Genomic DNA, 107,446 nt, shown 5'->3' on the forward strand with positions numbered 1-107,446 from the left:
CGACGACGCGTACGAACTCGTCCAAGAGGAGTACGACGTCGACGCGCCGGACATTTCGGTTCCGGAGAGCGAACACGACGAGGAGCAGGTGCTCCTCTCGGGGTCGGACGCCATCGCCTACGGCGCACTCGACGAAGGGTGCCGCTTCATCGCGGGCTACCCGATGACGCCGTGGACGGAAGTGTTCACCATCATGTCGCAGAACCTTCCGGACGTCGGCGGCATCTCCGAGCAGGTCGAAGACGAGATCGCCGCGGCGGCCCTCGCCATCGGCGCGTCCCACGCGGGCGTGAAGGCCATGTCCGGATCGTCCGGCGGCGGGTTCGCGCTGATGTCCGAACCGCTCGGCCTCGCCGAGATGACCGAGACGCCAGTCGTCCTCGTCGAGGCGATGCGCGCCGGTCCCTCGACCGGGATGCCGACGAAGCCCGAGCAGGGCGACCTCGAACACGTCCTGTACACGTCGCAGGGCGACTCCCACCGCGTGGTGTTCGCGCCCGCGGACGCCGAGGAGGCGTACAGGCAGACGCGACGCGCGTTCCAGATCGCGTACGAGTACCAGATTCCGTCCATCGTCCTGTACGACCAGAAGAACGGCGGCGAACTGCGGAACGTTCCCGCCAGCGTCTTCGACGAGGAGCCGAATCCGGACCTCGGTTCGATCCTGACGGAAGCGGAACTGGAGGACGCGCCCCACGACGCCTCGGGCAAGTTCAACCGCTTCCAGTACGACGGCGAGAACGCGGTCAGTCCGCGTTCCATCCCCGGCCAGAAGGAGGGCCGCTACCTCGCGACGGGTAACGAGCACATGCCCGCCGGACACATCTCGGAGGACCCGGACAACCGCGTCCACCAGATGGGTCGCCGGATGCGGAAGCTCGACAACATCCGCGCCGAACTCGACAGCGAGGAGGAGAGCGCGAACACCCACTACGGCCCCGAGGAGGCCGAGTACGGCATCATGACGTTCGGCTCCCAGCAGGGGACCGTCGAGGAGGCCGTCGACCGACTCAACGAACAGGGTCACTCGGTCAAGGCGCTCGGCGTCTCCGAGTTGGCTCCGTACCCGGTCGACCAGGTCAGCGAGTTCTTAGAGAGCGTCGACGAGTGTCTCGTCGTCGAGATGAACGCCTCGGCGCAGTTCCGCGGCCTCACGCAGAAGGAGACCGGTCGCTTCGGCGAGAAGCTGTCGAGCCTCCTGAAGTTCAACGGCAACCCCTTCGAACCCGACGAGATCGTCAGCGGGTTCATCACGAGCATCGTCGAGGACGGAGAGATCTCCGGCCACGAGACCAAATACGTCCCTGCAGCGGGTGACTAACCAATGAGTGCATTCAGCGCAATCGGTGAGGAACAAGAGAGAGACCGAAACGAGTACACGCCCGGCGTCGAACCCCAGCCGACGTGGTGTCCGGGGTGCGGCGACTTCGGGGTCCTGAAGGCCCTGAAGGGTGCCGCGGCGGAACTCGGCCTCTCGCCCGAGGAGATGCTCGTCTGCACGGGCATCGGGTGCTCGGGCAAGTTGAACAGCTACTTCGAGAGCTACGGATTCCACACCATCCACGGACGCGAACTGCCAATCGCCCGCGCCGCGAAGATGGCGAACGACGGCCTGACCGTCATTGCCGCGGGCGGCGACGGCGACAACTACGGTATCGGTGGGAATCACTTCATGCACACGGCGCGTGAGAACCACGACCTCACGCACATCGTGTTCAACAACGAGATATTCGGCCTCACGAAGGGACAGACGTCCCCCACGTCGCCGAAGGGCCACAAGTCCAAGACCCAGCCTCACGGCTCGGCGAAGGACCCCATCCGCCCGCTCTCGATGTCCCTGAACGCGGGCTCCTCGTACATCGCCCGCACCGCGGCCGTCAACCCGAACCAGGCGAAGGAGATAATCGTCGAAGCCATCGAGCACGACGGCTTCAGCCACGTGGACTTCCTCACGCAGTGTCCGACGTGGAACAAGGACGCGAAGCAGTACGTCCCGTACATCGACATCAACGAGTCCGAGGACTACGACATCGACGTCCACGACCGGCGGTCCGCCTCCGAGATGATGTACGAGACGGAGAACGCGCTTCACGAGGGAACCGTCCTCACCGGCCGGTACTACATCGACGACGAGCGACTCTCCTACCAGCAGGAGAAGAAACGCATCGGCGAGATGCCCGAAGAACCGCTGGCGGAGCGGTACTTCGACGAGGACCACGAGTGGGAGCGCTCCCACGACATGTGGCTCGACAAGCACAAGTAACGGTCGGCTCGCGGCCCAGACGCCCTTCGCGCGGCGTTTTCCGTCGGATGGAGAACCGTTTTCGCATTCGCAACATATTTTTTCCGTGGAGCAAAAGCTACCTCCATGGAAGCCACGTCTACGCAGGGGCGCATCCTCGCCGTCTTGGAGGACGACGCACAGGCGTCGTACGCCGAGATAGCGGACAGGGCGGGCGTCTCGAAACCCACGGTTCGGAAGTACATCCAGCAGCTCGAAGAGGAGGGCGTCATCGTCGGCTACTCCGCCGACGTGGACCCGAAGAAGCTCTCCGGGCAGTCCATCGCTCTCGTCGGCATCGACGTCTCCTCGGACAGCTACGTCGAGGCGACGCGGGAACTGAAGGAGTTAGAGTCGGTGGACGCCCTCTACACCTCCTCCGGGGACCACATGCTCATGGCGGAGGTCCGGGCCGCCGACGGCGACGCCCTCGGCGACGTCATCTCCGAGTCGATACTCGACATCGACGGCGTCACCGCCGCCCACCCGTCGTTCCTGCAGGAGCGACTGAAGTGAGGATTCGACGCCCGCGTCCTCCGGTCTGATTCTCTCGCGGGTGCGCCCACTCGTCTCTCGCCGACCGCCGACCCGATAGCGGACGCTCCCCGACGGCGACCGGTCGGCGCGAACCACTTTCACTCCGCTTTGGGAACGCTCAGTACCCTCCGGTACCCACGTGGTGGTGATGGCGGGGGAGACGCTTCCGGGTGTGGACGACGGCGACGAGTCGGGAGCGCCGCGTATCGTCCTCCACGTCGATATGGACTGCTTCTACGCCTCCTGCGAACGCCTCCGCGAACCCGAACTCCGCGGCGAACCCGTCGTCGTCGGGATGGGCTACGAGTCCGGCGAGACGTTCGGCGCGGTGGCGACGGCGAGCTACGAGGCGCGGGAGTACGGCGTCGAGAGCGCGCAACCCATCTCGCAGGCCCTCGACCGCCTGCCGCGCGTCGAGACGGCCGAGGACCCCTCGGAGGCGGGGTACTACCGACCCGTGGACATCGAGTACTACAAGTCCGTCGCGGCGGAGGTCAAGGAGATTCTCCACGACTGCGCCGACGTGGTTCGGGAGGTGAGCATCGACGAGGCGTACCTCGACGTGACCGACAGAACGTCGTGGGAGACGACGCCCGACGGCGACCGAACGCTCGCGGAGGGGTTCGCCCGCCACGTGAAACAGCGAATCGACAGGGAGGTGGGCGTCACCGCCAGCGTCGGCGTCGCGCCCAACATGTCCGCCGCGAAGGTGGCCAGCGACTACAACAAGCCGAACGGACTCGTGGTCGTCCGCCCCGGCGAGGTACGCTCCTTCCTCGCGCCCCTCTCCGTCGAGGAGGTGCACGGCGTCGGGCCGGTCACCGCCCGCGAACTCGGCGAGATGGGCATCGAGACGGCGGGCGAGTTGGCCGCGGCGGACCCCAACGAGGTGGCGTCGAAGTTCGGGTCGCGGGGACGTGAACTCCGCAGTCGCGCCCGCGGCGACGACGACAGGGAGGTGACGCCCGCGGGCCGACCGAAGAGCCTCTCGCGGGAGTCGGCGTTCGCCGAGGCGACGACGGACGCCGAGAAGAAACGCGAGGTGGTGTCCGCACTCGCGGCGGACGTGGCCGAACGCGCCCGGAGTCGCGGCGCGATGTACCGCACCATCGGCATCAAGGTGGTCCTCCCGCCGTACGACGTGAACACGCGCGAACGGTCGCTGTCGGGGCCGGTGGACGAACCGCCCCTCGTCGAGGACGTCGCCCTCGACCTCCTCTCGGAGTTCGACGACGAGGCGGCGCGGAAGGTGGGCGTCCGCGTCTCGAACCTCTCGTTCGCCGACGCCGACCAGTCGAGCCTCGACGGGTGGGAAGCGGCGGGGTCGGAGTCGGCGTCGGCGGAAGCCGAGACGGACGCGGGAACGACCCCCGCGGCGGCGAAGTCCGACGGCGGGACGGCGACGCGCGACTCCGAGGGGTCGCCGACGCTGACCGACTTCGAGGCGGAGGCGGGGTCTCGTTCCGAAGCGGAGTCGGCTGCCGAATCGGAGTCGAAGGCCGCCGGAGACGCCGACGGGCAGGCGTCGTTGGGCCAGTTCGAGTAGCGCTCGCCGGCGTCTGACGGGCGGCGGACGGGAAGGGAGGAACTATGAGGCGCGACGATGACGCGTCGGGTAGATGACGGAGGATACCGAGACGATCACCGTCGCGGACATAAGCGAGGGCGTCGGCGGCAAGGGGGACGCCGAACCCGGGACCGAGGTGGACCTCCCCGTCGTGGACATCCTCACGGGCCGCGGGTTCGTGACCGGGAAGTCCGGGTCCGGGAAGTCGAACACCGCGTCGGTGATAATCGAGAAACTGCTGTCGAACAACTTCCCGGTCCTCATCGTGGACACCGACGGGGAGTACTACGGCCTCAAAGAGCAGTTCGAGTTGCTCCACGCCGGCGCGGACGACGAGTGCGACATCCAGGTCAGTTCGGAGCACGCAGAGAAGATAGCGGGGTTGGCACTCGAACAGAACGTGCCCATCATCCTCGACGTGTCGGGCTACCTCGACGAGGGCGACGCGCAGGAACTTGTCACCGAGGTGGCGAAGAACCTCTTCGCGAAGGAGAAGAAACTGAAGAAGCCGTTCCTGATGCTCGTCGAGGAGTGCCACGAGTACATCCCCGAGGGCGGCGGCATGGACGAGGCCGGGAAGATGCTCATCAAGATAGGCAAGCGGGGCCGAAAACACGGCCTCGGCATCGTCGGCATCAGCCAACGCCCCGCCGACGTGAAGAAGGACTTCATCACCCAGTGCGACTGGCTCGTCTGGCACCGACTCACGTGGCAGAACGACACGAAGGTCGTCGGGCGAATCTTGGGCTCTGAGTACTCCGACGCCATCGAGGAGATGGGCAACGGCGAGGGCTTCCTCGTCACGGACTGGTCGGAGTCGATCCGCCGCGTCCAGTTCAGGAAGAAACAGACGTTCGACGCGGGGGCGACGCCCGGACTCGACGACTTCGAACGCCCCGACCTGAAGTCCGTGGACGGCAACCTCGTCTCCGAACTGCAGAACATCTCCGACGAGAAGGCGCGCCGGGAGAGCCGGATCGCCGAACTCAGACAGGAGTTGGACAAGAAGGAGGCGAGAATCCGCGAACTGGAGCGAGAGTTAGAGGAGGCTCGGGACCTCTCGAACATGGCCGACCAGTTCGCGCAGGCGATGTTCCGGAAGGCGGAGGCCCCGTACCGCGGCGGAGAGGGACGCAACCTGAAGCGACCGACGGAGAAACAGGCCGCACTCGGCGAGTACGACGAGGCGGACGACGCGGCGACGGACGCCTCCGCGACGGGCGACGCGCCCACGCCCGCGGACGGTGACGAGGCGGCCCCCGCGGACGACGCGGTGGACGGCGAGGCGGTGGACGCCGCGGTCACCTCGGCGGCCGCCGGCGCGTACCCCGGGCTCGACGTCGCGGCGACGGACGCCGCCGGCGAGGAGTTCGACGTCGAACCCGAACGCGCCCACGAGAACCTCGCGGGCCTGACCGGGCGGGAGGACGTGATAGAGCGACTGCGAAACGTCGTCCGGTCGATGCACCCCGTCTCCCGTCGGATGCTCGCGTTCTACCGCGAGGTGGACGCCTGCGACCCGGTGGACGCCCACGTCGCGGCCGGGCAGGTGGGCGACAAACACCTCGCATACGGGCGGAACGCCCCCCTCCGACGCGCCGGGTTCGTCGAACACGTCGGCCGCGGGCGGTACGCCTACGCGCTACCGGATCTCGTCCGCGAGGAGTTCGCCGACCGCTTGGACGAGGGCGAACTCCGGGAGGTGGTCTCCGCCGTCGAACGGTCGTTCGTCCCGACGATGGTGGACGAGGAGGAGAGCGACCCGGCCGACGGCGAGGACGCCGACGCGGAAGTCGAAGCTGACGACTGAGCCGCGGTCGAATCGAGGGCGACCGACGACCGAATCGTCGCTGCCGGCGTCGAAGCCGACCGCGGGCGGAGAAGGGTTCAAACGCCGGTCGAGACATCCACGGTCCTGTCCGCTCGGACGGTCACGTCGCACCCGGCGTACCGGAAGGTAATCTCCCCGTTCGCGTCCGGTGCGGAAAAGAGCGCGTTCAAGGCGTCGGGGTCCACCGCCCAGTACAACGGCGGCAGCTCGACCGCCGGCACGTCCGTGGCGGCACTGACCGCTTCGACGACGGCGCGCATCGTCGCCCCCGCGTTCGTCCCTGACTTGTTCAAATTCTCTGATTCCGATACGTCATCTCGCTGCATCTACCATGACATAAGCGTTCGTCAGACGTTGAATTCTGCCCGAAGGCGAGGGGATTATACGTCCGGTGTCCGCTCGGGACGCCCGCGAGTCGCCCGAAAGCGCCTCGACCGAGGGCGGTTCGCGTCCGATTACAGCGGTTCGACGAGGTCTTCGAGGGCCGCGCGCGGGTCGTCGGCCTTGGCGACGCCGGAGGCGAGCAAGATGCCCGTCGCGCCGAGATCGCCGGCGGCCTCGACGTCGTCGCCCGAGGAGATGCCCGCGCCGCAGAACACCTCGACGTTCTCGTCGACGCTCTCGGCCGCCTCGACGGCGTCCTCGACGATATCGGGGTCGGCGGTGGCGACGGAGACGTCGCCGCCGATGAGTTCCGGCGGTTCGACCGCGACGGAGTCGGGACCGAGGGCCGCGGCGGCACCGATCTGAGCCGGGTTGTTCGCACAGACGCAGGTTTCGAGTCCGGCGCGTTCGGCGGCGCGGACGGACCCGTCGATGTCGGCGAGTTTGAGTCGCTTCTCGGAGTGGTTGATGAGGGTTCCTTCGGCACCGGCCTCGGCCACCGCCTCGGCGAGGGTGCTTCCGGTGTGGCTTCCGTGGCCGTTGGGGTCCACGTGCTGTGCCCACGTTTCGACGCCCGTCTCGGCGACGCGGGCGATGTCGGCGGCCTGCGGGGAGACGGCGATGCGGACGCCGGACTCCTCGGACACCTCGCGGGCCGCGGTCGCTACTTCGATGGGGTCGCACGGGTACGCCTTGAGATTGACGAGGATGAACACGCGTTCGTGTCGGGTCTCCGCCGAGAAATAGGTTAATCTTCGGCGTCGGTTCCGCGGAACTTCTCTCGAACGGGAAGTCGATCGGAGAGACGAGGAAAGCGGGTTACTGGACCAACTTGAACTCGACACGATGTCGGTCGCCGCACTCCTCCCGGTGCGTCTCCCGAACGTCGAGAACGTCGTCCAACTCGCCCACCTCTCGCCGGAGACCGCACTCGATGCACGTCACTGTGTACGTCATCTTACTCGTCTCGGTCGGTGCCCCCTCGGGTCACTTAGGATGCCGCGTTCACTCGGAAGATCAACAGCCGTCGGTTACCCGAAACGACTCGGCCGGAGGCGTCGCACGGGTAGCGCCACCGCTGGAGGGAGTCGGTGTCCAAAGAACGCGTCGAATCGGGGCGTCGCGGTCCGCTCAGTCCTTGCGCTTGACCACGTCGCCGAGCGTCGTCGTCGTGGAGGAACCGCCCGACCACTCCTCCTCGTCGTCGTCCGCGCCTTCGACGAGGGAGATGTCGAGTTTCTTCTCCAGTTTCTTCCGGACGGAGTCCGGGGGGAGGATGTCGCCGCGTTCGAGTTTGCGGATGAGGCTCGCCTTCTCGTTGAGCGACTGCGCGAGGTCCTCCTGACTGAGGCCGCGTCCCTCGCGGGCCTCGCGGATCCGGTCGTCGTAGTCCGCCGCGATTTCGTCCATGTCGTCGAACATGTCCCGGCGTCGGCGCTTCGACCCGCCGGAACTGCCTCCGGTTCCGCCGGAGGAACTCGACGAGGACGAGGACGAAGAACTCGACGTGGAGTACTTCGTCGAGGCCGACGAGGAACTCGACTCAGTGCGGACCTCGGTACCGAACTCGGCGCAGTCGTCACAGAGTTCGAGTTCGGCCCCTTCAACCTTGACCGTCTTCAGCGACGGTCGCTCCTTGCCGCACATCTCGCATTGGGGCATACCATCTCATAGCCGAGGGCGCGATATAAAAGGCACGACGCGAAGTAGTCGGATTCGTCAGGTGAGGTCGCTCATCGCGCCCCAGAACCGCTGGAGCGCGGTGAAGTGGCCGATGACCGCGAAGAAACCCAGCAGTAGTTCGACGGGGTGGAAGCCGAGGAGGCTCTGGACCGCCGCGGCGACGAACGCGACGATACCGATGAGCGCCAACCGGTCGGCGCGGCCGACGAGGCCGCCGTACTCTCTGCCCAGCCCGACGGCCTGAATCTGCGTCCCGAGGTAGGAGGTCATCAGGACGCCCGTGACTGCGGCGAGGCCGAGGGCCCACGACCCGACGCCCGCCGCGAGGCCGACGAGCATGGCGATGTCGGCGTACCGGTCGAGGACGTGGTCCAACAGGTCGCCGCCCTCGCTGGCGACGCCCTGCGCCCGCGCGAGTGCGCCGTCGACGAGGTCCAACCAGCCGTTGAGGAAGACGAACACGCCGCCGAGGGCGTACCAGACGGGGTCGGCGGCCGCGAACGCGCCGCCGGCGGCGACGGCGAACCCGAACGCGACGACGCTCACGCCGTCCGGCGAGAGGCCGAGGCGGTCGGCGACGCTGACGAAGGGGTCGAGCAGTCGGTCCGCGACGGAGCGGTACTGGTCGAGCGTCATAGGTAGTCGATGAAGTCGACGGTGCCGACGCGCGGGTCCGTCTCACCTTCGACGGCGGCGACGACGTCCTCGGCGACGGCTTCGGGGTCCCGGTCGGTCGTGTCTATCTCGTAGACGGCGTCCTCGCCGAACCGCTCGACGGTCTCCGCGAGAACCACGTCGAGCGCTTCGCTCTCCGCATTTTCGCGCGCCTTCGCCTCGGTCTCGCCCCGGTCGAGCAGTCGGCGTTCCAGTTCCTCGGGGTGACAGCGCAGGACGACGGCCGCCTCGGCGTCGAAGTGGTGCGCGAGGTGGGATTCGAGGACGCCGTCCCACTCGCCCAACCACTCGGCGACGGCGTCCAAGTCGGTCACGAGCGAATCCCGTTCGGCGTCGCGTTCGGTGAACAGTTTCTCCTCGCGGATGGCGTCGTTGAGGTGGATCACGTCCAGCCCGGTTCTGTCGGCGACTGCCTCGCTGACCGTCGTCTTCCCGGTTCCGGGCGTGCCGGTGAGTGCGACGCGCGTCACGCCCGCGTCCCCTCCGCGGCGACGTCGGCGACGACGTCGTTCAGCACTTCCACGGCCCGTCTCGTCTCCTCGCGCGTCCCACAGGAGACGCGGACGCACTCCGGCAGGCCGAAACTGGAGGTGTCGCGGACGATGACGCCGCGGCGTTGCGCCGCCTCCGCGACGGCCGTCCCGTCGCCGACTTCCACGAGGACGAAGTTGCCGCCGGAGGGCCACGTCCGCGCGTCGAGTTCGTCGCGGTAGTACTCTCGCGCCCACGCCGCCGTCTCGACCGACTCCTCGACGTGTTTCTCGTCGTCGAGGGCGGCGAGGGCGGCTCGGCAGGCGATTTCGTTCGCGGCGAAGGGCGTGTTCACCCGCGCGTAGGCGTCGCCCCACGCCTCGGGGACGACGGCGTACCCGATGCGCAGGCCGGCGAGGCCGTACGCCTTCGAGAACGTGCGCGTCACCGCGAGGTTGTCGTACTCCGAGAGGAGTTCGACCGCCGACGGTTCCGCCGAGTACTCGCCGTACGCCTCGTCCGCGACGACGAGGGTGCGGTCTTCGACCGATTCGAGCAGTTCGACTATCTCGTCGCGGGCCATCACCGACCCCGTGGGGTTGTGCGGCGTCGTGACGTAGACGATTCGCTCGTCGTCGTACGCGTCGAGGACTCCGGCGGCCGTCTGCGCGAAGTCGTCGTCCTTTGAGACGGCGTACTCGGCGGCGTCGCCGTGGTGGTACCGCGCCGACATCGAGTAGTAGGCGAACCCCGGCGTCGGCACCAACACGCGGTCGTCCGGTTCGAGAAACGCCCGCGAGAGGTAATCGAGCGCGCCGTCCGCGCCCGGTCCGACCCACACCTGTTCGGGCGAGACGTCCCACTTCGCCGCCAGTCGCTCCGTGAGGTCCGTGTGCGACGTCTTCGGGTAGACGTTCACGTCGGGGGCGGCGTCCTCCACCGCGGCCACCGCCGCCGGCGACGGCCCGTGGGGGTTCTCGTTCGACGACAGCTTCGTCAACTCGTCGGGGTCCAACCCGAGTTCGCGGGCCACCTCCTCGGTCCCGCGCCCGGGTACGTACGCCTCGTGCGCGGAGAGGTCCCTCGGCATCATATGGTCGAACGATACTCCCGGCGGTTCTTAAGGGTGCTTACACCGGACGGCGGCGGCCTACCCGCCGCGGTAGGACGCGGGGACGTACTGGTCGAACTGCGGGTCCGAAGACAGGGCGTCGGGGAGGAAAAGCGGGTCGCCGCCCGGCCGGAACTCCCGAATCAGTCGCTGTCCGGTCGGACCGGTGAGGAAGCCGACGTACAGCATGGCGAGTTCGTACCGGACGTCGCGCTTCGCGGGGTTGACCGGGATGACGCCGTACTCGTTCAGGAGGAGTTCCGACCCGCCGCCGAGGGGCCCCTCGACGAACGCGTCGAGTCCTATCTCCTCCCGGAAGACGCGGTACGTCCCCCGGTCGGTCAGGGTGTACGCGCCGCGCCGCCCCGCCTGCCGGAGGGTGTCGCCCATGCCGTCGCCCGTCGCCTGGTGCCACCGGCCGCCCGGCGCGGCGTCTGCGCGTCTCCAAATCGCTCGTTCGCGGCGGTGGGTCCCCGACTCGTCGCCGCGGGAGAGGAACAGCGACTCCGCGCGGGCGATTCGCTCGAACGCCGCGACGGGGTCGGAGACGGCCGAGACTCCGGCGGGGTCGTCGGGGGGCCCGACGACGAGGAAGTCGTTGTGCATCAGCGACCGGCGGTTGACCCCGAACCCCTCCTTCAGGAACTCGTCCTCCGCCCCGCGGGCGTGGACGAGAACGGCGTCGGCGTCGCCGTCGCGTCCCCTCCTGAGCGACGCGCCCGTCCCGAGGGAGAGCACCTTCACCCGCAGGCCGAACCGCTCTCGGAGGGCCGGGTGGAGGGCGTCCAACAGTCCGGTGTCGTACGCCGTCGTCGCGGTGGCGAGCGTCAGCGTCCGCGTCTCCGCGCCCGCCGCCTCCGCCGTCGAAGTCGACCCGACCGAGGCGGCGTTCGACCGACTTCCCTCCCTCTCCCCGCTTAGACACCCCGCCCCGGCGACGAGTCCGGTCGCCCCGAGTGCTTCCAGATAGCGGCGTCGGCGCATACGACGACGTGCGTCGGCGGAGACAAGTGCATTTGGTTTCGAACGGAGAGCATCGTAACCAGATTCGGTTTCGTCGGCGGACGACCCCCGTCGGGACGACGCTCAGTACAGTCGGTCTATCGCCAGACCGGCGACGAGGAGGACGAGGACGCCCGGGAGGACGGCGAGTCCCACGTCCACGGGGTAGCCGAGGTTCCACGCGAGGACGACCGCTTGGACGTACGTGAGGAACGCCGACAGGAGGAGTCCGAACGCCGGCGGGACGTCCTCGCTCCCGGCGACGGAGGAGATGCCGCGGACGAACAGCACCGACCCGAGTCCGACGACCGGTAAGAGGAGGACGCCGACGAGGGGCGAGGCGAAGTTGTCGGGGTCGCCGGCCGCGCCGAAGTGGATGGCGAACCGGTCGGGAAGCGACGGGAGGAGGGCGAGGCCGATGACGGCGCTACCGACGAGGAGGGCGACGCTGAGTGCGTCGTACTGGCGGGCGTTCATGTTCGCCGGTACGCCGCGTGAGATGTTTAGTTCTTTGTCACGACTGTCACTCGGAGCGGATCCTACGGGACGCGCACGTCGTGTTCGAGGACGCCGACGCCCTCGACTTCGACTTCGACGGTGTCGCCGTCCGAGAGGGGGCCCACGCCCTCGGGCGTCCCCGTCGAGATGACGTCGCCCGGTTCGAGCGTCACGTACGTTGTAATCTCCGCGATAAGTTCGGGAATCGAGAAGATGAACGCGTCGATGGAGGAGTCCTGTTTCGTCTCGCCGTTCACCCGGAGTTCGATGCTGGCGTCGTCGGGCACCTCGTCGGGCGTGGCGAGGACCGGGCCGAGGGGTGCGCTGTTGTCGAACGCCTTCCCGCGAATCCAGTTCTGCTCTTCACTCTGGTCGTCGCGGTTCGAGATGTCGTTCATGCAGGTGAAGCCCGCCACGTACTCCATCGCCTCCTCCTCGGAGACGTTGCGGCACTGTTCGCCGATTACGACGGCCAACTCCGCCTCCCACTCGACGCGTTCCTTCCCGGCGGGGAGGGTCACGGTGTCGCCGTGGGACGAAAGCGCGTTCGGCGGCTTGAGGAAGAGTAGCGGTCGGTCCGGAACGTCCTCGTTTCGCTCCTCGGCGTGTTTCGCGTAGTTCCGCCCGATGCAGACTATCTTCGTCGGGTCGCACGGCGGCAGGACGTCCACCTCGTCGAGGGCGTACGTCTCGCCGCCGAAGGAGACGCGGTCACCGGACTCCGTCTGATCGCCCGCCGAGGTTCCCTCGGCGATATCGCCGTGCCACTCGCCGCGTCGGACCGACCCCGCGGGGTCGCGGAAGCGTACCTGATGCATACCCGGTGCGTCTCCGCCCCTCCGCTTCGTTCTTTCCCTCCCGGAAATCTCCCTCACTGACCGGACGACGGCGGCGTTGGCAGTTTGGGTATCAACCACGAGAGGAACGCGTCCGCGCTTCGGGTCTGAAGCCACACCCTGCCGTCGCCGCGGAACTCGCAGACGAGTCCCTCTCCGCTCAGGACGGTGGACTTCAGGCCGCCGACGCGACGCACGGTGAAGTCCACGGACTCCTCGAAGGCGACGACGTGGCCCGTATCGACGACGAACGGATCCGCCGCGCCGACGTCTACCTCCTCTATGGCCCCGTAACTCGACAGGAACGCCGGCCCCGACCCTGTGACCTTCAGGAGGAACAGGCCCTCGCCGCCGAAGAACGACCGCGACCCGCCGAACTTCGTGTCCACGTCGAGGGCGGTGTCGCCCGCGAGGTACGACCCGGACTGGACGTACACCGTCTCGCCGTCCAGTTCGACGTGCGTCACGTCGCCGGGGAGGGGCGGCGCGAAGGACACCTCGCCCGCCTCCGCCGCGCGGAACGTGTTCTGGAAGAAGCTCTCGCCGCCGAACGACCGGCGAATCGACTTCAGAAAGCCCCCGGTCGCGTTCGTCTCCATCTCGACGCTCGCGTCGTGAGAGACCATCGCGCCGCCCTCCGCCCGTATCTCCTCGCCCGCCGAGAGCGAGACGGTCAGAAGCGAGTCGGACGGCTGGTGGGTGATATCGTACTCCATACTCGTCCGTCGCCGCGCCGTCGGAAGAACGTAATTCGGCGCGAGAGAGAACGTCTCGAACGGAAGAACGAACCGGTACGACCGGTCCGTTCGCCGCCGGTTCAGAAGTCGAAGCGGAGGTACGACGTTCCGTGCCGGTAGTTGTACGCCTCGACGACGAACCCCGCCGCGGCGAGGGCGGTGAAAACTAACAGAACGACGCCGGCGGCGTCGGAAATCAGGTACCACAGTCCGAACAGGAGGACGCCGTACGCCGCGGAGACGAGGTTGAAGGCGGGGTGCGAGCGAACGGCGTCGAACGCACTCGCGCCGAGGTACAGGACCGTAACGACGGCCAGTACGACTGCAAGCGGCGGAAGCGGCACGGACGCGACGAACAGGGACACTACGACGGCGAACGCGAGTGCGACGACTGCGCGGTAGCGACTGATTCCGCTCCCGAACGCGATGGAGGGCGACATACCCGACGGAACGTCCAGTTCGCGGATATGTCTACCGTCCTCGGCGGTGCGGCGTTCGGCATCTTTTATGGCACTGTCGTGAGTAGTTCTCGCCGACTCATGACGATGGAACTCACTTGGCACGGACACTCCACGTGGCACGTCGACGTAGACGGGACCACCTTCCTCATCGACCCGTTCTTCGACAACCCGTTCACGGACCTCGAACCCGAGGACGTGGAGACGCCGGACTACCTCCTCCTGACGCACGGCCACGCCGACCACATCGCCGACGCCGGCGCGTTCACCGACGCGACGCTGGTCGCCGTGCCGGAGATGACGGCGTTCATGCAGGACGAACACGGCTTCGAGGACGCTATCGGCATGAACCTCGGCGGCACCACCGAGTGCGGCGACGCGTTCGTGACGATGCACCGCGCGGACCACACGAACGGCCTCAACACGAGTTACGAGAACGACATCGGCGTGCCCGCCGGGTTCGTCATCAGCGACGAGAAGCCGTCGCAGGACGAGGACGACGGCGCGACGGCGTTCTACCACGCCGGCGACACGGCGCTCATGTCGGAGATGATAGACGTCATCGCGCCGTTCCTGCAACCCGACGCCGCCGCCCTGCCGTGCGGCGACCACTACACGATGGGTCCGTGGCAGGCCGCCGTCGCCGCCGACTGGTTGGGCGTGGACCACGTGTTCCCGATGCACTACGACACGTTCCCGCCCATCGAAATCGACGTCGACGACTTCGTCGACGAGGTGGAGAAGACGGGGACGGACGCCGACGTCCACATCCTCGACGGCGACGAGTCGTTCACGCTGGAGTGACGCGCCCGCGACGGGCCGAGACGGTCACCTCCCGCGTCCCGTGACCGTCGGTTCAGACGTAATTTCTTCGACACGCTCGGCTTCGAATCGAGCGACGGAGGCACCCTCCGAGAGCGAGTTTGAGCAACCTTTAGGGCGACGGCACCCGAGTGTACGAACGCAATGAGCGACATCCAAACTTCCACCGTCAGCGAGGAAGGCTTCGCGTCCACGAGTCAGGTCGGCGACTTCGAACTCACCATCGACGCCACGAACGAAGACGGCCCTGACCCGAATCAGGTCCTCGTCGCGGACTACGCGTCCTGTTTCCTGCCCGCGTTCCGCGTCGGCGGCCAGCAGACGGGCCACGACGACCTCGGTAAGGTTCAGATCGACGCCGACGCCGACCTGAACGACGACGACGACCTCGAACGCATCAGCTTCGCCATCCACGTCGAGGCGAACCTCGACGACGGCGAGTTCGACGAAATCGTCGACCGCGCCGAGGGCATCTGCCACGTCCACGCGGCCCTCCGCGAGGAGCTCCACGCGGACATCGAGGTCCACGGCGGCGCGTTCTGAGGACGACGAGTCGCACACCCCGACTTTTTTCAAACGAGGTTACCCGCGGTCGCTCTCACCCGGTAGCCGTCGGTGCCGTTATCGGTCGGCGCGCGCTCTGCGCCGCGCGGGTCGAACGGCAGAAGGAGGGCCGTTCAGCGGCGGTGGTACGCCCGGTAACTCATCGCCTCACCGTCTACGATGACGACCTCTCGCTCCTCGGGGTCGCTGAGGTCGGCTTCTTCGATCTCGTCGTTCGACAGGTACGGTCCGTGGGGTTCTTGCACGTCTTCGTCGAAGACGTACGGGCTGTTCGGCTGTCCTTTCATACTCGGTGGTAGCGCACTCGACGATATAAATCTTTGTCAGACATTCCCACGCACTTCGCGTTCGAAAGAACGGTCTCAGTTTCGGGTCAGTCGTCCGCGGCGGCGGGTTCGGCCTCGGATATCTCCGTGCCGAGGAGGTCCAAGAACGCCGCCAACCACTCGGGGTGGTCGGGCCACGCCTGCCCGGTGACGAGGTTCCCGTCCACCGTCACCTCGTCCACCCACGAACACCCCGCCGCCTCGATTTCCGCGCGCACGGCGGGGTAGGCGGTCATCTCGTACCCCTCCAAGACGCCCGCGGCGGCGAGAATCTGCGGGCCGTGACAGAGTGCGGCCACCGGCTTGTCCTCCTCGAAGAAGTGTCGGACGGCGTCGAGAACTTCCTCGTGCGTCCGGAGGTACTCGGGGGCGCGTCCGCCGGGGACGACGAGTGCGTCGTACTCGGCGGGGTCGACGTCGTCGAACGTCGCGTTCAACTCGAAGTCGTGGCCGCGCGACTCGACGTACGTCTGGTCGCCGCGGAAGTCGTGGATAGCCGTCTTCACGGTGTCGCCCGCCTCCTTGTCGGGGCAGACGGCGTCCACCTCGTGTCCGACCATCGTCAGCGCCTGGTACGGCACCATTATCTCGTAGTCCTCCCCGAAGTCGCCGACTATCATCAGGATGTTCTCGGCCATGGTATCACCCAGTTAACACTCTCCGCGAGAGATGATAACGATTGCGCGGGGTTCTCACGCGGTGCCGTCGAGGACGTCGCCGATGTCGCCCAACGAGTCGAGGACGTAGTCGGGTTCGACGGAGGAACGAGAGAGCGTCTCCTCGTCGGTGACGCCGGTTCGGACGAGGACGGTGGTCATGCCGAAGCGTTCGCCGAGGGCGATGTCGGTGTCGAGTCTGTCGCCGACGACCAGCGTCTCCCCGGGGTCGGTGCCCAGTCGTTCCAGCGCCATCGTCCGCGCCGTCTCGGAGGGCTTTCCCAACACCGCGTCGGGTTCCCTCTCGGTGACGCCCGCCACGGCGTTTATGACCGCGCCGGACCCCGGCACGTCGCGTTCCGCCGCCGGGATGACCATGTCCGGGTCGGTGCCGACGAAGGCGACGCCGTCGTCGGCGAGGACGTCGAGCGCCTCACAGAGGGTGTCGTAGTCGAACGACCGGTCGATGGAGGCGAGGTAGACGTCGGCGTCGGCGGCGTCCCCGACGACGGAGACGCCCGCGTCGTCGAGTATCTCGACGAGTCCGGGTTCGCCGACGACGTACACCGCCGCGTCGGGGCGTTCCTCGGCGAAGTACCGCGCCGTCACGGTGCCGGCGGTGACGACTTCCTCGGCGGACACCTCGAAACCCGCGCGCGCGAACCGTTCCTCGTACGCCGACGGTTGCTTCGCCGGGTTGTTCGAGACGAAGACGCGCCCGAGTCCCGCCGACTCGACGGCGGCCAGTCCGTCGCCCGCGCCGGGTATCGGTTCGTCGCCCCGCACCACCGTGCCGTCCACGTCCAAGATGGCCCCGCGGTAGTTCATCGTCCCCCCGTTCGAGCGGTTCGGTGTTGAATCCGACGCCGGTAGGAGGAGTTATGGTATATGCTAACGTACGTCTACGTATGTTGTTCGTCGCCCACCCCGGCGGTGCGGGACCGAGAGGGAGAGCGCCGGAGTCGAGGGCGGGAGGCGATGCCCTCGGGAGGGGTTACTACGTCTGCGGCGCGTTGAGTCTCGGCGCGGCCCTGTTGGCGATGTTCCTCGCGTACTCCGTGTTGGTTGCCGTCGCCAGTCTCGTCCCCCTCCTCTCTACGACGACCATCGCGTTCGCGGGCGTCCTGACGTGGTTGGTGCTGTGGTTGGCATTCGACGCGGTGCGCCTGTGGCTTCTCGGCCGAACGACCGCGTGACCGACGGGAGCGTCGGTCTCCGCGACGTGCAAGAACCAAAGAACGATATGCGAGTCTCCCTTCGGACGAAGTGTGACGAACACGCAGCTTTCGCTCATCCAGATAGACAACTACGGTCCGTGGACGGTCACCCCGGAACCGCGACGGGAGATGGACCTTCAGACGCTCCAGTCGCGGTTGTTCGCGGACCTCGCGCAGTTCGTCGGCAGTCGGGACGGGTACGTCTTCTTCACGCGGTTCGACAACATGGTAGCCGTCACGAACGGCCTCGACGGCGACGACCACGAACTCATGCAGGAGTCCATCGGTAACCGCTACCCGGTGAGTATCAGCGTCGGCGTCGGCGTCGATTCGACGCCGATAGACGCCCTGGAGACGGCCACCGCGGGTCTCCAACGCGCCGGAAGCGCGCAGGACGGCGACCGGCGGGAGGTGTTCGCGGGCACGACGCTCACCGAACGGGACCGGACGCCGACGGACGTGCAGATCGCCCACTTCGACGTGAACGACGCGACGAGCAAGTACACCGACCGACTCAACGAGTTCGACTCGTTCATCGAGATAGAGCAGGGGTACGCCTCGCTCATGCGCCACCTCCGGGAGGAACGCGGCGCGCTCTCCTTCTTCGTCGGCGGCGACAACATCATCTCGGTCTGCCCCGACATGGACGAGTCGGCGTACCGGTCGGCCATCGACCACGTCGAACGCGAAGTCGGCGTCGAACTCAAAGTCGGCGTCGGCGTCGCGGACAACGTCCAAGAGGCGGGGATAGCCGCCAAGCACGCCCTCGAAGAGTGCCGCCACCGCGGCACCGTCGTCGAGATGGACGTCCCCCGTCCCGACGTCGGACTCGCCGAGGACTGAGCCCCCGCCCGAATCAGCGTCGCCTCTCCTTCCACACGAGGCCGGCTATCTCTCCGGTCATCACGGTTTCTCCCCCCTCGTCCTCGGAGCGAACCTCGACGACGAGTTCGTACCGGTCGTCGCGTTCCGTCACGTCCGCGACGGTGCAGGTGCAGGTCACCGTCGTCCCCGCGTACACCGGTTCGACGAACTCGAAGGTCATCTCGCGGGCGAGGACGCCCAGTTCGCCGCCGATTTTCGTCGGCATCGTCGCCGTCAACAGACCGTGGACCAGCACCCGGCCGTCGTCGTCCGGTTCGGTGTGTCTCGGCTGGGTGTCGCCCGAGAGTTCCGCGAACCGCCGCACCTCCGCCGCGGTGAACGTTCGCTCGAACGCGTGCGCGTCGCCTTCGGTCGGCGGGTTGCAGGTCATTCTCCGGGCTTTCTGAGGACTATCGGTCCAATGGCGAGCGTTCGCTTCGCCGCCGTCGCGATGCGGAACACGTAGGAGGTGAACAACAGGAACGGCAGGGTGGTGACCGTGAACGCCGCGGAGGTGACCCACACGATGTCGTTGATACCGAACGTCGTCCCCGGGAACGTCCCCGCGCCGACGAACGTGAGCATGCACCCCGCGACGACGATGGCCGGCACCGCGATGTAGAGGATGTACTGCGAGAGGTCCACCAGCGCCCACTGGAAGTAGAGCGTCTTGATGTGCTCGCGGGCGGGGCCGAACATCGAGAGCGCCGTCTGCAGTCGGGCGAACGCCTCGTCTTCGTCGTCGCTCAGACTCTCCCCGAACTCGGCGGTCATGCGCTCTATCTGGTAGATCTTCCACGAGTAGTTGAAGTTCAACGCGGCGGTCATCACCTCGAACGTCCCGAACTCCGCGTCGTCGAGCTGGTCGTCCACTTTCTCGGCGTTACCCTGCAGGCTCTCGACGAACTCCGAAACCTGTCTGCGGAGCTCGTCGTCGTCGTCGTTCTCTGCGACGATTCGGCCGAGCGCGGCCGCCCGTTGCTCGCTCGTCCGGACGAGCTGTTGGAGGAGCTCCGACGGATGGGCGGGCGGGGCCTCCTCGAAAAGCTCTGCGGCGTACGTCCGGTAGTCCATCGCGTCGCTCATCCGCTTTCGCTGGTCGCCCAACGGCCCCGTCTCCTGCGAGAGGACGAGTTGGTTGATGGTGACGACGAGCGTCGTGCCGGTGATGACGACGCCTATCATCGAGGAGAAGATGGTCTCGATGGTGTCGGTGGTCTGTATCTCCTGCTGTAACGACGGCCGAAGCACTGTGCTGGCCACGATGAACGAGACGAAGACGAAGAGTGCGAGGAGGGCGGCGACGGCGAACCGGTCCGCGTCCAAGAGGAGCCACATCTTCGCCCGGCTCTCGCCGGCCCGTTCGCGCATCGTGTTCGCCGTGCCGATGGCCTTGTCGTCTGCGTCACTCATTCCCGTCCCTCTCCGCGCCGGCGGGTCGCTTCAGGACGAGGTACTTCGTCCCGCCGCCGGTGTAGTCGATGGTTTCGACGAGTTCCCACCCCTCGCGACCGAGTTCGTTCAGTTCGTCGGCCGGGTCCTGCGCCTCCTTCTGCGTGCTCTCGCGCGGCGGTTCCAACGTCCGGTACTCCCATCTCCGTGGCGACGACGCGTCCATTCGTCGTAGGATACGAGGGCATCCGGACTAAACGTGGTGCCCGACGCGGCGGGAGTTCCGTTCGGTCGCTCGGTCCGTGTCGGCTCCCGAACGTTCACGGAGACGTACACCCAGCGAAATAACACTCTCTCAGTAGTTGTCGTTAGTCTGACGAATGATTATGGTGTCTGGTTCTAGAGGACGGTACGTATGAGAGCAGACGAAAACGAGATCCATCGGAACCTAGACACCGATGCGAACCCCACGGCACAAGTCGTACAGGCCGTCGCCGACCAGAAGGGTATGGACCCGATGAGTCTGCAGAGTGCGTGGAACGCCATCGGCCAGGTGCTCGACCCCCTCTTCTCGACTCCGCCGTCGCCGGACGCCGACGTGGAGATAACGTTCAACTACGAGGGGTACCGCATCACCGTCGGGCAGGACGGGTGTGCGACGTTCGACGAACTCGAATAACTCGGGGCGAGTTACGTCGGGTGAGCGGGTTCGACGGCGAGTGGACGTGGAACTGCGAGCGACTCGCTCGGAGAACGGGGCCGGAGCGACACGCTCGATACGTTCCTCCCGTCTCTCGTCGATCGATCCTCGATACGGCCACGTCGCTCCCCGTCTCTGTCCTCGTCGTCCTGTCCGTCGCCAATCGGCTACACCGGGTCGCGTAGGGGGTGCCGTGCGGTTCTCCGGCCCCGTCAGATTTCACCACCCCGCCACGATATCGGGGAGATGGTGATTCTCGCACCGTCTATCCCCGGGACTCCGTCGCTCGGACGAAGGCTCGAATCTCCGCAGCGACGCGGTCGGGGGCCGAGTCGGTGGCGGCGTGTCCAACGCCGTCGAGTGCTGCGATACGACTCTCCGGAAGGCGTTCGTCCAGTTCGAACACGGCGTCTCGCAGGTGATCAGGACCGTGTTCGCCCGTCAGCAGAAGCGTTGGAACGTCGACGTCCACGTCCTCGGAGAGGTCGTACCCCTCTACGGCGTAGTTCTCCCGAATTACGGTATCGACGAGGTCGAAGTTCACCCCGTCGGGCCAGAACGGCAACCGCTCAGGGTCCGGGATACCGGCGCCGTTCCGGTAGAACAGCTTCATCGCGTTCTCCGGGTCGCCGGCGTCGAGCCTCTCTCGCATCCGGTCGGCTAGGTCGTCGTCGCGGTGCTCACCGACGAGGATCGCCGGTTCGTAGAGGACGAGTCGGTCGATATCCGCCTCGCTCGCAGCCGCAAGCGCGACGAGACCGCCGAAGGAATGTCCGAACACCGTCGGGTCGCCGTCGACGGCGTCAACGAGCGCACGCGCGTCGGCAGCCTCGCGGTCGAGGTGGTACTCGTCGGCGTCGCCGCTGTCGCCCCGCCCCCGCCGGTCGGGAACGACGAGCGTGAAGTCGTCGGCGAGGTGCGGTCGGAGAGCGTCCCACGTCTGACGGGTTCCTGAGCCTCCGTGGAGGAGGATCAGCGGTGGACCCGACCCCTCCCGTTCGTAGGCGATCGTCGTTCCGTCCGCCGAGGTGACCGTTTGCATGGAGTAAGGCGTGAACTGTGATCTCACTAAACTGTTTCTCGATCCATCATCTATCGCGGTCGTCGCTCGACGCCCCTCCGATGACCGAATACAGGGTTCATCCGACACCCCGTTCTGGAGGGACTCCGCTTCGTTCGATAGCACGCCTTTCCTTCTTTTAGCGCTCATCTGGACACTGTGACCGAGACAATCCAGGGCGACGTCCTGCACGTCATCCCTCCGGATGAACTGGACGACCACGACTTGGCGCCCGGTCTCCGAGAGTTAGCCGAGTCGCACTACGTGATCGTACTCCGGAAAGGAGGCCACCCTTCGATACTGGCTCTCGTCTGGGCGTTTATCCGTCGCAGCCCGATCAAGGCAGTAACTGTCGTTACCGACCGGCGTTTCGAGGAGGACGACGAAGTCACGCTGACTGTCGAGAAGACGGACATGGCCGGCGTCTACGTCACAGCGGTCTCTGGACGAGACTCGTAGAGGTAGCCGGCGTCGATTCTCCGCGAGCCCGTCACCGCTATCCGGCTGCGAGGACGGTGTCGAGGCGCTCTTCGAGTTCTTCGATGTCGTCTCGTAGATCCTCGGCCTCCTCCGTTTCGAGACCGGCGAGCCGGTCTTTGAGACCCTGTAACTGCGATTGCTTTTCCGCTTCTTCCACCGACGTTTTCTGGACGTACACCTGCTCTTCGACGTTGTAGACGTCCCGTTCGTCGATATCCGTGACTGCGAGCACCACGTCGAGCTTCTCGGGGTCGATTCCCCACACCCACTCGCGGGGAACGCCCTCTTCGTCGAGAACGTCCAAAACGGCCCCCTCGTCTTTGAGGTGGCGACGTTTGCGGGACGTCCGGTGGACGGTTCCGAATCGTCCGTGGAGGTCCGCATCGGGCCCGATGTACTCTAGTAGTGTGTCCCCGACCGTCTTTCTGAGCCGATCCGCCCCGCGTTGGACGTCAGAGAGGAGCACGTACAGGTCGACGAGTTCCTCGGACGACAGCGAGTCGGGGTCGTCGAGGTCGTGCCGTCGGAGCGTATCGGCGAGGAGCACCACGTTGTCGTAGATGCGCTGAGGGGGCGTCCGGACGGTCCACTCCGGACGGAGGAAGGGGCTTTCCGTTTGATCGGTAGACTCGCTTCGGTGGAGCGTATCATCGGATTCGTCAACGGTATACTGCTCCGAGAGAGTCAGTACCGACACGTACGGTTCGACCCCCGTTGGAAGTTCAGTAATCGACAACTCACTCGGGTCCGATTCGAGCCAGTCGTACAGGACTTCGAACTGGTTTCGCCAGAGCGGGCGCTCTCGATCGTCTCCGACGTACGTGACGATGATCCGATCGTCGCGTGACGACTCGATCGCGAACGCACGCTCCGACGACGGGGTGACGAGGACAGAGTCGGACCCGATCTCCGCGCAACGGTGGCGAAGGTCGGTCCACACAGAATCGAACGTCATGTTCGAAAATCGCCCGTCGAGCGCAAAAACGTGGGGCCTAGTTCTGTTGATTTCGACCTGGATGTGGATGTATTGAGGTGTTCTGAGAGCGCGTGGGGCCGGAGGGATTTGAACGACGGTCGCTCACTCCGTTCGCTCCCCGGTTCAAATCCTCCGACGTGCATTCGACACTTCGATACGGATAGACGAGCACACGCTACGCGGTGCTCGTCGGGCGTAGTCTCAGAGTAGAAGTGGGGCCGGAGGGATTTGAACCCCCGATCGACTGATATCTCCGGTACGCGCCTCGGTACTCCAGAGGGTCGTCAACACGACCGATGATCAGTCGGTCGCTCGGTATATCAGTCTGGAGTGTCGTCACCGGGCGCCAAGCCTCTGGAGTCAGTCGCCATGCCGGGCTTGGCCACGGCCCCTGTGTGTGCACTCGTGGGTTGGACGATACGACTTAAAGGAATTTCGATTGACGGCGGTCCGTCAGCGGTCCGTCTCCGACCAATCGCAGTCTTGGCACTTGTAGGCGGTCACGAACTCGGTGACGCTCGGCATGTAGCCGACCGAGAGGACGTTGCCGCCGCACTCGGGGCAGTCCCTGTCGGCGTCCTCGATGTCCTCGGCCTCCATCGGACGCTCTCCTTCGACGAGTTCCGCGAGTCGCTTGGGCGTCACCATCCGACCTTGCACGACGCGATTGCTCATGTCAGATTCGTGGATTCGGAGTGGGGTAAGTCCTCCGCGTCCGAGTCGGAGGTTAGTGGGTCACCACCGAGACGGTTCGCGTCCGCGGACCGTCGCACTCGACCAAGAGGAGCGACTGCCACGTCCCGAGGTCCAACTCGCCGTCCGCGAGGGGGACGGTCACGCTGTTCCCGAGAAGGAGGGCTCGGAGGTGCGAGTCGGCGTTTCCGTCGAGTTCGTCGTGGGCCCACCCCTCGTCCGGGACGGCCGAAGAGAGCAACTCCTCGACGTCGGACAGCAGTCGACGCTCGTTCTCGTTGCAGACGATTCCCGCCGTAGTGTGTCGGACGAACACCGTGCACGCGTCCGCGTCGGCGGCGTCGGCTAGTGTCTGTTCGACTCGGTCCGTCACGTCCGCGACGGCGAGGCGGGCGTCCGTCTCGACGTCGAATCGGGCCGTACCCATGTCGAGACGAACGGCGGGAGGATCCAAAAGAGTGCGTCGGCGGCGGTCGGTCGAAGCGGCGTCGGCCGGGGAGGACGAGTCGCCCCGCCTCAGAGCCACGGCGCGCGCGACTCGTCCTCGCCGGGGTAGCCGTACCCGGCGTCGGAGTCCGGGTCGGCGTCGTCGTCAGATTCCATCTGACTGGCCGCCGAGGGAACCTCGGCGACGTCGTCGGACTCGGCGGAGGCGGGCGAGGGGCTAGAGTCGCCGCCGTCCGCGAATGCGGCGCTGGATGCGCTCGGTTCGGCGGCGTCGGACTCGGCGTTCGGGTCGAAGGCAAACAGGGCCGTGACGGCCAACACGCCCAGCGCGATGGGTCGGTCCGTCGGGAGGAGACCCAACACGTCGATGGCGAGCATGCCGAGTGCGACCGAACTGCCGAAGCGGAAGCGGTCGATGTCCACGGCCCCGCGGAGGCGCGGCGCGAACAGGGCGACGAGGAGGGCGAAGCCGACGCCCGTCCCGGCCGCCGCGGCGGCGTGCAGTACCGTCGTCACGTTCGGGTCGACGATGAGGCGCGCGCCCGAGGGCTCGAAACTCGCCACGAGGCCGAGTCCGATGATGATGCTCGGCGAGGGCAGGTACTCGCCCACCTTCGAGGACGCCGTCTTCGCGGCGACGGCGAGGATGACCAGTCCCGCGAAGCGGTGGAACACCTCGAACGCCAACAGCGTCCGCAACGTCTCCGCGAACACCGCCTCCACGCCCGCGATGGGGATGATGAACGCCCCGATGAGGAGCACGGAGGTGATCTGTTCGCGGCGGGTGCCTTCCATCTCGGCGAGGATGACCGCCACCGTGGCGGACCCCCCGAAGATGAGCAGTCCCGTCTCCAGGATGCTCGCCGGACTACTCAGCGCACCCGCGATGATGAGCGCGGGGAAGATACCGTCTACGAGGGGCAGAGCCATGACCGTCGCCAGCAGACGCGTGGCTCCGCCCACATGCTGTTCTAAGCGGAGGGCGACCGGATGTCGTGAGACGCTCATGCCAATCTAGCGGCCGTCACCATCGGCCAAATGGCGATACGAACGCAAACCGGACGAGACGTCGTCGCGTCCGGCGAGTCCGCGCACTCCGAGGTGGTCGAGATTCGGGAGGAGTTTATTCCCGAATTTAAATGTTCGCCACATCGCTGTAATAAAGAGGCTGCCGGAGTCGACGATTTCCTGACCGGCGATGCGCGATGCGGCGGGACACTCGGAGTCCATACCTGAAATCAATCGCACGAAAGTATTAAACGTTGTGTGGGAAAGGGCAACACGGTACAGTATACCTTCACCGTCAGTACTTAAACGACGGCTACGTTCTTTCGGCGATTCAGAGCGAAGTTGACGAATCGTCAGAATCGAGTGCCGCATCGGGCGAATTTTGCACGAACGTTCACCCGGTACCGAGCGTCGGATCGCTCGCGCGGAGTCCCGTCCCTTCGAAGAGGTCGAATAGCACTATCGTGTATAGGGCGTCGGGTTTACTTGCCAACGTTCTGCACAGGCGTGCCATCTCGGAACTCTTTTGTCGCAGGACTATGGACGATTTACATGGCGAACGACGTTCCCGAGCGAGAGTCTTTCTCAGAGAAACTGCAGGTGCCGGAGGCGCTGACGTTCGACGACGTGCTACTCAGACCCGCCGAGAGCCGCGTCGAACCCGACGACGCGGACGTGTCCACGCGCGTCTCGAAAAACGTCGAACTCAACGTCCCCGTCCTCTCGGCGGCGATGGACACCGTCACGGAGAGCGGGATGGCCATCGGGATGGCCCGCGAGGGCGGTCTCGGCGTCCTCCACCGGAACATGGACGTAGAGCGCATGGTCGCGGAGATAGAGCGAGTCAAGCGCGCGGACGAACTCGTCATCCGGCGGGACAACGTCGTCACCGCCAACCCCGACCAGACCATAAGCGAGGTAGACGAGATGATGGAACACCGCGGCGTCTCGGGCGCGCCCGTCGTCGACGACGAGGACACCGTCCTCGGCATCATCTCCGGGACGGACATCCGTCCGTACCTCGAAGTCGGCGAGTCCGACGAGGTGCGCGAGGCGATGACCGACGAGGTCATCACCGCGCCGCGCGACGTCACCGCCCGCGAAGCGCTCGAACTCATGTACGACCACAAGATAGAGCGCGTCCCCATCGTCGACGACGACAAGCGCCTCGTCGGACTCGTGACGATGCAGAGCATCCTCCAGCGCCGCGAGCACGAGAACGCCGCGCGCGACGAGGGCGGCCGCCTCCGCGTCGGCGTCGCGGTCGGTCCGTTCGAGATGGACCGCGCCACCGCCGCGGACGAGGCCGGCGCGGACGTCCTCTTCATCGACTGCGCGCACGCGCACAACCTCAACGTCCTCGACAGCGCCCGCGACATCAAGGAGTCCGTCGAGGCCGACGTCGTCGTCGGCAACATCGGCACGCGCGAGGCGGCGGAGGCCTGCGTGGACTTCGCGGACGGCCTGAAGGTCGGCATCGGCCCCGGGTCCATCTGCACCACGCGCGTCGTCACCGGCGCGGGCATGCCCCAGATTACGGCGGTGGCGCAGGTGGCGGACGTCGCCGCCGAGCGGGACGTCCCCGTCATCGCGGACGGCGGCATCCGCTACTCCGGCGACGCCATCAAGGCCATCGCCGCGGGCGCGGACGCGGTGATGCTCGGGTCCTACTTCGCGGGCACCCACGAGGCGCCCGGCCGCGTCATCACGATGAACGGGAAGAAGTACAAGCAGTACCGCGGCATGGGCTCGGTCGGCGCGATGAAGTCCGGCGGCGGCGACCGGTACCTCAAGGACGTCGACGAGGACAAAGAAGAGGAGTTCGTCCCCGAGGGCGTTGAGGCGGCGACGCCGTACAAGGGGACGCTCGCGTCGGAGCTTCACCAACTCGTCGGCGGGATGCGCTCCGGGATGGGCTACGTCGGTTCGGAGACGATCCCGGAGTTCAAGCGCGAATCCCGGTTCGTCCGCGTCTCCAGTGCGGGCCAGACCGAGGGTCACCCCCACGACGTGATGATAACCGACGAAGCGCCGAACTACAGCCCGCAGGGCGAGTAACCGACTCGCTCTCGGCCTCGTCCGCGTTCGGTCGGACCCGCCGACTCGTCCGACCGGTCCGACGCCCGCGCCGCGAACCGGCCGCGATCCGTTCTCCGCTCTTTCGCCCGAACCGTCGAGGTACTACCCCGGATGTGGTTCGTTCCCAAAGGTTATTGATTAATCAGTCTGGATACACGCCAGTACGATGGACTCAACGGAGTTGCGGGACGCGCTCGAAGACGCTGGGCTCTCGCAGTATCAGGCGGAGGCGTACACGACGCTCCTCCAACTCGGCACCGCGAGCGCGACCGAGGTGGCGGACTCGTGTGCGGTTCCGACCGCGCGTATCTACGACGTACTCCGCGATTTAGAGACGAAAGGGTACATAGAGACGTACGAACAGGAGAGCCTGCAAGCGCGGGCGTGCGACCCCTCCGTCGTCCTCGACGACCTCAGGGGCCGGGCGTCGATGCTCGAGGAGGCGGCCGACGAGATAGAGGAGCGGTGGGACGAACCGGAGGTGGACCAGCACAAACTGAGCATCGTCAAGCGCTTCGAGACGGTGATACAGCGCGCGGCGTCGCTCATCCGGGACGCCGAGAACGAGGTGCAGTTCGCCGCGACGCCGGAGCAGTACGAGACGTTGAAACCGGCGCTGCGGGAAGCGCTCTCGAACGGCGTCATCGTGAAGGCGACGCTCTACGCCGACTCGGCCGAGACGCTCGACGGCGCGGAGTTCGACGGTACCGCCACCGAGGTGCGGCACCGAACCCTCCCGACGCCGTTCGTCGTCCTCATCGACCGCACCGGGACGTGCTTCGCTCCGCACTCGCACTCGCTCAACGAGTACGGCGTCCTCGTGGACGACTACACGCTCACGTACGTCTTCCACTGGTACTTCCAGACGTGCCTCTGGGAGGTGTGGGAGGAGGTGTACAGCGTCCGCCCGGCGGACCCGCCCTTGGTCTACTCGGACCTCCGGCGGTGCATCCGCGAGATCGAGCCGTTTCTGGCCGACGGGGCCGAGATCACTGCCCGCGTGAGCGGGTTCGAGACGGAGACCGGCGACGCCGTCGAAGTCGAGGGCCGAATCGTCGGCGTGAACTACGCCGGCGCGGGCGAGACGGAGGGGTCGCCGCCTCTCTCGCAACTCGCCGGTCGGGTGTGTTTCACCGTCGAGACGAGCGACGGCGGCGAACGGTACACCGTCGGCGGGTGGGGTGCCGTCCTCGAAGACGTGGAGGCGACGCGGATCACCGTCCTCGAACGCTCCGCGTGACGGTTCGTCCCCCGAGAGTCGTCGCCCGCCGTTCGTTCCATGCCGGAACCTATACCAACAGGTAGACTCCTTTGAGTGGTATTGGTGAGAAATCGATTGTCCTCCAACCCGCTCACCCGGCCCGGAATAAGGGGTATATTGATATGCCCCCGCGAAACATTCGGTGACGTGAGTGTTCTCGGAACACCACGAAGATACACATGAGTGCTGACCAGCCACTCGTGCTCATCGTCGAAGATGAGCCGGACCTTGCCGATCTGTACGCAACATGGCTCAAAGACGAGTATCGAGTCCGCGTCGCCTACGGTGGCCGCGAAGCGCTCGAAGCACTCGACGAAGCCGTAGACGTGGTGCTCTTAGACCGCCGAATGCCGGACCTCTCGGGCGACGAAGCGCTGGCGGAGATACGGAACCGCGGTTTCGAATGCCGCGTCGCCATGGTGACCGCCGTCGAACCCGACTTCGACATCGTCGCCATGGGATTCGACGACTACCTCGTAAAGCCCGTCTCGAAGGAAGCGCTCGAAGGGACCGTCTCGAACCTCCTCTTGCGCAACGCCTACGACGACGGCGTGAAGGAACTGTTCTCGCTCGCCTCGAAGAAGGCGCTCCTCGAATCCGAGAAGGACGCCACCTCCCTGGAGAGCAGCGACGAGTACAACGAACTCGACGGCCGCCTCCGGGAACTCAGGTCCGAACTCGACGAGGCGCTTCAGAATCTCGACGACGAACGCGACATCGCTGCCGTCTACCGCGACCTCGGCTCCGACGTCAAGTTCGAAGACCCCGACGAGTAACTTCTGCGCGTCTCGTGCATTCGCCGACCGCAGACCGCCGACCACCGACAGCCGAGGCCCGCCTCCGCGCGTCTCCCTCATCGCTCCTCGGTCGTTCGGAACGAGAGCTGGAGGTGACCGTTCGGACGCTTGGGCGTCGTCCCCGATCCGGCTCGACCGCCGAACTGGTCCATTGTCTACGCTGTCTTCGTTCTCGACTAAAAGCGTATGGGTGACAGTACCGCGAAGTGGCACTCAGTCGATCGATAGCCACTCCGAGGAGATGTCCGCGTCGCGGAAGTGCCACCGTTGGGCGAGTTCGTGGCCGTCGAGGCGGAGTTCGACCGTGGCGTCGAACAGCGGTTCGAAGAGGCGAACCGTCTCGGCGCGTCGGTCCTGCGGGAGCCGAAAGTGGGCCATCCCGCCGACCGACCGGACGTTGTTCCCGAGGACGTGGACGAACCGGAACACCGTCTCGCGGTCGTACTCGGAGAGAAGCGTCGGGAGGCAGTCGAACGCCACGCGAAGCTCCGCCGGGGCGAGTCCGGACGCGATGCCGTCGAACTGGTCTATCGTCCTCGCTATCTGCAGTCCGAGGTCGATTATCTCTCCGTCGACGACTTCCGCGAGGGGGTCTCGACCGTCGGCGGTCGCCCGACCGTCGCCGTGGACGTTCGCCGCGTCGAGTCCGACCGGACCGTCGGGGGCGGAGACGGCGGCGTCGCCTTCCGCGACCGCCGCGTGCCGCGCGTGCGACTCGTACCGGACGATGCGCGTCCACTCGGGCGTCCGCCGGGAGACGCCTTCGAGCCGCCGGTCCCTGTGCGAGACGCCCGCCATCGGCGCCACGAGGAGACGGCGACGGGGAGAGGCGTCGCCGTCGCCGAGCATCTTGGCGGACATCGTCGCGTACACTTCCTCGGGAACCGAACCGACGACGAGCAACGTGCTCCCGCGCGTCTTGAGTTCGTCGAGCGCACACGCGAAACTCGTCACGCCGTCGGAGGACTCGGCGTCGGTTCCGCCTCCCTGAACCATTCAGATTGAGACACGACACCGCGTTAAATAATACTTTGCGTGTTCGAGCAGTTAACGACGGGAGAGCGGTATCGAACCGGTATTGACTGCGACGAATACTTAATCTCGTGGCGTCTGAGAGACTGCGATGGATAAACAGGCGGCGAGTCACTCACACCGAGGGGGCCGCGACGGAGGCGTCGAGGACGCCGAACCCGTCCGAATGGAGAGCGGACTGGAGGCGCTTCGGTCGAGCCCGGAGTTTCGAGGACCCGTCGAACCGCTCGAAGACTTAGACGCGAACCAACACATCGCGCTGTTCTACGAGTCCCGGGAGGAGCAGTTCGCGGCCATGGTCCCGTTCGTCCGACAGGGGTTATCGCGGGGTGAGCGAGTCATGTACGTCATCTACGAACCGACCGAGGCCGACGTCCTCGAAGCGATGCGCGACGGCGGCATCGACGTGGACGCCGCCCTCTCCTCCGGTGCGCTGAGTTTCCACACCCTAGAGGAGACGTACCTCCGCACCGGCACGTTCGACCCCGACGACATGCTCTCCGTCTACCGCGACGCCCTGGAGAAGGCGAAGGCGGACTACTCCGGTTTCCGCGTGACCGCGGACACGAACTGGATACTCGACGAACGGACGGAGATTCCGGACTTCATGGAGTACGAGAGCCGGGTGAACCGCCTGTTCGAGGGCGAAGACTGCATCGCCATCTGTCAGTACGACTTAGGAACCATCCCCGCGGAGATTCTCAGAGACGTCGTTCGGACCCACCCGCACCTCATCTACGACGGGACGCTCTGTCACAACTTCTACTACACGCCGCCCGAGGAGTACTTCGAACCCGACGAACCGGCGCGGGAAGTCGAGCGAATGCTCGGAACGCTGGTGGACCGGACCAAAGCGAAGGTGACCCTCGCCGAGACTATCGAGGAGTTAGAGGAGTCGAACGAACGGCTCAAGCGGTTCGCCTACGTCGCCTCCCACGACCTACAGGAACCGTTGCGGATGATTTCGAGCTACCTCCGACTGCTGGAGAGGCGGCGCGCGGACGAACTCGACAGGGAGGCGCGAGAGTACATCGACTTCGCCGTCGACGGCGCCGACCGGATGCGCGAGATGGTCGAGGGGTTGCTCTCGTACTCCCGAATCGACATGCACGACCCCGCCTTCGAACCGGTCGACTGCAACGCCGTTCTCGAGGACGCGTTGAACGACCTGCGGATACGGGTCGAAGAGAGCGACGCGGTCGTCTCCGCGGGCGAACTGCCGACGGTCGTCGGCGACGCCAACCAACTGGAACAGGTGTTCTCGAACCTCATCTCGAACGCCATCAAGTACAGCGACGAACCCCCGCGCGTGGACGTCACGGCCGAGAGGCGGGGCGACCGGTGCGTGTTCTCCGTCGCGGACGAGGGGATTGGTATCGACTCGGAGTACCTCGACCAGATATTCGAGATTTTCAACCGACTGCACTCGAACGAGGAGTACCGCGGAACGGGTATCGGCCTCACTCTCTGTCGGAAGATAGTCAACCACCACGGCGGGGACATCTGGGTCGATTCCGAACCGGGCGAGGGGACGACGTTCTACTTCACCCTTCCGACGGAGAGAGCCTAACACGTTTAGAGGGGAGTTTATACGGTAAGGAACGCTACTGGCCCACAGCCCCGACCGAGTGGTGAACCCGTGAGTCGAAACCCCAATCCCGGAGACGAACCCCTGCGAGTGCTCGTCGTAGAGGACAATCCCGGGGACGTGTGGTTAATCGAGGAAGCGTTCGAGGGACTCGACGTCGAGAACTCGGTGACGTTCCTCACCGACGGAGAGGACGCACTGGACTTCCTCCTTCGACGCCTCGGGGGCGACGCGGGGGGCCTCGACCTCGCGATTTTGGACCTGAACGTGCCCAAAATCGACGGGAGAACCATCCTCGAGAGGATAGCGAGCGATTCGGACCTGCACTCGACGTCCGTCGTCGTCTTCTCGGGGTCGCGGTCGCCCGACGACATCCGCGAGACGTACGAGTTAGGGGCGGAAGGCTACTTCGTCAAACCGGCCGACCCCGACCGGTTCATCGAGACGGTTCGGACCATCGGGGAGTCGGCCGCCGACGCGGGGCGACTCCCCCCGGGTGAGTTTCGCAAACTCGTGTAGGCGTTTTCTCCGCATCAGAGACGTTCTACCCAGAAATCGGGTGCCGCGGGTCCGAACCGTCGAGTCGTGGGGCGGGCGGTCGCGGAGTCGAAGAGATAGCGGCGACCGGCCGAATCCGTATCGCGGGGGAGAGTTTATCGCTCCGCCTCGGCCTCGACGAACGCCTCGATTCGGTTCAACGCCTCCTTGAGTTCGGCCATCCCGGTGGCGTAGGAGACGCGGAGGTGTCCGCGTCCGCCCTCGCCGAAGGCGCTTCCGGGGACGAGAGCGACGTTCTGCGCCTGGAGGAGCTCCTCCGCGAACGCTTCGTCGTCCTCCCATCCGGGCGGACACTCGGGGAAGACGTAGAACGCGCCCTTCGCCTCGAAGCAGTCCATCCCGATGTCGTTGAACCGCGAGATGACGTACCGCCGCCGCCTGTCGTAGGCGCGCCGCATCTCCTCGACTTCGTCCTCGCAGGAGTCGAGGGCTTCGAGGGCGGCGTACTGCGCCGTCGTCGGCGCCGACAGCATCGTGTACTGGTGGATGCGGTTCATCGCGTCGATGACGTCGGCGGGGCCGAGTGCGTACCCGAGGCGCAGGCCGGTCATGGCGTACGCCTTCGAGAACCCGTTGAACACCACGGTTCGGTCCCGCATCTCCGGTAACGTGGCGATGGAGACGTGTTCGTCCTCGTAGCGGAGGGCGGCGTAAATCTCGTCCGAGAGGACGAACAGGTCGTGTTCGCGGGCGAACGCCGCCACGTCGGCGAGTTGCCGTTCGGTCATCACCGCGCCGGTGGGGTTGTTCGGGTAACAGAGCACCAGTACGTCGGCGTCCGCCGCGCCCGCGCGGTCTAGGTCCTCGTACGTGAGAGCGAAGTCGTTCTCGACGGACGTCGGCACTGGGAGGGCGTTCCCCCCGGCGAACGTCACCGTCGGCACGTACGAGATGTACGAGGGTTGGGGGACGGCGACGGTGTCGCCGGGGTCCACCAACGCCCGCATCGCCAGGTCGACGGCTTCGCTCGCGCCCGCGGTGACGAGTATCTCCTCGTCGGGGTCGTACTCTAACCCGTACGCCGTCGCGCGGTCAGCGATGGCCTCGCGGAGTTCGCGCATCCCCCGGTTCGCGGTGTAGGAGGTCCGACCGCGTTCCAGCGAATCGATGGCGGCGGTCCGGGCCGCCCACGGGGCGGAGAAGTCGGGTTCGCCGACGCCGAGGGAGATGACGTCGTCCATCTCCTCGGCCAACTCGAAGAACCGACGGATGCCCGACGGCGGCGTCTCGCGGGCACGCGCGGAGAGGCGATCGGTCATGGCGAGAACGACAACCGGTCGTCTTCGTCGCCGTCGCCGAGTTCGACGCCCCGTTCCTTGTACGTCTCCATGACGAAGTGGGTCACCGTCTGGGTGACCTCCGGAACGGGGGCTATCTGCTCGGAGACGAAGTTCGAGACGTCCTGCATCGAGTCGCCGACCACGTCCACGGCGAAGTCGTAGTCGCCGGAGACCAGACGGAGCGACGCGACTTCGGGGAACTTGCCGATTCGACGGGCAATCTCCTCGTACCCCGTCTCCCGGTCGAGTTCGACGTTCAGTTCGACCTCGGCCTGCACGTACTCCTCGTCGACGCGGTCCCAATCGACGATGGCCTGATAGCCGCGGATGACGCCCTCCTCCTCTAGCTCCTCGACGAGTGCTTCGACCTCCGCCGCTTCGAGTCCGGTCTGTCGCGCGAGGTCGTCGACGCTCTCGCGAGCGTTGCGAAGCAACAGGTCGAGTAGTTCCCGCTTCTCGTCCATACGGCAGTGGTTGCAGTCCCCGTTGATAGGGTTTACCCAACCGCGCGATCGACTCGCATCGGGTCCATGAATCGTATGCGGCGATACAGAAATTCCCGTTCGGCTATACGTAGCCCCGGAGGACGCGTTAATTTCGACACCGATCTCGACTTCGTCGGGGACGCGCTGACCGTTACCTGTTCCTCCGAAAACGGCTCCGACAGAATGCGGCATGCGTGAGCGAACCGCAGGTTCGACGGTCCAGACGGACCGTCGGTTGCCCGTCACCGAACGGGGGAGTTCGCATCAGCGTTCGTCATCGGGGAGGGAAGTCGACGACGCCCAGTTGCCGGAGCAGCGTCAGATTGTCCGAGAGGAACCATCGCTCGGCGATCAGTCCGTCTTCGATACGGAAGAACGCCATCTGTTGGACTTCCATCTCGTTTCCCGTGGGTTCGATGCCCCAGAGGACTCCCTCGTGCGTTCCCCGACTCGTGATGTGGAGAGCGACCAGGTCCCCGCGAACGACGCTGCGTTCGACTGTTTGGCTGACGTCGGGGAACGCCGAGAGAAACGACTCGTAGGACTCACGAATCGCCTCTACCCCCTTCTCGGATCCGAAGGGGTTGTGATCGACGGCGTTCGGCGCGTACAGGTCGTCGAGCGAGTCGAGGCCGCCGTCACCGAAGACCTCCTCCGGGATTCGACGGGCGGTGCGCTCGTTCTCCCGTTCCCGAGGAGTGAGCAAGTCGGTCATTTTCGGCCCTTCCCCCGGCGAGTCGGCGAATCGATCGTTGAGCGGTGTTTCATTTCGACCACGACGGAAGGAGGCCACCGAGCAGCGTATGCTTGGCCAGAAACACGTTGCGTCTTTTAAGTACCCCGGCGGGGTACCTCCCGTCGATGCCACACCTGAAACTCGAACTGAACGGAGAGGCGGTCGGAGGGTGGCTCGCGGAGCTCTCGACGGAGTTTCCCGACGACGAGTTTCGGCTCCTGGCGACGCAACTCCGCGACGAAGGCGCGCTTGTCACGCTCGAAGTTCGGACATCCGACGGTGGCGACGTCGTCCGCGAATTCGAAACGACACCCGAGGTGACAGAGATCGAACTCCTCCACACGGATCCGCAGGTCGTACTGCTCCAGTTTCTAACCGGAAGTTCGAAGGCGTACGATCCGCTCTACGAGTCCGGTTGTATCTCCATCTATCCGACGATCCTCCGAAACGGGTGGTTTTCCGTACACGTCGTCGCCGGTCACGAGAGCCTGTCCGCTTACCTTGCGGAGCTGGCGGCGGCGAAAATCCCGTATCGGGTGCGCTCTCTCACCAACTCTCACGAGACCGCCGCGGTACTGACGACCCGACAGCGGGAGTTCGTCGAGACTGCCGTCGAACGGGGGTTCTACGACGACCCCAGAACGTGTACGCTCACCGAACTCGCAGAGACGCTCGGCATCCACAAATCCGCAGCCAGTAGACTCGACACCGTGCGGAAAGTCGGCTGATCACCCACTCTCTCGCCGACGCTGTCCGCTAGGACCGCCAATGGGAGGCCACCTCGACGCATATTCCGGCTCGTCGAACGACTCCTCAGAGCGAGTAGACCGTTCGATACCGGGAATACGGGGCGTCGTTCCTCGAACCCGACGGACGGGTTCATCGCCGAACGGCATCTCGGCGATGGACGGGTGACGTTCGTTCTCCTGCGCCACACCTACCGAGCCCGGACAGCCGGCGGCGGCGAACGGAATACACTTTGCGCGGGCGGTCAACTTCTCTCTCACATGCCTCGGCTGTCTTTCGCTCCGCGTTGGGTTCTGCGGGCGATTCTCGCGCTCGTCGTCGTCGGTTCGCTGGTGGCCGGTGCCGCACTCACGGCCGCGTACGAACCGCCGGAGGTACAGACCGGAACGGTCGAAAGCGCCGCGAACGGGACGACGTACGTCGCCGTCCAAGGCTTCCACTTCCAAGGACAGGGAGGAGAGAAGAAGCCGGCGCGCCTCATCGCGTTGGACCCGAACGCCCAGCCCAAGTGGATATACAACGGGACGAAACGCGGCGCGAGTTGGTTCTACAACGTGGACCCCCTCCCGAACGGGAACCTCCTCGTCGTCAACACCGCCCCCGGGGAGACGATGGTGTACGAACTGAATCCGAAGACGAAGGAACGGGTCTGGCAACAGAACTTCAGCATCGAGGACACCCACGACGTGGACATGATAAACGGCGACCAACTGCTGGTCGCGAACATGCGCAACACCGCCGAGAACGGGACGAGTAACGACCGCCTGTTCATCTACGACCTCTCGGAGGACGAGATCGTCTGGGAGTGGTACTTCAAGAACCACTACCCGAAGAACACGGACGGCGGGATGAGCGAGGACTGGTCGCACGTCAACGACGTGGACAAGATAGGCGAGGGCGAGTACCTCGCCTCCCCGCGGAACTTCGACCAGGTCATCGTCGTCAACCGGTCGACGAAGAACATCACGACGCGACTCGGTTCGGACGACAACCACAGCGTCATCTACGAACAGCACGACCCGCAGTATCTGGAGACCGAGAACGGGACGCCGACGATACTCGTCGCCGACAGCGAGAACGACCGGGTCGTCGAGTACAGTTGCACGGAGCGAACCGACGGAGAGTGTAACTGGGAACGCGTCTGGTCCGTCGGGAAGGGACAACTCAACTGGCCGCGGGACGCCGACCGCCTGCCGAACGGCAACACCCTCATCGTCGATTCGCTGGGGCACCGCGTCATCGAGGTGACGCCGCAGGGCGAAATCGTCTGGGAGGCGTACACGCCGTGGGCGCCGTTCGACGTCGAACGCCCCGCCCACGGGAACGAGGCCGGCGGGCCGACGATGCTCGACCAGAACGTCTCGGGATCGTACAACCTCTCCGGAAGCGCGGGCGAGACGCCCGGCACGGGCGACGGCGCGTCGACGTTCCCCGACCGGTTGACGGCGACGTTCGGCGGGACGCCGGTGGAGGGCCCCGCGACCGACCTCGCACACACGTGGGAGGGCGTCTCCCAGTGGATAAAGCCGGTGTGGATGGCCCCGTGGACGCTGGTGTCGCTCTCCGTCGCCCTCGTCGTCGGCCTCCTCTGGGCCGTCGCCGAACTCCTCTATCAGCGTCGGCGCGTTGTCGTCGGCGTCCGCCGCGGCGTCCAACACCTCCGATAAACGGCTTCTCGGCGGCGACGCGCCGCCGCGCACCCATCAGTCGAACGCCCCGAGATTCGTCTGTCGCCCGCCCGCGGCCGTGCCCGCATCCGCGCCCTCGGCCGCGCCTTCGGCGACCAACAGTCGTCGCTTCAGGTCCGGGCCGCCGTCGGCGGAGAACCCGCCGAGGGAGTCGGCTCCGACGACGCGGTGACAGGGGACGACGAGAGGTATCGGGTTGCGACCACACGCCTGCCCGACGGCGACGGGACTCGTGTCGAGTTCCGCCGCGATATCGCCGTACGTTCGCGTCTCGCCGTAGGGGACGGCCGCCATCGCGCGCATCACCCGCCCGTCGAAGGAGTCGGGGTAGGCGACGCGCAGGTCGAACACCGTCCGGTCGCCGCGTTCGTACTCCGTCACCTGCGCCTCGACGGCGGCGGGCGACGCATCCACGTGCGATTCGTCGAGTTCCACCGGAAATCCGAATATCGAAACCTGCACGGTGTCTATCCGGTGGACGCCCGTCGGGATATCTCTACCCATCCGACGCGTCTCCGCCTTACTCCGGCGTCTCTGTCGCGAGTACCGTACGTCGTCCGCGAGGATAGTAGCCTCGTCGCGCGGCCGGCGGGCGGTAGGGGGTCGATCCGCCTACGCCGAACCGCGTCCGTCTCCGCTCGCGTTCCGTCGTCCGATGCAGTCGGACCCCCTCCGAGTGCGGTGACGACCGAGAATCACCGCTTGAGACCGTGGTATCCCCGAGAGAGGAGGTACTTGCTCGCCGTCGCGATGAAGCCGACGGGGTTCTCCACCAGGCGCGAGAGGTAGTCGTTCCCCTTCCGGTAGGTCCGTTGGATCCGGCCCGGTTGCATCATCTCGTTGCTCCCGTAGCAGAACACCGGCTTCTTCGTCCAGTCGCATATCTTCGCCGCCTGTCGTTCGGAGCTCTCGATGAACAGGGTCGCGCCGGTCGATTCGTACACCTCGGCTTTGTACTCTGCGTGGTTCCCTCGCTCCTGCCGCGTCTCTTTGTCCGGCAGGTCCATCATCACGAGTTCGTCGTACTCGACGCCGTGTTCGTCCAACCACGCCTCCGTCTCCTCGCGGTACTTCTCCAACCGGCAGGTGACGAGCCACCCGATTCGCTGGTTCGGAATCGTCTTCGATTCGACGGTCGAGAGGAACTCCCGGTATCGCTCGCCGTCGTCGTTCTCCTCGGTCGTCGGGTCCCGACAGAGCACGCCGTCGATGTCGACGCAGGCGTTCTTCAGCGTCGGGTGGTGCATCAGGTTCCACTCGAACACCCGCGGCATCGGGACCACCTCACTCCAGTAATCGACGTACTCGTGTCCGCTGGTGGAGATGTACACCGCGCCGTACCGGACGTCGAACGGCAGGTCGGCCCCGTCGAGGCGTCGCCGCGTCTCCCGCATCTGCGCCCCCGAGTTGACCGAGTCGTCCATGACCAGAACGGTATCGACGCCGTCGAGCGACGGCGAGTCGTCGTGTCGGTTCCCCGTCTCGAACACCGTTCCCTCGCAGAGGCCCGCGACGTCCGTCATCGGCACGTCGAGGTGGAGACAGAGGAGTTCGGCCGCCAACATCCCGCTTCTCGGAATCCCGGCAACGAGGTCGATATCCGACGGCAGATCCTGCGCTAACTGTCGTGCGTCGTCGTTGAGTTCCGAGACACTCCGATATCTCATTCTCTTTTTATTACCATATATGAAGATAAAGAAATGATGGCCGTAACGTCTTGTTAACGGATAGGTATCAGACCTCCGCGCGGTGAAACGGTCGGAGCGACGGGGACCGTCTCTCTCCGCCGAGAACCGCCCTCCGGCCCGATACCTTCGTTTACGTGCCGAATAACCGATCGGCAGCGACCGCCGGTTCGCGCTCCGCTCCGCTCGGCGGTCACCAACTGGTATACGTTCGGCCGAACGTCGTACCGGCGTGACGGTTCTCCGAGAGCGACTGTGGAAAAGATCCATTAGGGGGGACGACGCGTACACGGTCGATGGCCCTCTCCGACGTTTTTCTCACCCCCGCGGGACTCGCCGCCCTCCTCCTGGCGGTCCCCATCGTCGTCCTGTACCTCGTCCGCCCGGACCCCCGCAGGGTGGAACTCCCGACGTTCCGCTTTCTCGCGGAGGACCGGCGCGAAGACGCGTCGAACCCCCTGTTCGAGCGACTCCAACGGAGCGTGCTGTTGCTCCTCCAACTGCTCGTCGTCCTCCTCGTCGCGACGGCGCTTGCGACGCCGTACGTCCCCGTCTCGGAGCGTTCGACCGTCGAGGAGACGGTGCTCGTCGTGGACGCGAGCGCCAGCATGGGCGTCCAGTCCGACGGCACCACCCGGTTCGCCCGCGCCGTCTCCGCCGCCCGACGGGAGGTGACCGGAACCACCTCCGTCGTCGTCAGCGACGGGCAGAGCACCGTCGCCCTCCGGCGGGGCGATCCCGGCGAGGCGCGGACCGTCCTCGACGACCTGTCGGTCACTGAGTCGCCGGGCGACCTCCGGTCGGCTATCTCGACGGCGACTGCCGTCGCCGGGTCGGACGCCCGAATCGTCGTCGCGAGCGACTTCGCCGACGACGGCCCGTGGCGCGACGCCGTCCGCGTCGCCCGCAGTCGCGGACTCACCGTGGACCTCCGCCAGTTCGCCGCGGGCGGCAGCGACAACGTCGGCATCGTGGACCGGTCGTTCTCCGGCGGGCAGGTGACCGTCTCGGTGAAGAACTACGGCGACGGGGAGGCGACGAGAACCGTCGCCCTCGGCGGCGAACGGCGGTCCGTGACGCTCTCCGGCGGCGACGTTCGCTCGGTCACCCTCCCCGTCCCCGCCGGCGGCGGCGAACTCCGACTCTCGCCGGGCGACTCCTTCGCCGCGGACGACGCCTCGTACGTCGCCGCGCCGGACGACGCCACGATAGAGGTGTTGGTGCTGACGAACGACGAGAACACGTACCTGACGACGGCGCTTTCGGTCGTAGACGCCGTCGAACTCACGGTGGATAACCCGCCGACGACCGTCGAGGGGAACTACGACGTCATCGTCTACAGCAACGTCGAGAGCGACAGGCTACTGGCCGGAAACGTCGAGGCGGGGCGCGAACTCCTCGCCGACGGCGGCGGCGTGGCGGTTCAGGCCCAAGAGTCAATGCCCGGCAAGTACGGCGACCTGTCGTTGGTGAACCCCGACGGGGTGCGCTCGAACCCGACGCTCGGGCAACCCGACGACGACGCCCTGACGCGCGGCATCTCGTTCCCGCCGCCGGAGTCGTACGTGAACGGAACGCTCCGCGACGGGCGGGCACTCGTCTCCACCACCGAGGGGACGCCGATCGTCGCCACGGCGCGGCGCGGCGAGGGGCGACTCCTCTACTACGGCTACATCGAGAAGCGCTCTGCGTTCAAGTACGACTACCAGTACCCGGTATTCTGGAAGCGCGCGATATACCACCTCGCCGGGCGACCCCCCCTGAGCCAACTGAACGCGGAGACGGGCGACAGGCTCCAGTTCGGCAACGGCACACGGGTGAAGACGCCCGACGGCGCCGTGACGGCGTCGTCGGTTCGGTTGGACGACGCGGGGTTCTACGAGGCGGACGGCGCGCGGTACAGCGCGTCGCTCCTCAGCGAATCGGAGTCGAACGTCGTCGCCGACGACGTGGAGTCGTCCGAGACGGGCGTCGTCGCGCGCGAGGAGTCCAGAACCGTCCCGAACCCGCTCGACCACTGGGCGGCGTTGGCCGCCCTCGTCGGGGTGCTCGGAGAAGTCGCCTACCTCCGCCGCCGGGGTGACCTCTGATGTCGCCCGGACTCCCCGTTTCGACGGCCCCGCAGGCGTCCTTCGAGCTCCCGACGGGCCTCTCGGCGGGCGCGGAGCGGCCGCTTCTCCTCCTCGCACTCCCCGTCTGCGCCCTGCTGCTTTGGGCGCTCGTCTGGCGCGGCGCGACGGGAACCGCCTCCGAGCGAAGCAGGCGGTGGTTCTTCGCGACGCGCCTCCTCGTCGTCGCCCTCGTCGTCCTCGCCGCCGCCGGACCGTACACCGTCGCCTCGCGGGAGACGTCCGGCGACCCGCGGGTGACTGTGCTCGCGGACCGATCCGACAGCACGGCCGTCTCGCCGCGGGTGACGGACCGACTGACGAACGACATCAAGGGCGCGGGCGTGCCCGTGACGGCGACGACCATCGGGAGCGGCGACGCCTCGCCCGTCGGCGACGCCGTCGCGGCCAACCTCCGGGAGAACGGCAGCGTCGTCCTCGTCAGCGACGGCCGCGTGACCGAGGGCCGCAGTCTCGCCGAGGTGGCGGAACTCGCGCGTTCGCTGAACGCAACCGTCTCCGTCGTCTCGCCGCAACCGACGGACCGAGAGCGGTACGTCGCGCTCAACGGCCCCTCGAAGACGAGCGTCGGCGTCGAGAACGAGTTTCTCGCGAGCGTCGACGACGTGGGCGCGGACGCCCCGACGACGGTCACCGTCTCCGTGGACGGCGAACGGGTGGCCGAGCGGACGGTGCAGAACGGCACCGGCGCGTTCGAGTTCGACCACACGTTCGACAGCACCGGCACGCACCGCGTCACCGCGCGAATCGAGGGCGCGGACGACGTGTACCCGCAGAACGACGTGTTCCGAAAGACCGTTCGCGTCGTGGAGAAGCCGACGATTCTGTACGTCTCGCCCGGCGACTACCCGTTCCGGCAGTACCTGAGTGAGGTGTACGACGTGGAGACGGCGTCGTCGGTGCCCGAGGACCTCTCGCCGTACCACGCCGTCGTCCTGCAGGACGTTCCGGCCGAGGGCGTCGGCAACGTCGCCGAGGGAACCTCGGCGGGCGGCCGAGCTTCGCCCGGCAACGTGGACGCCCTACAGGAGTTCGTCATCGACGGGAACGGCCTCCTCGTCGTCGGCGGGCGCAACTCCTTCGAGAACGGCGGCTACGAGGGGTCGTCGCTGGCGTCGATGCTCCCCGTCTCGACGGGCGAGGGGGCGAGTCGGAGCACGAACCTCGTCTTCGCCATCGACGTCTCCGGAAGCGCGGAGAGCGGGATGCGCGTCCAGAAGGCGGTCACCCTCTCGGTCCTCGACCAACTCGGCGACGAGAACCGCGTCGGCATCGTCGGCTTCAACCACAACGCGTACGCGGTGGCTCCGATCCAGTCGCTGGGGAGCAACCGGGCGTCGCTGGAAGACAGGGTGCGGCGACTGCAAAGCGGCGGCGCGACGGACATCGCGGCCGGTCTGCGCGGCGCGGGCGAGATGCTCGGCGAGGATCCCGGGACGGTGATTCTCGTCAGCGACGGCCACGACAAGGTCGGCCCGCCGTCGGCCGTCGCCCAACGACTCCGCGCCCGCGGCGTCCGCGTCATCGCCGTCGGCGCGGGGAAGAACCCCGACGAGGAGAAGCTCCGGACCATCGCGCAGTCCGGCGGCGGCAACTACTTCCGCGCGACGGAGACGAACCGTCTCCGCATCCTGTTCGGCGGGAGCAAGCAGTACGAGGGGTCCGGCCTCACCGTCGTGGACCCCGACTCGTTCGTCACGTCCGGCGTCGAACTCACGGCGAACCCGGGCGAGGTCAACGACGTGTCGGTGCGCCGCGGCGCGGACTTCCTCGTCGCCGCCGACGACGGGACCCCCGCCGTCGCGACGTGGCGGTACGGCCTCGGGCGGGTCGGAACGATCACCGCCTACGGGCCGGACGGAACGCTCGACGGCCTGCTGAGCCGGCCGGACTCGCTTCTGTTGACGAAATCGACGAACTACGTCGTCGGCGACCCGGAGCGAAAGGCGACGGGCGTCGCGGCCATCTCCGACACGCGCGTCGGGTCGCCGACGACGGTGACGGTCCGCGGCGAGGAGCGACCGACCGCCGAGGGCGCGCAGTTCAGACAGGTCAGCGAGGGGCGCTACGAGGCGAGCGTCACGCCGGACGAGGCAGGCTACCACGACGTGCTGTCGGCGACGTACGCCGCCAACTACCGCGCCGAGTACGCCGGATTCGGCCCCGACCCGGCGTTAGAGAGCCTCGCGACGGGGACCGGCGGGAAGGTGTTCCGACCCTCGGAGGGCGCGCGGATAGCCGAGTTCGCCCGCGAGCAGTCCACCCGCGTCCGCCCGGTTCGACAGGACTGGACGTGGGTTGCGCTCCTCCTCGCCGCCCTCCTGTTCGCCGCAGAGGTCGTTTACCGGCGGGTTAAAGTCCGCCGCAGCGGAACGACGGCTGAAGGAGGATTGACATGAGCTTCATCGGTCGCCCGCTGAACGTCGCGTTGGTCGCCGTCGTCTGTCTGCTGTTGACCGGAACGGTCGGCGCGACGATGTTCTACCAGTCGTCGGCGGGCGGTCTCGAACGGGAGAACGAGCAGTTACGCGAACGCAACGCGGAGTTACGGAGCGAGCTGTCGGCGGCCAGGGAGAACGTCAGCGCCCTCAGACAGCGAGTCAACGAGTTGAACCGGAGCCTCTCGCAGACGCGCGGCGACGTGGGACAGGTGGCGAAGAAACTCGAACGGACCGAGGAGATGCTCAACGCGACGGAGGAGGAACTGGCGAACACCGAGTCGGAGCTCCAACGGAAGAGAGAGCAGCTGAACGAGGCGCGGTCGAACCTCGAAGACGCCCGCGAGCGCATCTCCGAGCTCGAAACGGAGGCCGAGACGCTGCGGGCGGAGAACGCGGAACTCGAAGACGAGGTGACCGACCTCGAACGCGACAACCGCCGGCTGAACGAGACGGTGACCCGGTTGGAGACGGAGGTGACGACGCTCGAAGCCGAGAACGAGCGGTTGGCGTCGGACCTCGACACCGTCTGCCGGCAGTGGAACGAGTCCGAGCAGGGGCCGAAACCCGAGGAGTGCCCCTGATGTCGGGCGAGTCCGACGCGGACCCCGAGTTCGAGGGTGACTCCGGGTTCGGGCCGACGGTGACGGACGACGAACCCGCAGGCGGTTCGGAGTCGTCCGCCGCCCGAATGGCCGCCGCACTCGCGGAGGTCCGCGGCGAGGCGCGGAAGGTGGCCGTCGTGTACGCCGCCGTCGACGCGGCGTTCCTCGCCCTCCTGACGAACCTCCTCTTCCGCGTCTTCCGCCCTGCAGCCCTCCCCGAGGCGGTGTCTCTCCCCGCGGCCCTCGCCGGCGGCGTCCCCGCGTCGCTCCCGTTCCCGTCGGTGCTGGGCGTCGCAATCGGCGTCGTCGCCTTCGGCGGCGAGTACGCCCTCCGCGCCCGGAGACCGCTGGTCGAACAGTTCGAGGCGGCGAACCCCGCGGTGAACGAGGCGCTTCGGACCGCGAGAGACGCGTTGGACGACGGCGCGAACACGGAGATGGCCCGCCGCCTCTACGAGGACGTGTTGGACCGCCTCCGCGACGCGTCGAGCGTCGAACTCGTCGGCACCCGGCGCGTCGTGACGACGACGCTCCTCGTCGTTCTTCTCAGCGTCGCGAGCGTCCACGTCGCCGTCGTAGACCTCGACCTGACGGATTCGGTCGTCGGCGTCGGCGGCGACGACTCCACGGACGGCGAACAACGGCCGGACGACGCCAGCGCCGACGACCCGACGGACCTGCGGGACGGCGACCGGATACTCGGCGACGCGGAGGACGTGTCGGCGGGGGACGAGGCGGTGACCGCGACGCTCGAAGGCACCGGCGGCGGAAGCGGTTCCGGCGGCGGCGCGGGGTCGCCCGCCTCCTACGATAGCGGCGGGTTCTCCGGCGACGCGGTGGAGAGCCAACGGGCCGGGTTCGCGCCCGACGAACAGCTCGAAGATGCGGAGCTCATCCGCGAGTACAACCTCCAGATACGAGACGACAGAGACGACGAAGACAATGAATCCTGACGACGACATCGACAGACTACAGGCGAAACTCTCCCGCGTCCGCAGCGAAATCGGCAAGCGCATCGTCGGCCAGTCGGACGTGGTCGAACGACTCCTCGTCTGCGTCCTCGCGGACGGGAACGCCCTCCTCGAATCGAACCCCGGCCTCGGGAAGACGACGCTCGTTCGCACCGTCGCGGAGGTGACGGACCTCTCCTTCTCGCGCGTACAGAACACGCCCGACCTGATGCCCTCCGACATCACGGGCACCGAGATAATCCGCGAGTCCGAGCGGGGCCGGGAGTTCGTCTTCGAGAAGGGGCCGGTGTTCGCGAACCTCGTCCTCGCCGACGAGATAAACCGCGCGACACCGAAGACGCAGGCCGCCCTGCTGGAAGCGATGCAGGAGAGACAGGTGACCGCGGCGGGGGACACCTACGAGCTCCCGAGCCCGTTTTTCATCCTCGCGACGCAGAACCCCATCGACCAGGGCGGGACGTACCCGCTTCCGGAGGCCCAGACCGACCGCTTCCTGATGAAGATACTCGTCGATTACCCCTCGTTCGACGAGGAGAGCGAGATAGTGAACCGCTACGCGACGGGCGCGGCGAGTCCGAACGTCGAACGCGTCCTGAGCCGAGACGAACTCCTCCGGGCGCAGACGCTCGCCCGGCAGGTTCCCGTCGCCGACGATATCCGCGACAGGGCCGTCGAACTCGTCCGCGCGACCAGAACCGCGGACGACATCGAGTACGGCGCGAGTCCCCGCGCGAGCATGTCGTTGATCCTCGCGGCGAAGGCGCGGGCGTTCCTCGCCGGGCGGTCGCACGTGAGTTGGGAGGACGTCCGGGAGATGGCCCCGCCCGTCATCAGACACCGTATCGTCGTCGATTTCCGCGCCGAACGCGAGGGCGTCACGCCCGACGAGGCGGTGAACGCGTTGCTCGCGGACGTCTGACGATGCCCGTCGACCCCGGCTTCCTCGACGAACTCGCGCGCCTCGACGCCTCCTTGAAGCGGCGGTCGGACTCGCCGTTGCAAGGCGAAACCGAGTCCGAGAGCGTCGGCGAGGGGTTGACGTTCAGCGACTACCGCAGGTACGCCCCCGGCGACGACACCCGCCTCATCGACTGGCGCGTCTACGCGCGGACGGAGGAGTACTTCATCAAGCAGTTCGAGGCGGAGCGAAACCTCACCGTCCACGTCCTCGTCGACTCCTCGGCGTCGATGGACTACGGCGAGGGCGACGCCCACAAGTTCGAGTTCGGCGCGAAGATAGGCCTCGGGTTCGCCTACCTCACCGCCGAGGAGAACAACGACTTCCGCTTTTCGACCGTCCGCGACGGGCCGTACCGCCTCGACGCCGGGCGGTCGAACCGCGGCGAACTCCTCTCCGTGATAGACCGGTTGAACGAGACGACGCTCGACGGCGGGGCGGAACTCGCCGCCGCCGCCGAGGAGTACGCCGACACCATCCGCTCGCGGTCGCTCGTCGTCCTTGTCAGCGACTTCCTCGTGGACCCCGAGGAGGTGGCCGAAACCGTCGCCGCCCTCGGCGACAACGACGTACTCCTCGTCAACGTCCTCGCGCCGGACGAACTCGACCCCGGCGCGACCGGCGACACCATCTTCGAGGACCCCGAGTCCCACGAGACGCGGCGGTCGTACTTCGGCGGGTCGTCGGCCCGGCGGTACCGGAACAGACTGGCGGAACACACCGACGCCGTCGCCGAACGGGCGCGCGACCTGCGGGCGGACTACGCCCTCCTCGACACGGGCGAGGACTTCTTCGAGGCGTTCACGGCCGTCTGGGTCGGGTGACCGAGCGACCCCACCCCGGCCGCCCGCGCGCTTTTCATCGGCGCGACCGATATCCGCGCCGTGACACGACCGTACGAGAACGTCGCGGCGCGCCTCGCCGACCTCGACCCCGTTTCGGTCTGCTGTCTCCCCGACGGCAGCGTGGACGACCACTACGAACTCCGATCCGGCGACGAGGACGTCGCCTCGCGGGAGGCGTTCGTCCGGGCCGTCGAGGGCGGCGCGGGGTCGCTTCGACGGCGACGCGCCGCGCGCGAACCCGGCGGACAGGCGGTCAACGCCGCCCGGCAGACCGCCGCGCTCGGCGACGACGCGACCCTCCTCGGCCACCTCGACCACGAGGTGTTCGAACGCCTCGACCCGGCGATAGAGGCGGTGTCGTTCGGGTCGCCATCGGAGGTCGACGTCCTCCGCTTCGAGGAGAGCGACCTGATGCTCGTCGCCGAGTCCGACGATCTCGAATCGTGGTCGGGGGCGGTCCTCCGGTCGGACAGACTGCTCGCGGCCCTCTACGACGCCGACGCGGTGTACGTCGGCAACTGGGCGTCCGCGCCGGGACTCCCGGCGGCGTTCGACGCGGTGGCTGAGGAGGTGACCGATTCGCTCGTCGTCGTGGACCCCGGCCCCCTCGGTCACCTCCCCGACGAGCGAATCGAGGGCCTGTTGGAGGCGCTTCGAGCGGTCTCGGGGTCGAACGAGGTCGTTTTGAGCCTCAACCGCCGGGAACTCGACGTGCTCGCGTCGCACGCGGACGGTTCGGCGGGCGAGGGCGACGAGGAGGACGCCGAGGGGGCCTCGGCGGGCGACCGGACGGAGTCAGGCGACGACGCGGCCCGACTCGCCGCCCTCCGCGAGGCGGCGTCGCTCCGCCTGGCGGTCCTCCACGACGCAGACCGGGCCGTCGCCGCGGGCGTCGGAGGCGGCGAGGGAGGGGACGCCGAGGCGACGGCGGTTCCGAACGCGGAGACGGACCGCGTCGAGACGACGACGGGCGCGGGCGACCGGTTCTCGGCGGGACTCGCGCGCGCGTTGGCCGCCGGATGGTCCGCCGAGGAGTCGCTGGCGCTCGGAAACCTCTGCGCCACCTACCGCGTCGCGACCGGCGGAACCGGCACCGCGACGGAGTTGCGCGCGTTCGCCGACGCGACGTTCGGGTGACCGACGCGACTGACCGCATCCCGCGACTATTTGGGAGTCGGACCGCGACGGTGGAACGTGTCGCACGAACAGGGCCGCCGCGTGGTCGCCCTCGTCTCGGGGTCGCACTTCGTCAACCACGCGTACATGGTGCTTTTGGCCCCCCTCGTTGGCGTCCTCGCGGCGCGGTTCGACGTGGGCATCGCCGCGATAGGGCTCGCAATCGGCGTCCCGCAGGCCGGTGGTGCTCCTCTTGCAACTTCCGTTCGGCTACGTCTCGGATAGCCACAGCCGAACGCTCGTCCTCGTCGCGTCGCTCGTCTTCGGAACGCTCGGCACCGCGACGACGGCGCTGGCACCCTCCTACGAGTGGCTCCTCGCCGCGCAGGTGGTTCTCGGCGTCGGCGTCGCCGGCCACCACCCCGCCCACTACCCCCTGTTGGCCGTCGCCTCCTCCGACGAGTCGCGGGGGAGAGCCTACAGCGCGCACGCGTTCGGCGGGGAGGCCGGACTCGCCGCCCCGTACGCCGTCGTCGGGGTCACCTCCGCGCTCTCGCTGTCGTGGCGCTACGCCGTCGGCGCTCTCGCCGCCGTGGGCCTCGGCTACACTCTCCTCGCTTTGGCCGCGATTCGCGGACTGGCCGACGACATCAAGCGCCCAGCCCCGGCGGACCGCGCGACCGAACGGCCCGCGCTCCGGTCGGTTCCCGGTCGCGTCGCGGCGGCGGGCCGCGCCCTCGTACGTTCGACGGGCATCCTCGGGTTGACCGTCCTCGCCTTCGTCACCTCGGCGGCGGCGTGGTGCATCCGAACGTACACGCCGCAGCTTTTGACCGCGGGCTACGGCGTCGCCGACGGGACGGCGAACCTCCTCGTCTCCGGGATGCTCGTCGTCGGCGCGGTACTCATCCTCTTCGGCGGGTCACTGACGGATCGCATGGGACCGCCGGCGGTGGCGTACGGCGGGTACGCGGCGCTGGCGGTCGTCGCGGCGGCGCTGGCGACGCTGTCGCTCCCCCTCGCCGGTCTCGTCCTCGTGTTGCCGTTCAGCGGCACCATCAGCGTCTCCCGCCCCGCGCGTTCGACGCTCGCGGACCGCCTCTCCGTGCGGAGCGACCTCGGGAAGAACTTCGCCCTCGTGACCGTCGGCATCTCGCTCGGCGGCGCCGTCGCGCCGCCCGCGTTCGGGTACATCATCGACGCCACTGGCGTCGCCGTCGCGTTCGGTATCGTCTCGGGCAGCGCCCTCCTCTGTATCGCCCTCGTCCGCCTGACGCTCCGAACTGCGCCGCCGTCGGTCGCGGCCCCCGCGCCGACGGGCGACGACTGACGGCGACGCACCGTCAGCAAACCCCGAAAATCCGGCGCGCTCGCAACTATCTTCACTATTCTGCGCGTCGTATCGGATACTCGGTGTTTCGAGATGGCAACTACTTCCTCCTCTGCAGTCGAGAACCGACGAACGTTCGAGCGCGTCGCCCGAGAGTTCTGGAACGAACGGGACTACGACGTCGCTGACGACGCCTACGCCGAGGAAATTAGACTGCACACGCAGACGGAACCGGACGTCCTCGAAGGCGTCGAGGCGGTCAAGGAGTTCGCTCGGCGGTACCACGACGCGTTCTCCGACTTCGAGCTCGAACTGTGCGACGTCCGAGCGTCCGACGACGTAGTCTACGGGCGGTACGCCGTCCGCGGCACGCACGACGGAACGCTTCGGAGTCCCGACGGCGACATCCCCGCCACCGGCGAGCGAATCGAACTGTGGGGACTCGTCGAAGCGCGGTTCGAAGACGGCCGGTGCGTCGAAGAGTGGAACAGCACCGACGCCGCGACGATGGCGAGTCAGCTCGGCCTCACGCCGGGAATCGAGTGAAAAAAGCGGCGTTTCGACGTTTCGGCGCGCTAGCCGGACCACTCGCCGCCGATGTCGTTCGTGACCGAGTTCCGCCACTCGTCGAACCCGCGTTCGCAGACGGAACTCTCCCGCAGGTGGATCATGAACCCCTCGCCGGGGTTCTCTAACTCGGTCGTGCAGAACGGACAGACGCTCGGGTCGTCCCACGTGTACGGCAGGACCGAGGGAGTTTCTGTTTCTGACATACGTGCGTGTACACGCTCATTTTATATAAGTATGAGTCCCTAATTGATCATTTTCAGGACGTGTATACACTATATCTCGAAATACGACCGAATATATCTCAAAATACCATCGAGGCGCTTCGAAACGGTAAACTCCGGCGAGAGGATACGATTCGGTCGATGAACTACATGCTGTGGGCCGTTCTCGCCCTCGCCGCCTACTCGCTCGTCGCGCCGCTTATGAGCGTCGCGACGACCGGTTCGCCGAAGATACCGAGCAACGTGGCGGCGTTGATGGCGAACACGGTACTGGTCGCCGTGACGTTGGGCGTCGTCGTCTACAACGACAGCAACGCCGTCGCCTACGTCTCGCACCCGAAGGCGAAGTTCGTCCTCGCCGCGGGCGTCTGTCTCACCGTCGGCATCCTCGCGTACTACCGCGCGCTGTCGATGGGGCCGGTGAGCATCGTCTCGCCCGTCTTCGGGATGTTTCTCGTCCTCAGCTCCGTCATCGGCATCGCCTTCCTGAACGAGTCGCTCACCGCCCGCAAGGTGCTCGGAATCGGCCTCGCCCTCGTCTCTATCTACCTCGTCAGCGTCGAGTGACGCCCCCTCGCGGGACGGAGAGCGGCAACGACTTTTTGCGCGGCGCGCGAACTCCCGCGCATGGTGTTGATGCAGTCAGACTCCGAACTGTCGCACGGGGACGAAGCGCCCTTCTTCTCGCTCCCGGCCGCGGACGGGGAGACGTACGCGCTCGACTCCTTCGCCGACGCGGCGGCGTTGCTCGTCGTGTTCACGTGTAACCACTGTCCGTACGCGGAGGCGAAGCGCGAGGAGTTGAACCACCTCGCCGAGTCGTACGACGGACTCGCCGTCGTCGGTATCAACCCGAACGACGAGGAGGAGTACCCCGACGACTCCTACGAGGCGATGCGCGAACGGGTGGACGAGAGGGAGGTTCGCTTCACCGCCTACCTCCGCGACGAGTCCCAAGACGTCGCCCGGGAGTACGGGGCCGTCTGCACGCCCGACCCGTTCCTCTTCGAACGCACGGACGAGGGGTTCGAGTTGGTCTTCCACTCGCGCATCGACGACGCGATGAGTCCCGACGAGGACCCGACAGACTACGAGATGCGGACGGCCGTCGAGGCGGTGTTGGCCGACGAGGAGATACCTATCGAGGAGACGCCCTCGCAGGGGTGCTCCATCAAGTGGCGCGACGAGTAGTCACTCGAGGTCCAACTCCGAGGCCTGTTGAAGCGCCTCGCGGGCGCTCTCGACGGCGGTCTCCTTCTTCGCCGGGTAGGCTTCGACTTTCGCGCGGAGCGTGAGTCCCCCGCCCCGGCGGACGTCGCCCTTGAACGCGGCCTGTTTGTCCAACCGCATGAACAGCTCGCAGTTCTCGGTCACCCGGTCGTCCAACTCGTCGAGGAGTCCCTCGAAGTCGGGCAGTTCCGAGATGCGCGCGAGGACGTGGCGGACTTCGTCGGCGTTCTCGACGCGGGCCGAGAAGACGATGATGCGGTCGCCGTGGTGGCCGGTGCTGACGGTGCGTTCGACCTCGAACTCCTCGGGGAGGAACGTCCGAAGCGCATCCTCGACGCGCTTCTCGTCTTCGGTCGCGTAACAGAACGTACGCAGGTCTACGTAGTGGAACGGGACGCGCGGCATTCTTCGTCGCCGATTCGCACCGCGCGGGGAAAAGCCCGCTTATTCCTCGTCTTCGTCGGCCGCTTCGAGCTGGTCTTCGGAGATGCCGACCTCCTGTCCGTCGTCGAAGCTCACGGTGTACGTCGGGTCGCCGAACATCGTCTCGACGACCTGCGTGATGGTCCCGACCTCGCCGTCGAACTCGCTGTGTTTGTCGTGCAGGACGACCGTGTCTTCCTTTTCGAAGGACATGGCCGAACGGTCGCTCCGGACGCTCAAAAGTGGACTGATTCACCGACTGCTCCCGTCCGTCCGGCGGGGTCGGCGACGTGAGAATCGGCGTCTTTCCCCGAACGAAGCTACCTTTACTCGTGGGGTCGAATCGCCGCCATGAACGCCACGGACGCCCGAGAAACCCGCCCGCCCGACAGAACCGCACGGAGTCCGGCGGTCCCTCGATATTCGCTCGACGACAGATGACGGTCGACGACCTCTGGTTTCTCGCGGACGAAGCCGCCCAACGGGCCGAACAGGCGTACCACCGACTCCGAGAGCGCCACTCGGGGTTCATCCAGCGGACGCACGCGCGGCACGTCACCAGAGAGCGGTTCCGGACGCTCGCGCGGCGGGTGAAGGCCACCGGCGCGCCGTACGGCGCACAGACCATCGTCCACCGCGACGGCGACGAACTGCTCCTCGTCAGACACGAGGGCGTCGATATGTGGGTGCTCCCCGGGGGCGAACTGCGCGACGGGGAGACGTACCGCGAGGCGGCGGAGCGAGAACTCGCCGAGGAGGCGGGCGTCTCCGCGGACTACCGCGGCCTCGCCATGGCGAACCGCATCGACATCGAGTGCGAGGACCACTCGACGTGGGGCGTCCTCCCCGTCTTCGCCGCGGCGGCGACCGAACTCGACCTCTCGGTGTGCGACCCGGACGGCGAAATCTCCGCGGCGGAGTGGTTCCCCTTCTCGGACCTCCCGGACGACACGCGCGACCGAGACGACATCCTCGCGTGGCGCGACCGGACGCTGCCGTGACGAGCGAGTACGGCCCGGCTCACCGCGGCGCGTCGTCTCCGTCCGCGGGCGTCTCGACGTTCTGCCCCCAGAACCCGGGGTGCTTCGTCACCGTCACGTCGCCCAGAACCCGCGTCCGGCAGGCGAGTCTCAGGCCCGAATCCGCGTCGTGCGGCGGCGCGGACAGACGCCCGCGCTCTCTGGTCCCCGGGTCGGACACCTCGCCCTCGACGGCGACGGCGCACGTCCCGCACGTCGCGTGGCCGCGGCAGTTGAGGAGCCGAGACCGCCCGTTGTGCGGCGTCTCGCCGGCGTCGAGGAGAACGTCGCGCAGGACGGCCCCGCGTTCGCACTCTATCTCCTTCCCTCGGTAGTTAACGACAGGCATAGTTGTGAGTGCGCGCGCCGGACGTAAAGGAGTAGCTCGCGCCGCCTCGGTGGTCCTAAATACCGGGACACCCTCCTGTCGGGTATGCGAACGAGCCGACGTGCCCTCCTCGCCGCGACGGGTGGCGCACTCGCCGCCACGGCCGGTTGCCTCGGAAGTCTCCCCGGTTCCTCGGGCGGTTCGAAACCCTCCTGTGACGTCGGAGAGCAACAGACGGTCCAACAGCTCCCGCGTCCGGCGCTCGGACCCGACGACGCGTCCGTGACGGTGGACGCCTACGAGGACTTCGCGTGCCCTCACTGCGCGACCTACAGCACGGAGGTTTTCCCGAAGATACGCGAAGACTACATCTCCTCGGGCGACATCCGGTACCGCTTCTTCGACTTCCCGCTTCCCGTCAACGAGCAGTGGTCGTGGGGCGGCGCTATCGCCGCGCGGGCCGTCCAAGACCGGACGGACGCCGAGACGTTCTTCGACTACGCCCACGCCATCTTCGAGAATCAGGACAAGCTCACGAGTTCGGGCTACCAACTCGTCCACGACTTGGCGGAGGACCGCAGCGTGAACGGCTGTCAGGTCATGGCCGCCGTCGAACAGGACACCTACCGGCCGGTCGTCGAGGCCGACCGCCAACGCGCCGTGGACAAGGGGTACAGTTCGACGCCCACCGTCGTCGTCGACGGCCAAGCGCTCGATTCCTACGGCTACGACGCCGTCTCGTCGGCCATCGACAGCAAACTCTGAGGGGGACGCGACCCCGAAGGCGGGACGCGCGAGCCACCGCCGAATAATTACTATAATCATAGTAAGTTCGCGAGAAGTTCTTTACGCCCCGGCTGTCATCGGTCGAACGAGATGAGCGCAGATACGGCAGACCGCACGGACGCGACGGGACTCGAAACGGTTCTCCTCGGCGTGGGCGGACGCGACGACGCCCGCATCGACGCCCTCGTCGATGCCGTCGGGGAGATAGCCGCGCCGTGCGACGCGACGGTCGTCGTCGCGCACGTCTTCGATAAGGGTTCCTACAGGGACGCCGTCGAACAACTGCTCGACGCGGAGGGCGAGGACATCGACCCCGACGAACTGGCGTCTCGGATGACCGTCGCTCGGGAGGTGATCGAGCGGTTAGAGCGGGACGGAATCGACTGCGAGCCCCGCGCGACGACCGGAACGAGCGGCGAGGGAATCGTCGCCATCGCGGAGGAAGTCGGAGCCGACCGCGTGGTCGTCGGCGGCCGTCGGCGGTCCCCGGCGGGCAAAGCGATATTCGGAAGCGTGGCGCAGGAGGTGATGCTCGAAGCCCCCTGTCCGGTGACGTTCGTCCGAAATCGGGAGTGAACGGGCCTCGGTCACACCGTCGCCAGTCAGAGCCACGGCACTGCTGTCTCTGAGAATTACGGGATATTTTTTACACGCAAGCGAGTTATTCTTCAGAGATGTCTACAGCTACCATACGCGAGGTCGTACGCGGGGACGGCGACCGGTTCGTCTACGTCGTCTCCGCGTTGGCCGCTCTGAATGGACTACTGTTCGGATTCGACACCGGCATCATCTCGGGCGCGTTCCTGTTCATCCAAGACACCTTCACGATGTCTCCTCTCGTCGAGGGTATCATCGTCAGCGGAGCGATGGCCGGTGCGGCCGCCGGCGCGGCGGTCGGCGGGCAGTTGGCGGACAGACTCGGACGACGGCGACTCATCCTCATCGCGGCGGTCGTCTTCTTCCTTGGGTCGTTCACGATGGCCGTGGCTCCGAACGTCCCCGTGTTGGTCGCCGGGCGACTGATAGACGGCGTGGCCATCGGCTTCGCCTCCATCGTCGGCCCCCTGTACATCTCCGAGATCGCCCCGCCCAGCATCCGCGGGGCGCTCACGTCGCTGAACCAACTCATGGTGACGACGGGCATCCTGCTGTCGTACTTCGTCAACTTCGCGTTCGCCGACGCCGGCGCGTGGCGTTGGATGCTCGGCGCGGGGATGGTTCCGGCCGTCGTGCTCGGCGTCGGGATCCTGAAGATGCCCGAGAGCCCGCGTTGGCTCTTCGAACACGGCCGGAAGGACGAGGCGCGGGCCGTCCTCGAACGGACCCGCGAGGAGGACGTCGACACGGAACTCGAAGAGATCGCAGAGACCGTGAACAAACAGTCCGACAGCGGACTCCGCGACCTGTTGGAACCGTGGCTCCGCCCGGCGCTCGTGGTCGGTCTGGGACTGGCGGTCCTCCAGCAGATAACCGGCATCAACGCGGTCATCTACTACGCCCCCACCATCCTCGAATCGACCGGCTTCGGGGGCGTCACGTCCATCCTCGCGACGGTCGGCATCGGGACGATCAACGTCGTGATGACCATCGTCGCCATCGCCTTGGTGGACCGCGTCGGTCGGCGGCGACTGCTCCTCGTCGGCGTCGGCGGGATGGTCGTCACGCTCGCCATCCTCGGGACCGTGTTCTACCTCCCCGGGTTCGGCGACGTGCTCGGAATCGTGGCGACGATAAGCCTGATGCTGTTCGTGGCGTTCTTCGCCATCGGGCTGGGTCCCGTGTTCTGGCTGCTCATCTCCGAGATATACCCGCTCGCCGTCCGCGGGTCCGCGATGGGGACCGTCACCGTCGCGAACTGGGGCGCGAACCTCCTCGTGTCGCTGACCTTCCCCGTACTGCGGGCCAGCATCGGGACGCCCTCGACGTTCTGGCTGTTCGGACTCTGTAGCCTCGTCGGGTTGGTGTTCGTCCAGCGGTTCGTCCCCGAGACGAAGGGCCGGACGCTCGAAGCCATCGAGACCGACCTCAGAGACAACGTCTCGCTGCTGGACTGACGCGGTTCGCGGAACCTTTTTCGCGCGCTCTCGGCCGAGCCGTCACCCGTCGAGTCCGGGCGCCTCGCCCGTCGGTGTCGGGAGCGACCTGAGTTCCCGCGGCGGGACGAGGAAGTTCCCCCGCCGCTTGACGAAGATGTACTCCAAGATGCCGTTGTTCACTCGCTGGCGGATGGTGGGGATGTCCGTCAGGTCGTCGCCGTTCATCGCCGCCCGCACCTCCTCGAAGTCGGACATCCGACGCTGGAGCGTCGGGAAGTGGAGGCTGGCGGTGTTGTCGTCGGTGGACTCGAAGTGTCGGCGCAGGATGCGGACGTTCCCCTCGGCGTCGCGGTTCGCCCGCGCGGCCTTCTGGGCGTGGCCGACGCGGCCGAACTCCATCGCGTGGTCGCGGATGGCGTTGCGTATCTCCGTCGTCACCCCGCTGTCGTTCCCGAGGTTCTCGCCGACGCCCTCGACGAGTCCCTTCCGGGCGTGGACGGGCGAGAACATCTCCGACACTCGCTCGTCGAAGTCCTGTTCGACGTACCAGTCCTGCAGGCGTTGGCGGATGTTGGCGACGTGCTTCGTCGTCCCGCCCGCGAACGGTCCCGACTCGATGGTGACGTAGTCTTCTGTCGCCTGCGTCTTCGCGAACCCGGCTTTAAAGCCCATGAAGAGCGGCGCCTCCTCCGGGACGGGGTTCGTGTCCGGGATTCCCTTCAGGCCGTCCTGCCTCTCGGCGGGCATCCCCGGCCCGACGAACCCCGTCCGGCGCGAATCGACGGTGAACACGTCCGTCAGCGCCGACCGCATCTCGATTCCGTTGGCGTCGGACTCGCCGCGGAGGGCTTGCTCGGCTTCGAGAACGGCGTCCGCGCGGTCGGAGGCGAGGTGGACGAGGGCGTCCTGCCGGTCGAACTCCGGCGTCTCGAACGACGAGAGCGCGCGCGGTTCGGGCAGGTCGATGCTCTCCGGCAGGGGCGCTTCGAACCGCGAGAAGTACCGCGGCGAGTAGGCGACAGAGTAGATGACGCCCTCGTTGCTCCGTTCGTACGCCTCGTCGAGGGTGGCGAGGACGGACTCGACGGTCCGTCGGTCGTCGTCGCTCGGCGGACCCTCGCCGGGGAGCGTCAGGTAGAGGAGCACCTGATGGCGCGGCAACTCGACGTTGCCGTCGTCGTCCCGTCGGACGAAGTCGTTCCACGCGTGCTGTCTGGACGGGAGCGAGTCGGCGTCGGTCGTCCCCTTCGGAATCGGCTCTCCCCCCTCCTCCTCGGCGCGGTTCATGCAGGCCGAGAGCGCGGACGCCCCGCCGACGGCGACGGCGGCCTTCACGAACTCCCGTCTGGACGTTCCGCCTCCGTCGAACATACCCCGGCTAGGCGTCTGCGGAAAAAAGGGGTTCTGGTGCGTGCCGCGAATACAACGACCGGCTTTTGTCCGACGACGCTAAGTGACGAGTATGGACGGACGACGCGGCGAACGTGCGCGTCTGGCGCTCGCGGTGTGGGCGGTGTTGGTCTCGCAGGTGCTCGTCTACCCCGGCGTGTCCGACCTCGTCGTCGCCCTCGGCGGCGGGGGGGACGTGAACGCGGGCATGTGGTTCCTCGTCGCCGAGTTCGCGGCGTTCGTGCTCTTCGCCGGCGTCTGGGGGGCGGCGAGCGACGCCCTCGGACGCCGCAGACCGCTGGTCGTCCTCGGGGCACTCGGCGGCGCGGGCGGCTATCTCCTTCTCGCGGCCGCGCCCTCCCTCGGGCTCTCGTTCGCCGCTGTGCTCCTGATCCGCGCCCTCGGCGGCGCGATGACCATCGGCGCGTTCTCGCTGTCGATGACGGCGCTGGCCGACCTCGCGGGCGGCAACGGGCGCAACATGGGCGCGGCGGGCATCGCCATCGGCCTCGGGGCGGCGCTGGGCTCCGTCGTCGGCGGGCGACTCGCTGACATCGACCCGCTGTACCCGCTGTACGGCGCGGCCGCCCTCCTCGTCGTCGCCGCCGCGCTCGTCGCCAGCGCCCCCGACCGGACGCCCGACGGCGTTCGACTCCAGGTGGGGCCCGCGCTCTCGCGTCTGAGCGAGAAACCGGCGCTCGCCGTCCCGTACGCCTTCGGGTTCATCGACCGCATGACGGCGGGCTTCTTCGCCCTCGTCGGCGTCTACTACTTCCGGGAGACGTTCGGCCTCGACGCGTTCGGCGCGGGACTCGCGCTGGCGGCGTTCTTCTTCCCCTTCGCGCTGTTGCAGTACCCCGCGGGGGTCCTCTCGGACCGCGTCGGGCGGTTCGTTCCGGTCGTCGTCGGGTCGCTCTGCTTCGGGTTCGCCATCGTCGGCGTCGGACTCGCGCCGACGCTCGAACTCGCCGTCGCCGGGATGGTCGTCGTCGGCGTCTTCGGCGCACTCGTCTCGCCGGCGACGATGGCGCTGGTCGCCGACGTGGCCGCGCCGGAGGAACGCGGGGCGGCCCTCGGCGGGTTCAACATCTTCGGCAGTCTCGGCTTCCTCGCGGGGTTCGTCGTCGGCGGCGTCGCCACCAGCACCGCGGGCTACCTCGCGGCGTTCCTCGCCGTCGGCCTCTCGGAAGTCGCCATCGCCGTCGTCGCCTCGCGGGCGGTCAGACGCCTCAGTTCGACGCCGACGGGCGGAGCGTCGCTCTCGGCGGACGACTGACCCGTTCGCCGCAGCGACGCCGACCGAAGCGGGCGAAATTCGCCGCTCGCAGCCGGAAAACTGTTCGTTCGTCCACGCCTCCTCCGCCGACCATAAATGTGAATATCTATCACGGCAAGTTATGCCATAACTCCGTCTCTCGGAGTCGGTGGCACTCATGACAGACACGAACGACGCCGACAGAGCCCGTCCGGACTTCGAGCGGTGGGACTACGACTCCGCGATCGACGCTCCGCCGCCGGACGAGCTGTTCGACGCGCTCGCGGACGCCACGAGGCGGCGGACGCTGTGGCTACTCTTGGACGAGCGTCGGACGACGGTGGAGGAGCTCGCCGACACGCTCCTCGGGTGGCGAACCGCGGAGCGCGGCGTCGTCGGGGCCGACGAACGGGAGAAGGTTCTCCTGTCGCTCCACCACATCCACCTCCCGATGCTGGCGGACCGCGGACTCGTCGCGTACGACGAAGCCGACGGCGACGTCCGACTCCCGTCGCTCGCCGAACCCGTCCGCGACGCGATCCGGCTCAGCTATCGGTACGAACGGGCGACGGGGGCGAGCGGTTCGCGTTGACGCTCCAGTTCGTCATCGAGGAGGCGGAGAAGCGCCGAAAGAGCGCCGTGTACTACGCGCCGGAGGAGGGCGACCTGCCGGCGCAGTTCGACGCGCAGAACGTCGAGATGGAGTACCGCGACGTCCCGCCGGGCGGTCCCGACCCGTTCGTCACCATCTTCGACGGCGGGCGGTTCCTCGGAGCAGTCTCCGTCGAGAGCCTCCGAACGTTCCTTTGGCCGCCGATACGGCGCCCGTACGACGCGACGGACCTCTCGCCGGAGTACCGGGCGCTGGTCGAACTGTTGGACGACACGGTGTTCGCCTCGCTGTCGCGGCGACAACTCCTCGCGACCACCCGGGAGTTCGAGGACCGCGCGTGGCGGACGGGGCGGGGGAGGCTCCACGTCGGGTTTCAGTCGCGGTCGGCGTTTCGAGCCCAACGGTCTCTCTACCGGCGGATGGCCGCAGAGACGGACCTCGACGTCCACGTCTACCGCGCCGGTGACGACGGGACGGACGACGACGCGAGCGACGACGGCGTCGCGGAGTCGGGGCTGACGCTCCACGTCGGGTCGGAAGCGGAGTTCGGGCGACACTGGTTTGTCGTCTTCGACGGGGGCGGGAACGACGGCCCGAAGAACGCGCTGGTCGCGGAACAGCGCACGGACGAGACGTTCTACGGCGTCTGGACGTACGACTCGGGGCTCGTGGACCGAGCGCTGGCGGAACTCGCGTAGAACGGCGGTTCGGCCGCGGCGGGTCGGCGAACGGGGCGGTTGCCCGCCTCAGTCGTGTCCGGAGACGCGGACCGGTTCGTACGGCTCTTCGAGGTACTCCGTATCCGACTCGGAGAGGTCGATATCGAGGGCTTCGACGGCGTCTTCGAGGTGTTCGACGCTCGTCGTGCCGACGATGGGCGCGTCCACCCAGTCTTTGCGAAACAACCACGCGAGGCCTATCTGGGCCATCTTCACGCCCTTCTCTTCCGCGAGTTCCTGCACGCGTTCGTTCACCTCGCGGCCGCCGCCTTCGAGGTAGGGGTGTTCGTGGGCGTACTCGTCGGACTCCCCGCGCGTGGTGGACCGCGCCTCCTCGTGGGGCCGGGCGACCCACCCCCGCGCGAGGGGCGACCACGGGATGACGCCGACGTTCTCCTTCTCGCAGAGGGGGAGCATCTCGCGTTCCTCCTCGCGGTACTGCACGTTGTAGTGGTTCTGCATCGTCGCGAACCGTTCGAGTCCGAGGCTGTCGGCGGTGTGGAGGGCGTCGGCGAACTGGTGGGCCCACATCGACGACGCGCCGATATACCGCGCCTTCCCGCGGCGGACGGCGTCGTCCAACGCGCGGAGCGTCGTCTCCATCGGCGTGTCGTCGTCGTAGCGGTGAATCTGCAGGAGGTCCACGGCGTCCATCCCCAACCGTTCGAGGGAGTTGTCCAACTCCTGTTCGATGGCCTTCCGGGAGAGGCCGCCCGAGTTGGGGTTCTCCTCGTCCATCTGGAAGTACACCTTCGTCGCCACCACCGCCTCGTCGCGGCGGCCCTCCAACGCCTCCCCGAGGACGCGTTCGGACTCGCCCTCGGAGTACATGTTGGCGGTGTCGAAGAAGTTGATTCCGAGTTCGAGGGCACGTTCGACGAGTTCCTTCCCCTCCTCCTCGTCCAACACCCAGTCGCGCCAGTCGCTGCTTCCGAAACTCATGCAACCGAGACAGATTCTCGACACCTCCATTCCCGTGTCGCCGAGCGTCGTGTACTCCATGCGTATCGCTACCGTCTCTGGCCTCAGCAAAGAAGTCACGGGAGGCGGTTCGGACCGCCGGAACCTCGTCGCCGGGCGAGTTCGGCCGCCCCCGGTCGGTGAGGCGTCGGGAGGCGGTCGTTCTCACCACAAAACGCACTAACAATTATTATGTTTCTGCGAGACGAGTCACCATGACCGCAGACTACGAGGCCGCGATAGCATCGTTCGAGTGGGACGTCCCCGCCGACTACAACCTCCCGGCGGTCGTCGAGTCGCACGCGGACTCGTTCGGCGACCGGGTCGCGCTTCGGTTCAGAGATTCCGACGGCGTCCGCGAGGAGCGAACGTACGACGACCTGCGGCGGGACGCGAACCGGTTCGCGAACGCGTTGGAGGCGGCGGGCGTCGGCCCGGGCGACCGGGTGTTGCACCTCCTGCCGCGACATCCGGACGTGTTCGCGATTCAACTCGGCGCGCTGAAGCGCGGCGCGTTGCTCGTCCCGTGTTCGTCGATGCTCAAACCGAAGGACATCGCCTATCGGGCGTCCGACTGCGACGCGACGGCCGTCGTCGCCCACGACTCTCTCGTCGGGATGGTCGACGCCGTCCGCGAGGAGACGCCCCTCTCGACGTTCGTCTGCGTCGGCGGGGGTCCCACGAGCGATAGCGAGGGGGACGACGTCGGGGCGCCCGACGGAAATCCCGACGGGTGGGACTCCTTCGACGAGTCGGTCGACGGGCGACCGGAGACGCACGAGGGGCCGGAACTCCGCGCCGAGGACCCGATGTCCATCAACTACACGTCGGGGACGACGGGTCAGCCGAAACCGGTGATGCACCGCCACCGGTGGATGCGGTGTTTCGAACTCGTGAACGCGCCGTACTGGTGGGGCGTCACCGCCGACGGCGTCGTCGCGCCGGGGTTCGAGGAGTCCGACGCGCCGACCCTCGACGACGAACTCCTGTGGGCGACGACCGGAACCGGGTGGGCCAAGTGGTTCTGGAGTCCCGTCGGCGTCGGACTCACGACGGGGGCGACGCAGTTGCTCTACGACGGCGAGTTCGACCCCGAGACGTTCCTCTCGGTGATGCAGGAGGAGGGCGTCACCCGCCTCTGCGCCGTCCCGACGCAGTACCGGATGTTCGCGCAGGCGGACCTCTCGGCGTTCGACATCGACCTCCGGGCGGCCCTCTCCGCGGGCGAACCGCTGAACCGCGAACCCATCGAGGCCCTCGAATCCGCGTTCGGCGTGACGCCGCGCGACGGGTACGGCCAGACGGAGACGGTGGCTCTCGTCTCCAACTACCCCGGGATCGACGTGAAGCCCGGGAGCATGGGCAAGCCGACGCCCGGCCTCGGCACGACGATAATCGACGACGACGGGGAGGAACTCGGCGCGAGCGACATCGGCGAAATCGCCGTCCCCGTGGGCTGCCCGGGCATCTTCGACGGCTACTTCGAACGCGAGGACCTGGACCGCGAGACGTTCGCGGGCGACTACTACCGGACGGGCGATTTGGCCTCCCGCGACGGGGACGGCTACTTCTTCTTCGAGGGGCGCGCCGACGACATCATCATCTCGGCGGGCTACCGAATCGGCCCGTTCGAGGTGGAGGACGCCCTCGTCTCGCACCCCTCGGTCGCCGAGGCGGCCGCCGTCGCCTCGCCGCACGAGGAACGCGGCGACGTGGTGAAGGCGTACGTCGTCCTCGCGGAGGGGTACGACGCGTCCGACGAGTTGGCGACCGAGATTCAGGAGTTCATGAAGGAGGAGACGGCCCCGTACAAGTACCCGCGCCGGGTGGAGTTCGTCGAGGAACTCCCGAAGACGTCGAGCGGAAAGATACGCCGCATCGAACTCCGCAAGCGCGAGGAGGAGGCGTTCGGGCGGTAGTTCGCCCCGCCGCGCGGACGTTCTCCGGCGGCTACACGTGCGGTTCCGGCAGCAACTCCTCGAACTCCCGCGCGGCGACCCACTCGCAGAGTTCGACGAGTTGGTCGCTCGCGGCCTCGAACATCTCCTCGCCCTTCTCCGCCGTCGCGTCGGTCTGGTCGCCGAGGACGCCGTTTTCGGTGTTATCGGCGGCGTCGTAGAACGTCCGCGACCCGTGCTTTACGGTCCCGGCCGCATCGACGCTCGGAATCCCGCCGTCTCTCGCCTCCTCCAGTCGGTCGTCGTGGACCAACTCCGAGCGGAGGTGCTGGATCATCGCCGTCTCCTTCGGTCCGCCGTGCGGTCCGTTCTGCTCGAACAACTCGTCCACGAGGTCAGGGATGCTCTCGTTCCACATCCACTCGATGGCGAACGCCGTCTCGTCCTGCCGGAGGCGCGCGCCCACCTCCCGGAGGTGGGGGACGTTCCCGCCGTGGGCGTTGACGTATATCACCCGGTCGATGCCGTGTTCCGTGAGGTTCCGCGTCAGCGACTCGACGTACTCGCGGAACGCCGGCGGGTCGACCCACATCGTCCCGTGGAACTGCCGGTGGTGACCGCTGACGCCGACGTTTATCGTCGGCGTGCAGAGGTAGCCCGTTCGCTCGGCGGCTTCCCGGGCGAACGCCTCCGCGATGAGGTGGTCCGTTGCCTCCGGCAGGTGCGGACCGTGCTGTTCCGTGGACCCAGTCGGGACCAACGCGAGCGATTCCTCCTCGAAGTACGTTTCGAGGTCGGGCCACGCTTCGTCTCCGAGGTACATCACCGAGATGTCCGGGAGGGACGACCAATAGGTTGGCGTGGAACTGCGCCGCACGGCGTGTCCGCCCCGGCCGAACCGCCTACCGTCCCTCGGCGGCGTTCGCCTCGCCGTCCGCCTCCGCTTCGAGTTCGTCGAAGAACGCCCCGACGCGGCGGCGTATCTCGTCGCGTATCTCCGCCGTCTTCTCCGGCCCCTCGCCGTGCGGGTCGTCGAGTCCCCAATCGCGGTTCTCGCCGCCCCACCCGGCGGGGCAGACGTCCTCGGCGGAACACCCCATGGTGACGACGTAGTCCGCGTCGGACAGTTCCTCGACCGTGACTTCCCGCGGCGTGCGGTCGGAGAGGTCGATTCCGAGTTCGGCCATCGACTCGACGACGTTCCCGTGGACGCCGTCGGCGGGGCGCGTCCCGCCCGTGAGGACGGTCGCGTCGAGTTCGCGTTCGTCGAGGTTTCTCCGCGCGAAGGCGTAGGCCATCTGGCTCCGCCCGGCGTTCTGGACGCAGACGAACGCGACGGTGGGTGAGGGTTCGACCATCGGCGGTGACTCTCGGCGGAGGCGGCATAGTCGCTTCGCCGTCTCAGAGCTATCGTCGCACCGTCCTTCGGCGGAGTCGGAACTAGGAGGTGTGAAAAACGGCAGAACCGTGGTGAGAATCGACGTGACCGCCGACCGCAGTACCGCTACCGTGTTGCGCTCTTACAGACGCTCGAGGTTCTTCGCGCGCGGGCCCTTGTCGGCCTGCTCGATCTCGAACTCGACCTCCTGACCCTCTTCGAGGTCCGGACCGCCGACGTCTTCCATGTGGAAGAACACGTCTTCGTCCGCGTCGTCGCTTTCGATGAAACCGTAACCGCCTGTGTCGTTGAAGAACGCAACCGTACCTTTCGCCATTACGCACGGTAAGACGGGCAGGGGACTCATAAGGATTCCGGCGTCTGTACCACGATGCGAACACTCACGTTTCCGCGGAGTCCGCGGTCAGAGACAGCACCGAGACGCGGCGGACGGCGTCGAAGTCCCGGAGGCGGTAGACGAGCGTTCGGACCCGTTCGGCCGGGCCCTCGCAGAACGCCGTTTCGAGGCACCACTCGCCGTGGTGGGTGTGACTCGTCGCGTCGATGACCTCCTCGAACTCGTGTTGGACGACGTGCAACTCGCCGATGACCGCCTCGTGTTCGTAGTCGAAGACGACGACGGCGGCGATGTCGCCCTCGGCGTCTTCGAGGCGACTGTGGGACTCGACGTACTCCAGCATCGCCTCGCGGATGGCGCGCGACCGGGAGTCGATACCCTCGGCCCGCCAGACGGCGTCGAACGCCGAGAGCACCTCCTCGGGCACGTTCAGACTGGTTCGCATACCCCGACGGTCGGCGGCGGAGGGACAAGAAGCCGACTGCTACGGACGCGACTCACTCCTCGGGAGAGTTCCGGACGATTCTGAGCCAGAAGTCCTCAACGGACTGGATGAACTCAACGAACTCCGCGGGTTCGACCGGTTTCTGGATGTACGCGTCCGCCTCCAGTTCGTGCGACCTGACCAAGTCCTCGCCGAGGTCCGAACTCGTCAGGGCGACCACCGGGATGTTGGCCACCTCGGGGTCGCCTTTCAGTTCGGACAGCACCTCGATGCCGCTCTTTCCGGGGAGTTGCAGTTCCAGCAGGATGAGGTCCGGACACGGGGCATCCTCGTACTCGCCGCGTCGGTGGACGTAATCGAGGGCGGACTCGCCGTCGGAAACCGCGTTCAGCGTGTTCAGGATCTTCGCGTCCTCGAACTGCTCTGTGAACAACCGCGTGTCGCCGGGACTCGGCTCGACCAACAGGATCTCTATCGGGTCAACTTTCGCGTCCGTAGCCATTACCTACACCTACGGATGCAAGAACAAAACGACGAGGTCAGTTAGATTGACCTGTTATCTACCCTATCATTTCGTCACGCACGGCGCAAATCCGTTCGCGGCGTCGGTCGGCGTTATTACGAAACCCCCGAATCGGTCTTAACAGGCGTTTTACGCCGTCTCCAACTATCTCCGCCATGGCGAGTGAAATTGTGGGGCTGTTCGTCGGGGCCGCGAGTCTCGGCGTCGTCCACGGCGTCGAACCCGGACACGGGTGGCCCGTCGCGGCGTCGTACGCGATGGAGAAGCGACGGAAGTGGGTCCACGGGACAGTCGCGGGTGTCGTCCTCGGCGTCGGCCACCTCGTCAGCAGTCTCGCGATGGTGGCCGTCTTCTTCGCCGCGAAGTCGTACTTCGACCTCGGAGAGGCGTCGTGGCTTCCGACCGTCGCGGGCGTCCTCCTGATACTCCTCGGCCTGCACGAACTCCGCGGGGGCGGACACGGGCACGACCATGACGGCAAGCATGAACACGACGACGGACACGAACATGGCGACGGACACGAACACGACGACCACCACGGTCACGACCATCGTCACGGCCGTTCTCACGGCCACAGTCACCACCGCGACGCCGACCCCGGAGCCGGTCTCTCCGCGCGCCTCCGCGGCGTCCTCCCCTCGGGCGGTCACTCGCACGACCACGACCGCTCGGAACCGGACGCCTCGGAGACGAGTCTCCGGAGTCTCGCCTCGTTCGCGTTCGTCCTCGGGTTCGCCCACGAGGAGGAGTTCGAGATCATCCTCCTCTGTTCGGGGTCGAACTACTGCCTCGAACTGATGACCGCCTACGCCCTCGCCGTCGTCGCCGGCATCGTCGGCCTCACGTTGCTCCTCGTGGCGGGGTACTACCGCTACGAGGACCGCGTGGAGGCAGTCGCGCCGTACTTCCCGACGCTCTCCGCTCTCGTCTTGATCGCGATGGGCCTCGGGTTCGTCCTCGGCGTCCTCTGACGCTCACTCCCGCGGTTCCCGGCCCATGCCGTGGAACTCGTCGTTCGGACGCATGTCCGCGAACATCGCCATCCGGTTCGAGAGGTTGAAGAAGGCCGTCACCGCCCCGATGTCCCAGATTTCCTCCTCGGAGTACCCCGCCTCGCGCAGGAGTTCGAAGTCGGATTCGCCCACCTCCGTCGGTCGTTCGGTGAGTTTCACCGCCACGTCCAGCATGGCGAGTCGTTCGTCGGAGACGTCCGCCGTCCGGTAGTTGGCGACGAGTTGGTCCGCGAGTTCCGGGTCCTCGGCGTAGATGCGGACGAGTGCGCCGTGGGCGACGTTGCAGTAGTAGCAGTGGTTGACGCCCGAGACGGCGACGATTATCATCTCCACCTCCTCCCTGTCGAGGGAGGTGTCCTCGACGAGGGCGTCGTGGTAGTCGAAGAACGCCCGGAAGTGACTCGGCTTGTACCCGAACGTCGCGAAGACGTTCGGCGTGAAGCCCGCCCTCTCCGTCTCCTCGTCGATTCGTTCCCGCAGGTCCGCCGGGAGTTCGTCGTACTCGGGGACCGGAAAGCGCCGCATCGCGTCGGAGTCGAACTCGACCATGCCGGTATTCCTCCCGGTCGACGCTTAATGATTTGCGCCCGCGTCGCGCGTGTCGCGCGTCGCGTGCGCCCGCCCGACACCTACAGGAAGGCCGTGGCGAACGCGTAAATCGCCCCGCTGAGTATCATCGCGGAGAGGAGAATCGCGAACCACCGGCGACCGTTTCCCGGGAGGGAGGGCGCGTCCGACGGGAAGTACGGCGAGAGCGGTTCGTTCGGACCCGGGTCACTGTTTCCCATATGACACCTTTTCGGCGCGCTTCGTATCACTGTTTCGTCGGTGCGGTAGTCGGGCCTCAAAACAGGTCCAGATAGCAGGTGACGACGAGAGAGACGGCGAACGGGACGGCGGCCACTCTCCAAAACGACCCGGCGGGCAGTCCCGCCAATAGGAGGCTGTCGGTCATCCAGGTGAAACAGACCGCCGTTAGAAGGATGACCGCGGCCGCCCCTATCGCGTCGGTAGACCGTCTTCCGAACACTGTCGTCGCCTCTCTGCGCGCAAGCGTAGTAACGATGTCGCGCCTCCGACGGATGAGAAACTGCTTTGGTTGGCGAACCTGACTCTCTCCCGATGCCCTCCGGCAAACTCACTCGGCGACGCGCACTCGCCGCTTGCGGACTCGGACTGATATCTCCCTTCGGCGGTTGCTCGCAGGTGTCTCCGACGGGCACCGCCGATTCGTCCCGGAAACTGGCGCTGTCGCTGTCTCCGTTCGAGGAGTCGCTTCGGGAGCGATACGTCGTCGATCTGACCGAGACGCGACCGTCGTGGGACGAGGAGGCGTTCGACGCGGCGTTGAACGGGTCGGCGTACACGACCCAACACCGCACGCCGTTCCTCGCCCGCGGCGACGACGAACCGACGTACGCGCGCCGGAACGGGACGTACTACCGCCTCGATTCGCTCGTCGTCGGCGAATCGGAGGTGACGCACCCCGTCCTCCGAGTGTACGAAGTCGAAGGGTCGAGTGGCGACGCCCCCGACGCCGTCGCCCACTCGTCGCTCCCGGAAGCCGACAGGCGGGCGGTCAAAATCGCGTACTTCGCCGCGCGGGCACGGGGGAACGTCGGCGGCGTCCCGTGGGGACTCGTCGAACGCGACGGCTACGTCTACCGCGACGAGGTGGCGATATCGTCCAGTCGAATCCTCTCGGACTCTGGCCCCTCGCGCGTCGAGTATCGGGAGACGGTCTACGAAGTCGAGGTGACGCGGGAGACGTTTCACGAGGCGGTGTACCGGGCGAACGTCGAACCGGTCGCCGACTCCGAATCGGAGATGGAGACGATTCTCCGGGCGCGCCTCCTCGACGCCCGAATCGCCCGCGAAGACCTCTCTCCGGGGGCGAGAAAGGTCGTACGGGACGCGATACGGGAGGCGCACAGCGAGTCGCACCCGTACTCGCCGGCCTTCGAGTCGGTGCTGAAGAAACTCGACCGCTGGACCTACCTCGACGGGAACGTCGAGAAGGACGGGGGCGTCGAGTCGGGCCGCCGCCGCGGATACCTCCGGTACGACGAGCGATACTTCGGGTACAGGCTCCAGTTCGTCTCGGAGGCGTGACGCCCCCGCGGACTCCGCTCACAGCCTGACCGCGAGGACGAACGTGCTCGACGCGACGAATATCCCCACCGCGAACAGACCGTAGTTGGCGATTCGACTCTTGGCGGGCCACAGCGACAGCGAGTACCGGTACCCCGAGAGCGGCCACAGGAAGTTCACCCCCATGGGGGTGAGCACGTCTCCGAGGAGATGCGCGACGACGGTGAGAGCGCCGACGAAGAAGCCGAACGCCGGGAGTCCGACGCCCGCGGGGCCGAGCGTGAGGGCGACGCCGAGGTCCGACCCCGCGGAGGTCAAAAGCTGCCCCGCGCCGGCGAACGCTCCGCCGACGGCCGCGGCGAACGGGAGCGAGTGCGTCGGACCGCGGTGGTCCACGAACGGAATCCGGTGGTCCACGTCCGGCAGCATCGCCAACCCCACCATCACCGCCCCCGTCAGGAACGCCAGCTCCGGCCGCCCGAGGCGGAGGAGGGCGAACCCGACGGGCGAGAACACCACGAGGGAGACGCCGTAGTGCCCCAGTTGGTACATACCCCCCGTCGGCGGGGCGGCCGGAAAAAGCGACCGGTCGCCGCCGGAGACCGTACCGGAAACGGTTATCTCTCGGCGACGTCTGTCTCCGCCATGTTCGGCCCTCTCGTTCGTATTCTCGACGGTCTCGGTGCGTGGGAGGTCACCGCACTCGTCCTCCTCGTCTCCGTCGGCGCGGCCCTCGCGTTGGAGTTCGTCGTCCTCCGCGCCGCCCGCCGCTACGTCACCCACACCGACACGGAGTACGACGACATCGTCCTCTCGGAACTGCGGGTTCCGGTCGTCCTGACGGCCGCACTCGCCGGCGTGTTCGTCCTGACGCAGGTGCCCGCCGTCCGAACGGCGGTGCTGGTGGACCCCGCGACCGTAGAGCGCTTCTTCGGCCTCCCCTCCCTCTCCGTCATCGTCGTCGTCTGGGCCGTCGCCGCGAACAGAACCGTCAACCGCGTCGTCGACTCCGTCTCCGAGAAGGGGAGCCGGTACGACTTCGCGCCGGTGTTCTCGAACGTCTGGACGCTCGTCGTCCTCGCCGGGGCCGCCGCGACGCTCCCACTTCCACCGCGGACGGCGACGCCCTCGGCGCGGACGTCGCCTTGAACGGCGGTCCCGCGGAGGAACGCCCCAAACGGTAACCTCGCGGGGGACAGAACGGCCGTATGGTCGCGCCGATGCAGTCGGCCGTCGCGGAACTCTTAGACGGCGTCCTCAACGCGTTCGGGCCGTTCGTCATCCCCGTCGCGTTGTTCGCGTTAGGGGCCGTCGGTTACCTGCTTTTAGTCTCCGTCGGGCGCGCGGGGGTCGGGGACGAGACGCCCGACGACGACACGCACGCGACGCTCCGCGACGACGGTGGAGACGGCGGAGAGAGAAACGCCGACCGGTCGGACGACGACGCCTGACCGGGCGGCGCGGGAGGGGCGGCGAGGAGAGGACCGTTCGGGCGGGGGTCAGTCGGCCTTCGTCTGTCGTTCGTCGCTTCGGACGAAGCGGTCGTAGGCGGAGGCGAAGTCCTCGTCCGCCTCGGCGGCGTCCTCCCACTCGTCGAGTCCGCGTTCCTCGCGGGTTCCCTCGACGGTGTTGTCGAGGACGAACGCGAACAGGCCGCCGACGGCCATGCCGGTAGAGCCGATGACGTAGACGGTGTTGGCGACGATCTGGGTCCCGAGAACCGGGCCGAACAGCCAGACGCCGCGCATTCCCTCTTGGAACGCCTGCGCGGACCCGACGTTACCCATGTACGAGGGGACGGCGAGGCCGACGAACAGGGCGACGCCGACGATGAAGACGTTGCGCGAGGAGTCGAGGTCGACGTACTTGAGATTCGAGAGGCCGACGGCGACGATCTGACCGAACATGGCGACGTAGAGGCCGCCGACGATGGGGTCCGGGATGGTGGCGACGAGTTGGCCGAAGTAGCCGACGAAGCCGACGAACAGCATCACCGCCGCGCCGATCTGGACGACGTAGCGCGAGGCGACGCCGGTGAGGCCTATCGCGCCGATGTTCTCCGAGTAGGAGGTGGACCCGCTCCCGCCCATGATGCCGGAGAACACGTTCATGATGCCCTCCATGCCGATACCGTGGTCGATGCGCCTCTTCGAGGGCGCGCCGACGCCCGAGAGGCGCGCGACGGCGTGGTAGTCGCCCAGCGACTCGATCATGGAGGCGGCGACGCCCGCGAGCATCCCGACGAAGAAGGAGGCGGTGAACTGCGGGACGCCGAACGCCACGGACCCGACGAGGGGGAGTCCGACCGTCACCGTGTTCGGCCCGCCCGCGAAGCCCCACTGCAGGGGGTAGATGGGCACGAACGCCGGCGCGGACAGCACCATCCCGAAATCCACGTACCCCGGCGTGCCGGGCGCGTAGACGCCGGCGGCCGAGAGGGCGGCGGCGACGACGTACGCGGCGACGATGCCGAGGAGGACCGGGAACAACTGGAACACGCGGTGGGCGGTGTCGAAGTACTGCGAGAACAGGACGATGAGAAGCAGGGTGAACGCGAGGAGCCACACGTTGCCCCCGGCGGAGGTCACCTGCGGCGTGTTGAAAAGCGAGAGGCCGATGAGCGCGATCGTCGGCGCGATGACGACCGGCGAGAGGTAAGAGCGGAGTTTGCCGAGGAGGCCGAGGTAGCCGACGACGATCTCGATGAGGGCCGCCGCGATGATGGCCCCCTGCAACTGGAGCAACGCCGCCTGCCAGTCGGGGCCGGCGGGGTTCGTCGCCGTTACGACGCCGACGACGGCGAGTGCGGGCGCGAGCATCGAGAACGGCGCGCCCTGCACGATGGGGTAGCGGTTCCCGAACGTCGTCTGCGCCAGCGTCGCCACCCCCGAGACGACGAAGAACGTCCCGACGAAGCGCGGGATAATCTCGGCGGGCATGCCGAGTGCGCCCGCGAGGATGAGGGGGACGGCGATGTTCGCGCCGACCATCGTGAGGTAGTGTTGGACGCCGAGAAGCAGCGAGGTTCCGAACGGCGGTTTGTCTTCGATGCTGTACTCCACGAACGACGAGTCGCCCCCGCGACTCATCTGTCATCCCCGTCCATGTCTGTCGATTGGGTTCGTATCGACGCACATATATCCGACGTTCTGCGTCCGACGCGACGCGCGAAAACGACGGCGCGGCGGCCTGCGTCGTCGTCGCCGGCGACTGACCCTCGTGCGGCGGTCACTCGGCGGGGGGAAGAAAATCGCAGAAGAGAGACGGCGCGACCGGTTCAGGCCGACGCGACGGCGTCCACCGGCGATATCCAGATGACGAGGTGGCCGTCGCGCTTGATGACGCCCTCGATGGCGTCGTCCTTCTCTAAGGGCGGTTCCTCGACGTCGTCCATGCCGACGCGGACGACCTGATACACCTCGTCGACCAGCCATCCGATGGCCGCTTCGTCGTCGAACTTCCCGGGGTCGAAGATGACGATGCGCTTCGACTCGTCCTCGTCGCCCTCGACGTTGAGAAGCGACTTCGGGTTGACGATGGAAGTGGTCCGTCCCCGCAGGTCCATCACGCCCTCGACGTAGTGGGGCGCGTTCGGAACCGCGGTGAGCGACCCCTTGTCGACTATCTCCGAGACGTAATCGATGTCGACGCAGTACGTCTCCGACCCGAGTTTGAACTCGAGCACCTGCACCTCTCGGGTTGACTCTTCTTCCGTGTCGTCTGCCGCCGCCCCGGTGGTCGCTCCGGCACTCGCGGCCTGTGTGTTCTGCGACATGTTGTGTCCTCCGACGCCGCCTCGGCGACGCCGGGCTTGCTCGTATCTGGCGCGAAGCCGCCAATAAATGTACGTACCCGATTATCAGCCGTGATTCCTGCCGGGGAGCGTTTAAGGTGCCCAATTCGGAACGTCGTCCATAGATGAGCGGACAGAACAGAGTACGAACGGCTTCGAGGCGGGCGATCCCCGCAGACCCCGGCGTTCCCGCGAGGGTAGCGGGGTCGCACCGATGAGCGCCGTCTCCGGTCCCGGTAACGGCGACGCGAACACCCGTGCCGTCGTTGTGGACGACTCGCGGTTCATGCGGACCCTCATCCGCACGCTGTTGGAGGACGGCGGCATCGACGTCGTGGCCGAGGCGGAGAACGGCGCCGACGCCGTCGACGTCGTCGGCGACTGCGAACCCGACGTCGTGACGATGGACATCGAGATGCCCGAGATGAACGGCCTCGAAGCGGTCGAGACCATCATGTCCGAGTGCCCGACGCCGGTGTTGATGTTGTCCGCGCACGCCGACGACGGGGCCGAGGTGACCTTCGAGGCCCTCGACAAGGGTGCGGTCAATTTCGTCACGAAACCCGGCGGGGAGGTCACCTCCTCGATGCCGCGGGTCAAACGCGAGTTGGTCGAGAAGGTCAGGTCCGCCGCGGCGGTCGACCTCTCGGCGGCGCGCAGGACGAAACGCGAGACGGCCGGCGGAGCGACCGACGGGCCCGCGCGGACGGACGACGCGGCCGAACCGACGAGTCCCGGTCGGACGTCGTCTTCGGGCGCGTCCCCGTCTTCGCGGGCGACGGAAGACGAGGGGGCGTACCCCGACGTCTCGACGGTCGTCGTCGGGGCGTCGACCGGCGGCCCGAACGTCGTCGAACGAGTTCTCGGGGACCTGCCGACGGCGGCGAACCTCCGAATCATCGTGGTGCAGCACATGCCGAAGGGGTTCACCGAACGCTTCGCCGACCGCCTGAACGACCGCTCGGAGTACGACGTCCGCGAGGCGAGCGACGGAGAGGAGATAGGCGTCGGCGAGGCGCGCATCGCCCCCGGCGGGTCGCACCTGCTCGTCACCCGCGACCGGGGCGGGCGACTCACGCTCGAACTCACCGACACGCAACCGGTCCACGGGGTCAAACCCGCGATAGACCTGACGATGGCTTCGGCCGTCGAATCGGTCGAGGGACCGCTGGCGGGCGTCCTCCTGACCGGCATGGGGCGCGACGGCGTCGACGGGATGGGTCGCATCCACGCCGCGGGAGGACACACTGTCGCACAGGACGAAGAGACGTCAGCCATCTTCGGCATGCCGAAGCGGGCCATCGAGACCGGCTGCGTCGAGACTATCGTACCCGCGGAGGGCGTCGCTGACGGCGTCCTGCGCGGCCTACAGGAGAACTAACGATGGACGAGGAACTCTACCAAGCATTCATCACCGAGAGCGAAGAGAGCATCACCCGACTGAACAACTCGCTGCTGGAACTGGAGTCGAACCCCGAGGACACCGACGCCATCGACGAGATTTTCCGACAGGCGCACACCCTGAAGGGGAACTTCGGCGCGATGGGCTTCGACAATGCGGCGACGGTCGCCCACGCCGTCGAGGACCTGTTGGACGAGATTCGACACGACCGCCTCGACGTCACGGCAGAGCGCATGGACCTCGTGTTCGACGGGATGGACGAGATTCTCGAGATCCTCCATGAGATAGACGAGCACGGCGAATCGCGGACCGACCCGACGGAGCTTGTCGAGGAGATTCGCGCCGCGGCCGAAGGCGACGACGGGTCGGAGGCGCCGGCGGGAAACTCGGACGCGGCGGCCGCTGACGGGTCGGCCGCCGCCGACTCGTCTTCGCCGGCCGCCGAAACCGACGTGGCGGCGCTGACCCGCGACGTGCTCGACGGGGGAACCGTCGCGGGCGCGGACCACCTCTACCACGTCGCCGTCGAACTCGACACGGGCGAGATGAAGGGCGTAGACGCCGGACTGTTCCTCGGCAACGTCCCCGAGGAGTTCGACGTCGTGGGCGCGGACCCCCACGTGGACAGCATCGAACGCGGCGAGTTCGAGGACGGCTTCTCGCTGTTCGTCGCGAACGTCCCCGGAGAAGAGCTCGACGCGACGCTCTCGGGCCTCTGGAAGGTCGAGTCCGTCGAGTGTACCGACGTGTCGGGTGCGTTCGACGGTGCGGCCGATGCGGGCGGCGCGAAACCGGAGGCGGACGCCGACTCCGAGACGGACGCGGACGCCGGGTCCGACTCCCCGGCGACGGACGACACAGAGAGCGTCGTCGCCGACCCGTCGGCGGAAGTAGACCCCGAGGAAGCCGAGGCGGCCGTGGAAGCCCTCGCCGCGTTCTCGGGCGGCGAGTCCGACGACGCCGAGGAAGCGCCCGAGGCGGACGCAGACGCTCCCGAGTCCGACGCCGTCGAGGCGGACGCCGGCGGAGACGCCCCCGCAGCGGAGTCGTCCGCGGACGGAGGCGACGACGCGTCGGACTCGACGGCGTCCGAGGCGGAGGAGAAGAAAGCGAAGAAGGGGAAAAAGGAGAAGGGCCGCTCCATCTCGGCGGTCAAGTCGGTCCGCGTGGACGTAGACCAACTCGACCAACTCCACGAACTCGTCGAGCAACTCGTCACCAGCCGTATCAAACTCCGGCAGGCGATGGAGGGCGAGGGTACCGGCGGCGAGACCGGATTGGACACGCTCGACGAGTTGGACAAGATATCGACGAACCTCCAGAACACCGTCATGGACATGCGGCTCATCCCGCTGAAGAAGGTGTTCGACAAGTTCCCGCGCATGGTCCGCGACATCGCGCGCGAACAGGACAAGCGCGTCCGCTTCAAGGTGGAGGGCGAGGACATCGAACTCGACCGGACCATCTTGGACGAGATATCCGACCCGCTGATGCACGTCCTCCGGAACGCCGTGGACCACGGCATCGAGATGCCGGACGAACGCGAGGCGGCGGGCAAGTCCCGCACCGGGACCATCGAACTCAGCGCCCGCCGGCAACACGACACCGTCATCGTCACCGTCGAGGACGACGGCGGCGGCATCGACGCCGACGCGGTTCGCGACAAGGCCGTCTCGAAGGGACTGGCGACGCGCGAGGAGATAACCGAACTGCCCGACGAGGAGGTGTACGACTACGTCTTCCACCCCGGGTTCTCGACGAACGACGAGATTACCGACGTGAGCGGACGCGGCGTCGGCATGGACGTCGTCAAGACCACCGTCGAATCGCTCGACGGGTCCGCGGACGTCACGAGCACGGAGGGGGAGGGCTCGAAGTTCACGATTCGCCTCCCCGTCTCCGTCGCCATCATCAAGGTGCTGTTCGTCAGCGTCGGCGACCGGGAGTTCGGCGTTCCCATCAAGTACATCGACGAGATCTCGCGCCGCCAGCGCGTCGAGACGATAAACGCCGCGGAAGTCGTCGTCCACGAGGATCGGATATTCCCGCTCATCCGCCTCCGGAACGCGCTCGACGTCGATATCGACGAGTCCGACAGCGGGATGGTCGTCCGCATCCGGCCGGAGGACCGGCAGGTCGCACTCCACTGCGACCGCGTGACCCGTCAGGAAGAAGTCGTCGTCACGCCGCTTCAGGGACCGCTCAGCGGAACCCGGGGGCTCTCGGGGACGGCGGTCATCGGCGATGGGAACGTCATCCCCATCCTCGACGTGAGCACGCTCGAACTCCCCGAACGAGGCAGGCGGGCGATGCGGGAGTGGACGCCGCCCTCGACCGGTGAGGAGGGCGCGACGGACGTAGAGGAGGCGGCCGACTGATGGGGCACTCCGACCTCTCGGCCGACGAGGGGTTCCTCGCCCTCCTCGACCACATCGAGGAGTCGCTGTCGTTCGCCACGAGTTCGTACAACAACGCCTACCTCGACAGGCGCATCTCCGCGCGGATGCGACGCCGCCGCGTGGACGACTACGAGAGCTACCGAGCGCTGTTGCTCGACGACGCGGAGGAACGGACCGCGCTGCTCGACTCCCTGAGCGTGAACGTCACGAGTTTCTTCCGCAACCCGAAGGTGTGGGGCGCGCTCCGGGACGTTCTCGCGGAGTTGACCGCCTCGGGGCGCACGAGAGTGTGGAGCGCGGCCTGTTCGGACGGCCGCGAGGCGTACTCGCTGGCGATGCTCGCGCACGACGACGACCGGATCGACCCCGCGGACGTCGAAATCCTCGGCACGGACATCAAGCCGACGATACTCAGCGCGGCCCGGCGCGGCGAGTATCGGGCCTCGGAGACGAACGACCTGCTCGAACAGCTGTCGCCGCTGGACGACCACGAACGGTACATCGAACGCGACGGCGACTCCTTCCGGGTCGCCGACGAAGTCCGCGAGTTGGTCTCGTTTCGGAACCACGATTTGGTGCAGGAGGAACCGCCGCAGACGTTCGATCTCGTCCTCTGTCGGAACCTGTTCATCTACATCAACACCGACGCCAAGCGCGCCATCTTCGAGACGCTCGGTTCCGCGCTCGCCCCCGACGGCTATCTCACCATCGGGATGACGGAGACGATACCGCCCTCCTGCCGCGGTCGGTTCGAACCGGTCGAGAAACGGCTTCGCATCTATCGAAACAGCGCGGGCGATCCGAACTCGTGAGGTGAGTGGATGAAACCCGGAGAACAGAAAGTCAGCGACACCAGCGGCCGGTTCCTGCAGGCGCTCCGGAACGGCCGCGAAGTGAACGACGCCAACTGGACGAACGGCCGCATCCTGCTTTCGAACCAGCGGCTCATCCTGGCGGGGACGGGGGGGAAGCGGACCTTCCCGCTCTCGACCATCGAACAGGTCGGCGGCCGGTTCGACGTCAATCAGCGAGTCGCGACCGTCTCCGACTATCTCGCGCTCCGGTACGACGGCGGCGAGGAAGTCGTCCTCGTCGCGCCCAAGGACTTCGACGAGTTCGAACTCGACCTCTACGGTGCGTTGCTGAACTCGACGAAGTTCCTCGTCCGCCACCCGGCCGTCGAGGGGGGCGTCGTCCAGAACACGGAGTGGGTCGGCGCCCGCATGAAAGTCGAGGAGGAGGCCGTCAGCATCGCCACCGTCACCGGGTCGTTCGTCGAAGTGCGACTGGACGACATCGGCGACATCAACATGGGCCGCCGGACGGTCCGCGAGGAGTCCCGCGAGGTCATCGAAGTCGAACACTCCTACGACGACGGGACGAGCGTCCAGACGTACATCTCCGGCCCGGAGCAACCCGTCGGCATCCTCAAGTCGCTGCTCAGAATCGGCGAGGAGCAGACGGAGATGGCGCTGGACCTGAGCAAGACGGACAAGCAGGTGCTCATGGCGCTGTACTCCGGCGTCTCGCCGTTCGACATCCCGGCGTTTCTCGGGCTCGACGTGGACGAAGTCGAGGAACTGTTCGTCCGACTCATCGACCACGACGTCTTAGACGAGGTGCGCGTCCGACACGAGGTCGAACTCAACGCGCGCGGGCGGAGCATCGCGGCGGACGCGATAGAAGACGACCAAGCCTCGATGTAAACCCACCTTTTTACTTCGTCGGGTCGCGCTACGCGCGACCGCTCACACGAGAACGCGCGCGTTCTCGTTTGCTCGCGAGACGCAACGCGTCTCGCGAACCTCGCAAAAAAGCTGGACCAAAAAGTTTCCGCGAGGCTCGGGCGAAGCCCTCGCTCGCGGTGCAAGTCGGTGTCCCGCGGCGGCTACACCTTCCATCGACGCGGCACGTTCCAGTTGGTCTCTTCGTCCTCTCCCGAAGCGATTCGACCGACCGTGATGTAAAGAGAAAGTACTTATCGACAGTTCTCGGTTCGTCAGTATAGCTCTCCCCCTTTCTCGCCGTACAAGGTTACTCCGTCGAGTCGGTGCTGTCGGTCTCGGTACAGTTCTTGTTTACGCTGGCTGTCTCGGGTTGTTCAACCTCCGGAATACCGGGGGGAACATGGTGATCGTTCTTCAGAGCTACTGCGGCATCGCAGTAGGAACCGGAGTCGCGCTGGGTTATGGTGGAGTTATTCAGCCACAATCTCTCCGGAGGATTACCGTCGTGGCTCTTCGACTTAGCACGATAGCACTACTTCTCTCAAGTCTCATCTCCCTCGCCGTTGGTCTTAGGCAGTGGCGGGGAACTCGCTCCCTTCTTCGCCGTGCTGGGAGGAATCTGTATTGGGTTAGCACTCCTCGCTCGGTCTTTCTCGGTGAGACTCAACCAGGGCTCTCCGTCGGTACCAGACGAATAGTATAGGAAACCACGGACAGTTCTGATGGCCTGTACTTTGTACTGTGCTGGTAAACTATCGCACTCTCTCCTAACGACCGTTTCGTCGCGAACGAACCAAAACGAACGGTTGCCCCCGCCGAGTACCTCCTCCGTCGTCGGCACGCACGTCTCGTCACGTTACCGAAATTTCGACGAAGCCGCGATTGTAGGACGTTAGACGTTGACGTCCTCTATCTCCTCGTTGACGACGAACCGCCCCTGCGGCGTGAGTTCGCACGGCGTCGTGTCGTCGGTGATGAGGTCGTCCTCGAACAGTTCTTCGAGTTTCACCTCCAGTTCGGTTTCGTCGAGTTCCAAGAGCGACGCGAGGTCGATGTTCGGTCCGGTGGAGTAGAGGCCGACGAGCACCTCCAGTCCCTCCTCGCTCACCTCCACGTCGCGCACGTCGCTCTTTATCCAGTGGTAGATGAGTCGGAGGTACCGACCGAGGACGTTCATCTTCCGCCGCGACGGCAGGGATATCTCCGTCGTGACCGTCTGTCCGTTCTCGACGTGCTGCACCGAGAGGACGAGCTGTTTCTGCTCCTCGACGGTCCGTTCGATGACCTCGAAGAAGATGACGGAGGCGAGGTCGATGGTGAACGGTTCGTCCCCGTCGCCGAGGGAGTCGTTTCCGGGGAACGTGACGGACTCGTAGTCGAGGTGGAGTCCGGTCTCGCGCTTCGGGGAGTCCATGACGCGGCCGCCCACCTTCGCCGGGTGGGTGACCATCGTCTTCGACCCGTTCAGCGCCGCGCGGAACAAGAGTAGCGAGAACTTCTCGATCGTGTCGCGGTGCCCGCCGATGACCGTCGTCTGACGGCGGTTGTCGACGATGTACCCCACCATCACGGTGTAGTCGAAGAACTCCTCGACCTCCGCCGGCACCTGCCCGACCGCGATGTCGAACACCGAGGTGATGGGGATGACCGTCTTCGACCGCGAGGTGGCGAGGATGAGGCGGCGACTGCTCATCAGGACGCGACCCTTCACCGGGTCGAACGAGGCGTTGCCCCCCGCGACGAAGTTCGCGACGAAGTCCACGACGATGGACTCGCCGTTGTCCGTCTTCTTGTTCCGACGCTTCGAGCGTTCTCGTTCCTCGTCCGTCGTCTTCGGTTCCTCCTTCTTCTGCCGATAGGCTTCGAGCAGGTCTTCTCCCTTCGATTCGGCGTTAGCCGGGGAGGGGCCCGAGCCGTCCGCTTCCGTCTCTTTGTCTGTGTCTGTCATACGCTGATCAGGGCTCCCGCGAGCGACGAGGTGGCGACTGCGCTCGCACAGCCGATCCAGGTGAGGACGACGAAGTGAAGGTACGCGTTCGCTTTGTGCCCGCCGTCGACCATCCGGATCATGAGCGACGACAGCAGGGCGTTGAACAGGATGATGAGCGTCAGCAGGTACTCGATGAACGGGATGTCGTACACGCCCGCGTAGATGAGTTGGCCGAACTCCAGTTGGGCGAGGTTCATCTGCGTGGAGAACGACGCCAGGATCTCGACGACCTCCAGCCCGATGAAGAACGCGAACGACGCGGAGGCGGTGATGCCGTACAGCACGCCGATGAGCGTGATTGTCGACTGTTCGCGCTGGCGGCGGAGCTTGATGACCTCGCTCATGTTGGTACTGATGAGCTCGCCGAGCTGTTTCGGCTCGCCGCCCATCTGTCGGCCCACGTTGTACATCTCGCTGAACTTCTGGATGAGGTACGAACTCGACTCCGCCGTGAAGAAGAACCACGACCGGGTCGGACCGATGCGCATCTTCAATCGGGTGTAGAGTCGGCCTATCTCCCGAGTTAGCACGCCGAAGTCCTTGTTTCGGAGGGTTTTCAACACCGCCGTCGTCGTGCTCTGTTTCGCGCTCTCGGACGCGCCGAGTGCGCGGATGAACCCCGGGAACTCCTCGTCGCGTTCCTTGATTCGATTCTCGTGCCGGCGCGCGATGATGCCGGGGACGGCGAGGGGAGTCAGCGGCGTCGCCAACAACAGCGGAACGGGCGTATCGACCATGACGCCCTGTATCGTCCGTCCGACGGGCGTCACGCCCGCGGTTCCGACGGCGAGGACGACGATAAAGAGGAACGAGAGCGCGACGGCCCCGTAGAGGGTGATGTCTATCTGCCGGTCGGCCTTCGTCCGGAAGTCGTCTTGGTGGTACCAGAGGGGGTCGTACGGCGACATCGTTCTGATGACGTAGTAAAAACCCAGTTGGACGAAGACGAACAGGACGATGACCGCCGCGATGGTCATTGTCGCGTCCGTCCCCGTCAGTATCGGGAGGACGATGGCGTTGATGATGGCGAACGTCATCGACAGGATCATCGAGAGGTAGAGGTCCTTCATCACTTCGAGGTTCCCGAGTGCGCTCTCGTACACCGTGATGTACTTCTGAATCATCGCGCTCTGCTCGCCGAGGAGGAAGTCGTCGATGCTCTGCCCGGCGTTCAGCGAGTACGAGAGGCGGTCGAGGAAGTCCGCGAGGGGCTTCGAGGGGACCTGTCTGGCCCGACGGCGACAGGCGTCGTCGAGCGACTGGTTCCACGTGTCCACCAGCTGCGTGATGCGGCGCATCTCGATCGCGAGTTCGCCGTACTCCTCTTCGCGCCCGAGCACGCGGAACACCTGCACTCGGTCGATGTTGGTCGTAGAGAGCACGGTCATGTGCGTGATGACGAGGTGAAGTTGGTTCTCCAGCCCTCTACGCTGTTGTTCGACGAGGAGGCGCGGGTACAGAAGCCCCGCGACCAGCATCAGCGAACCGAGGAGGAAGATGGGGATTCGGACGAGTACCGGTAACGGAAGCAGTAGCGCCCCGAGGACGGACGCGAAGAACAGGACGGTGGTGGGAAGGAGAACCACGAGCCCGTACCGACTCGTCTCCATCGGCATCCGTTCGTACGAGTCGAGGACCGAATCGAGGAAGTCGCGGGCCTGTTGGGCCTGCGTCGTCATCCCCCCGTCGCCCGCGGCACCTGCTCCCGACACGATCACACCCTCGCCATATCGAACGGCAGTCCCTCGACGCCGTCACGCTGGTAGTCTTCGATCAGTTCGTTCGACTCGTGGTAGCCGACGACGTTCTCTTGGATGGCCCGGCGGACTATCTCCGCGCGGAACTCGATGTCCTCGTATATCTTCCGGGTGTCCGAGTACCCGAGGAGGGTCGCGATCTTCTCCTCCATGATGAAGGAGTTGTTCCGCCCTTGGAACACGATCTCGTCCTCGACGGGGTCCCAGTAGAACGCCTCCCGGGTCACGACGCCGCCCATCTCCTTCGAGTACCCTTCTATCTCTTGGACGCTCGTCACGCGACGGAGGATGTCGTTGCCCCGCTTGACGCGGTTCTGGAACAGGGCGATGTCGCAGTTCGACATAAACGTCTCGGGGACGTTGATGGGGTCGCCGGTGAACCGCTGAATCATGGAAACGATGTCGGAGGCGTGGAACGTCAGCATCACCGGGTGACCGGTCTGGGCGGCCTGGAACGCCATCCGCCCCTCTTCGCCACGAACCTCCCCGACGATGATGTAGTCGGGGCGAGAACGCAGCGCCGCGGCGACGAGGTCGAACATGTCGACTTCGGAACCGCCGCCGCGCCCTTCGCGCGTGAGGAGTTGCTGCCACGTGTCGTGCGGCGGAAGCACCTCGGCGGTGTCCTCCGCGGTGTAGATCTTCGAGTCCTGCGGGATGAACGACGTGATGGCGTTCAGCGTCGTCGTCTTCCCGGACGCCGTCTCGCCGACCACGAACACCGTCCGCTCGTTCTCTAACGCTATCCAGAGGTACGCACAGAGTTCCGGCGACAGCGTCCCCCACTTCGCGATTTGGAACGCCGACAGCGGAACGTCGTCGCCCTGACGGATGGTGAGGCTCGACCCTTTCAGCGACACGTCGTCGGAGTAGATGATGTTGATACGCGACCCGTCCGGAAGCGTCGAGTCGACGATGGGGTGCGCGTCGGAGATGGGGTCGCCGATTCGTTCGCCCATGTTTCTGAGCCAGTTGTCGAACTGGCCCTTCGAGTCGAACTCGACTGTGGTCTCGAGCAGGCCGAACACGCCGTGGTCAACGTCGACCTGCCTGGGGCCGATGACGTGAATGTCCTCGTTCGCCGGGTCGCGCATGATGGGTTCGAGCGGTCCCAACCCGACGATGTCGCGCACCAACCGGTACTGTATCTTCTCGTACGTCTCCTTGGTCACCTGCACCGGGCCGAGGTCGAGTCGCTGGATCAACTCCTGGATGCGACCCTCCCGGGCACCTTCGATGGCGACGATCTCCTCGAGGAGCTCCCGAATCCGCTCTTCGTACTCGACGTCCTCCTCGGGTGCGGGTTTCGACACCGAGCGTTCGAGGAGTTTGTCCTTCACCTGGTCGAAGATGTCGTGTTCCTTCTCGCTGAGTTCGGGTTCGATGGCGTAGTACTTCGTCGTCTCGCCGAAGTTCCCGTAGACCTGCGCGTATATCGGTCCCCCGAGGTGGTAGACGATGTTCGGGCGACGCGACTCGTGGTCGCCGCCCGGTTCGTCGATGAGCATCGGAAACTCGCCGGTGATCTGCTTGAACCGCTTGAGGTGTTCACGCAGGTGGGACCACCGCATCGCGTGTTGTTTCAGTTCGTCCGAAATCTTGGACGAGCCGTGGTCCGTCGGCATTACGCGACACTCCTGCTTTCGATGACGATGCCGATTCCGGACCGGACGGAGAACCCGACGCGGTCGCCGACCTGTTCGCCCATCCCCGCGAACCGCTTGACGAAGATGTTCCGGCGCACGTCGTTGCCGACTTCGACCATCTCCAGTTCGAGGAACACGTCGGCGATGGAGCGGAACGGCCCTATCGCTTCGTCGTCGACCGTCGAGGGGTCGACGGTGAGGACGATGGTCTTGCCCTTCGTCGTCAGCTCGCGGAAGAACGAGATGATCTCGAGGGCGGCCTGTCGCTCCTCGTTCTGCCGGACGAGCGCCTCGAACTGCGGGTCGTTCCGCAGGATGGCGTCGAACGTGTCGATGATGACGACGTCGGCGTCCCAGACGGTGTCGGCGTCCATCAGTCGGCGGAGCAGCTGCTTTCGCTCCTTCTCCGCGCTCCCGCCGGTCAGCGTCCCGGAGGCGTCTATCTCCGCGTGGAGGAACAGAATCTCCTCGTCCAGCAGGGGCTTGACCACGTCGTACGACAGCGAGTGCATCTGGTCGAGGAAGCCCCGGACGCCCAACTCCGTGGAGATGAGCGTCGTGACGACGTCCTCTTGACAGAATCCGTAGGTGAACCGCTGCGAAAGGACGCTCTTACCGGCGCCGTAGTCCCCCTCGATGAGGACGATGGCTCCCCTCGGGAGTCCACCGCCGAGCTCCTTCTCCAAGCGGTCGTGCTGTGCCAGTCCGAGAGAAAAGTGATTTGCGTTCATGCGTTCGTCCTGAATTTGAATATCTCTTCGTCGCCGTTGATGACGACCTTCACGCGGTGGTCGCCCGCGTCGAGCGACAGTCCCGACACCGTCACTTCGACGACGCCGTGCGGCCGCCAGTTGGCGCTTCCGTCGACGACGGTGACGCTCACGTTCGTCTGGTACTCCGAGTCGACGATGACGTCGAAGGTTCCGCCGGCCGCCGGGAGCGTCCTGACCCCGGTGTTCTTCACCAACAGCGTCACCGTCCTCTCGCTGTCGTTGTAGACACCCGCCTCGCTATCGCTGATAATCTCGATGTCGGTTTCGATGTTCTCGGCCACGTCTCCGCCGCGTTCGTCGAGCGCGTTGCTGATTCCGCTGACCGTGTCGATGAGGACACCCGCGACGCCCGCCGCGATGACGAGGCTGGCGATGAAGAGGATGAGGCTCGGAGCGGAGACGTCTGCCATCTTAGCTCACCACCGTGACGGTGTGACTGTCCGAAACGCCCGTCTCGGTGACGATCTTCACGCGCGAGGCGTCGGTCGCCAAGTCGATTCGGAGCGTCTCCCCCGGCGCCCAGAGGTCGGTGTCCCTGTCCCCCTCGACGTAGGTACTGGCGGACACGTTCTGGTACTCGTTGTCCGCGAGTACCGTCGTATCCCGAACCGAGAGCGTCGTCGAACCGGTGTTGTTCACGAGAATCACGACTCCGTTTCCGTCGCTGGTGTTGTACGTCGCATTGAAGATATCTATCTCCGTGTTCCGCCGGTCGAGGAGTCGCTCGTGGTTCTCCTCCTCTGCGTCCGTCAGTTGCTCGGCGGTACCTGCCGCTGCGGTGTACAGCGTGCCCGTACAGATGAGCACGCCGAGGAAGATTATCGCCGTCGAGCCACTAACGCCGAAGCCCACCGCGACCCCCTCTCCGACCGTGAGCGGAGAGCTCTTCGAGCAGGCGCGCCTCGGCGACGTCGCCCGCCAGTCGGCTGATGTACGTCAGGCTCTCCTTGTGGTGTTCGACGCGCAGGTCCCGCGGCTCCTCCGTCGACGTCGACGGACCCCGTCCGTCGGGCCGACGAGCGCTGCTCGTCGACGTCGCGGACGCCGCGTTCCGCACGTGAGCGTTCATCTTCCGCTCGACGTGCCGGGAAATCCACTCCTGCTCTCTGTACTGTCGAAGCGCGCGGGCGGCGCCGATCGCGCCGCCGACGGAGACGAGGAACCGAGTCCACTCCAGCGCGACCGACTCCGTGATGTAGCTCGCGGGCAGCGCGGTGAGGTACTCCGGTCCCTCGTTCGCGTCGGCGTTCGCGCCGCGTCCGGACTGCGACTCGACTCGGCCCGACCGGGGCTGGGAGCGACGCTGCGTCGGCGCGGGCTGCCGTTCGACCGGTTCCGGTTCGGGCGTCTCCGTCGCCGCGTCGTGGTCGAACTCGAACGCCTGCGGTTGGTCGTCCGACCCGGCCTCGTCCTCCGCGTCGTCCTCGAAGTACGCGTCCGGCTCGTCGGCGGCGTTCGCCTCGCCGTCGGAGGGCGACTCGTCGGTTTCGTCGGCCGCGGGGGACTCGCCGACCAACTCCTCGGTCGTCGGCACGCCGGAGTCGTCGGACGCGATGTCCGCCTCGTCGAGGGGCGACTCGTCGACGGGTTCGTCGGCGGCGCCGCCGTCCTCGTCGAGTTCCTCGTCCCAGCCCTCGTTCTCCTCGTACTCGGACTTCAGGTCGTCGAAGCTCGACCCGCCGCCCGACGACGATTCGCTCTCGTCGCCGTCGTCCAAGGCGTCGGCCGGACTCGCGCGCTCCTCCCCGGCGAGTTCGTCCTCGGCGGCCAACTCGGCCTCGCCGGCCTCGGCGTCGATCTCGCCGAAGTCCTCGTCGAAGAAGCTCTCGGCGTCCGCGCTGGCGACGTCGGGGTCGAGGTGTTCGTCCTCTTCCTCCTCGCCCTCGAAGATGCCGAACGCGCCGCCCCCTTCGAGGCCGCCCATCTCGCGGGCGTCGTCCACGAACGGGTTGATGCCGCGGGTGACCATCTCGTAGATGTCGAGGAGCTTCCTGATGGTGTCGTCGAGGTCTTCGACGGTCTCCCCTATCTGTTTGTTCTCCTCGCGGACGGTGTTCATGCCGGACGAGACGGCGCTCAGTTCGTTTTCGAGGTCGGAGATGCGGTCTTCGAGCTCGGCGGCCGTCGAGTCGTCGACGGAACCGCCGCCGCCTCCGCCGCCGAACTCGTCGTCCCCGAACTCGTCTCCGTCCTTGAACTCGTCGCCGTCTCCGAAGTCGCCGAAGTCGTCGGAGAGGTCGTCGAGGTCGTCGTCGAATCCGAGTCCATCGGTGGCGACGGTGTTCTCGCCGTCGGACGGCGAGCCCTCCTCGTGTCCGTCCATCCAGTCCATCATTCCCATCCGTCTCGCCTCCGTCTCCGTCGAAGGTCGCGCGCGGATGCGAGACGGAGTCCCGCGTCCCGCAAGGCGGGGCGCTGCCGCGTGACCAGACCGTCTCTGGCGGGTAGTCGAACGTCGCTCGACGTCGTTCGACCACGCGTACGTGACCGACGAGAGTGCCTCGCCAACGGCGCCGCCGAACGGCGTTCCGTGGGCCGCCAGACGCGGTCTGGCGACACCGACGAGCGAAGCCCGCCGGCCGATCGGACTGCGTCCGATGACGTTGCCGAACAGGGTTCGGCAAGCAGTCGGACTTCGTCCGACGACGTCGCAGAGCGATGCTCTGCGGGCCACCGAACCGTGTCCGGTGACGACACCGAACCGTCGTGGCGGTGACGCGCCGACTCCCGACCGGATCGGGTCTCCGGGCTCGGGGGTACAGGTAGCATTGGTCCTACTGTACTTACAGCAATACAAGAACGTTCGCTTTCGATTATCAGACGTGATATCGGAGAACCGCGAAGCCGGACCGTGGAGTGACCAGATATCCCGACGGCCGCACCGAATCGACCGACGGACGAGTGTAAGAAGAATTAACCGGATGGGGTACCGACCCACGTACCGATAACCTTCCACGGAAGTCACCCAATCATGCCAGAGTTCGTCAAGACAGGGGTCGAGGGACTCGACTCCATCCTCAACGGCGGCATCGTCAAGAACGCCGCGGTACTTATCAGCGGAAATCCGGGAACCGGTAAGAGTATCCTGGGACTGCAGTACCTGTACAACGGCGTCGACAAGTACGACCAAGGCGGAATCTACCTCACCTTCGAGGAATCGGAGGAGGACATCAGGCAGGCGGCCGAGTCCATCGGCTTCGAGAAGTGGGACGAGTACGTCGAGGACGGTCGGATCAGGGTGTACGACAAGCGGACGCTCCTGCGAGACGGCGACTTTTCGGCGACGCTCGACCGAATCATCGGCGACCTGCAGGACACCAACTACGACCGACTCGTCCTCGACTCGCTGACGATGTTCCAACTCTTCTTCGAAGACGAGAAGGAGCAGCGACAATACCTCCTGAAGTTCATCGACATCCTGAAAGACAGCGGTCTCACGTCGCTTCTGACGACCGAACAGTCGGCCATCTTCCCCGAGACGGAGATCGGTCTGGAGAACTTCCTGACCGACGGGAACATCTACCTCATCCAGAGTCCGGCGGGCGCGACGAGCAACCGGTACGTCTGGGTCGCGAAGATGCGCAAGCAGTCCATCAAAAACTCCATGTTCCCGCTCGAAATCAACCAGGGGGGCATCCAGATATACGAGCAGGCCGCCGGGTTCTCCATGGTCGGCGAGTCGCCGCCGTGGTTCGGCGAGGAAGACGGGCTCGAGTAGTCGGTTCTTCGTTCTTTCTCACGTCGGTAGGGTTACGTTCGACTGTCGTCGGTCATCCGTGACGCTTCGGAGAGCCGAGACGCTCGCTCGAACGGCGCGAGTCGCCGAAGGAGCCGTCGCGTCGTAGCGTCCGCTCGGCTATCGAGCGCGAGAAAATGAAAGGAGTAGTCGTCGTCGATACCGAAGGGAGGAGCGAACTTAGAGTATGACCGGTTCGCCCTGGTTCTTGCCCGCGAGCTGCTGGGGCATCGTCAGCATGACCTGCGTCGTGCCACCCGTTCGGCTGGTGATCTCGAGGCGGACCTTCTCGCCCGTTTCGAGGCCGCCCTGACCGTCCTCGATGGCAGACGTGTTGAGTCTGACCTCGTAGCGGTCGTTCATACTGTTGAGGACGCCGAAGGAACCGTCGTCGTCAGTGACCTTCTCGAGCGCGAAGTACGCGCCGTCGGCGGTATTGCTGGTCGAGTTCGTCAGCGTCTGCACCTCGGTGTCGCTGAGGTACTTGATGGACGTCTGGTCCATGTCGACGCTGCTGGAACCGGCGGCCAGGCGGACGGTCATCGTGATGTTGGCGATGTCCGTGTAGTTACCGACCGTACCGTGGGTGTTCAGAACCTCGACGCGGTTCGTCACCTTGTTAACGCTTTCCTGACCCGCGTCCTCGGCAGTCGCCTGGAGGAAGCCGGCCGTGTTCACGAGGACGCCCGCCGCGATCGCCGCGACGAGAACCATCGCGATGAACACGATGAGCGTACCGATACCGACCTGACCGCGATCTTCTTCGTTGAATATGTTTCTCATGTCATTCACTCCTTAGAGGGGAACCGGATCGTTGTCGCTCTGACCTGCCAGCTGCTGGGGCATCGTCAGGATGACCTGCGTGGAGCCGCCGGATCGGCTCGTGATTTCGAGTTTGACCGAGTCGCCGGTCGAGACGCCCGCACCGTTCTCCTCGACGAGGGACGTGTTGATGATGATCTCGTAGCGGTCGGCCTGGCTGTTCAGGACCGGGTACGACGCGCCGTCGTCGTCGTCGAGCGCGTACGCGGTGAACTCAGTGCTGTTGAGACCCTGGCTCGCTCCGGAGGAGTTGTACCGGTTAACGCTGCGGAGCTGCGTTCCGCTCGCAGTCGTCTCGTTCTTGTAGATGAGGTTCTTCGCCGTCGTTCCGCTCACGTACTTTATCGTCGTGTCTTCGAGCGACACACTGCCGGACCCGGCGGCCAGGCGGACGGTCAGATTGAGGCTGTCCACGGCAAGATCGCCACCGGATTCGTTGACCATACCGTGCTTGCTCACGACGTCGACGCGGTTGGTTACCTTATTCACACTTTCCTGTCCAGCGTCCTGCGCAGTCGCCTGGAGGAAGCCGGCCGTGTTCACGAGGACACCCGCCGCGATCGCTGCGACGAGCACCATCGCGATGAACACGATGAGAGTACCGATACCGACCTGACCCCGGTCGGCGTTGTTTTCTTCGAACATGGGTTAGTTATTCCAAATCGGTCCCCCACCCCCTCGCCGGAGGTGAAGACCTACGATCCTGAATATCATCGTATCCTACATAACGGTACGGGCCCGATTTTCGAAGATGATAACTAGGGGGCGTGTACCGAATCAATTAAATCCTACGCGCACGCGGGTGCGAATCAAGAGAAGAAATGGAGTGAGAGGGGGTAGCACGAAGGAGTCGATGCCTCTCTTCGAACGTAGGCAGAGTCGAGTACGCTGAGAACTCAGTCGTGTGCGATCTGACGCCAGACGTCGTCGAGTTTGTTCTTCACCTCGGGGCGTTCCGTCACGGAGACGTTGTAGTCGTCCTCGTCGAAGCGGATGACGATCTTGTCCACCTCGCGGCGGTAGACGTTCGTCCGTCGGTGTTCGTCGGAGAGGACCCTGTCGTGAAGCTCGAGGAGGCCGGCGGCGGTGAGTTCCTCGATGCGACGGTAGCACGTCGCGATGGGGATGTCGAGCATCTCGCTGAACTCCTGCGCCGAGTGGGGTTCGTCCGCGGCGCGTAAGATATCCGGGTTGTATTCGTTGCCCAACGCTGCAAGGGTCCTGTCAGACTCCATAGATGGGGTAGGTCTGTCGTGGGTCCATGTGAATGTGTTGGTTACCAGTATGACTCGAAGTCGAAAACGTTGCCCGCGTTACCCGGCGCACAACCGTCATCTCTCAAACATCAGTCATGCGGACTGTCGGCGATGGGCTTAATATTCCCCCGCCGGGACCAAGCACCATGGCTCCCGGAAATCCGCCCGAGGACAGAAGCCGTCGCCGCCGGGGGGAGGAGGGCGTCATCGGTCCGAACGAACTCGACTACTCCGACGACGACCGCGTCGCCCAGATTCGGGACGGTCGGTACGTCGTCGCCACCGACAGCGACGAGAAACCGCGCGTAGACGAGGAGGAGTCGCCTCCGAGGCACGCCGAGGAGGAACGCACCCTCGAAGAGCGGGGGAACTTCGCGAAACAGCAGATGGTGCGGTACGTCTCGGACAAGGGTGCGAGCCACGGCATCGCGGTCACCGCGTCGTTCGACGGACGGGTGGCCCAACGCGAACGGTTCTCCGACGACATCGCGACGGCGTTCGGCGACGTCGTCCAGTGGTACGCGAACCAAGTCAACGCCGACGCGACGCCGGAAGAGGTGCTGGGCATCCTCCTTTTGGCGTCGGACACCGACGTCGCGTTCCCGACCAAGGTTCTCGCCCCCGTCCTGCGGACGCACGGACTCACGACGGACGACTCCATCGGCGATCTGGTCGAGGCGCTGGGCGGAGACGGACTTCGGATCCCCCCCGAACGGCGCTAATCGCAGCCGAGACGTGGGCGGCGGGCGCGAACGGCGAATCGGTGCGGACGCACCCTATCATCGCTGATAATAGGGGGCGAGGGTTTATAGATGGTTTCTCGGAACAGTCTCTCCATGGCAACCACCGTACTGGTCGTGGACGACTCGGCGTTCATGCGGAACCTGCTGAAGCAGTTACTCGACGGAGAACACGAGGTAGTCGGTGAGGCGGAGAACGGCGTCGAAGCCGTCGAACTCTACCGAGAACTCGGGCCCGACGTCGTAACGATGGACGTCGTGATGCCCATCAGAAACGGGATCGAAGCGACGACCGAGATAAAGTCGATGGACTCCTCGGCGTCGGTCATCATGTGCACCTCCGTCGGGCAGGAGGAGAAAATGCGCGAGGCCGTCGAAGCGGGCGCGGACGGGTACATCACGAAACCCTTCCAGAAGCCCAACGTCCTCCAAGCCATCGACGACGTGGTGAGCGTCGAGGCATGAATCTCGACGTCCAGTCGTTACGAACGTTCAGCCGGCTCGCCCACTCCGGCGCAGAGCGCGCCGCGGGGTCGCTCACGCAGTTGACCGGCGTCGAAACGTGCGTCAACGTCACCAAAATCGAAGTGAGCACCCGCGGCGACGTCGAACGGGAGTTCGTCGAACAGGACCTCGTCAGCGTCCACATCGGATTCAACGGCGGCATCGACGGGCGGACCGTGCTCGCGTTCGACCGCGACAGGGCGGTCGAACTCGTCGACATCCTCGTTCCGGGGGCCGCGGAACAGCCCGACGGGGAGATGGCGACGAGCGGGTTGAAAGAGCTCGGCAACATCATGCTCGGCGGCTTCATCGACGGCTGGGCGGACTTCCTCGAAACGTCGATCGACATTACGACGCCGACGTTCGTCGACGTCGAGAGTCGAGGCGCGTTAGACGACATCACGGGAGACTCCGGGTTCGAGATGGACACCGGCGAGGACCACGTCCTCGCGTTCCGGAACCAGCTCGAGACCGCAGACGAGAAGGTCAACTTCTACATCTACATGCTCCCGACCCACGACTCCATCGATACCATCTCGACGGTCGCCGGGTCGGAGGGGAAGACGGTGCCCGTCGAATCGTTCACCTCCTTCTCCGAGATGATCACCGACGGCGCAGAACAGGCCTCCGAGGACCTGACGGCGATGACCGGAAGCGAGACGACCGTCGAGGTGAGCCGCCTCAGTTTCGTTCCCATCGAAGCGGTTCCGATGGAGCTCACGGAGGAGACGCGCCTCGGCGTCGTCTTGGAGTTCGAGGGCCTGCCGTCCGGTTACATCGCGATTCTGTTCGACAGGGAGTCGGCGGACAACCTCGCGGAGTCGCTCATGCCGGGGATGGAGGCGGACGCGGCGATGCGTCAAAGCGCGATTCAGGAGATAGGCAACATCACCACGTCGGGGTTCCTCGACGGGTGGGCGAACGCGCTCGAAACGACGATAGAGATCTCGCCGCCGACGTACGTCGAAGACCTCGGCTCGGCGATAATCGACCCGTTGGCCACCGAGCTCGCCCAGTCGCAGGAACACGCGTTCCTCATCGACTCGACCATCGTCACCGACAACGACGAGTTCACGTGCGACATCTACGCCCTCCCGAACGAAGCGCAGCTCCGCGAGGCGCTCAATCGCCTTGCGGCGGAAGCGTAACCCGCGTCGGGGGCGAACCGCCGGCTCACCACCGGACACCGCCCTCGTCGTGACGTCCGACAAACCACTATGAAAGTATACACGAGCGAGACGCAGAGTACGCACCGGACGAAGGAGCGAATCAAAGTCGGCATCGCGGACTTCGCCGTCGGAATCGACGACACGACGCTCGTCACCAGCGGACTCGGCTCCTGCGTCGGCATCGCGGTGTTCGACGCGCGGCAGTCCGTCGGCGGCCTCGCGCACGCGATGTTACCGACCGCCAACGACGACGAGAACGACGCGAAGTACGTTGACACCGCCGTTCCGGCGCTCGTCGAGGAGATGGAGAGCGAAGGGGCCGTCCCGGGCGACCTCCGCGCGAAGCTCGCGGGCGGCGCGACGATGTTCGACTTCACGTCGGCCGAGGAGAGCATCGGCGACAGAAACGTGAACGCGGCGCGCGACACGTTGGACTCGCTCGACATCCCGCTCGTCGCCGAGGACGTCGGCGGCGGCCACGGCCGTTCGCTCCGGTTCTCCGTCCGCACCGCCGACCTCCGCATTCGGAGCGCGAACGCGGGCGAGAGCACGATCTGATAGCGCGGAATCGCTCGATTGCGGCTACTATTATCTCCTGAATTTCTCGGATGCCCGACGGTGAAGTTATCCATTCTGATAATCTCGGGGGCAGGTTTATCCCGGTCCCGCGGATTGGCTCTCACAACACGACGGCGCTTTCCGTGACCGACGGGCGGCGTCTCTGCCGCGGCGCGTTCGACCGCCGGACCGCCGCGAGCGAGGTGAGGCCGATGAAGATAGATCCCGAAAACTACGACCTCCGAGAACTCCGCCGAATCGCTGACGAACGACGGGCAGACCGAAGCGGACGAACGTCCGAGACCGCCGAGGCGTCCGACGAGGACGAGGCCGACGGACGGCGGCCGCGGCGCGAGGGCCCGCCGAACCGAAGCGGTCGAAACGACAGTCGCCGGTCCCGCGAGGACCGCGACGGGCCGCGCCGAGACGAATCGCGCCGGAACAGCGAGAGACGACGCCGGAGCGACGACCGACCACGTCGGAACCGAAACGGCCGGTCCGAGGAACTCAGCCGCCCCCGTCGGGGTCACTCCGACCACGGCGACGCACAGGACGAAGTCGTCAGAGCGGACCGACTCGCGAGCGAACTTGGCCTCGGCCGCCCCTTCGGCGACTCCTCCCGCGACGGACGCGGGCGCGCCGGAAACGGCCGCGTCGAGAACGGCCGCGGACGCGCGAACGAGGGCCGACGCCGGGACTCCCGCGAGGGCCGACGCCGAGACGCCCGCGACGACAGGCGGTACGACGAGAGCGGATACGACGACGGGTACGACGACTACGGCGGCGAGTACGACGACTACGACGACCGCTCCCGGTACGACGAACTCGGCTACTCGGAGTACGACGAGGGCGAGGACAGCTTCGGACGCGACGCCGAACCCGAGTACGAGACGCGGAGCGACGACCACCTCGAGGACGTGGGCCGATTCCGCTTCGACAACGAGGTTCACGAACGCCCCCGCGGGCGGGCGGGCGAAGTGCTCCGACAGAACCAACTCGAACAGCTCCTCGTCCACGAGACGGCCGCCGCGGGCGATTCGCTCCGGAAGCCCTACCTGCGGACCCTGCCGAACGAGTACGCCGCCGAACGCGTCGTCTTCGACTGGTTGGAGTTCATGGTGCTGAAGGGCGGATTCAAGCGGACGATGGACGCCCTCCGCTACTACCTCACCGTCGATTGGATCACCGAGGACGTCGAGACGGAACTGCACGACTACCTCATCGGCTTCTCCGGCAACGTCGCCGACACGACGGAGTTCGACGTGGACGACCACCACCTCAGTCTCCTCTACGTCGCGCGCCTCACCTCGATGACGTAACCGAGGGATTACATCCTCCCGCGGACGCCTCACTCACAACCGGTTCATCGGCGTTCCGGCTGCCGTTTTTCGACTCGTCGCGTCCGTCCAATTCATGTAAGAACGGTTACCAACAGGATTTTCTACCAGTTGCGTATCCGTCCGGGTATGCCTGAGGATGGACGCGGCGAAGACGAATCAGCGAACGACGAGAGTGGGGCGGGACCGACGGCGGTCGGAGTGAAACTCGGCAGTACGCGCACGGTGCTTCAGTTCCGAACCGACGACGGCGAGGTGGAGACGGTTCGGACGCTGACCTGTCTGGCGACGTACGACGACCCGTTGACCGGCGAGGAGCGGGTCCTGTTCGGCGAACAGGCCGCGCAGGAGTACCCCGACAGAGTGGAGTACATGCTCCGGTCGGGCCTCCCCGAGGGCGGCGAGGGGACGGAACTGGCCAAGAAGTTCTTCGCGGAACTGGTGTCGGCGCACGGACTGGACGACGACAGCGCCATCGTCTACGCGATTCCGACGATAGACAACGAGCCCGGACTGGCGAGTCTCAACGAGGTGATAGAGGACAGTCCCGTCGGCGGCGCGTTCGTCCGTAGCTTCCCCGAGTCGCTGACGGGGTCGATTCCCGCGCTCGGCGACGGACTCGAAGCGATAGAGAGCGTCTTCGTCGCGGTCAACATGGGTTCGACGAACCTCGAAGCGTCGGCGTACCGCCACGGCGAACAGCTGTCGCCGTTCGTCTCGGGGGCCGTCACCGGCAACGAGGTGGACCGCCGCATCGCCAACGCCGTCGAGGAGGAGACGCAGGGCCGCGTCAACATCGACCTCACGACGGCGCGGGAGTACAAGGAGACGCACGCCGACTTCGACGCGTTCGAACCGTTCACGGACGTCATCCAGCAACCCGGCGGCGGGTCCCACGAGTTCACCATCGAGCGGTCGGTGATGGAACCCCTCGACGACTACCTCGACGACGCGGTGGACGAGGTGGCGAACAACTTCCTCTCGCAGTTGGCCAACGACCACATGAAGCCGTACCAACTCGCCCTGAGCAAGCCCATCGTCCTCACGGGCGGGATGGCGTGCATCCCGGGCATCGTCGGGGAGTTCGAGACGCGGATGAGCGAGGAACTCAACCGCGACGTGGAGTGCGTCGCCGCGGACCGGCCGGACACCGCGCCCGCCGAGGGGGCCCGGCGCATCGCGGAACGACTCGTCGAGTAGTCAGGACCGCTCTTCTCTGAACGCGCGGACGGCCTCGCGGTCCGGAAGCGCCGTCATCGCGCCGGCGGCGGTTGTCGTCACGGCGGCGACGGCGTTCGCGAACGCCAACACCTCCGAGAGCGGTTCGTCGCCGACGAGTGCCGCGATGACGCCCGCGGTGAAGGCGTCGCCCGCGCCGGTGGTGTCCACGGGCGTCACCTCGTACCCGCCGTGTTCGACCACCGAGAGGTCCGACGTCCACGGCGACCCGTCCGAGGTGGCCGCCAACGACCCCTCGCCGCCGAGGGTGAGAAGCGCCGTGTGCGGCCCCTCGTCGAGAATCGCGTGCGCGAGTTCCGAGGGGTCGCCGCTGACGTCGAAGGCGGCCAAGTCCTCCGGCGTCGCCTTCACCACGTCCGCGAGGCCGAACGCCTCGCGCATCGACCCGACGTAGTCGAAGGTGTCCCACAGCTCCGGCCGGGCGTTGGGGTCGAACGAGACTGTCACGCCCGCCTCCCGCGCGCGGCGCATCAGGTCGAAGGTGGCCTCGCGCGACGGTTCGTCCGCGAGGGTGACGCCGCCGACGTGGACCCACTCGGCGTCCTCGAGTTCCTCGTCTGCGAGTCCGCCGGGTTGCATCCGCGTGTCCGCGGTTTCGTCGCGGTAGAAGGAGAACCCGCGCTCGGCGTTCTCGTCGTGCGCGACGAACGCGAGCGTCGTCTTCGCCACGGGGTCCCGTTCCACGAAGTCCGTCGGGACGCCCCGTTCGCGGAGGGCGTCTTCGAGGAAGTCGCCGAACGGGTCCTCGCCGATGCGCGTCCAGAAGCGCGGCGTCTCGTCCAAGTGCGCGAGGGCGACGGCGACGTTCGCGGGCGCGCCGCCCGCCCGACGGGTGAACGACTCGACGCCCGAGAGGGGCCCCTCGCTGTTCGGCAGGAAGTCGATGAGCGTCTCGCCCGCGACGACGACGCGCGGGGAACCGCCGTCCGATTCGGTCCGGTGTTCGTCGGTCATGGAGTTCGGTACGGATACGGAGTAGTTGAAACCTCGTGACGGGCCCGCGGTGCGGGAGCGACTCCCCGCCGACTCACAGCAGTTCGTCGAGTCGGTCCTTGCTCGTCCGCAGGTAGCGGAAGTCGTCGGTGAACACCTCCAGCGAGAGCGTCCCGTCCCACTCCCCGCCGAGGGCGTCGAACGCCGACTCGAACCGTATCGTCCCCGACCCGAACGGCAGGTGTTCGTCCTTCGGGACGCGCGTGTCGTTGAGGTGGACGTGGGAGATGCGGTGGCCGTACTCCCGGCAGAGCGCCGCGATGCCGCCCCCGTCTCGCCCGTCCATCCGGGCGTGTCCCGTGTCGAGCGTCATCGAGGCGTCCGTCTCCTCGAACAGCGTCGGGAAGTCATTGGTGTCGAACGCGCCGCGGGGAACGTTCTCGACGCAGAGTTTGACACCCTCCCGTCGGGCGTGGTCGTCGAGTTCGCGCACGGAGTCCAGCACGTGTCCGTGGAGCGTCGATTCGTCCCACGCCGGCCCCCACGCGTTCGTGCTGGCGTGGAGGACGGCCTTCTCGGCGTCGAACGACGCCGCCGCGTTGAGTGCGGCGGCTATCTCCCGGCGCGACCCCTCCCGGACGTGTTCGTGCGGGCTCCCGATGTCCACGCCGCCGAACGGCAGGTGAACGAGGAGCGAGACGCCCGCGTCGTCGGCCGCCGCCCGCAGGTCCGAGGCGCGTTCGCGGAGTCGGTCCCGCCGGCCGTCGCCGTCCATCATCAGTTCCACGAAGTCGAAGCCCGCCTCGCCGGCGAACGCGACGGCCTCCCCTTCGTCCATGCCGAGTTGCGTGACGAATCCGGTTCGTGCGTCTCCGACCATGGGGGACGTTCGTCCGCGCGCGGGAAAAGTCCGCCAGCCGATTCGGGACCGACGGTGGCGCTCCGTTCGAGGACGGACGTACCGCTCGCACCGAGACCGCGCCGTCCGCCGCGGCCGTCCGAAACCCCCGGCGTTCAAGCCGCCGGAGTGCATGTCTTAGTGCTATGATGACGCGCGACGAACGAGACCCGTTGGCAGTGTTCGACGACGACGTCGTCTCGCGGACTGCCGAGGAGGCGGGGGTCGGCGCGGACCGCCTCAGAAGCGTCGCGCGAAGCCACCAGCGGACGGTCCGCGACCTCCCGGGGGTCGAGGACATCGTCTACGAGTGGCGGCGGTCACTCCCGGGGAACCCGCTGGTCGAACGACGGACCGAGGCGTACTACCTCGCGGTGGACGCGACCGTCTGGGGCGAGTACGGCGAGGCGCTCTCGCTTCCGCTCGACGAGTTCGACGCCCTCAGAGCGCTCCACGAGAACCAACTGGCCGCGACGCTCGGGTCCGAGGCCGTGCCCGACGACGGCAGGCTACCGCTCGTTTTGACGCGCCCCTGAGTCAGTCGTCGTCCTCCGCCGCGACGGGGTCACCGTCCAGAGGCCGGGTGCCCGTGGAGCCGTGCTCCACGACGCCGTCGGCCGACGGCCGACCGCCCTCCGAACCGCGTTCGAGGGGGTTACCGTCCTGCGGACGGTCGCTCACGGGGTCGGCACGCGCCGAGTCGCGCCCTCGGAGGACCCGGCGACGGTGGTGGAGGTACTGCTCGACGGGACGGAGTTCGCCGTCACAGACCGAGTTCCCGACCGATGACGAGGTGCTGTATCTCGCTGGTCCCCTCGCCTATCTCCATCAGCTTGGCGTCGCGGTAGAATCGCTGCGGCGCGAAGTCCTCTGTGTACCCGTACCCGCCGAGCACCTGCACGGCGTCTTCGGCCACTTCGCGGGCCGCCTCGCTGGCGTCGAGTTTCGCCAGCGCCGACTCCCGCGTGACCGGTTCGCCGGCGTCGTACGTCGTCGCCGCGCGGTGGGTGAGGAGGCGCGCCCGTTCGGTCTTGCGGTGCATGTCCACGAGTTTGTCGCGGATGGCGTCGAACTTCGAGATCGGCTTGCCGAACTGCTCGCGTTCGAGGGCGTAGGACTTCGCCGCCTCGAACGCCCCCTGCGCGAGGCCCGTCGAGAGCGCCGCGATGGAGATGCGCCCGCCGTCTAGCGTCTTCTTCGTCTGCGTCCACCCCTCGCCCTCTTCGCCCAGCAGGCGGTCCTCGGGGAGGTACAGGTCGTCGAACCGAATCTCGCAGGTCGGCGAGGAGTTCAGCCCCATCTTGTCCCACACCGTCGTCACCTCGAAGCCGTCGTCGTTCCGCGGGTCCACGATAAACGTCGAGATGCCGTCGTACCCCGCCCCGGGGTCCGTCACCGCCTTCACCAGTATCGATCCGGCGACGTTGGCGTTCGTGATGAACTGCTTCGTCCCGTTCAGGACGTACCCGTCGCCGTCCCGTTCGGCGGTGGTGTCCATGTCGCTGGCGTCGGACCCCGACCCGGGTTCGGTGAGCGCCCACCCGCCGAGGTACTCCCCCTCCGCGAGGGGGCGGAGCCACCGCTCCTTCTGGTCGTCGGTGCCGAACATCTCGATGGGTTTCGAGGCGAGACTGACGTGGGCGGCGTAGGAGAGGCCGACACCGCCGGAGACGCGCCCGAGTTCCTCCGTCACGAGGGCGTACATCAGTTGGTCGCCGCCGAGTCCGCCGTACTCCTCCGACACCGGCACGCCGAGCATGTCGAGCGCCGCCAACTGCTCGAACACCTCCTCCGGGAACCGGTGTTCCGTCTCTATCTCCTGTGCGATGGGGGATATCTCCGCCTCGCAGAACTCCCGAACAGTGTCCCGAATCATCCGGTGTTCGGAGGGTAACTCGAAGTCCATGGGGTGATCTTCAGACGTGAGCGCATTAAACCAATCGAACGACCATTACAGACTCGTTCCGGGCGGCGTGACTGTCCGTCTCGACCGACCACAGGCATTTTTGTTCGGGGTCGGTACTGGGCTTCGATGTACAACCGGGTAGTAGTCCCGACGGGCGTCTCCGGGTCCGACGCCGACGGGCGGACGGTCGGCCGCGCCCTCGACGTGGCGCAACGGTACGACGCCGACCTGCACGTCCTCCGCATCGAGGACCCGAAGACGGTGGACGCCGAGGCGCCCGCGACGGACCCCAACGACGTGCGGTCCGCCCGCGACGACCGACCTGCGGTCCCCGACCGAGTCGAAGAACGCGCGTTCGCCGGCGGCGTGAGCGTCGTCGAGGCGGCCCGACGCGGACCGCCGACCGACGTGATAGAGGCGTACGTGGACGAGGGGAGCGACCTCGTGGTGATGTCAGAACGCGGGGCGTTCTGCGACGAACCGCACCGACTCGGCGGGGTCGTCGGGCGATTCCTCCGGGAGTCCCCCGTCACCGTCATGACCGTCTGAACCGAGACGTGAGGGCCGACGGGCGCTCTCCGGCCCCGCCCAGAGAGTTATACCCGCGCCCGCCGTACCCCGTGTATGGAACTCCGCCGCCTCGTTCGGGGGCGCGTGGATTGGCCGCGACTCGAAGCAGTCGCCCGCGAACTACAGACGCGCTACGGACGAGAGGAACTACGAATCCGCTTTCTCGAAGCGGACAACTGGCTCTCTACGCCGATGGTCGTCGACGACGAGTGGTTCGTGAAGGTCATCTCGCGCCAGAACTCGTTCGTTCACGCTCTCTTCACCACGACTCGTAACCTCGGGGCCGTCTCCTCGGGGAGGGAGGGCTTCTTCGAGCACTTCGGGACGCCGTTCCAGATGGCCGAACACGAACTGGAGGCGACCCGTCGGATGCGAGAGATAGGCGTCAACGCGCCGGAACCCGTCGAAGCCTTCGAGGTGGAGGGACTCGGCGTCCTCGTGTTGGAGTACCTCCCGAACTTCCGCCCCATCGACGAGTTGGACCGCGAACGGGAGGCGAACCTCGCGCCCGACGTGTTCGCGTCTCTCCGTCGGATGCACGACAACGGACTCGCCCACGGCGACCTGCGGGCGGAGAACGTCCTCATCGTCGACGGCGAGGTGTTCTTCATCGACGCGACGAACGTCAGCGAAGAGAACGAGGACGACGCCCGGTCGTACGACATCGCCTGCGCACTCGCGGCGTTCGAACCCCTCATCGGCGCGAAGGAGACCGTCGCCGCCGCGATGGAGTCGTACGACACCGACGAACTCCTCTCGGCGCTGGAGTTTCTCGACTTCGTCAACATCCGCCCGGATCACGACTTCGACGCGGCGGCGCTGAAAGGCGAGATAGAGAAGTGCGCGAGCTGAGCGGAGAACGAGAGCGCCCGTCGTCCGCGCCGTCGACCCCGAGTGCGACGCTTCGGGGTCGTCGAGGAGCGAGGAGCCGGGGCGGCCGCCGCCCGGAGCGGAGTTAATTTCTCTCGCGGAATCCGAGAATTGTATGGTAGGGTCTCCCACTAAGCCCGTCGGGTGGACAGTGGCGAAGGATGATACCACCGGTGGCGAACAACTTTGTGGCTGGGGAGGACGCGGAGTCGGCGCTTTCGTACGTCTCGGACGTCAACGAGCGCGGAATCCGGGGGATAGTGAACCTCCTCGGCGAACACTACGACTCCCGGGAGGACGCCGACGCCGACGTCCGGGAGTACCTCGAACTCGTCGAGCGAATCGGCGACAGGGACTTGGAGTGCACCGTCTCGGTGAAACCGTCGCAGATAGGACTCGGCGTGAGCGAGACGGCGTTCGAGGAGAACCTCGACCGCATCGTCGAACGCGCGACCGAACGGGGCGTGTTCGTGTGGGTCGACATGGAGGACGCCGACACGACCGACGCGACTCTCGACGCGTTCGAGGCGAACGCCCGCGAGTCCGACGGCAACGTCGGCGTCTGCGTGCAGGCGAACCTCAAGCGGACCGGCGAGGACTTAGAACGCCTCGCGGACGTGCCGGGGAAGGTCCGACTCGTCAAGGGGGCGTACGACGAACCGAAGTCCGTCGCATACAAGGACAAGTCCGTGGTGGACGAGAAGTACCGCGAGTATCTGGAGTTCATGTTCCGCGAGTTCGACGACGGCGTCGCCGTCGGGAGTCACGACCTCTCGATGGTGAACTTCGCGGCGGACCTCTACCGCGAACACCGGACGCCGTTCGAGGTGCAGATGCTGATGGGCGTCCGCGAGGACGCGCAGGAGCGACTCGTCGGGAAGATGCCGGTGTACCAGTACATCCCGTACGGGGACAAGTGGATGTCGTACTTCTACCGCCGGGTGCGGGAACGCAAGGAGAACGCCCTGTTTGCGCTTCGAGCGGTGCTCAACTGAGTCGGTTCGACTCGGCGTCGGGGTCGAGCAGTTTCGCCTCGGCCTTCCTGAGGTGCTCCAGAAGCGTCGTCTTCGAGATGTCCAGTTCCGCCGCGAGTTCGCGGGCCGAGATGCCGCGCGGCCACTGGTAGTAGCCCTCCTCGCGGGCGAGTTCGAAGACGTCCCGTTGCGTCGGCGTCAGCGTCCCGAGTCGTCGTTCGCGCTCGGGTTCCACCGTGTCGGAGGAGGCGATGCGGGCGACCGATATCTCCGCGCCGCTCTCCTCGCGCACCGCGTCGAGCTTCTCCTCTATCTCGCTGCGTTCGCCGGCGAAGCACACCTTCCAGTACTCCCGGCCGCCCTCGATGCGCGACGGCGCACTGTGGACGAACCCGTTCCGAAGCAGGACCGGACAGATCATCTCGCCGGGGTCGTACTCTAAGAAGAACTCGCGGGCGACCCGTCCGGGCGCGACGCGGGCGGCGCTCCGCCCGAACCGTTCCTGCAACTCTCGAACCTCCCCGGCGCGGTCCGACTCCTCGATGGCGTCCAACAACCGCTCTACTTCGTCCGCCGTCTCTCCGTAGGCCGTGAAGAGACCGTTCACCGTCTCGCCGTTCCCGAGGGTCTCCGGCGCGTTGTAGATGGCGTGCGCCAGGATCCCCCCTGGGAGGCGGTCCGTCGCCTCGATAGCCCAGCAGTTCGGATGCCACAGGTCGAGCGTCAGTCTGGTTCCCGTCGCGGTAGCCGTTCGGGCACTCATCGTTCGTCCGTAGACGACTGTCGCGTATATGGCTGACTATCGTGACGGTATGGGTTCGGGGGTACCGTCCATGGACGGGACGGGTTATTAAGCCGCGTTCGAGAACATTGCTATCATGGCGAACAGCGACCAAGTCTATAACCACTACATCGACGGCGAGTGGACGGACGGTTCGGGAGACGAGACGTTCGTGAGCGAGAACCCCGCGACGGGCGAGGCGCTCGGCGAGTTCCGCCGGGGGACGGAAGCCGACGTGGACGAGGCTCTCGCGGCCGCCGAGGACACCTTCGAGGAGTGGCGGAACCTCTCGTACATCGACCGCGCAGAGTACCTCTGGGACATCTACCACGAACTCCGAGAGCGACACGAGGAACTCGGCGAGATCGTCACGAAGGAGTGCGGCAAGGAGATAAGCGAGGGCAAAGCCGACGTGACCGAGGCGTGGCACATGGTCGAGTGGGCGGCGGGCGACGCCCGCCACCCGAAGGGCGACGTCATCCCCTCCGAGATTCCGTCGAAGGACGCCTACATGCGCCGCAAGCCCCGCGGCGTCGTGGGCTGTATCACCCCGTGGAACTTCCCCGTCGCCATCCCCTTCTGGCACATGGCCGTCGCCCTCGTCGAGGGGAACGTCGTCGTCTGGAAGCCCGCCGAACAGACGCCGTGGTGCGCTCAGATCATCGCGGAGATGTTCGAGGACTCGGGCATCCCCGAGGGCGTGTTCAACATGGTGCAGGGCTTCGGCGACGCCGGGTCCGCCATCGTGGACGACTCCCGCGTCGACACGGTGCTTTTCACCGGATCGGCGGAAGTCGGCCACGAGATCGCCTCGAAGGTCGGCGGCGAACCCGGCAAACTCGTCGCCGCCGAGATGGGCGGGAAGAACAACGTCGTCGTCACCGAGAAGGCGGACGTAGACGTCGCGGTTCACTCCGCGGTGATGTCGTCGTTCAAGACCACCGGCCAGCGCTGCGTCTCCTCGGAACGACTCGTCGTCCACGAGGAGGTGTACGACGAGTTCAAGGAGCGATTCGTCGAGGTGGCGCAGAACGTCTCGGTCGGCGACCCCCTCGACTCGGACACGTTCATGGGGCCCCTCATCGAGGAGGGCCACAAGGAGAAGGTGACGAAGTACAACGAACTCGCGGAACGCGAGGGCGTGAACGTCCTCGTCGACCGGACGGAACTCGACGACGACGAGATTCCCGACGGCCACGAGGAGGGCCACTGGATCGGTCCGTTCGTCTACGAGGCGGACCCCCACGAGGACCTGCGCTGCACCCACGAGGAGGTGTTCGGCCCGCACGTCGCCCTGCTGAAGTACTCCGGCGACATCGAGGACGCGGTGGAGATTCACAACGACACCGACTACGGACTGGCCGGCGCGATAATCTCCGAGGACTACCGGCAGATAAACTACTTCCGCGACCACGCGGAGGTCGGACTCGCCTACGGGAACCTCCCGTGCATCGGCGCGGAGGTCCACCTCCCCTTCGGCGGCGTCAAGAAGTCCGGCAACGGTTACCCGTCGGCCCGCGAGGTCATTGAAGCCGTCACCGAACGCACGGCGTGGACGCTCAACAACTCGAAGGACATCCAGATGGCGCAGGGTCTCTCGGCGGACATCAAGACGCAGGACGACTGAACGCCTCACACTCCCGCATCGAACGGCTCTTTTTCCGCGTCGTCGCTCTCGCTCGAACGGAGAGGAACGTGTGAAAGGTCGCGCGCCACCGGATGGGCGGCGCGCGTTCGGCAGTAGGCTGGCAGCCCTGCCGGGCGAGAGGATGAAGGGAGGTGGAAACCGCCTCCGCCGGGTTCGGAGGCGGCGGGCGACGCCGTGGCGTCGTCTGTGCCGTAGTGGACCCCGTGCACTACGGCGTGGTGCGGCGGGTCGTGCCGACTCTCGACGAGAAAAGCGTCGGGCGTCGGCGATTCACTCTAAACGACGGGTATCAATAAACCCTCCGGGCGTTTCACGGCAATATAGGGGGGATAACGTGTCACTAAGCCCGTCCGAACCGGCCGATTCACGCCGGGGATTCGGTCTCTCGACGGAGGGCGGCTTCGAGGTTTTCGAGTTCGTCGTCGAGATTCCGCTTGAAGAACCGTTCGACGCCGGGGACGCGGCCGTCGACGACGAACTCGTTGAGGAGTCGGGTTCCGCCGTCTATCTCCTCGACGGTGTGCTCGCCCGTGACGCGCATCACCTTCGACCGGCCGACGAACTTGACGTGCCGCGGCGGGTCGAACTCCACGTCCTCCGTCTCCACCGTCGCGGTGGAGTTCAGAAACGGAATCGGGAGGCTCACCTCCCACGTCGCGCGGTTCGTCCCCTCCTCTAACCGATAACTCTCGACGACGCTGATGGCGGTGGCCCGCTTTCCGGGGTCGGAGATGAACTCCCAGATTCGCTCCGGCGGTGCATCGAACTCGAACGCCCGGCGAACGCGGACCGTCATGGTATCGACGTACGAGACGGGAGTAAAAAAGCCAACCGACTAACTCAGCGTGACGCGCCACGTCGTTGAACGGGCCCGACCCCACTTCTCGATATCGACGTCGTCGGACTTCTCCGCGAGTCGAGGGAGGCGAGAACCGACCTGTTTCGACGAGAGGCCAATCGCTTCGGCGATGTTCTTCGCCCGGAAGTATCGCTCACCGCGGGAGACGCTCTCCCGCAGGTAAGCGACAATCCGCTGTTCTTCCTCGGTGTACTCGGACATCTTCACCTCCCCTAGGGGATTTTCCGTCTTAACGGTTTCTCGTTCTGCACTCCGTTCGTCGCGCCCGCGGGTCGGACAGACCCGCGTTCCGCCGGCGCGCGGTCGGACGCGCGGGCGGTCACGGACGCGGGACGTTACCAGTAGATGTGCGTCGCGGCGACGGCGAGACACGCGGCGACCATCGCGGCGGCGAACCCGATGGCCGTCGCGAACTGGTCGCCGACGGCGAGCATCGCCACGGCGGCGAAGAGCGCTACGACCGAGAAGAGGACTGCGAACCCGATTCCCTTGTCAGAGCCGACAGTACCGGTTTCCATACCTCTCGCTTCGAGTCCGACCACTTAGTTCATTCGACACCCGTTCACACGGCGGGGTAGAACATCAATACAACACACAGTCACGCTTGTCCGAATGACCTATACCAGAGAAGCGTATCCGCGAAAGTATGTCCGGGCAGATCGCATCGATGCTCCTTGGGAGCAAACTTCGAATCGTCGGCGCTCTCGTCCTCGTCGTCGCCGTCGTCGTCGGCGGCGGCGTCGCGACGGGACTCCTCGGCAACTCCGGCCGTCGAGGGCGTCGAGAACAGTTTCGGGGCGGTGAACGACTCGTCGACGGTCGTACGCACCGACCTCGTCGTCTCGAACCCCAACCCCGTCGGCGTCTCCCTCGGGGGCGTCACCGTCTCGTACGACGTGCGGATGAACGACGTGAAGATGGCCGAGGGGTCGAAGGAGGGCGTCGCGATCGGGTCGGGTAACTCGACGCTCGCGTTCGAGACGACGATGCGGAACGAACGCATCTCCGCGTGGTGGCGGTCCCACGTGAGCAACGGCGAACACTCCGACGTGACCGTGGACGCCACCGTTGAGTCCTCGACGCTGGGTCGATCCGCCGACGCGCCGAACGTCACGCGGTCGGTTGACACCGACGTGCTCTCGCAGTTCAACTCCTCGGAAACGCGCGAGGTGAACGCGAACTCGCCGTTCGTCTCCGACCCGGTGCTGTACATCAACCGGACGAACGCCTCGTGGGGCGAGGTGAACGAGTCGGTGACGCCGTTGGAACTGCGATTCGTCGTCTACAACCCCAAATCCTACCCCATCACCGTCTCGAAACTCGGCTACGACATCACGATGAACGACGTGGACGTCGGCGACGGCACGACCGGATCGGAGTACGTCGTCCCGCCGAAGTCCACGAAGACCATCGAGGCGACGACGTACGTCCGCAACGAGAGACTCGACGAGTGGTGGGTGACCCACCTCGAACGGAATCAGGTGACCGACCTCCGAATCGACTTCGCCGCGCAGTTCGACGTTAGCGGCGGTCACACCGTCGAAGTCCCCCTCGACCCCCTCACCTACGAGAAGACCATCGAGACGGACATCTTCAGGACGAAGGGCGAGTCCGCGCCGAGCGACGCCGCGCCGAACGGGACGGAGACGGCCGCCCCGACGACGACGGCCGACGAGTCGGAGACCGCCGACGCGGGCGCGACGGAGACGACCGCCGACTCGGGCTTCCTCGGCGGCGACTCGACCGACTCGACGGCGACACAGACGGAGCCGACGACTTCGACGCCGACCGAAGCGACGGCACCGACGCCGACGGAGACGAGTTCGGCGACGACGACGGGCGACGGGTTGCTCGCCCTCTCTGAGTCGTAGTCGGGGAACGGCGGTCAACGGTACCGACAGTATTTTGTCGAGTCCGGCGGAACGCGGAAGTACAATGACACGGAGTACCCACGCTCCTGATCGAGTTCTTCTCGTGCGATGAGAGTTCCGTCGTCGTATCCGCAGACGACGACGCGGTAGTCGTCCAGATCGGTGACCAATCCTGCGAACTGTCCAGAACCGACGCCGCCGACCTGCAGGACGCCATCGGCGCGGCCATCACCGAGAAGCGCGAGTTCTTCCGGACCGCCGGCGAGTACCGCTCCGACGGCAGTTACGTCGTCTCCCGGCGCGGCGCGGACTCGACGGGGAACGCGAAGGTGTTCGACGACTTCGAGAACCTGATGCGCCTGTACGACCGCCTGCCGGAGGAGTTCTCGGCGGCCGACGTCGGTCGGACCGGCATCACCGGTTCCCGGC

122 protein-coding genes, 1 tRNA gene and 2 pseudogenes (2 of these 125 running past the window's edge) are annotated in these 107,446 nt (G+C 66.4%); 61 read left to right on the forward strand and 64 right to left on the reverse strand.

Features of this window, described 5'->3' with window-relative positions:
* From ACFQEV_RS12560 to ACFQEV_RS12580, 5 genes are all read left to right on the forward strand, one after another.
* Positions 1–1,321: the 3' portion of a 2-oxoacid:acceptor oxidoreductase subunit alpha gene (locus ACFQEV_RS12560; RefSeq protein ID WP_379696479.1), read on the forward strand. It extends 578 nt beyond the left edge of the window; the window shows 1,321 of its 1,899 coding nt (coding positions 579–1,899); the start codon falls outside the window, past its left edge; it ends in the stop codon at positions 1,319–1,321.
* A 3-nt stretch (positions 1,322–1,324) separates the two neighbouring features.
* The gene (locus ACFQEV_RS12565) at positions 1,325–2,263 is read left to right on the forward strand and encodes a thiamine pyrophosphate-dependent enzyme (RefSeq protein WP_379696482.1); all 939 of its coding nucleotides are present in this window, start codon (positions 1,325–1,327) and stop codon (positions 2,261–2,263) included.
* Between the two features lie 105 nt (positions 2,264–2,368).
* On the forward strand, positions 2,369–2,797 hold the full coding sequence (gene lrpA1 / locus ACFQEV_RS12570) for an HTH-type transcriptional regulator LrpA1 (RefSeq protein ID WP_379696485.1): 429 nt from the start codon (positions 2,369–2,371) through the stop codon (positions 2,795–2,797).
* Positions 2,798–2,966: 169 nt separating this feature from the next.
* On the forward strand, positions 2,967–4,364 hold the full coding sequence (gene dinB, locus ACFQEV_RS12575; protein ID WP_379696489.1) for a DNA polymerase IV: 1,398 nt from the start codon (positions 2,967–2,969) through the stop codon (positions 4,362–4,364).
* A 73-nt stretch (positions 4,365–4,437) separates the two neighbouring features.
* Positions 4,438–6,195, forward strand: a complete 1,758-nt coding sequence (locus tag ACFQEV_RS12580) for an ATP-binding protein (protein ID WP_379696492.1) — start codon at positions 4,438–4,440, stop codon at positions 6,193–6,195.
* Between the two features lie 77 nt (positions 6,196–6,272).
* Here the strand turns inward: ACFQEV_RS12580 and ACFQEV_RS12585 are convergent, their stop codons facing one another.
* From ACFQEV_RS12585 to ACFQEV_RS12640, 12 genes are all read right to left on the reverse strand, one after another.
* The gene (locus tag ACFQEV_RS12585; RefSeq protein ID WP_379696494.1) at positions 6,273–6,476 is read right to left on the reverse strand and encodes a HalOD1 output domain-containing protein; all 204 of its coding nucleotides are present in this window, start codon (positions 6,474–6,476) and stop codon (positions 6,273–6,275) included.
* Between the two features lie 195 nt (positions 6,477–6,671).
* Positions 6,672–7,316 carry a triose-phosphate isomerase gene (gene tpiA, locus ACFQEV_RS12590; protein ID WP_379696497.1) on the reverse strand — a complete coding sequence of 215 codons (645 nt, stop codon included), beginning with the start codon at positions 7,314–7,316 and terminating at the stop codon, positions 6,672–6,674.
* Positions 7,317–7,419: 103 nt separating this feature from the next.
* A complete protein-coding gene (locus ACFQEV_RS12595) occupies positions 7,420–7,557 on the reverse strand; it encodes a hypothetical protein (protein WP_379696500.1) in 138 nt (45 codons plus the stop codon).
* A 174-nt stretch (positions 7,558–7,731) separates the two neighbouring features.
* Positions 7,732–8,262 (reverse strand): multiprotein bridging factor aMBF1, encoded by a 531-nt coding sequence (locus tag ACFQEV_RS12600; protein WP_379696503.1) that lies wholly within the window; start codon positions 8,260–8,262, stop codon positions 7,732–7,734.
* Between the two features lie 57 nt (positions 8,263–8,319).
* Complete coding sequence (locus tag ACFQEV_RS12605; RefSeq protein WP_379696506.1) at positions 8,320–8,919, reverse strand: CDP-alcohol phosphatidyltransferase family protein; 600 nt, start codon at positions 8,917–8,919, stop codon at positions 8,320–8,322.
* On the reverse strand, positions 8,916–9,428 hold the full coding sequence (locus ACFQEV_RS12610; RefSeq protein ID WP_379696509.1) for an adenylate kinase family protein: 513 nt from the start codon (positions 9,426–9,428) through the stop codon (positions 8,916–8,918). Before ACFQEV_RS12610 ends, ACFQEV_RS12605 begins: the two co-directional genes overlap by 4 nt.
* Positions 9,425–10,522, reverse strand: a complete 1,098-nt coding sequence (hisC, locus tag ACFQEV_RS12615; protein WP_379696511.1) for a histidinol-phosphate transaminase — start codon at positions 10,520–10,522, stop codon at positions 9,425–9,427. The genes ACFQEV_RS12610 and hisC overlap by 4 nt, the downstream gene beginning before the upstream one ends.
* A gap of 57 nt (positions 10,523–10,579) precedes the next feature.
* Positions 10,580–11,524, reverse strand: a complete 945-nt coding sequence (locus ACFQEV_RS12620; protein ID WP_379696514.1) for an ABC transporter substrate-binding protein — start codon at positions 11,522–11,524, stop codon at positions 10,580–10,582.
* A 102-nt stretch (positions 11,525–11,626) separates the two neighbouring features.
* The gene (locus tag ACFQEV_RS12625; RefSeq protein ID WP_379696516.1) at positions 11,627–12,019 is read right to left on the reverse strand and encodes a DUF1648 domain-containing protein; all 393 of its coding nucleotides are present in this window, start codon (positions 12,017–12,019) and stop codon (positions 11,627–11,629) included.
* Between the two features lie 62 nt (positions 12,020–12,081).
* Complete coding sequence (locus tag ACFQEV_RS12630; RefSeq protein ID WP_379696518.1) at positions 12,082–12,858, reverse strand: fumarylacetoacetate hydrolase family protein; 777 nt, start codon at positions 12,856–12,858, stop codon at positions 12,082–12,084.
* 53 nt (positions 12,859–12,911) lie between these two features.
* A complete protein-coding gene (locus ACFQEV_RS12635; protein WP_379696521.1) occupies positions 12,912–13,592 on the reverse strand; it encodes a TIGR00266 family protein in 681 nt (226 codons plus the stop codon).
* A gap of 101 nt (positions 13,593–13,693) precedes the next feature.
* Positions 13,694–14,053: a DUF8064 family membrane protein gene (locus tag ACFQEV_RS12640; protein ID WP_379696524.1), complete on the reverse strand. Its 360-nt coding sequence runs from the start codon at positions 14,051–14,053 to the stop codon at positions 13,694–13,696.
* Positions 14,054–14,158: 105 nt separating this feature from the next.
* Between ACFQEV_RS12640 and ACFQEV_RS12645 the strand changes: the two genes are divergently transcribed.
* Positions 14,159–14,875 (forward strand): metal-dependent hydrolase, encoded by a 717-nt coding sequence (locus ACFQEV_RS12645; protein ID WP_379696527.1) that lies wholly within the window; start codon positions 14,159–14,161, stop codon positions 14,873–14,875.
* 162 nt (positions 14,876–15,037) lie between these two features.
* Positions 15,038–15,436 (forward strand): OsmC family protein, encoded by a 399-nt coding sequence (locus tag ACFQEV_RS12650; RefSeq protein WP_379696530.1) that lies wholly within the window; start codon positions 15,038–15,040, stop codon positions 15,434–15,436.
* A 134-nt stretch (positions 15,437–15,570) separates the two neighbouring features.
* Here ACFQEV_RS12650 and ACFQEV_RS12655 read toward each other — a convergent pair whose 3' ends face one another.
* The 3 genes from ACFQEV_RS12655 to ACFQEV_RS12665 all read right to left on the reverse strand — a co-directional run bounded on the left by ACFQEV_RS12655 (position 15,571) and on the right by ACFQEV_RS12665 (position 17,267).
* A complete protein-coding gene (locus ACFQEV_RS12655; protein WP_379696533.1) occupies positions 15,571–15,744 on the reverse strand; it encodes a hypothetical protein in 174 nt (57 codons plus the stop codon).
* A gap of 86 nt (positions 15,745–15,830) precedes the next feature.
* Positions 15,831–16,421, reverse strand: a complete 591-nt coding sequence (locus ACFQEV_RS12660) for a DJ-1/PfpI family protein (protein WP_379696536.1) — start codon at positions 16,419–16,421, stop codon at positions 15,831–15,833.
* A gap of 54 nt (positions 16,422–16,475) precedes the next feature.
* Positions 16,476–17,267 (reverse strand): HAD-IIA family hydrolase, encoded by a 792-nt coding sequence (locus ACFQEV_RS12665; RefSeq protein WP_379696538.1) that lies wholly within the window; start codon positions 17,265–17,267, stop codon positions 16,476–16,478.
* 80 nt (positions 17,268–17,347) lie between these two features.
* Here ACFQEV_RS12665 and ACFQEV_RS12670 point away from each other — a divergent pair, with 80 nt between their 5' ends.
* Positions 17,348–17,635, forward strand: coding sequence for a hypothetical protein (locus ACFQEV_RS12670; protein ID WP_379696541.1), 288 nt, complete (start codon positions 17,348–17,350; stop codon positions 17,633–17,635).
* Between the two features lie 72 nt (positions 17,636–17,707).
* Positions 17,708–18,499, forward strand: coding sequence for a GTP cyclohydrolase III (locus tag ACFQEV_RS12675; RefSeq protein WP_379696544.1), 792 nt, complete (start codon positions 17,708–17,710; stop codon positions 18,497–18,499).
* Positions 18,500–18,512: 13 nt separating this feature from the next.
* On the opposite strand, the gene ACFQEV_RS12680 is transcribed toward ACFQEV_RS12675, so the two are convergent.
* The 3 genes from ACFQEV_RS12680 to ACFQEV_RS12690 are packed head-to-tail and all read right to left on the reverse strand — an operon-like array spanning position 18,513 to position 20,138.
* Entirely contained in the window at positions 18,513–18,911 is a 399-nt protein-coding gene (locus ACFQEV_RS12680; protein ID WP_379696547.1) for a MaoC/PaaZ C-terminal domain-containing protein, read from the reverse strand.
* The gene (locus tag ACFQEV_RS12685; RefSeq protein WP_379696550.1) at positions 18,908–19,933 is read right to left on the reverse strand and encodes a DUF7972 family membrane protein; all 1,026 of its coding nucleotides are present in this window, start codon (positions 19,931–19,933) and stop codon (positions 18,908–18,910) included. Before ACFQEV_RS12685 ends, ACFQEV_RS12680 begins: the two co-directional genes overlap by 4 nt.
* A complete protein-coding gene (locus ACFQEV_RS12690; protein WP_379696553.1) occupies positions 19,926–20,138 on the reverse strand; it encodes a DUF4177 domain-containing protein in 213 nt (70 codons plus the stop codon). The genes ACFQEV_RS12685 and ACFQEV_RS12690 overlap by 8 nt, the downstream gene beginning before the upstream one ends.
* Positions 20,139–20,327: 189 nt before the next feature.
* Here ACFQEV_RS12690 and ACFQEV_RS12695 point away from each other — a divergent pair, with 189 nt between their 5' ends.
* Positions 20,328–20,591, forward strand: coding sequence for a HalOD1 output domain-containing protein (locus ACFQEV_RS12695; protein ID WP_379696556.1), 264 nt, complete (start codon positions 20,328–20,330; stop codon positions 20,589–20,591).
* A gap of 286 nt (positions 20,592–20,877) precedes the next feature.
* Here ACFQEV_RS12695 and ACFQEV_RS12700 read toward each other — a convergent pair whose 3' ends face one another.
* Positions 20,878–21,654, reverse strand: a complete 777-nt coding sequence (locus ACFQEV_RS12700) for an alpha/beta fold hydrolase (RefSeq protein WP_379696558.1) — start codon at positions 21,652–21,654, stop codon at positions 20,878–20,880.
* 177 nt (positions 21,655–21,831) lie between these two features.
* On the opposite strand from ACFQEV_RS12700, the gene ACFQEV_RS12705 reads away from it, so the two are divergent.
* Positions 21,832–22,131 carry a DUF7526 family protein gene (locus ACFQEV_RS12705; protein WP_379696561.1) on the forward strand — a complete coding sequence of 100 codons (300 nt, stop codon included), beginning with the start codon at positions 21,832–21,834 and terminating at the stop codon, positions 22,129–22,131.
* A 37-nt stretch (positions 22,132–22,168) separates the two neighbouring features.
* Here ACFQEV_RS12705 and ACFQEV_RS12710 read toward each other — a convergent pair whose 3' ends face one another.
* From ACFQEV_RS12710 to ACFQEV_RS12735, 6 genes are all read right to left on the reverse strand, one after another.
* Positions 22,169–23,107, reverse strand: a complete 939-nt coding sequence (locus tag ACFQEV_RS12710; RefSeq protein WP_379696564.1) for a DUF7983 family protein — start codon at positions 23,105–23,107, stop codon at positions 22,169–22,171.
* A gap of 234 nt (positions 23,108–23,341) precedes the next feature.
* Positions 23,342–23,520 (reverse strand) — tRNA-Trp (locus ACFQEV_RS12715).
* 61 nt (positions 23,521–23,581) lie between these two features.
* Positions 23,582–23,803, reverse strand: a complete 222-nt coding sequence (locus ACFQEV_RS12720) for a DUF5795 family protein (protein WP_092535793.1) — start codon at positions 23,801–23,803, stop codon at positions 23,582–23,584.
* A gap of 52 nt (positions 23,804–23,855) precedes the next feature.
* Positions 23,856–24,248, reverse strand: coding sequence for a secondary thiamine-phosphate synthase enzyme YjbQ (locus ACFQEV_RS12725; RefSeq protein WP_379696567.1), 393 nt, complete (start codon positions 24,246–24,248; stop codon positions 23,856–23,858).
* A gap of 89 nt (positions 24,249–24,337) precedes the next feature.
* Entirely contained in the window at positions 24,338–25,276 is a 939-nt protein-coding gene (locus ACFQEV_RS12730) for a DUF5794 domain-containing protein (protein WP_379696569.1), read from the reverse strand.
* Positions 25,277–25,282: 6 nt separating this feature from the next.
* The gene (locus tag ACFQEV_RS12735) at positions 25,283–25,498 is read right to left on the reverse strand and encodes a DUF8099 family protein (protein WP_379696572.1); all 216 of its coding nucleotides are present in this window, start codon (positions 25,496–25,498) and stop codon (positions 25,283–25,285) included.
* 330 nt (positions 25,499–25,828) lie between these two features.
* Between ACFQEV_RS12735 and guaB the strand changes: the two genes are divergently transcribed.
* The 3 genes from guaB to ACFQEV_RS12750 all read left to right on the forward strand — a co-directional run bounded on the left by guaB (position 25,829) and on the right by ACFQEV_RS12750 (position 29,392).
* Entirely contained in the window at positions 25,829–27,334 is a 1,506-nt protein-coding gene (gene guaB / locus ACFQEV_RS12740; protein WP_379696575.1) for an IMP dehydrogenase, read from the forward strand.
* 187 nt (positions 27,335–27,521) lie between these two features.
* The gene (locus ACFQEV_RS12745) at positions 27,522–28,595 is read left to right on the forward strand and encodes a TrmB family transcriptional regulator (RefSeq protein ID WP_379696577.1); all 1,074 of its coding nucleotides are present in this window, start codon (positions 27,522–27,524) and stop codon (positions 28,593–28,595) included.
* A 200-nt stretch (positions 28,596–28,795) separates the two neighbouring features.
* Positions 28,796–29,392: a HalX domain-containing protein gene (locus tag ACFQEV_RS12750; RefSeq protein ID WP_379696580.1), complete on the forward strand. Its 597-nt coding sequence runs from the start codon at positions 28,796–28,798 to the stop codon at positions 29,390–29,392.
* A 234-nt stretch (positions 29,393–29,626) separates the two neighbouring features.
* On the opposite strand, the gene ACFQEV_RS12755 is transcribed toward ACFQEV_RS12750, so the two are convergent.
* Entirely contained in the window at positions 29,627–30,409 is a 783-nt protein-coding gene (locus tag ACFQEV_RS12755) for a DUF7504 family protein (RefSeq protein ID WP_379696583.1), read from the reverse strand.
* 127 nt (positions 30,410–30,536) lie between these two features.
* Between ACFQEV_RS12755 and ACFQEV_RS12760 the strand changes: the two genes are divergently transcribed.
* Together ACFQEV_RS12760 and ACFQEV_RS12765 are read left to right on the forward strand one after the other, a co-directional pair.
* A complete protein-coding gene (locus ACFQEV_RS12760; RefSeq protein WP_379696586.1) occupies positions 30,537–32,015 on the forward strand; it encodes a sensor histidine kinase in 1,479 nt (492 codons plus the stop codon).
* A 69-nt stretch (positions 32,016–32,084) separates the two neighbouring features.
* A complete protein-coding gene (locus ACFQEV_RS12765) occupies positions 32,085–32,552 on the forward strand; it encodes a response regulator (protein WP_379696588.1) in 468 nt (155 codons plus the stop codon).
* A 134-nt stretch (positions 32,553–32,686) separates the two neighbouring features.
* On the opposite strand, the gene ACFQEV_RS12770 is transcribed toward ACFQEV_RS12765, so the two are convergent.
* The 3 genes from ACFQEV_RS12770 to ACFQEV_RS12780 form a co-directional block, all read right to left on the reverse strand.
* Entirely contained in the window at positions 32,687–33,850 is a 1,164-nt protein-coding gene (locus ACFQEV_RS12770) for a pyridoxal phosphate-dependent aminotransferase (RefSeq protein WP_379696591.1), read from the reverse strand.
* A complete protein-coding gene (locus ACFQEV_RS12775) occupies positions 33,847–34,335 on the reverse strand; it encodes an Lrp/AsnC family transcriptional regulator (RefSeq protein ID WP_379696593.1) in 489 nt (162 codons plus the stop codon). The genes ACFQEV_RS12770 and ACFQEV_RS12775 overlap by 4 nt, the downstream gene beginning before the upstream one ends.
* Positions 34,336–34,630: 295 nt before the next feature.
* A complete protein-coding gene (locus tag ACFQEV_RS12780) occupies positions 34,631–35,071 on the reverse strand; it encodes an ester cyclase (protein ID WP_379696596.1) in 441 nt (146 codons plus the stop codon).
* A gap of 44 nt (positions 35,072–35,115) precedes the next feature.
* Here ACFQEV_RS12780 and ACFQEV_RS12785 point away from each other — a divergent pair, with 44 nt between their 5' ends.
* Both ACFQEV_RS12785 and ACFQEV_RS12790 read left to right on the forward strand, forming a co-directional pair.
* The gene (locus ACFQEV_RS12785) at positions 35,116–35,820 is read left to right on the forward strand and encodes a helix-turn-helix domain-containing protein (protein ID WP_379696599.1); all 705 of its coding nucleotides are present in this window, start codon (positions 35,116–35,118) and stop codon (positions 35,818–35,820) included.
* A gap of 279 nt (positions 35,821–36,099) precedes the next feature.
* Positions 36,100–37,506 (forward strand): arylsulfotransferase family protein, encoded by a 1,407-nt coding sequence (locus tag ACFQEV_RS12790; RefSeq protein ID WP_379696602.1) that lies wholly within the window; start codon positions 36,100–36,102, stop codon positions 37,504–37,506.
* Between the two features lie 36 nt (positions 37,507–37,542).
* On the opposite strand, the gene ACFQEV_RS12795 is transcribed toward ACFQEV_RS12790, so the two are convergent.
* Together ACFQEV_RS12795 and ACFQEV_RS12800 are read right to left on the reverse strand one after the other, a co-directional pair.
* Positions 37,543–37,989 (reverse strand): methylated-DNA--[protein]-cysteine S-methyltransferase, encoded by a 447-nt coding sequence (locus ACFQEV_RS12795; RefSeq protein ID WP_379699857.1) that lies wholly within the window; start codon positions 37,987–37,989, stop codon positions 37,543–37,545.
* A gap of 233 nt (positions 37,990–38,222) precedes the next feature.
* On the reverse strand, positions 38,223–39,194 hold the full coding sequence (locus ACFQEV_RS12800) for an orotate phosphoribosyltransferase (RefSeq protein WP_379696605.1): 972 nt from the start codon (positions 39,192–39,194) through the stop codon (positions 38,223–38,225).
* Positions 39,195–39,508: 314 nt separating this feature from the next.
* Between ACFQEV_RS12800 and ACFQEV_RS12805 the strand changes: the two genes are divergently transcribed.
* From ACFQEV_RS12805 to ACFQEV_RS12845, 10 genes are all read left to right on the forward strand, one after another.
* Positions 39,509–41,302 carry a DUF7408 domain-containing protein gene (locus ACFQEV_RS12805; RefSeq protein ID WP_379696608.1) on the forward strand — a complete coding sequence of 598 codons (1,794 nt, stop codon included), beginning with the start codon at positions 39,509–39,511 and terminating at the stop codon, positions 41,300–41,302.
* Complete coding sequence (locus ACFQEV_RS12810; RefSeq protein WP_379696610.1) at positions 41,302–43,740, forward strand: VWA domain-containing protein; 2,439 nt, start codon at positions 41,302–41,304, stop codon at positions 43,738–43,740. Before ACFQEV_RS12805 ends, ACFQEV_RS12810 begins: the two co-directional genes overlap by 1 nt.
* The gene (locus tag ACFQEV_RS12815) at positions 43,737–44,363 is read left to right on the forward strand and encodes a hypothetical protein (protein ID WP_379696613.1); all 627 of its coding nucleotides are present in this window, start codon (positions 43,737–43,739) and stop codon (positions 44,361–44,363) included. Before ACFQEV_RS12810 ends, ACFQEV_RS12815 begins: the two co-directional genes overlap by 4 nt.
* On the forward strand, positions 44,363–45,337 hold the full coding sequence (locus ACFQEV_RS12820) for a DUF7502 family protein (protein ID WP_379696616.1): 975 nt from the start codon (positions 44,363–44,365) through the stop codon (positions 45,335–45,337). The genes ACFQEV_RS12815 and ACFQEV_RS12820 overlap by 1 nt, the downstream gene beginning before the upstream one ends.
* Positions 45,327–46,274 carry an AAA family ATPase gene (locus ACFQEV_RS12825; protein WP_379696619.1) on the forward strand — a complete coding sequence of 316 codons (948 nt, stop codon included), beginning with the start codon at positions 45,327–45,329 and terminating at the stop codon, positions 46,272–46,274. Before ACFQEV_RS12820 ends, ACFQEV_RS12825 begins: the two co-directional genes overlap by 11 nt.
* 2 nt (positions 46,275–46,276) lie before the next feature.
* Positions 46,277–47,137 carry a DUF58 domain-containing protein gene (locus ACFQEV_RS12830; protein WP_379696622.1) on the forward strand — a complete coding sequence of 287 codons (861 nt, stop codon included), beginning with the start codon at positions 46,277–46,279 and terminating at the stop codon, positions 47,135–47,137.
* Between the two features lie 60 nt (positions 47,138–47,197).
* Positions 47,198–48,295 (forward strand): PfkB family carbohydrate kinase, encoded by a 1,098-nt coding sequence (locus ACFQEV_RS12835; protein WP_379696625.1) that lies wholly within the window; start codon positions 47,198–47,200, stop codon positions 48,293–48,295.
* Between the two features lie 57 nt (positions 48,296–48,352).
* A complete protein-coding gene (locus ACFQEV_RS19930) occupies positions 48,353–48,559 on the forward strand; it encodes a hypothetical protein (protein ID WP_465261211.1) in 207 nt (68 codons plus the stop codon).
* Positions 48,528–49,604, forward strand: coding sequence for an MFS transporter (locus ACFQEV_RS12840; RefSeq protein ID WP_465261212.1), 1,077 nt, complete (start codon positions 48,528–48,530; stop codon positions 49,602–49,604). Before ACFQEV_RS19930 ends, ACFQEV_RS12840 begins: the two co-directional genes overlap by 32 nt.
* Positions 49,605–49,697: 93 nt before the next feature.
* A complete protein-coding gene (locus tag ACFQEV_RS12845; protein ID WP_379696628.1) occupies positions 49,698–50,150 on the forward strand; it encodes an ester cyclase in 453 nt (150 codons plus the stop codon).
* Positions 50,151–50,179: 29 nt separating this feature from the next.
* On the opposite strand, the gene ACFQEV_RS12850 is transcribed toward ACFQEV_RS12845, so the two are convergent.
* Positions 50,180–50,377 carry a DUF7501 family protein gene (locus ACFQEV_RS12850; RefSeq protein ID WP_379696631.1) on the reverse strand — a complete coding sequence of 66 codons (198 nt, stop codon included), beginning with the start codon at positions 50,375–50,377 and terminating at the stop codon, positions 50,180–50,182.
* 159 nt (positions 50,378–50,536) lie between these two features.
* Here ACFQEV_RS12850 and ACFQEV_RS12855 point away from each other — a divergent pair, with 159 nt between their 5' ends.
* Both ACFQEV_RS12855 and ACFQEV_RS12860 read left to right on the forward strand, forming a co-directional pair.
* Positions 50,537–50,962 carry an EamA family transporter gene (locus ACFQEV_RS12855; protein WP_379696634.1) on the forward strand — a complete coding sequence of 142 codons (426 nt, stop codon included), beginning with the start codon at positions 50,537–50,539 and terminating at the stop codon, positions 50,960–50,962.
* Between the two features lie 60 nt (positions 50,963–51,022).
* Positions 51,023–51,586 (forward strand): thioredoxin family protein, encoded by a 564-nt coding sequence (locus tag ACFQEV_RS12860; protein ID WP_379696637.1) that lies wholly within the window; start codon positions 51,023–51,025, stop codon positions 51,584–51,586.
* Here the strand turns inward: ACFQEV_RS12860 and ACFQEV_RS12865 are convergent, their stop codons facing one another.
* Positions 51,587–52,030, reverse strand: a complete 444-nt coding sequence (locus ACFQEV_RS12865; RefSeq protein WP_379696640.1) for an RNA-binding protein — start codon at positions 52,028–52,030, stop codon at positions 51,587–51,589. It abuts the gene before it with no gap.
* Between the two features lie 39 nt (positions 52,031–52,069).
* A complete protein-coding gene (locus tag ACFQEV_RS12870) occupies positions 52,070–52,261 on the reverse strand; it encodes a DUF1918 domain-containing protein (RefSeq protein WP_379696643.1) in 192 nt (63 codons plus the stop codon).
* 224 nt (positions 52,262–52,485) lie between these two features.
* Between ACFQEV_RS12870 and ACFQEV_RS12875 the strand changes: the two genes are divergently transcribed.
* Positions 52,486–53,049, forward strand: a complete 564-nt coding sequence (locus ACFQEV_RS12875; RefSeq protein ID WP_379696646.1) for an NUDIX domain-containing protein — start codon at positions 52,486–52,488, stop codon at positions 53,047–53,049.
* A 19-nt stretch (positions 53,050–53,068) separates the two neighbouring features.
* Here the strand turns inward: ACFQEV_RS12875 and ACFQEV_RS12880 are convergent, their stop codons facing one another.
* The gene (locus tag ACFQEV_RS12880) at positions 53,069–53,416 is read right to left on the reverse strand and encodes a 2Fe-2S iron-sulfur cluster-binding protein (protein WP_379696649.1); all 348 of its coding nucleotides are present in this window, start codon (positions 53,414–53,416) and stop codon (positions 53,069–53,071) included.
* Positions 53,417–53,500: 84 nt separating this feature from the next.
* Between ACFQEV_RS12880 and ACFQEV_RS12885 the strand changes: the two genes are divergently transcribed.
* The 3 genes from ACFQEV_RS12885 (at position 53,501) to ACFQEV_RS12895 (ending at position 56,235) form a co-directional block, all read left to right on the forward strand.
* On the forward strand, positions 53,501–54,160 hold the full coding sequence (locus ACFQEV_RS12885) for a thioredoxin domain-containing protein (protein WP_379696652.1): 660 nt from the start codon (positions 53,501–53,503) through the stop codon (positions 54,158–54,160).
* A gap of 111 nt (positions 54,161–54,271) precedes the next feature.
* A complete protein-coding gene (locus tag ACFQEV_RS12890; RefSeq protein ID WP_379696654.1) occupies positions 54,272–54,757 on the forward strand; it encodes a universal stress protein in 486 nt (161 codons plus the stop codon).
* A 98-nt stretch (positions 54,758–54,855) separates the two neighbouring features.
* A complete protein-coding gene (locus tag ACFQEV_RS12895; protein ID WP_379696657.1) occupies positions 54,856–56,235 on the forward strand; it encodes a sugar porter family MFS transporter in 1,380 nt (459 codons plus the stop codon).
* Between the two features lie 42 nt (positions 56,236–56,277).
* On the opposite strand, the gene ACFQEV_RS12900 is transcribed toward ACFQEV_RS12895, so the two are convergent.
* Complete coding sequence (locus ACFQEV_RS12900) at positions 56,278–57,588, reverse strand: DUF7405 family protein (RefSeq protein ID WP_379696659.1); 1,311 nt, start codon at positions 57,586–57,588, stop codon at positions 56,278–56,280.
* Between the two features lie 91 nt (positions 57,589–57,679).
* Between ACFQEV_RS12900 and ACFQEV_RS12905 the strand changes: the two genes are divergently transcribed.
* The 3 genes from ACFQEV_RS12905 to ACFQEV_RS12915 all read left to right on the forward strand — a co-directional run bounded on the left by ACFQEV_RS12905 (position 57,680) and on the right by ACFQEV_RS12915 (position 60,172).
* A complete protein-coding gene (locus tag ACFQEV_RS12905) occupies positions 57,680–58,882 on the forward strand; it encodes an MFS transporter (RefSeq protein ID WP_379696661.1) in 1,203 nt (400 codons plus the stop codon).
* Between the two features lie 157 nt (positions 58,883–59,039).
* Entirely contained in the window at positions 59,040–59,453 is a 414-nt protein-coding gene (locus tag ACFQEV_RS12910; protein WP_379696663.1) for a DUF7344 domain-containing protein, read from the forward strand.
* Positions 59,450–60,172, forward strand: a complete 723-nt coding sequence (locus tag ACFQEV_RS12915; protein WP_379696666.1) for a DICT sensory domain-containing protein — start codon at positions 59,450–59,452, stop codon at positions 60,170–60,172. Before ACFQEV_RS12910 ends, ACFQEV_RS12915 begins: the two co-directional genes overlap by 4 nt.
* A 48-nt stretch (positions 60,173–60,220) precedes the next feature.
* Here ACFQEV_RS12915 and ACFQEV_RS12920 read toward each other — a convergent pair whose 3' ends face one another.
* Positions 60,221–61,195, reverse strand: a complete 975-nt coding sequence (locus ACFQEV_RS12920) for an aldo/keto reductase (RefSeq protein ID WP_379696669.1) — start codon at positions 61,193–61,195, stop codon at positions 60,221–60,223.
* 173 nt (positions 61,196–61,368) lie between these two features.
* Here ACFQEV_RS12920 and ACFQEV_RS12925 point away from each other — a divergent pair, with 173 nt between their 5' ends.
* Complete coding sequence (locus ACFQEV_RS12925) at positions 61,369–63,072, forward strand: acyl-CoA synthetase (RefSeq protein WP_379696672.1); 1,704 nt, start codon at positions 61,369–61,371, stop codon at positions 63,070–63,072.
* Between the two features lie 31 nt (positions 63,073–63,103).
* Here the strand turns inward: ACFQEV_RS12925 and ACFQEV_RS12930 are convergent, their stop codons facing one another.
* The 5 genes from ACFQEV_RS12930 to ACFQEV_RS12950 all read right to left on the reverse strand — a co-directional run bounded on the left by ACFQEV_RS12930 (position 63,104) and on the right by ACFQEV_RS12950 (position 65,734).
* Positions 63,104–63,874, reverse strand: coding sequence for a creatininase family protein (locus ACFQEV_RS12930; RefSeq protein ID WP_379696675.1), 771 nt, complete (start codon positions 63,872–63,874; stop codon positions 63,104–63,106).
* A gap of 79 nt (positions 63,875–63,953) precedes the next feature.
* Positions 63,954–64,409 carry an arsenate-mycothiol transferase ArsC gene (locus ACFQEV_RS12935; RefSeq protein WP_379696678.1) on the reverse strand — a complete coding sequence of 152 codons (456 nt, stop codon included), beginning with the start codon at positions 64,407–64,409 and terminating at the stop codon, positions 63,954–63,956.
* A gap of 162 nt (positions 64,410–64,571) precedes the next feature.
* On the reverse strand, positions 64,572–64,766 hold the full coding sequence (locus ACFQEV_RS12940; protein WP_092890212.1) for a cold-shock protein: 195 nt from the start codon (positions 64,764–64,766) through the stop codon (positions 64,572–64,574).
* Positions 64,767–64,830: 64 nt separating this feature from the next.
* Complete coding sequence (locus tag ACFQEV_RS12945) at positions 64,831–65,232, reverse strand: CopG family ribbon-helix-helix protein (protein WP_379696681.1); 402 nt, start codon at positions 65,230–65,232, stop codon at positions 64,831–64,833.
* 52 nt (positions 65,233–65,284) lie between these two features.
* Complete coding sequence (locus ACFQEV_RS12950) at positions 65,285–65,734, reverse strand: response regulator (RefSeq protein ID WP_379696684.1); 450 nt, start codon at positions 65,732–65,734, stop codon at positions 65,285–65,287.
* 176 nt (positions 65,735–65,910) lie between these two features.
* Here ACFQEV_RS12950 and ACFQEV_RS12955 point away from each other — a divergent pair, with 176 nt between their 5' ends.
* Positions 65,911–66,726 (forward strand): hypothetical protein, encoded by an 816-nt coding sequence (locus ACFQEV_RS12955; protein ID WP_379696687.1) that lies wholly within the window; start codon positions 65,911–65,913, stop codon positions 66,724–66,726.
* A 3-nt stretch (positions 66,727–66,729) separates the two neighbouring features.
* Here ACFQEV_RS12955 and ACFQEV_RS12960 read toward each other — a convergent pair whose 3' ends face one another.
* Together ACFQEV_RS12960 and ACFQEV_RS12965 are read right to left on the reverse strand one after the other, a co-directional pair.
* Positions 66,730–67,317 carry a peroxidase-related enzyme gene (locus tag ACFQEV_RS12960; protein WP_379696690.1) on the reverse strand — a complete coding sequence of 196 codons (588 nt, stop codon included), beginning with the start codon at positions 67,315–67,317 and terminating at the stop codon, positions 66,730–66,732.
* An 80-nt stretch (positions 67,318–67,397) separates the two neighbouring features.
* Positions 67,398–67,556, reverse strand: coding sequence for a hypothetical protein (locus ACFQEV_RS12965; protein ID WP_379696693.1), 159 nt, complete (start codon positions 67,554–67,556; stop codon positions 67,398–67,400).
* Between the two features lie 334 nt (positions 67,557–67,890).
* Here ACFQEV_RS12965 and ACFQEV_RS12970 point away from each other — a divergent pair, with 334 nt between their 5' ends.
* The gene (locus tag ACFQEV_RS12970) at positions 67,891–68,880 is read left to right on the forward strand and encodes a hypothetical protein (RefSeq protein WP_379696695.1); all 990 of its coding nucleotides are present in this window, start codon (positions 67,891–67,893) and stop codon (positions 68,878–68,880) included.
* An 18-nt stretch (positions 68,881–68,898) separates the two neighbouring features.
* Here ACFQEV_RS12970 and ACFQEV_RS12975 read toward each other — a convergent pair whose 3' ends face one another.
* Positions 68,899–69,411, reverse strand: coding sequence for a metal-dependent hydrolase (locus ACFQEV_RS12975; protein WP_379696698.1), 513 nt, complete (start codon positions 69,409–69,411; stop codon positions 68,899–68,901).
* Between the two features lie 93 nt (positions 69,412–69,504).
* Between ACFQEV_RS12975 and ACFQEV_RS12980 the strand changes: the two are divergent.
* A pseudogene (locus ACFQEV_RS12980) lies at positions 69,505–69,960 on the forward strand (mechanosensitive ion channel family protein); the annotation flags it as partial.
* 107 nt (positions 69,961–70,067) lie between these two features.
* Positions 70,068–70,310, forward strand: coding sequence for a hypothetical protein (locus ACFQEV_RS12985; RefSeq protein WP_379696701.1), 243 nt, complete (start codon positions 70,068–70,070; stop codon positions 70,308–70,310).
* Between the two features lie 48 nt (positions 70,311–70,358).
* Here the strand turns inward: ACFQEV_RS12985 and ACFQEV_RS12990 are convergent, their stop codons facing one another.
* Both ACFQEV_RS12990 and ACFQEV_RS12995 read right to left on the reverse strand, forming a co-directional pair.
* Positions 70,359–71,948 carry a uracil-xanthine permease family protein gene (locus ACFQEV_RS12990; protein WP_379696704.1) on the reverse strand — a complete coding sequence of 530 codons (1,590 nt, stop codon included), beginning with the start codon at positions 71,946–71,948 and terminating at the stop codon, positions 70,359–70,361.
* Between the two features lie 188 nt (positions 71,949–72,136).
* The gene (locus tag ACFQEV_RS12995; RefSeq protein WP_379696705.1) at positions 72,137–72,634 is read right to left on the reverse strand and encodes a chemotaxis protein CheW; all 498 of its coding nucleotides are present in this window, start codon (positions 72,632–72,634) and stop codon (positions 72,137–72,139) included.
* 232 nt (positions 72,635–72,866) lie between these two features.
* On the opposite strand from ACFQEV_RS12995, the gene cheB reads away from it, so the two are divergent.
* From cheB to ACFQEV_RS13015, 4 genes are read left to right on the forward strand one after another with little or no spacing between them, the layout of a single operon-like run.
* The gene (gene cheB / locus ACFQEV_RS13000; protein ID WP_379696708.1) at positions 72,867–74,033 is read left to right on the forward strand and encodes a chemotaxis-specific protein-glutamate methyltransferase CheB; all 1,167 of its coding nucleotides are present in this window, start codon (positions 72,867–72,869) and stop codon (positions 74,031–74,033) included.
* A gap of 2 nt (positions 74,034–74,035) precedes the next feature.
* On the forward strand, positions 74,036–76,432 hold the full coding sequence (locus ACFQEV_RS13005; RefSeq protein ID WP_379696710.1) for a chemotaxis protein CheW: 2,397 nt from the start codon (positions 74,036–74,038) through the stop codon (positions 76,430–76,432).
* Positions 76,432–77,265 carry a CheR family methyltransferase gene (locus tag ACFQEV_RS13010; RefSeq protein ID WP_379696713.1) on the forward strand — a complete coding sequence of 278 codons (834 nt, stop codon included), beginning with the start codon at positions 76,432–76,434 and terminating at the stop codon, positions 77,263–77,265. Before ACFQEV_RS13005 ends, ACFQEV_RS13010 begins: the two co-directional genes overlap by 1 nt.
* Positions 77,266–77,274: 9 nt before the next feature.
* Positions 77,275–78,159: a CheF family chemotaxis protein gene (locus tag ACFQEV_RS13015; protein ID WP_379696716.1), complete on the forward strand. Its 885-nt coding sequence runs from the start codon at positions 77,275–77,277 to the stop codon at positions 78,157–78,159.
* Positions 78,160–79,072: 913 nt separating this feature from the next.
* Here ACFQEV_RS13015 and ACFQEV_RS13020 read toward each other — a convergent pair.
* The 7 genes from ACFQEV_RS13020 to ACFQEV_RS13050 are packed head-to-tail and all read right to left on the reverse strand — an operon-like array spanning position 79,073 to position 86,687.
* The gene (locus ACFQEV_RS13020; protein WP_379696719.1) at positions 79,073–80,128 is read right to left on the reverse strand and encodes a CheF family chemotaxis protein; all 1,056 of its coding nucleotides are present in this window, start codon (positions 80,126–80,128) and stop codon (positions 79,073–79,075) included.
* Entirely contained in the window at positions 80,125–81,849 is a 1,725-nt protein-coding gene (gene flaJ / locus ACFQEV_RS13025; RefSeq protein WP_379699860.1) for an archaellar assembly protein FlaJ, read from the reverse strand. The genes ACFQEV_RS13020 and flaJ overlap by 4 nt, the downstream gene beginning before the upstream one ends.
* A 35-nt stretch (positions 81,850–81,884) precedes the next feature.
* Positions 81,885–83,552: a type II/IV secretion system ATPase subunit gene (locus ACFQEV_RS13030; RefSeq protein WP_379696722.1), complete on the reverse strand. Its 1,668-nt coding sequence runs from the start codon at positions 83,550–83,552 to the stop codon at positions 81,885–81,887.
* Complete coding sequence (arlH, locus tag ACFQEV_RS13035; protein ID WP_379696725.1) at positions 83,552–84,304, reverse strand: archaellum protein ArlH; 753 nt, start codon at positions 84,302–84,304, stop codon at positions 83,552–83,554. The genes ACFQEV_RS13030 and arlH overlap by 1 nt, the downstream gene beginning before the upstream one ends.
* Positions 84,301–84,756, reverse strand: a complete 456-nt coding sequence (gene arlG, locus ACFQEV_RS13040) for an archaellum stator protein ArlG (RefSeq protein WP_379696728.1) — start codon at positions 84,754–84,756, stop codon at positions 84,301–84,303. Before arlG ends, arlH begins: the two co-directional genes overlap by 4 nt.
* Position 84,757: 1 nt before the next feature.
* Entirely contained in the window at positions 84,758–85,198 is a 441-nt protein-coding gene (gene arlF, locus ACFQEV_RS13045) for an archaellum stator protein ArlF (RefSeq protein ID WP_379696730.1), read from the reverse strand.
* The gene (locus tag ACFQEV_RS13050) at positions 85,182–86,687 is read right to left on the reverse strand and encodes a flagella accessory protein C (RefSeq protein ID WP_379696733.1); all 1,506 of its coding nucleotides are present in this window, start codon (positions 86,685–86,687) and stop codon (positions 85,182–85,184) included. Before ACFQEV_RS13050 ends, arlF begins: the two co-directional genes overlap by 17 nt.
* 630 nt (positions 86,688–87,317) lie before the next feature.
* On the opposite strand from ACFQEV_RS13050, the gene ACFQEV_RS13055 reads away from it, so the two are divergent.
* Positions 87,318–88,064, forward strand: coding sequence for an RAD55 family ATPase (locus ACFQEV_RS13055; protein WP_379696736.1), 747 nt, complete (start codon positions 87,318–87,320; stop codon positions 88,062–88,064).
* A 198-nt stretch (positions 88,065–88,262) separates the two neighbouring features.
* Here the strand turns inward: ACFQEV_RS13055 and ACFQEV_RS13060 are convergent, their stop codons facing one another.
* The 3 genes from ACFQEV_RS13060 to ACFQEV_RS13070 all read right to left on the reverse strand — a co-directional run bounded on the left by ACFQEV_RS13060 (position 88,263) and on the right by ACFQEV_RS13070 (position 90,139).
* Complete coding sequence (locus tag ACFQEV_RS13060) at positions 88,263–88,865, reverse strand: archaellin/type IV pilin N-terminal domain-containing protein (RefSeq protein WP_379696739.1); 603 nt, start codon at positions 88,863–88,865, stop codon at positions 88,263–88,265.
* A 12-nt stretch (positions 88,866–88,877) separates the two neighbouring features.
* On the reverse strand, positions 88,878–89,549 hold the full coding sequence (locus ACFQEV_RS13065; RefSeq protein WP_379696742.1) for an archaellin/type IV pilin N-terminal domain-containing protein: 672 nt from the start codon (positions 89,547–89,549) through the stop codon (positions 88,878–88,880).
* A gap of 251 nt (positions 89,550–89,800) precedes the next feature.
* Positions 89,801–90,139, reverse strand: coding sequence for an ArsR/SmtB family transcription factor (locus ACFQEV_RS13070; RefSeq protein WP_379696744.1), 339 nt, complete (start codon positions 90,137–90,139; stop codon positions 89,801–89,803).
* 167 nt (positions 90,140–90,306) lie between these two features.
* On the opposite strand from ACFQEV_RS13070, the gene ACFQEV_RS13075 reads away from it, so the two are divergent.
* The 6 genes from ACFQEV_RS13075 (at position 90,307) to ACFQEV_RS13100 (ending at position 95,668) form a co-directional block, all read left to right on the forward strand.
* Positions 90,307–90,882, forward strand: a complete 576-nt coding sequence (locus tag ACFQEV_RS13075; RefSeq protein ID WP_379696747.1) for a DUF7500 family protein — start codon at positions 90,307–90,309, stop codon at positions 90,880–90,882.
* Between the two features lie 114 nt (positions 90,883–90,996).
* Positions 90,997–91,365, forward strand: a complete 369-nt coding sequence (gene cheY / locus ACFQEV_RS13080) for a chemotaxis protein CheY (RefSeq protein ID WP_379696750.1) — start codon at positions 90,997–90,999, stop codon at positions 91,363–91,365.
* Entirely contained in the window at positions 91,362–92,552 is a 1,191-nt protein-coding gene (locus ACFQEV_RS13085; protein ID WP_379696752.1) for a chemotaxis protein CheC, read from the forward strand. The genes cheY and ACFQEV_RS13085 overlap by 4 nt, the downstream gene beginning before the upstream one ends.
* A 69-nt stretch (positions 92,553–92,621) precedes the next feature.
* Positions 92,622–93,131: a chemotaxis protein CheD gene (locus tag ACFQEV_RS13090; protein WP_379696755.1), complete on the forward strand. Its 510-nt coding sequence runs from the start codon at positions 92,622–92,624 to the stop codon at positions 93,129–93,131.
* 212 nt (positions 93,132–93,343) lie between these two features.
* Positions 93,344–94,450, forward strand: coding sequence for a FlaD/FlaE family flagellar protein (locus ACFQEV_RS13095; RefSeq protein WP_379696758.1), 1,107 nt, complete (start codon positions 93,344–93,346; stop codon positions 94,448–94,450).
* A gap of 147 nt (positions 94,451–94,597) precedes the next feature.
* Positions 94,598–95,668 (forward strand): hypothetical protein, encoded by a 1,071-nt coding sequence (locus ACFQEV_RS13100; RefSeq protein ID WP_379696760.1) that lies wholly within the window; start codon positions 94,598–94,600, stop codon positions 95,666–95,668.
* Here ACFQEV_RS13100 and ACFQEV_RS13105 read toward each other — a convergent pair whose 3' ends face one another.
* Together ACFQEV_RS13105 and ACFQEV_RS13110 are read right to left on the reverse strand one after the other, a co-directional pair.
* A complete protein-coding gene (locus ACFQEV_RS13105; protein WP_379696763.1) occupies positions 95,669–96,661 on the reverse strand; it encodes a carbohydrate kinase family protein in 993 nt (330 codons plus the stop codon).
* 73 nt (positions 96,662–96,734) lie between these two features.
* Positions 96,735–97,520 carry a sugar phosphate isomerase/epimerase family protein gene (locus tag ACFQEV_RS13110; RefSeq protein ID WP_379696765.1) on the reverse strand — a complete coding sequence of 262 codons (786 nt, stop codon included), beginning with the start codon at positions 97,518–97,520 and terminating at the stop codon, positions 96,735–96,737.
* Positions 97,521–97,684: 164 nt separating this feature from the next.
* On the opposite strand from ACFQEV_RS13110, the gene ACFQEV_RS13115 reads away from it, so the two are divergent.
* Positions 97,685–98,074, forward strand: a complete 390-nt coding sequence (locus ACFQEV_RS13115) for a DUF8048 family protein (protein ID WP_379696768.1) — start codon at positions 97,685–97,687, stop codon at positions 98,072–98,074.
* Positions 98,075–98,135: 61 nt separating this feature from the next.
* A complete protein-coding gene (locus tag ACFQEV_RS13120; RefSeq protein ID WP_379696770.1) occupies positions 98,136–98,327 on the forward strand; it encodes a hypothetical protein in 192 nt (63 codons plus the stop codon).
* Here ACFQEV_RS13120 and ACFQEV_RS13125 read toward each other — a convergent pair.
* Positions 98,302–99,444, reverse strand: a complete 1,143-nt coding sequence (locus ACFQEV_RS13125; RefSeq protein WP_379696773.1) for an acyl-CoA dehydrogenase family protein — start codon at positions 99,442–99,444, stop codon at positions 98,302–98,304. The genes ACFQEV_RS13120 and ACFQEV_RS13125 overlap by 26 nt on opposite strands.
* Before the next feature lie 126 nt (positions 99,445–99,570).
* On the opposite strand from ACFQEV_RS13125, the gene ACFQEV_RS13130 reads away from it, so the two are divergent.
* The 3 genes from ACFQEV_RS13130 to ACFQEV_RS13140 all read left to right on the forward strand — a co-directional run bounded on the left by ACFQEV_RS13130 (position 99,571) and on the right by ACFQEV_RS13140 (position 101,879).
* Positions 99,571–99,993 (forward strand): universal stress protein, encoded by a 423-nt coding sequence (locus ACFQEV_RS13130; RefSeq protein WP_379696776.1) that lies wholly within the window; start codon positions 99,571–99,573, stop codon positions 99,991–99,993.
* A gap of 75 nt (positions 99,994–100,068) precedes the next feature.
* A complete protein-coding gene (locus tag ACFQEV_RS13135; protein WP_379696778.1) occupies positions 100,069–100,866 on the forward strand; it encodes an RIO1 family regulatory kinase/ATPase domain-containing protein in 798 nt (265 codons plus the stop codon).
* Positions 100,867–101,045: 179 nt separating this feature from the next.
* The gene (locus ACFQEV_RS13140) at positions 101,046–101,879 is read left to right on the forward strand and encodes a proline dehydrogenase family protein (protein WP_379696780.1); all 834 of its coding nucleotides are present in this window, start codon (positions 101,046–101,048) and stop codon (positions 101,877–101,879) included.
* On the opposite strand, the gene ACFQEV_RS13145 is transcribed toward ACFQEV_RS13140, so the two are convergent.
* Positions 101,872–102,621 (reverse strand): helix-turn-helix domain-containing protein, encoded by a 750-nt coding sequence (locus tag ACFQEV_RS13145; RefSeq protein ID WP_379696783.1) that lies wholly within the window; start codon positions 102,619–102,621, stop codon positions 101,872–101,874. The genes ACFQEV_RS13140 and ACFQEV_RS13145 overlap by 8 nt on opposite strands.
* A gap of 115 nt (positions 102,622–102,736) precedes the next feature.
* On the opposite strand from ACFQEV_RS13145, the gene ACFQEV_RS13150 reads away from it, so the two are divergent.
* Entirely contained in the window at positions 102,737–104,266 is a 1,530-nt protein-coding gene (locus tag ACFQEV_RS13150) for an aldehyde dehydrogenase family protein (protein ID WP_379696785.1), read from the forward strand.
* 385 nt (positions 104,267–104,651) lie between these two features.
* Here ACFQEV_RS13150 and ACFQEV_RS13155 read toward each other — a convergent pair whose 3' ends face one another.
* The 3 genes from ACFQEV_RS13155 to ACFQEV_RS13165 all read right to left on the reverse strand — a co-directional run bounded on the left by ACFQEV_RS13155 (position 104,652) and on the right by ACFQEV_RS13165 (position 105,664).
* Positions 104,652–105,083, reverse strand: coding sequence for an SRPBCC family protein (locus ACFQEV_RS13155; protein WP_379696787.1), 432 nt, complete (start codon positions 105,081–105,083; stop codon positions 104,652–104,654).
* A gap of 39 nt (positions 105,084–105,122) precedes the next feature.
* On the reverse strand, positions 105,123–105,347 hold the full coding sequence (locus ACFQEV_RS13160) for a DUF7123 family protein (protein ID WP_092536080.1): 225 nt from the start codon (positions 105,345–105,347) through the stop codon (positions 105,123–105,125).
* Positions 105,348–105,481: 134 nt separating this feature from the next.
* On the reverse strand, positions 105,482–105,664 hold the full coding sequence (locus tag ACFQEV_RS13165) for a DUF7525 family protein (protein WP_379696790.1): 183 nt from the start codon (positions 105,662–105,664) through the stop codon (positions 105,482–105,484).
* Positions 105,665–105,792: 128 nt separating this feature from the next.
* Between ACFQEV_RS13165 and ACFQEV_RS13170 the strand changes: the two are divergent.
* Positions 105,793–107,017, forward strand: a pseudogene (locus ACFQEV_RS13170) (LEA/WHy family protein).
* A gap of 179 nt (positions 107,018–107,196) precedes the next feature.
* Positions 107,197–107,446, forward strand: partial view of a DUF7528 family protein gene (locus ACFQEV_RS13175; protein ID WP_379699863.1) — the 5' portion only. Its footprint extends 161 nt past the window's final position; the window shows 250 of its 411 coding nt (coding positions 1–250); the start codon lies at positions 107,197–107,199; the stop codon falls past the right edge of the window.

It is taken from the genome of Halopelagius fulvigenes, assembly GCF_042662625.1.
In the GTDB taxonomy this organism is placed as follows: domain Archaea; phylum Halobacteriota; class Halobacteria; order Halobacteriales; family Haloferacaceae; genus Halopelagius; species Halopelagius fulvigenes.

Excerpts from the sequence above, each read along its gene's own strand:
- ACFQEV_RS12565 (WP_379696482.1), top strand. The coding sequence starts at position 1,325 with ATGAGTGCATTCAGCGCAATCGGTGAGGAACAAGAGAGAGACCGAAAC.
- lrpA1 (WP_379696485.1), top strand. The coding sequence starts at position 2,369 with ATGGAAGCCACGTCTACGCAGGGGCGCATCCTCGCCGTCTTGGAGGAC.
- dinB (WP_379696489.1), top strand. The coding sequence starts at position 2,967 with ATGGCGGGGGAGACGCTTCCGGGTGTGGACGACGGCGACGAGTCGGGA.
- ACFQEV_RS12580 (WP_379696492.1), top strand. The coding sequence starts at position 4,438 with ATGACGGAGGATACCGAGACGATCACCGTCGCGGACATAAGCGAGGGC.
- ACFQEV_RS12585 (WP_379696494.1), bottom strand. The coding sequence starts at position 6,476 with ATGCGCGCCGTCGTCGAAGCGGTCAGTGCCGCCACGGACGTGCCGGCG.
- ACFQEV_RS12595 (WP_379696500.1), bottom strand. The coding sequence starts at position 7,557 with ATGACGTACACAGTGACGTGCATCGAGTGCGGTCTCCGGCGAGAGGTG.
- ACFQEV_RS12600 (WP_379696503.1), bottom strand. The coding sequence starts at position 8,262 with ATGCCCCAATGCGAGATGTGCGGCAAGGAGCGACCGTCGCTGAAGACG.
- ACFQEV_RS12605 (WP_379696506.1), bottom strand. The coding sequence starts at position 8,919 with ATGACGCTCGACCAGTACCGCTCCGTCGCGGACCGACTGCTCGACCCC.
- hisC (WP_379696511.1), bottom strand. The coding sequence starts at position 10,522 with ATGATGCCGAGGGACCTCTCCGCGCACGAGGCGTACGTACCCGGGCGC.
- ACFQEV_RS12620 (WP_379696514.1), bottom strand. The coding sequence starts at position 11,524 with ATGCGCCGACGCCGCTATCTGGAAGCACTCGGGGCGACCGGACTCGTC.
- ACFQEV_RS12625 (WP_379696516.1), bottom strand. The coding sequence starts at position 12,019 with ATGAACGCCCGCCAGTACGACGCACTCAGCGTCGCCCTCCTCGTCGGT.
- ACFQEV_RS12630 (WP_379696518.1), bottom strand. The coding sequence starts at position 12,858 with ATGCATCAGGTACGCTTCCGCGACCCCGCGGGGTCGGTCCGACGCGGC.
- ACFQEV_RS12635 (WP_379696521.1), bottom strand. The coding sequence starts at position 13,592 with ATGGAGTACGATATCACCCACCAGCCGTCCGACTCGCTTCTGACCGTC.
- ACFQEV_RS12640 (WP_379696524.1), bottom strand. The coding sequence starts at position 14,053 with ATGTCGCCCTCCATCGCGTTCGGGAGCGGAATCAGTCGCTACCGCGCA.
- ACFQEV_RS12645 (WP_379696527.1), top strand. The coding sequence starts at position 14,159 with ATGGAACTCACTTGGCACGGACACTCCACGTGGCACGTCGACGTAGAC.
- ACFQEV_RS12650 (WP_379696530.1), top strand. The coding sequence starts at position 15,038 with ATGAGCGACATCCAAACTTCCACCGTCAGCGAGGAAGGCTTCGCGTCC.
- ACFQEV_RS12655 (WP_379696533.1), bottom strand. The coding sequence starts at position 15,744 with ATGAAAGGACAGCCGAACAGCCCGTACGTCTTCGACGAAGACGTGCAA.
- ACFQEV_RS12660 (WP_379696536.1), bottom strand. The coding sequence starts at position 16,421 with ATGGCCGAGAACATCCTGATGATAGTCGGCGACTTCGGGGAGGACTAC.
- ACFQEV_RS12665 (WP_379696538.1), bottom strand. The coding sequence starts at position 17,267 with ATGAACTACCGCGGGGCCATCTTGGACGTGGACGGCACGGTGGTGCGG.
- ACFQEV_RS12670 (WP_379696541.1), top strand. The coding sequence starts at position 17,348 with ATGTTGTTCGTCGCCCACCCCGGCGGTGCGGGACCGAGAGGGAGAGCG.
- ACFQEV_RS12680 (WP_379696547.1), bottom strand. The coding sequence starts at position 18,911 with ATGACCTGCAACCCGCCGACCGAAGGCGACGCGCACGCGTTCGAGCGA.
- ACFQEV_RS12685 (WP_379696550.1), bottom strand. The coding sequence starts at position 19,933 with ATGAGTGACGCAGACGACAAGGCCATCGGCACGGCGAACACGATGCGC.
- ACFQEV_RS12690 (WP_379696553.1), bottom strand. The coding sequence starts at position 20,138 with ATGGACGCGTCGTCGCCACGGAGATGGGAGTACCGGACGTTGGAACCG.
- ACFQEV_RS12695 (WP_379696556.1), top strand. The coding sequence starts at position 20,328 with ATGAGAGCAGACGAAAACGAGATCCATCGGAACCTAGACACCGATGCG.
- ACFQEV_RS12700 (WP_379696558.1), bottom strand. The coding sequence starts at position 21,654 with ATGCAAACGGTCACCTCGGCGGACGGAACGACGATCGCCTACGAACGG.
- ACFQEV_RS12710 (WP_379696564.1), bottom strand. The coding sequence starts at position 23,107 with ATGACGTTCGATTCTGTGTGGACCGACCTTCGCCACCGTTGCGCGGAG.
- ACFQEV_RS12720 (WP_092535793.1), bottom strand. The coding sequence starts at position 23,803 with ATGAGCAATCGCGTCGTGCAAGGTCGGATGGTGACGCCCAAGCGACTC.
- ACFQEV_RS12725 (WP_379696567.1), bottom strand. The coding sequence starts at position 24,248 with ATGGGTACGGCCCGATTCGACGTCGAGACGGACGCCCGCCTCGCCGTC.
- ACFQEV_RS12730 (WP_379696569.1), bottom strand. The coding sequence starts at position 25,276 with ATGAGCGTCTCACGACATCCGGTCGCCCTCCGCTTAGAACAGCATGTG.
- ACFQEV_RS12735 (WP_379696572.1), bottom strand. The coding sequence starts at position 25,498 with ATGGACTCCGAGTGTCCCGCCGCATCGCGCATCGCCGGTCAGGAAATC.
- guaB (WP_379696575.1), top strand. The coding sequence starts at position 25,829 with ATGGCGAACGACGTTCCCGAGCGAGAGTCTTTCTCAGAGAAACTGCAG.
- ACFQEV_RS12745 (WP_379696577.1), top strand. The coding sequence starts at position 27,522 with ATGGACTCAACGGAGTTGCGGGACGCGCTCGAAGACGCTGGGCTCTCG.
- ACFQEV_RS12750 (WP_379696580.1), top strand. The coding sequence starts at position 28,796 with ATGAGTGCTGACCAGCCACTCGTGCTCATCGTCGAAGATGAGCCGGAC.
- ACFQEV_RS12755 (WP_379696583.1), bottom strand. The coding sequence starts at position 30,409 with ATGGTTCAGGGAGGCGGAACCGACGCCGAGTCCTCCGACGGCGTGACG.
- ACFQEV_RS12760 (WP_379696586.1), top strand. The coding sequence starts at position 30,537 with ATGGATAAACAGGCGGCGAGTCACTCACACCGAGGGGGCCGCGACGGA.
- ACFQEV_RS12770 (WP_379696591.1), bottom strand. The coding sequence starts at position 33,850 with ATGACCGATCGCCTCTCCGCGCGTGCCCGCGAGACGCCGCCGTCGGGC.
- ACFQEV_RS12775 (WP_379696593.1), bottom strand. The coding sequence starts at position 34,335 with ATGGACGAGAAGCGGGAACTACTCGACCTGTTGCTTCGCAACGCTCGC.
- ACFQEV_RS12780 (WP_379696596.1), bottom strand. The coding sequence starts at position 35,071 with ATGACCGACTTGCTCACTCCTCGGGAACGGGAGAACGAGCGCACCGCC.
- ACFQEV_RS12790 (WP_379696602.1), top strand. The coding sequence starts at position 36,100 with ATGCCTCGGCTGTCTTTCGCTCCGCGTTGGGTTCTGCGGGCGATTCTC.
- ACFQEV_RS12800 (WP_379696605.1), bottom strand. The coding sequence starts at position 39,194 with ATGAGATATCGGAGTGTCTCGGAACTCAACGACGACGCACGACAGTTA.
- ACFQEV_RS12805 (WP_379696608.1), top strand. The coding sequence starts at position 39,509 with ATGGCCCTCTCCGACGTTTTTCTCACCCCCGCGGGACTCGCCGCCCTC.
- ACFQEV_RS12810 (WP_379696610.1), top strand. The coding sequence starts at position 41,302 with ATGTCGCCCGGACTCCCCGTTTCGACGGCCCCGCAGGCGTCCTTCGAG.
- ACFQEV_RS12815 (WP_379696613.1), top strand. The coding sequence starts at position 43,737 with ATGAGCTTCATCGGTCGCCCGCTGAACGTCGCGTTGGTCGCCGTCGTC.
- ACFQEV_RS12820 (WP_379696616.1), top strand. The coding sequence starts at position 44,363 with ATGTCGGGCGAGTCCGACGCGGACCCCGAGTTCGAGGGTGACTCCGGG.
- ACFQEV_RS12825 (WP_379696619.1), top strand. The coding sequence starts at position 45,327 with ATGAATCCTGACGACGACATCGACAGACTACAGGCGAAACTCTCCCGC.
- ACFQEV_RS12830 (WP_379696622.1), top strand. The coding sequence starts at position 46,277 with ATGCCCGTCGACCCCGGCTTCCTCGACGAACTCGCGCGCCTCGACGCC.
- ACFQEV_RS12845 (WP_379696628.1), top strand. The coding sequence starts at position 49,698 with ATGGCAACTACTTCCTCCTCTGCAGTCGAGAACCGACGAACGTTCGAG.
- ACFQEV_RS12850 (WP_379696631.1), bottom strand. The coding sequence starts at position 50,377 with ATGTCAGAAACAGAAACTCCCTCGGTCCTGCCGTACACGTGGGACGAC.
- ACFQEV_RS12855 (WP_379696634.1), top strand. The coding sequence starts at position 50,537 with ATGAACTACATGCTGTGGGCCGTTCTCGCCCTCGCCGCCTACTCGCTC.
- ACFQEV_RS12860 (WP_379696637.1), top strand. The coding sequence starts at position 51,023 with ATGGTGTTGATGCAGTCAGACTCCGAACTGTCGCACGGGGACGAAGCG.
- ACFQEV_RS12865 (WP_379696640.1), bottom strand. The coding sequence starts at position 52,030 with ATGCCGCGCGTCCCGTTCCACTACGTAGACCTGCGTACGTTCTGTTAC.
- ACFQEV_RS12870 (WP_379696643.1), bottom strand. The coding sequence starts at position 52,261 with ATGTCCTTCGAAAAGGAAGACACGGTCGTCCTGCACGACAAACACAGC.
- ACFQEV_RS12875 (WP_379696646.1), top strand. The coding sequence starts at position 52,486 with ATGACGGTCGACGACCTCTGGTTTCTCGCGGACGAAGCCGCCCAACGG.
- ACFQEV_RS12880 (WP_379696649.1), bottom strand. The coding sequence starts at position 53,416 with ATGCCTGTCGTTAACTACCGAGGGAAGGAGATAGAGTGCGAACGCGGG.
- ACFQEV_RS12885 (WP_379696652.1), top strand. The coding sequence starts at position 53,501 with ATGCGAACGAGCCGACGTGCCCTCCTCGCCGCGACGGGTGGCGCACTC.
- ACFQEV_RS12890 (WP_379696654.1), top strand. The coding sequence starts at position 54,272 with ATGAGCGCAGATACGGCAGACCGCACGGACGCGACGGGACTCGAAACG.
- ACFQEV_RS12895 (WP_379696657.1), top strand. The coding sequence starts at position 54,856 with ATGTCTACAGCTACCATACGCGAGGTCGTACGCGGGGACGGCGACCGG.
- ACFQEV_RS12900 (WP_379696659.1), bottom strand. The coding sequence starts at position 57,588 with ATGTTCGACGGAGGCGGAACGTCCAGACGGGAGTTCGTGAAGGCCGCC.
- ACFQEV_RS12905 (WP_379696661.1), top strand. The coding sequence starts at position 57,680 with ATGGACGGACGACGCGGCGAACGTGCGCGTCTGGCGCTCGCGGTGTGG.
- ACFQEV_RS12910 (WP_379696663.1), top strand. The coding sequence starts at position 59,040 with ATGACAGACACGAACGACGCCGACAGAGCCCGTCCGGACTTCGAGCGG.
- ACFQEV_RS12920 (WP_379696669.1), bottom strand. The coding sequence starts at position 61,195 with ATGGAGTACACGACGCTCGGCGACACGGGAATGGAGGTGTCGAGAATC.
- ACFQEV_RS12925 (WP_379696672.1), top strand. The coding sequence starts at position 61,369 with ATGACCGCAGACTACGAGGCCGCGATAGCATCGTTCGAGTGGGACGTC.
- ACFQEV_RS12930 (WP_379696675.1), bottom strand. The coding sequence starts at position 63,874 with ATGTACCTCGGAGACGAAGCGTGGCCCGACCTCGAAACGTACTTCGAG.
- ACFQEV_RS12935 (WP_379696678.1), bottom strand. The coding sequence starts at position 64,409 with ATGGTCGAACCCTCACCCACCGTCGCGTTCGTCTGCGTCCAGAACGCC.
- ACFQEV_RS12940 (WP_092890212.1), bottom strand. The coding sequence starts at position 64,766 with ATGGCGAAAGGTACGGTTGCGTTCTTCAACGACACAGGCGGTTACGGT.
- ACFQEV_RS12945 (WP_379696681.1), bottom strand. The coding sequence starts at position 65,232 with ATGCGAACCAGTCTGAACGTGCCCGAGGAGGTGCTCTCGGCGTTCGAC.
- ACFQEV_RS12950 (WP_379696684.1), bottom strand. The coding sequence starts at position 65,734 with ATGGCTACGGACGCGAAAGTTGACCCGATAGAGATCCTGTTGGTCGAG.
- ACFQEV_RS12955 (WP_379696687.1), top strand. The coding sequence starts at position 65,911 with ATGGCGAGTGAAATTGTGGGGCTGTTCGTCGGGGCCGCGAGTCTCGGC.
- ACFQEV_RS12960 (WP_379696690.1), bottom strand. The coding sequence starts at position 67,317 with ATGGTCGAGTTCGACTCCGACGCGATGCGGCGCTTTCCGGTCCCCGAG.
- ACFQEV_RS12965 (WP_379696693.1), bottom strand. The coding sequence starts at position 67,556 with ATGGGAAACAGTGACCCGGGTCCGAACGAACCGCTCTCGCCGTACTTC.
- ACFQEV_RS12970 (WP_379696695.1), top strand. The coding sequence starts at position 67,891 with ATGCCCTCCGGCAAACTCACTCGGCGACGCGCACTCGCCGCTTGCGGA.
- ACFQEV_RS12975 (WP_379696698.1), bottom strand. The coding sequence starts at position 69,411 with ATGTACCAACTGGGGCACTACGGCGTCTCCCTCGTGGTGTTCTCGCCC.
- ACFQEV_RS12985 (WP_379696701.1), top strand. The coding sequence starts at position 70,068 with ATGGTCGCGCCGATGCAGTCGGCCGTCGCGGAACTCTTAGACGGCGTC.
- ACFQEV_RS12990 (WP_379696704.1), bottom strand. The coding sequence starts at position 71,948 with ATGAGTCGCGGGGGCGACTCGTCGTTCGTGGAGTACAGCATCGAAGAC.
- ACFQEV_RS12995 (WP_379696705.1), bottom strand. The coding sequence starts at position 72,634 with ATGTCGCAGAACACACAGGCCGCGAGTGCCGGAGCGACCACCGGGGCG.
- cheB (WP_379696708.1), top strand. The coding sequence starts at position 72,867 with ATGAGCGCCGTCTCCGGTCCCGGTAACGGCGACGCGAACACCCGTGCC.
- ACFQEV_RS13005 (WP_379696710.1), top strand. The coding sequence starts at position 74,036 with ATGGACGAGGAACTCTACCAAGCATTCATCACCGAGAGCGAAGAGAGC.
- ACFQEV_RS13010 (WP_379696713.1), top strand. The coding sequence starts at position 76,432 with ATGGGGCACTCCGACCTCTCGGCCGACGAGGGGTTCCTCGCCCTCCTC.
- ACFQEV_RS13015 (WP_379696716.1), top strand. The coding sequence starts at position 77,275 with ATGAAACCCGGAGAACAGAAAGTCAGCGACACCAGCGGCCGGTTCCTG.
- ACFQEV_RS13020 (WP_379696719.1), bottom strand. The coding sequence starts at position 80,128 with ATGACAGACACAGACAAAGAGACGGAAGCGGACGGCTCGGGCCCCTCC.
- flaJ (WP_379699860.1), bottom strand. The coding sequence starts at position 81,849 with ATGACGACGCAGGCCCAACAGGCCCGCGACTTCCTCGATTCGGTCCTC.
- ACFQEV_RS13030 (WP_379696722.1), bottom strand. The coding sequence starts at position 83,552 with ATGCCGACGGACCACGGCTCGTCCAAGATTTCGGACGAACTGAAACAA.
- arlH (WP_379696725.1), bottom strand. The coding sequence starts at position 84,304 with ATGAACGCAAATCACTTTTCTCTCGGACTGGCACAGCACGACCGCTTG.
- arlG (WP_379696728.1), bottom strand. The coding sequence starts at position 84,756 with ATGGCAGACGTCTCCGCTCCGAGCCTCATCCTCTTCATCGCCAGCCTC.
- ACFQEV_RS13050 (WP_379696733.1), bottom strand. The coding sequence starts at position 86,687 with ATGGGAATGATGGACTGGATGGACGGACACGAGGAGGGCTCGCCGTCC.
- ACFQEV_RS13055 (WP_379696736.1), top strand. The coding sequence starts at position 87,318 with ATGCCAGAGTTCGTCAAGACAGGGGTCGAGGGACTCGACTCCATCCTC.
- ACFQEV_RS13060 (WP_379696739.1), bottom strand. The coding sequence starts at position 88,865 with ATGAGAAACATATTCAACGAAGAAGATCGCGGTCAGGTCGGTATCGGT.
- ACFQEV_RS13065 (WP_379696742.1), bottom strand. The coding sequence starts at position 89,549 with ATGTTCGAAGAAAACAACGCCGACCGGGGTCAGGTCGGTATCGGTACT.
- ACFQEV_RS13070 (WP_379696744.1), bottom strand. The coding sequence starts at position 90,139 with ATGGAGTCTGACAGGACCCTTGCAGCGTTGGGCAACGAATACAACCCG.
- ACFQEV_RS13075 (WP_379696747.1), top strand. The coding sequence starts at position 90,307 with ATGGCTCCCGGAAATCCGCCCGAGGACAGAAGCCGTCGCCGCCGGGGG.
- cheY (WP_379696750.1), top strand. The coding sequence starts at position 90,997 with ATGGCAACCACCGTACTGGTCGTGGACGACTCGGCGTTCATGCGGAAC.
- ACFQEV_RS13085 (WP_379696752.1), top strand. The coding sequence starts at position 91,362 with ATGAATCTCGACGTCCAGTCGTTACGAACGTTCAGCCGGCTCGCCCAC.
- ACFQEV_RS13090 (WP_379696755.1), top strand. The coding sequence starts at position 92,622 with ATGAAAGTATACACGAGCGAGACGCAGAGTACGCACCGGACGAAGGAG.
- ACFQEV_RS13095 (WP_379696758.1), top strand. The coding sequence starts at position 93,344 with ATGAAGATAGATCCCGAAAACTACGACCTCCGAGAACTCCGCCGAATC.
- ACFQEV_RS13100 (WP_379696760.1), top strand. The coding sequence starts at position 94,598 with ATGCCTGAGGATGGACGCGGCGAAGACGAATCAGCGAACGACGAGAGT.
- ACFQEV_RS13105 (WP_379696763.1), bottom strand. The coding sequence starts at position 96,661 with ATGACCGACGAACACCGGACCGAATCGGACGGCGGTTCCCCGCGCGTC.
- ACFQEV_RS13110 (WP_379696765.1), bottom strand. The coding sequence starts at position 97,520 with ATGGTCGGAGACGCACGAACCGGATTCGTCACGCAACTCGGCATGGAC.
- ACFQEV_RS13115 (WP_379696768.1), top strand. The coding sequence starts at position 97,685 with ATGATGACGCGCGACGAACGAGACCCGTTGGCAGTGTTCGACGACGAC.
- ACFQEV_RS13125 (WP_379696773.1), bottom strand. The coding sequence starts at position 99,444 with ATGGACTTCGAGTTACCCTCCGAACACCGGATGATTCGGGACACTGTT.
- ACFQEV_RS13130 (WP_379696776.1), top strand. The coding sequence starts at position 99,571 with ATGTACAACCGGGTAGTAGTCCCGACGGGCGTCTCCGGGTCCGACGCC.
- ACFQEV_RS13135 (WP_379696778.1), top strand. The coding sequence starts at position 100,069 with ATGGAACTCCGCCGCCTCGTTCGGGGGCGCGTGGATTGGCCGCGACTC.
- ACFQEV_RS13140 (WP_379696780.1), top strand. The coding sequence starts at position 101,046 with ATGATACCACCGGTGGCGAACAACTTTGTGGCTGGGGAGGACGCGGAG.
- ACFQEV_RS13145 (WP_379696783.1), bottom strand. The coding sequence starts at position 102,621 with ATGAGTGCCCGAACGGCTACCGCGACGGGAACCAGACTGACGCTCGAC.
- ACFQEV_RS13150 (WP_379696785.1), top strand. The coding sequence starts at position 102,737 with ATGGCGAACAGCGACCAAGTCTATAACCACTACATCGACGGCGAGTGG.
- ACFQEV_RS13155 (WP_379696787.1), bottom strand. The coding sequence starts at position 105,083 with ATGACGGTCCGCGTTCGCCGGGCGTTCGAGTTCGATGCACCGCCGGAG.
- ACFQEV_RS13160 (WP_092536080.1), bottom strand. The coding sequence starts at position 105,347 with ATGTCCGAGTACACCGAGGAAGAACAGCGGATTGTCGCTTACCTGCGG.
- ACFQEV_RS13165 (WP_379696790.1), bottom strand. The coding sequence starts at position 105,664 with ATGGAAACCGGTACTGTCGGCTCTGACAAGGGAATCGGGTTCGCAGTC.